General features: G+C 70.9%; 96 protein-coding genes and 2 pseudogenes (2 of these 98 cut by a window edge). 65 read left to right on the top strand and 33 right to left on the bottom strand.

Annotated elements, in window-relative coordinates; all coding sequences use genetic code 11:
* Window positions 1-1724, bottom strand: the 5' portion of a protein-coding gene (locus ACFYY1_RS24280) for a UvrD-helicase domain-containing protein (RefSeq protein ID WP_388589013.1). 472 nt of this gene lie to the left of the window's left edge; the window shows 1724 of its 2196 coding nt (coding positions 1-1724); it begins with the start codon at window positions 1722-1724; its stop codon lies beyond the left edge, outside the window.
* Between the two features lie 94 nt (window positions 1725-1818).
* Here ACFYY1_RS24280 and ACFYY1_RS24275 point away from each other — a divergent pair, with 94 nt between their 5' ends.
* The 5 genes from ACFYY1_RS24275 to ACFYY1_RS24255 all read left to right on the top strand — a co-directional run bounded on the left by ACFYY1_RS24275 (window position 1819) and on the right by ACFYY1_RS24255 (window position 11543).
* Window positions 1819-4443 carry a DUF262 domain-containing protein gene (locus ACFYY1_RS24275; protein WP_388589011.1) on the top strand — a complete coding sequence of 875 codons (2625 nt, stop codon included), beginning with the start codon at window positions 1819-1821 and terminating at the stop codon, window positions 4441-4443.
* Window positions 4444-4595: 152 nt separating this feature from the next.
* On the top strand, window positions 4596-5096 hold the full coding sequence (locus tag ACFYY1_RS24270) for a DUF4365 domain-containing protein (RefSeq protein ID WP_388589009.1): 501 nt from the start codon (window positions 4596-4598) through the stop codon (window positions 5094-5096).
* A complete protein-coding gene (locus ACFYY1_RS24265; RefSeq protein WP_388589007.1) occupies window positions 5093-6280 on the top strand; it encodes a hypothetical protein in 1188 nt (395 codons plus the stop codon). Before ACFYY1_RS24270 ends, ACFYY1_RS24265 begins: the two co-directional genes overlap by 4 nt.
* A gap of 125 nt (window positions 6281-6405) precedes the next feature.
* Window positions 6406-6759, top strand: coding sequence for a hypothetical protein (locus tag ACFYY1_RS24260; RefSeq protein ID WP_388589006.1), 354 nt, complete (start codon window positions 6406-6408; stop codon window positions 6757-6759).
* A 521-nt stretch (window positions 6760-7280) separates the two neighbouring features.
* Window positions 7281-11543 (top strand): tetratricopeptide repeat protein, encoded by a 4263-nt coding sequence (locus tag ACFYY1_RS24255; RefSeq protein WP_388589003.1) that lies wholly within the window; start codon window positions 7281-7283, stop codon window positions 11541-11543.
* A 139-nt stretch (window positions 11544-11682) separates the two neighbouring features.
* Here ACFYY1_RS24255 and ACFYY1_RS24250 read toward each other — a convergent pair whose 3' ends face one another.
* Window positions 11683-12192: a hypothetical protein gene (locus ACFYY1_RS24250; RefSeq protein WP_388589001.1), complete on the bottom strand. Its 510-nt coding sequence runs from the start codon at window positions 12190-12192 to the stop codon at window positions 11683-11685.
* Between the two features lie 705 nt (window positions 12193-12897).
* On the opposite strand from ACFYY1_RS24250, the gene ACFYY1_RS24245 reads away from it, so the two are divergent.
* The 6 genes and pseudogenes from ACFYY1_RS24245 (at window position 12898) to ACFYY1_RS24220 (ending at window position 17878) form a co-directional block, all read left to right on the top strand.
* Entirely contained in the window at window positions 12898-14886 is a 1989-nt protein-coding gene (locus ACFYY1_RS24245) for a serine/threonine-protein kinase (RefSeq protein WP_388588999.1), read from the top strand.
* A gap of 262 nt (window positions 14887-15148) precedes the next feature.
* A pseudogene (locus ACFYY1_RS24240) lies at window positions 15149-15328 on the top strand (transposase family protein); the annotation flags it as partial.
* Between the two features lie 164 nt (window positions 15329-15492).
* Entirely contained in the window at window positions 15493-15615 is a 123-nt protein-coding gene (locus tag ACFYY1_RS24235; RefSeq protein WP_388588997.1) for an RHS repeat domain-containing protein, read from the top strand.
* Window positions 15616-15685: 70 nt separating this feature from the next.
* Window positions 15686-15955: an RHS repeat domain-containing protein gene (locus ACFYY1_RS24230; protein ID WP_388588995.1), complete on the top strand. Its 270-nt coding sequence runs from the start codon at window positions 15686-15688 to the stop codon at window positions 15953-15955.
* A gap of 62 nt (window positions 15956-16017) precedes the next feature.
* Window positions 16018-16431: a hypothetical protein gene (locus ACFYY1_RS24225; protein ID WP_388588993.1), complete on the top strand. Its 414-nt coding sequence runs from the start codon at window positions 16018-16020 to the stop codon at window positions 16429-16431.
* Window positions 16432-17011: 580 nt separating this feature from the next.
* Window positions 17012-17878, top strand: a complete 867-nt coding sequence (locus ACFYY1_RS24220; RefSeq protein WP_388589166.1) for a peptidoglycan-binding protein — start codon at window positions 17012-17014, stop codon at window positions 17876-17878.
* Window positions 17879-17907: 29 nt separating this feature from the next.
* On the opposite strand, the gene ACFYY1_RS24215 is transcribed toward ACFYY1_RS24220, so the two are convergent.
* Window positions 17908-22248: a tetratricopeptide repeat protein gene (locus ACFYY1_RS24215; protein ID WP_388588990.1), complete on the bottom strand. Its 4341-nt coding sequence runs from the start codon at window positions 22246-22248 to the stop codon at window positions 17908-17910.
* Window positions 22249-22286: 38 nt separating this feature from the next.
* Entirely contained in the window at window positions 22287-22616 is a 330-nt protein-coding gene (locus tag ACFYY1_RS24210; RefSeq protein ID WP_388588988.1) for a CU044_2847 family protein, read from the bottom strand.
* 167 nt (window positions 22617-22783) lie between these two features.
* On the opposite strand from ACFYY1_RS24210, the gene ACFYY1_RS24205 reads away from it, so the two are divergent.
* Entirely contained in the window at window positions 22784-23794 is a 1011-nt protein-coding gene (locus ACFYY1_RS24205) for a hypothetical protein (protein ID WP_388588987.1), read from the top strand.
* Between the two features lie 192 nt (window positions 23795-23986).
* Here the strand turns inward: ACFYY1_RS24205 and ACFYY1_RS24200 are convergent, their stop codons facing one another.
* Window positions 23987-24352: a PH domain-containing protein gene (locus ACFYY1_RS24200; protein ID WP_388589165.1), complete on the bottom strand. Its 366-nt coding sequence runs from the start codon at window positions 24350-24352 to the stop codon at window positions 23987-23989.
* A gap of 316 nt (window positions 24353-24668) precedes the next feature.
* Between ACFYY1_RS24200 and ACFYY1_RS24195 the strand changes: the two genes are divergently transcribed.
* From ACFYY1_RS24195 to ACFYY1_RS24170, 6 genes are read left to right on the top strand one after another with little or no spacing between them, the layout of a single operon-like run.
* Window positions 24669-25076, top strand: a complete 408-nt coding sequence (locus tag ACFYY1_RS24195; RefSeq protein WP_388588984.1) for a WXG100 family type VII secretion target — start codon at window positions 24669-24671, stop codon at window positions 25074-25076.
* 13 nt (window positions 25077-25089) lie between these two features.
* Window positions 25090-25392: a WXG100 family type VII secretion target gene (locus ACFYY1_RS24190; protein WP_388588983.1), complete on the top strand. Its 303-nt coding sequence runs from the start codon at window positions 25090-25092 to the stop codon at window positions 25390-25392.
* The gene (locus ACFYY1_RS24185; RefSeq protein ID WP_388588980.1) at window positions 25392-27095 is read left to right on the top strand and encodes an RNase A-like domain-containing protein; all 1704 of its coding nucleotides are present in this window, start codon (window positions 25392-25394) and stop codon (window positions 27093-27095) included. Before ACFYY1_RS24190 ends, ACFYY1_RS24185 begins: the two co-directional genes overlap by 1 nt.
* An 11-nt stretch (window positions 27096-27106) precedes the next feature.
* Window positions 27107-27691 carry a hypothetical protein gene (locus ACFYY1_RS24180; protein WP_388588978.1) on the top strand — a complete coding sequence of 195 codons (585 nt, stop codon included), beginning with the start codon at window positions 27107-27109 and terminating at the stop codon, window positions 27689-27691.
* A gap of 22 nt (window positions 27692-27713) precedes the next feature.
* A complete protein-coding gene (locus ACFYY1_RS24175; RefSeq protein WP_388588975.1) occupies window positions 27714-28013 on the top strand; it encodes an RNase A-like domain-containing protein in 300 nt (99 codons plus the stop codon).
* A 13-nt stretch (window positions 28014-28026) separates the two neighbouring features.
* Entirely contained in the window at window positions 28027-28716 is a 690-nt protein-coding gene (locus ACFYY1_RS24170; RefSeq protein ID WP_388588974.1) for a contact-dependent growth inhibition system immunity protein, read from the top strand.
* Between the two features lie 95 nt (window positions 28717-28811).
* Here ACFYY1_RS24170 and ACFYY1_RS24165 read toward each other — a convergent pair whose 3' ends face one another.
* From ACFYY1_RS24165 to ACFYY1_RS24130, 8 genes are read right to left on the bottom strand one after another with little or no spacing between them, the layout of a single operon-like run.
* Window positions 28812-31397, bottom strand: coding sequence for an AAA family ATPase (locus tag ACFYY1_RS24165; RefSeq protein ID WP_388588971.1), 2586 nt, complete (start codon window positions 31395-31397; stop codon window positions 28812-28814).
* Entirely contained in the window at window positions 31394-32770 is a 1377-nt protein-coding gene (locus ACFYY1_RS24160; protein WP_388588970.1) for a hypothetical protein, read from the bottom strand. The genes ACFYY1_RS24165 and ACFYY1_RS24160 overlap by 4 nt, the downstream gene beginning before the upstream one ends.
* A complete protein-coding gene (locus tag ACFYY1_RS24155) occupies window positions 32760-33437 on the bottom strand; it encodes a 4Fe-4S single cluster domain-containing protein (RefSeq protein WP_388588967.1) in 678 nt (225 codons plus the stop codon). The genes ACFYY1_RS24160 and ACFYY1_RS24155 overlap by 11 nt, the downstream gene beginning before the upstream one ends.
* A complete protein-coding gene (locus ACFYY1_RS24150) occupies window positions 33434-34996 on the bottom strand; it encodes a VWA domain-containing protein (RefSeq protein ID WP_388588964.1) in 1563 nt (520 codons plus the stop codon). The genes ACFYY1_RS24155 and ACFYY1_RS24150 overlap by 4 nt, the downstream gene beginning before the upstream one ends.
* Window positions 34993-36408 carry a hypothetical protein gene (locus ACFYY1_RS24145; RefSeq protein ID WP_388588962.1) on the bottom strand — a complete coding sequence of 472 codons (1416 nt, stop codon included), beginning with the start codon at window positions 36406-36408 and terminating at the stop codon, window positions 34993-34995. Before ACFYY1_RS24145 ends, ACFYY1_RS24150 begins: the two co-directional genes overlap by 4 nt.
* Window positions 36405-39071 (bottom strand): hypothetical protein, encoded by a 2667-nt coding sequence (locus ACFYY1_RS24140; RefSeq protein ID WP_388588961.1) that lies wholly within the window; start codon window positions 39069-39071, stop codon window positions 36405-36407. The genes ACFYY1_RS24145 and ACFYY1_RS24140 overlap by 4 nt, the downstream gene beginning before the upstream one ends.
* Window positions 39065-40273 (bottom strand): hypothetical protein, encoded by a 1209-nt coding sequence (locus ACFYY1_RS24135; RefSeq protein WP_388588959.1) that lies wholly within the window; start codon window positions 40271-40273, stop codon window positions 39065-39067. The genes ACFYY1_RS24140 and ACFYY1_RS24135 overlap by 7 nt, the downstream gene beginning before the upstream one ends.
* 29 nt (window positions 40274-40302) lie before the next feature.
* Complete coding sequence (locus tag ACFYY1_RS24130) at window positions 40303-42144, bottom strand: hypothetical protein (protein ID WP_388588956.1); 1842 nt, start codon at window positions 42142-42144, stop codon at window positions 40303-40305.
* A 720-nt stretch (window positions 42145-42864) separates the two neighbouring features.
* Here ACFYY1_RS24130 and ACFYY1_RS24125 point away from each other — a divergent pair.
* The 10 genes from ACFYY1_RS24125 to ACFYY1_RS24080 all read left to right on the top strand — a co-directional run bounded on the left by ACFYY1_RS24125 (window position 42865) and on the right by ACFYY1_RS24080 (window position 53248).
* Window positions 42865-43749, top strand: a complete 885-nt coding sequence (locus tag ACFYY1_RS24125) for a Gfo/Idh/MocA family protein (RefSeq protein WP_388588954.1) — start codon at window positions 42865-42867, stop codon at window positions 43747-43749.
* A 294-nt stretch (window positions 43750-44043) separates the two neighbouring features.
* Window positions 44044-44976, top strand: a complete 933-nt coding sequence (locus tag ACFYY1_RS24120; RefSeq protein WP_388588952.1) for an ArsR/SmtB family transcription factor — start codon at window positions 44044-44046, stop codon at window positions 44974-44976.
* 309 nt (window positions 44977-45285) lie between these two features.
* A complete protein-coding gene (locus ACFYY1_RS24115; RefSeq protein WP_388588949.1) occupies window positions 45286-46350 on the top strand; it encodes a phytanoyl-CoA dioxygenase family protein in 1065 nt (354 codons plus the stop codon).
* The gene (locus tag ACFYY1_RS24110; protein ID WP_388588946.1) at window positions 46332-47654 is read left to right on the top strand and encodes a DUF6271 family protein; all 1323 of its coding nucleotides are present in this window, start codon (window positions 46332-46334) and stop codon (window positions 47652-47654) included. The genes ACFYY1_RS24115 and ACFYY1_RS24110 overlap by 19 nt, the downstream gene beginning before the upstream one ends.
* The gene (locus ACFYY1_RS24105) at window positions 47645-48826 is read left to right on the top strand and encodes a type III PLP-dependent enzyme (protein WP_388588944.1); all 1182 of its coding nucleotides are present in this window, start codon (window positions 47645-47647) and stop codon (window positions 48824-48826) included. The genes ACFYY1_RS24110 and ACFYY1_RS24105 overlap by 10 nt, the downstream gene beginning before the upstream one ends.
* Window positions 48823-49392, top strand: a complete 570-nt coding sequence (locus ACFYY1_RS24100; RefSeq protein WP_388588942.1) for a GNAT family N-acetyltransferase — start codon at window positions 48823-48825, stop codon at window positions 49390-49392. Before ACFYY1_RS24105 ends, ACFYY1_RS24100 begins: the two co-directional genes overlap by 4 nt.
* A 6-nt stretch (window positions 49393-49398) precedes the next feature.
* Complete coding sequence (locus ACFYY1_RS24095) at window positions 49399-50616, top strand: MFS transporter (RefSeq protein ID WP_388588940.1); 1218 nt, start codon at window positions 49399-49401, stop codon at window positions 50614-50616.
* Between the two features lie 154 nt (window positions 50617-50770).
* Window positions 50771-51451 (top strand): 4'-phosphopantetheinyl transferase, encoded by a 681-nt coding sequence (locus ACFYY1_RS24090; RefSeq protein WP_388588937.1) that lies wholly within the window; start codon window positions 50771-50773, stop codon window positions 51449-51451.
* An 11-nt stretch (window positions 51452-51462) separates the two neighbouring features.
* On the top strand, window positions 51463-52617 hold the full coding sequence (locus ACFYY1_RS24085) for a P1 family peptidase (RefSeq protein ID WP_388588934.1): 1155 nt from the start codon (window positions 51463-51465) through the stop codon (window positions 52615-52617).
* A 79-nt stretch (window positions 52618-52696) separates the two neighbouring features.
* Window positions 52697-53248, top strand: coding sequence for a hypothetical protein (locus tag ACFYY1_RS24080; RefSeq protein WP_388588932.1), 552 nt, complete (start codon window positions 52697-52699; stop codon window positions 53246-53248).
* A gap of 73 nt (window positions 53249-53321) precedes the next feature.
* On the opposite strand, the gene ACFYY1_RS24075 is transcribed toward ACFYY1_RS24080, so the two are convergent.
* The gene (locus ACFYY1_RS24075; protein ID WP_388588930.1) at window positions 53322-54209 is read right to left on the bottom strand and encodes an acyl-CoA thioester hydrolase/BAAT C-terminal domain-containing protein; all 888 of its coding nucleotides are present in this window, start codon (window positions 54207-54209) and stop codon (window positions 53322-53324) included.
* Between the two features lie 103 nt (window positions 54210-54312).
* A complete protein-coding gene (locus ACFYY1_RS24070; protein ID WP_266729173.1) occupies window positions 54313-55197 on the bottom strand; it encodes an SIS domain-containing protein in 885 nt (294 codons plus the stop codon).
* Between the two features lie 184 nt (window positions 55198-55381).
* On the opposite strand from ACFYY1_RS24070, the gene ACFYY1_RS24065 reads away from it, so the two are divergent.
* The 10 genes from ACFYY1_RS24065 (at window position 55382) to ACFYY1_RS24020 (ending at window position 65023) form a co-directional block, all read left to right on the top strand.
* Window positions 55382-56182, top strand: coding sequence for a DeoR/GlpR family DNA-binding transcription regulator (locus ACFYY1_RS24065; protein ID WP_388588927.1), 801 nt, complete (start codon window positions 55382-55384; stop codon window positions 56180-56182).
* 282 nt (window positions 56183-56464) lie between these two features.
* On the top strand, window positions 56465-57637 hold the full coding sequence (locus ACFYY1_RS24060; protein ID WP_388588925.1) for a Gfo/Idh/MocA family protein: 1173 nt from the start codon (window positions 56465-56467) through the stop codon (window positions 57635-57637).
* Between the two features lie 392 nt (window positions 57638-58029).
* On the top strand, window positions 58030-59031 hold the full coding sequence (locus tag ACFYY1_RS24055; protein ID WP_388588922.1) for an MBL fold metallo-hydrolase: 1002 nt from the start codon (window positions 58030-58032) through the stop codon (window positions 59029-59031).
* Between the two features lie 140 nt (window positions 59032-59171).
* Complete coding sequence (locus tag ACFYY1_RS24050) at window positions 59172-60542, top strand: ATP-binding protein (RefSeq protein WP_388588919.1); 1371 nt, start codon at window positions 59172-59174, stop codon at window positions 60540-60542.
* Complete coding sequence (locus ACFYY1_RS24045) at window positions 60539-60964, top strand: roadblock/LC7 domain-containing protein (RefSeq protein WP_388588918.1); 426 nt, start codon at window positions 60539-60541, stop codon at window positions 60962-60964. The genes ACFYY1_RS24050 and ACFYY1_RS24045 overlap by 4 nt, the downstream gene beginning before the upstream one ends.
* A complete protein-coding gene (locus ACFYY1_RS24040; RefSeq protein ID WP_388588916.1) occupies window positions 60961-61314 on the top strand; it encodes a DUF742 domain-containing protein in 354 nt (117 codons plus the stop codon). The genes ACFYY1_RS24045 and ACFYY1_RS24040 overlap by 4 nt, the downstream gene beginning before the upstream one ends.
* Window positions 61292-61906 (top strand): ATP/GTP-binding protein, encoded by a 615-nt coding sequence (locus tag ACFYY1_RS24035; protein WP_388588914.1) that lies wholly within the window; start codon window positions 61292-61294, stop codon window positions 61904-61906. Before ACFYY1_RS24040 ends, ACFYY1_RS24035 begins: the two co-directional genes overlap by 23 nt.
* Window positions 61903-63177 (top strand): cytochrome P450, encoded by a 1275-nt coding sequence (locus ACFYY1_RS24030; protein WP_388588912.1) that lies wholly within the window; start codon window positions 61903-61905, stop codon window positions 63175-63177. Before ACFYY1_RS24035 ends, ACFYY1_RS24030 begins: the two co-directional genes overlap by 4 nt.
* 104 nt (window positions 63178-63281) lie before the next feature.
* On the top strand, window positions 63282-63680 hold the full coding sequence (locus ACFYY1_RS24025; protein ID WP_388588909.1) for a cell division protein SepF: 399 nt from the start codon (window positions 63282-63284) through the stop codon (window positions 63678-63680).
* Window positions 63681-63811: 131 nt separating this feature from the next.
* Complete coding sequence (locus tag ACFYY1_RS24020) at window positions 63812-65023, top strand: ATP-binding protein (protein ID WP_388588907.1); 1212 nt, start codon at window positions 63812-63814, stop codon at window positions 65021-65023.
* A 1094-nt stretch (window positions 65024-66117) separates the two neighbouring features.
* On the opposite strand, the gene ACFYY1_RS24015 is transcribed toward ACFYY1_RS24020, so the two are convergent.
* The 3 genes and pseudogenes from ACFYY1_RS24015 to ACFYY1_RS24005 all read right to left on the bottom strand — a co-directional run bounded on the left by ACFYY1_RS24015 (window position 66118) and on the right by ACFYY1_RS24005 (window position 70033).
* Window positions 66118-68079 carry a multicopper oxidase family protein gene (locus ACFYY1_RS24015; protein WP_388588905.1) on the bottom strand — a complete coding sequence of 654 codons (1962 nt, stop codon included), beginning with the start codon at window positions 68077-68079 and terminating at the stop codon, window positions 66118-66120.
* 156 nt (window positions 68080-68235) lie between these two features.
* Window positions 68236-68370 (bottom strand): annotated as a pseudogene (locus ACFYY1_RS24010) (IS5/IS1182 family transposase); the annotation flags it as partial.
* A 181-nt stretch (window positions 68371-68551) separates the two neighbouring features.
* Window positions 68552-70033, bottom strand: a complete 1482-nt coding sequence (locus ACFYY1_RS24005; RefSeq protein ID WP_388589162.1) for a serine/threonine-protein kinase — start codon at window positions 70031-70033, stop codon at window positions 68552-68554.
* A gap of 325 nt (window positions 70034-70358) precedes the next feature.
* On the opposite strand from ACFYY1_RS24005, the gene ACFYY1_RS24000 reads away from it, so the two are divergent.
* From ACFYY1_RS24000 to ACFYY1_RS23960, 9 genes are all read left to right on the top strand, one after another.
* Entirely contained in the window at window positions 70359-70748 is a 390-nt protein-coding gene (locus ACFYY1_RS24000; RefSeq protein ID WP_388588902.1) for a nucleotide pyrophosphohydrolase, read from the top strand.
* 123 nt (window positions 70749-70871) lie between these two features.
* Complete coding sequence (locus ACFYY1_RS23995) at window positions 70872-71483, top strand: DUF6099 family protein (protein WP_388588900.1); 612 nt, start codon at window positions 70872-70874, stop codon at window positions 71481-71483.
* 58 nt (window positions 71484-71541) lie between these two features.
* Window positions 71542-72465 carry an LLM class F420-dependent oxidoreductase gene (locus tag ACFYY1_RS23990; protein ID WP_388588898.1) on the top strand — a complete coding sequence of 308 codons (924 nt, stop codon included), beginning with the start codon at window positions 71542-71544 and terminating at the stop codon, window positions 72463-72465.
* Between the two features lie 25 nt (window positions 72466-72490).
* A complete protein-coding gene (gene mmuM, locus ACFYY1_RS23985) occupies window positions 72491-73414 on the top strand; it encodes a homocysteine S-methyltransferase (RefSeq protein ID WP_388588896.1) in 924 nt (307 codons plus the stop codon).
* 120 nt (window positions 73415-73534) lie between these two features.
* Window positions 73535-75034 carry a 3' terminal RNA ribose 2'-O-methyltransferase Hen1 gene (locus ACFYY1_RS23980; protein ID WP_388588894.1) on the top strand — a complete coding sequence of 500 codons (1500 nt, stop codon included), beginning with the start codon at window positions 73535-73537 and terminating at the stop codon, window positions 75032-75034.
* Window positions 75031-77595: a polynucleotide kinase-phosphatase gene (locus ACFYY1_RS23975; RefSeq protein ID WP_388588893.1), complete on the top strand. Its 2565-nt coding sequence runs from the start codon at window positions 75031-75033 to the stop codon at window positions 77593-77595. The genes ACFYY1_RS23980 and ACFYY1_RS23975 overlap by 4 nt, the downstream gene beginning before the upstream one ends.
* Before the next feature lie 112 nt (window positions 77596-77707).
* Complete coding sequence (locus tag ACFYY1_RS23970) at window positions 77708-78940, top strand: arginine deiminase (protein WP_388588891.1); 1233 nt, start codon at window positions 77708-77710, stop codon at window positions 78938-78940.
* A 113-nt stretch (window positions 78941-79053) separates the two neighbouring features.
* Window positions 79054-80070 (top strand): ornithine carbamoyltransferase, encoded by a 1017-nt coding sequence (gene argF, locus ACFYY1_RS23965; protein WP_388588888.1) that lies wholly within the window; start codon window positions 79054-79056, stop codon window positions 80068-80070.
* Window positions 80071-80246: 176 nt separating this feature from the next.
* Complete coding sequence (locus tag ACFYY1_RS23960) at window positions 80247-81689, top strand: amino acid permease (RefSeq protein ID WP_388588886.1); 1443 nt, start codon at window positions 80247-80249, stop codon at window positions 81687-81689.
* A 10-nt stretch (window positions 81690-81699) separates the two neighbouring features.
* On the opposite strand, the gene ACFYY1_RS23955 is transcribed toward ACFYY1_RS23960, so the two are convergent.
* Window positions 81700-82131, bottom strand: a complete 432-nt coding sequence (locus tag ACFYY1_RS23955; RefSeq protein ID WP_388588883.1) for an ATP-binding protein — start codon at window positions 82129-82131, stop codon at window positions 81700-81702.
* 244 nt (window positions 82132-82375) lie between these two features.
* Between ACFYY1_RS23955 and ACFYY1_RS23950 the strand changes: the two genes are divergently transcribed.
* Window positions 82376-83203 carry an enoyl-CoA hydratase family protein gene (locus tag ACFYY1_RS23950; protein WP_388588880.1) on the top strand — a complete coding sequence of 276 codons (828 nt, stop codon included), beginning with the start codon at window positions 82376-82378 and terminating at the stop codon, window positions 83201-83203.
* A gap of 4 nt (window positions 83204-83207) precedes the next feature.
* Complete coding sequence (locus tag ACFYY1_RS23945; RefSeq protein WP_388588877.1) at window positions 83208-85520, top strand: bifunctional salicylyl-CoA 5-hydroxylase/oxidoreductase; 2313 nt, start codon at window positions 83208-83210, stop codon at window positions 85518-85520.
* Here the strand turns inward: ACFYY1_RS23945 and ACFYY1_RS23940 are convergent.
* The 3 genes from ACFYY1_RS23940 to ACFYY1_RS23930 form a co-directional block, all read right to left on the bottom strand.
* Window positions 85507-85938 (bottom strand): hypothetical protein, encoded by a 432-nt coding sequence (locus ACFYY1_RS23940; RefSeq protein ID WP_388588875.1) that lies wholly within the window; start codon window positions 85936-85938, stop codon window positions 85507-85509. The genes ACFYY1_RS23945 and ACFYY1_RS23940 overlap by 14 nt on opposite strands.
* A complete protein-coding gene (locus ACFYY1_RS23935) occupies window positions 85935-86756 on the bottom strand; it encodes a GNAT family N-acetyltransferase (RefSeq protein ID WP_388588873.1) in 822 nt (273 codons plus the stop codon). The genes ACFYY1_RS23940 and ACFYY1_RS23935 overlap by 4 nt, the downstream gene beginning before the upstream one ends.
* A gap of 72 nt (window positions 86757-86828) precedes the next feature.
* Entirely contained in the window at window positions 86829-88430 is a 1602-nt protein-coding gene (locus tag ACFYY1_RS23930; protein ID WP_388588870.1) for an AMP-binding protein, read from the bottom strand.
* A 170-nt stretch (window positions 88431-88600) separates the two neighbouring features.
* Here ACFYY1_RS23930 and ACFYY1_RS23925 point away from each other — a divergent pair, with 170 nt between their 5' ends.
* Together ACFYY1_RS23925 and ACFYY1_RS23920 are read left to right on the top strand one after the other, a co-directional pair.
* Window positions 88601-89728 (top strand): acyl-CoA dehydrogenase family protein, encoded by a 1128-nt coding sequence (locus ACFYY1_RS23925; RefSeq protein ID WP_388588867.1) that lies wholly within the window; start codon window positions 88601-88603, stop codon window positions 89726-89728.
* Window positions 89725-90126, top strand: a complete 402-nt coding sequence (locus ACFYY1_RS23920) for a RidA family protein (RefSeq protein ID WP_388588864.1) — start codon at window positions 89725-89727, stop codon at window positions 90124-90126. The genes ACFYY1_RS23925 and ACFYY1_RS23920 overlap by 4 nt, the downstream gene beginning before the upstream one ends.
* Before the next feature lie 64 nt (window positions 90127-90190).
* Here the strand turns inward: ACFYY1_RS23920 and ACFYY1_RS23915 are convergent, their stop codons facing one another.
* From ACFYY1_RS23915 to ACFYY1_RS23895, 5 genes are read right to left on the bottom strand one after another with little or no spacing between them, the layout of a single operon-like run.
* Window positions 90191-91324, bottom strand: a complete 1134-nt coding sequence (locus tag ACFYY1_RS23915; protein ID WP_388588861.1) for an FAD-dependent monooxygenase — start codon at window positions 91322-91324, stop codon at window positions 90191-90193.
* 50 nt (window positions 91325-91374) lie between these two features.
* Window positions 91375-91944, bottom strand: a complete 570-nt coding sequence (locus tag ACFYY1_RS23910; protein ID WP_388588860.1) for an ATP/GTP-binding protein — start codon at window positions 91942-91944, stop codon at window positions 91375-91377.
* A 6-nt stretch (window positions 91945-91950) separates the two neighbouring features.
* The gene (locus ACFYY1_RS23905) at window positions 91951-92355 is read right to left on the bottom strand and encodes a DUF742 domain-containing protein (RefSeq protein ID WP_388588858.1); all 405 of its coding nucleotides are present in this window, start codon (window positions 92353-92355) and stop codon (window positions 91951-91953) included.
* Entirely contained in the window at window positions 92352-92789 is a 438-nt protein-coding gene (locus ACFYY1_RS23900) for a roadblock/LC7 domain-containing protein (protein WP_388588856.1), read from the bottom strand. Before ACFYY1_RS23900 ends, ACFYY1_RS23905 begins: the two co-directional genes overlap by 4 nt.
* The gene (locus ACFYY1_RS23895) at window positions 92786-95626 is read right to left on the bottom strand and encodes a nitrate- and nitrite sensing domain-containing protein (RefSeq protein WP_388588854.1); all 2841 of its coding nucleotides are present in this window, start codon (window positions 95624-95626) and stop codon (window positions 92786-92788) included. Before ACFYY1_RS23895 ends, ACFYY1_RS23900 begins: the two co-directional genes overlap by 4 nt.
* 56 nt (window positions 95627-95682) lie before the next feature.
* On the opposite strand from ACFYY1_RS23895, the gene ACFYY1_RS23890 reads away from it, so the two are divergent.
* The 7 genes from ACFYY1_RS23890 to mnhG all read left to right on the top strand — a co-directional run bounded on the left by ACFYY1_RS23890 (window position 95683) and on the right by mnhG (window position 102630).
* Window positions 95683-95910 (top strand): CDGSH iron-sulfur domain-containing protein, encoded by a 228-nt coding sequence (locus ACFYY1_RS23890; protein ID WP_388588851.1) that lies wholly within the window; start codon window positions 95683-95685, stop codon window positions 95908-95910.
* Between the two features lie 146 nt (window positions 95911-96056).
* On the top strand, window positions 96057-98981 hold the full coding sequence (locus tag ACFYY1_RS23885) for a Na+/H+ antiporter subunit A (protein WP_388588848.1): 2925 nt from the start codon (window positions 96057-96059) through the stop codon (window positions 98979-98981).
* Window positions 98978-99652, top strand: a complete 675-nt coding sequence (locus tag ACFYY1_RS23880; protein ID WP_388588846.1) for a Na(+)/H(+) antiporter subunit C — start codon at window positions 98978-98980, stop codon at window positions 99650-99652. Before ACFYY1_RS23885 ends, ACFYY1_RS23880 begins: the two co-directional genes overlap by 4 nt.
* The gene (locus ACFYY1_RS23875) at window positions 99649-101304 is read left to right on the top strand and encodes a Na+/H+ antiporter subunit D (RefSeq protein ID WP_388588844.1); all 1656 of its coding nucleotides are present in this window, start codon (window positions 99649-99651) and stop codon (window positions 101302-101304) included. Before ACFYY1_RS23880 ends, ACFYY1_RS23875 begins: the two co-directional genes overlap by 4 nt.
* Window positions 101301-101927 (top strand): Na+/H+ antiporter subunit E, encoded by a 627-nt coding sequence (locus ACFYY1_RS23870; RefSeq protein ID WP_388588842.1) that lies wholly within the window; start codon window positions 101301-101303, stop codon window positions 101925-101927. Before ACFYY1_RS23875 ends, ACFYY1_RS23870 begins: the two co-directional genes overlap by 4 nt.
* The gene (locus tag ACFYY1_RS23865) at window positions 101924-102280 is read left to right on the top strand and encodes a monovalent cation/H+ antiporter complex subunit F (RefSeq protein ID WP_388588839.1); all 357 of its coding nucleotides are present in this window, start codon (window positions 101924-101926) and stop codon (window positions 102278-102280) included. The genes ACFYY1_RS23870 and ACFYY1_RS23865 overlap by 4 nt, the downstream gene beginning before the upstream one ends.
* Window positions 102277-102630: a monovalent cation/H(+) antiporter subunit G gene (gene mnhG / locus ACFYY1_RS23860; RefSeq protein WP_388588836.1), complete on the top strand. Its 354-nt coding sequence runs from the start codon at window positions 102277-102279 to the stop codon at window positions 102628-102630. The genes ACFYY1_RS23865 and mnhG overlap by 4 nt, the downstream gene beginning before the upstream one ends.
* Window positions 102631-102684: 54 nt before the next feature.
* On the opposite strand, the gene ACFYY1_RS23855 is transcribed toward mnhG, so the two are convergent.
* A complete protein-coding gene (locus ACFYY1_RS23855) occupies window positions 102685-103536 on the bottom strand; it encodes an SDR family NAD(P)-dependent oxidoreductase (protein WP_388588833.1) in 852 nt (283 codons plus the stop codon).
* Between the two features lie 38 nt (window positions 103537-103574).
* On the bottom strand, window positions 103575-104507 hold the full coding sequence (locus ACFYY1_RS23850) for an aldo/keto reductase (RefSeq protein WP_388588830.1): 933 nt from the start codon (window positions 104505-104507) through the stop codon (window positions 103575-103577).
* A gap of 109 nt (window positions 104508-104616) precedes the next feature.
* On the opposite strand from ACFYY1_RS23850, the gene ACFYY1_RS23845 reads away from it, so the two are divergent.
* From ACFYY1_RS23845 to ACFYY1_RS23830, 4 genes are all read left to right on the top strand, one after another.
* Complete coding sequence (locus tag ACFYY1_RS23845) at window positions 104617-105231, top strand: TetR/AcrR family transcriptional regulator (RefSeq protein WP_388588827.1); 615 nt, start codon at window positions 104617-104619, stop codon at window positions 105229-105231.
* Window positions 105232-105298: 67 nt separating this feature from the next.
* Window positions 105299-106120 carry a hypothetical protein gene (locus ACFYY1_RS23840; protein WP_388588825.1) on the top strand — a complete coding sequence of 274 codons (822 nt, stop codon included), beginning with the start codon at window positions 105299-105301 and terminating at the stop codon, window positions 106118-106120.
* Between the two features lie 512 nt (window positions 106121-106632).
* Entirely contained in the window at window positions 106633-107532 is a 900-nt protein-coding gene (locus ACFYY1_RS23835) for an MBL fold metallo-hydrolase (RefSeq protein WP_388588823.1), read from the top strand.
* A 236-nt stretch (window positions 107533-107768) separates the two neighbouring features.
* Complete coding sequence (locus tag ACFYY1_RS23830) at window positions 107769-108698, top strand: NAD(P)H-binding protein (RefSeq protein ID WP_388588821.1); 930 nt, start codon at window positions 107769-107771, stop codon at window positions 108696-108698.
* A gap of 523 nt (window positions 108699-109221) precedes the next feature.
* Here the strand turns inward: ACFYY1_RS23830 and ACFYY1_RS23825 are convergent.
* On the bottom strand, window positions 109222-109992 hold the full coding sequence (locus tag ACFYY1_RS23825; protein ID WP_388588820.1) for an AraC family transcriptional regulator: 771 nt from the start codon (window positions 109990-109992) through the stop codon (window positions 109222-109224).
* Window positions 109993-110093: 101 nt separating this feature from the next.
* On the opposite strand from ACFYY1_RS23825, the gene ACFYY1_RS23820 reads away from it, so the two are divergent.
* The gene (locus ACFYY1_RS23820; protein WP_388588819.1) at window positions 110094-110906 is read left to right on the top strand and encodes a sulfite exporter TauE/SafE family protein; all 813 of its coding nucleotides are present in this window, start codon (window positions 110094-110096) and stop codon (window positions 110904-110906) included.
* 612 nt (window positions 110907-111518) lie between these two features.
* Here the strand turns inward: ACFYY1_RS23820 and ACFYY1_RS23815 are convergent.
* Complete coding sequence (locus ACFYY1_RS23815; protein WP_388588816.1) at window positions 111519-112382, bottom strand: NAD(P)-dependent oxidoreductase; 864 nt, start codon at window positions 112380-112382, stop codon at window positions 111519-111521.
* A gap of 53 nt (window positions 112383-112435) precedes the next feature.
* Here ACFYY1_RS23815 and ACFYY1_RS23810 point away from each other — a divergent pair, with 53 nt between their 5' ends.
* Complete coding sequence (locus ACFYY1_RS23810) at window positions 112436-113053, top strand: CGNR zinc finger domain-containing protein (RefSeq protein ID WP_388588814.1); 618 nt, start codon at window positions 112436-112438, stop codon at window positions 113051-113053.
* Window positions 113054-113135: 82 nt separating this feature from the next.
* Entirely contained in the window at window positions 113136-113384 is a 249-nt protein-coding gene (locus ACFYY1_RS23805; RefSeq protein WP_388588812.1) for a hypothetical protein, read from the top strand.
* Between the two features lie 132 nt (window positions 113385-113516).
* Here ACFYY1_RS23805 and ACFYY1_RS23800 read toward each other — a convergent pair whose 3' ends face one another.
* Together ACFYY1_RS23800 and ACFYY1_RS23795 are read right to left on the bottom strand one after the other, a co-directional pair.
* Window positions 113517-114866: an MFS transporter gene (locus ACFYY1_RS23800; RefSeq protein ID WP_388588809.1), complete on the bottom strand. Its 1350-nt coding sequence runs from the start codon at window positions 114864-114866 to the stop codon at window positions 113517-113519.
* Window positions 114867-115075: 209 nt separating this feature from the next.
* Window positions 115076-115343, bottom strand: partial view of an IclR family transcriptional regulator gene (locus ACFYY1_RS23795; RefSeq protein ID WP_388588807.1) — the end only. 548 nt of this gene lie beyond the right edge of the window; the window shows 268 of its 816 coding nt (coding positions 549-816); its start codon lies off the right edge, out of view — the gene reads right to left on this strand; its stop codon occupies window positions 115076-115078.

The following is a 115343-nucleotide window of genomic DNA, read 5'->3' as shown; positions in this document are numbered from 1 at the left end:
TACGCGGACCGGTAGCCGACGAGTGAGTCCTGCCCGCCGTCCATGTCGTCCACGCTTGCGTCCGCGAGGAGCCGGATCGACCAGGTCAGGATCTCCTTTGTCGTGCGGTAGTTGATGCGCAGCCGGGTCGACCGGCCGGCCACCGAGATGCCGAGACCGCGCAAGGACACCCGGTTCCCGTAGATCCGTTGGTGGGTGTCGCCCGCGATGAAGAGGTCGTCCGGCCCCGGGGTGACCAGAGCGCGCAGCATGCGCCACTGGGCAGGGTGGAGATCCTGCGCCTCGTCGATCACCACATGGCGGAAGGGGCGGTCCCCGCCTCGGTCCTGAAGGATGCGCGCGGCCTCCGCGCACACCTGGAGGAAGGTCCACTCGTCGGCCCGGCGTAGCTCCTGGGTGAACGCTTCGACGGCGCGCCACACCTGGGCCCGCTTGAGCGGGCTGAGCGCGGCTCCACGCCCGGAGCGGGAAGCCTTCAGGTACGTCTCCGGCGACCGGAGGTCCTGGGCCAGGATGACGTGCCGCCATTCCTGGTCAAGGAAGACGTTGGTGAAATCGATCTCCAGCCTCTGGGCGGCCCGGCTCCAGCGGGCGAGGATCTCCTTCTGTGCGGCCACCAACGCCAGCGGTGCGCCGCGGTCCTCCCGGACGATCTGGTTGGCAAGGGCGTCCACGTTGACGACCCGGATCTTCGCGCGCAGCGCGGGCTCGGGGATCAGCAGTTCGAGGTTGCTGCGCAGGTCGGCCGCGAGGTCGCGGGTGAAGGTGGTCAAGAGGATCGACTCGTCGGGTGCGTCCGCCGGCAGCCGCCGAGCGAGGTGCAGGGCGCGGTGCAGCGCGACCACGGTTTTCCCGGTACCAGGACCGCCGGTGACGCGCGCCGGGCCCGTGTACGAGGAACGGTAGGCGAGCTTGCGCTGGCTGGGATGGAGGAAGATCCGCCAGGCGTCGAAGGGCCGGGACAGGATGTCCGTCAACTCGTCGGGGCCGGAGACGAGCGCGATCCGCCCCTGGGAACGTGCCATGGCCGCGGAGAACTCGTCCTGCTCGACCGGGGGCACGGGCGGCTCGGTCCGTGGCGCCCGGGCTTCGCGCGGGGTCGCGGGGCGCTGCTCCAGCTGTACGGCGACGACCTCGCGCCACACGTCCTCCGGCGTCATGCCCGCCGCAAGCCCGGCCAACACGTCGTACTGCTGCTCGGGAAGGATCTTGTGCAGTGCGTCGAGATGCGTCTCGGTGCCGAGATGTCGGACCAGGGGAAGCAGGTCGGCGTCGATGCCCAGCTTGATCAGGTCCTTGTCGGCGACCTTTCCAAACAGACCTCCGGTGTCATCGGCGGCCCCGGACGGATCGCCCGGAAGGGCTTCGACGCCGGCGGTGGCGCGTTCCAGAGCGACGTCGTCGCGCAACTCGATGCCGTGGGTGGCCGAGTTGACGGTCGCCCGGTGCTTGACCGCCCAGGCGATGGCATCGTCGTGAGGCATGACCTTGAGCAAGAGGAAGCTGTCCCCCACCTCCGGAGCCAGCACCACGCCGCGCATGAACTGGTTGATGCGGAGGGTCCGGATGCGCGGGTCGCGGGACTTCTCCATCTTCTCCAGGTGCAGGCCCGCGTGCCGGTGCTCCCGGAACTTGTCGAAGACCTCGTGCACTCGTTTCTGGACAGGCTTCTCCAGCTTGGCGAATTCCAGGAGGAAGTCCTTGTGGATTCCCAGTGTCGCCATCGTGCGCCCCCGGTCGTACGGTTGTCGATTCCGCTGATCACCGTACCCAAATACGGCACAATGGCGGGCCGACGGGGCAATAGTCGGGGAGGGGATGGGCGTGCACGCGCAGGAGACGACGTTCAGCAAGCTGGTCCACGGCGAGACGCAGTTCCAGGTCCCGCTGTATCAGCGCACCTACACCTGGCAGCGTGACGAGCTGCGGCAGTTGTGGGACGACGTGCTGGAACTCGTCGAGGACAAGCTGGAGGACAGGGAGCCGGCGGCTCACTTCCTCGGGTCGGTTGTGCTCGCGCCGGAGCGGGTCGCGGCGGGCGGGATGCAGCGCTGGCTCGTCGTGGACGGCCAGCAGCGTCTGACCACGCTGATGCTCGCCTTCACCGCCCTGCGGGATCATCACCGTGCTCGCGGGCGGAAGAAGAAGGCCGCCCGCATCCACGACCTCATCCTGGTCAACGGTTACCAGGACGGGAGCGACCACTACCGTCTCCTGCCGACGCAAGCCGACCGTGAGGCGTTCGTCGCCTGCGTGGAGTCACTCCCCACGGCCGGTGGCGCGGGCAACATCGGTGGCGCTTACCGGTTCTTCCTGGCAGCGCTGACCGAGGGTGAGGAGCGCGCCGCCGAGAATTGGACCGCCGCTGTGGAGTCCGTACTCAGGGACTTCCTCTCCATCGTGTCGATCACCGCCGCCGAGGGTGACAACGTGTACCGGATCTTCGAGTCCATCAACAACACGGGTGTCGGCCTCAGTCAGAGCGATCTGCTGCGCAACTACCTGTTCATGTGCCTTCCCAAGCGTGGCGAGACCGTCTACCGCACCTTGTGGCTGCCGATGCAGGAGCTGCTCGGCCCGGCCAGGCTGGAGCTGCTCGTCTGGCTCGACCTGGTCGTCGACGGCGACAACCGGGCCAAGCAGAGCGAGATCTACCGGGACCAGAAGAAGCGCCTCGAACCGATCAGCTCGGACGAGGACGCACTGGAGGCGGAGGTCTCGCGGCTGTACGTGCGGGCCGGTCGCCTCATGCGGATCGTCGAGCCGTCGCGGGAGAGCGACCCCGGTCTGCGCGAGGTCCTGGAGCGGCTTGCCCGCTGGGGCGGCCAGACCCACTATCCGCTCGCGCTCCAGCTGCTCGACCGGCTGGACGAGGGGCACTGTGACCCCAAGGAGGCGACCGCCGCTCTCGCGTACGCCGAGAGCTACATGGTGCGTCGTCTGTTCGCCGGCAACTCCACCACGGGCAACAACCGCACCTTCATGGAACTGCCCAAGGAGGTGGAGAAGGAGCTGGAGAACGGCCGCTTGCTCGCGGACGCGGTACGACGTGCTCTGTCCGCCAAGACGGGGACACGGGTCTGGCCCTCCGACATGGTGACGCGGGAGTCGATCCGCAGCCGCCCCTTCTACAAGTCGGGACGTTCGCACCAGCGCTTCGAGATCCTGCGCCGCTTCGAGGAGAGCTATGCCGCCAGCGAGCCCGTCGACTACGGCAAGGCGAAGCTCACCGTGGAGCACGTGCTGCCGCAGCACCCCGCCCAGCAGTGGTTCGACCTCCTCGCGGAGGAGGCCGGAGAGACCGAGAGCCCGGAGGAGCTGCACACCCAGCTGGTGCACACTCTCGGCAACCTCACGCTCTCCGGCGACAACACCCGCCTCTCCAACCACCCCTTCCACCGCAAGCAGCAGATCCTGGACTCCAGCGCCCTGCGCATGAACCAGCACATCGCGGCCCAGGAGCGCTGGGGGAGGGCGGAGATCCTCGCGCGGGCCGAGGAGATGAGCGACCGGGCCGTGGAGCTGTGGCCCGGACCGATCGACGGGGTGGTCCACGCCAACGCCGAGTGGGTCGGTTGGGGTGAGCTGCGCCAGGCACTGCTGAGCATGCCGGCCGGTACGTGGACGACGTACGGTGACCTCGCCGCTCTCATCGGTACCCATGCCGTTGCGGTAGGCAGTCACATCAGCACGCGTCCCGCGCTGCACGGGGCCTATCGCGTGCTGATGGCCGATGGCAAGATCTCGCCCGGTTTCCGCTGGCCCGAGGGACAGGAGAATGCGCCCGCCCCACGGAGCGTTCTGGAGTCCGAGGGCGTTCCGTTCGACGAGTGGGGTCGCGCGCGCCGGGCCCATCGGCTCACGGCGGCGGACCTGGCTGCTCTGGTGGGCAAGGACGACTTCGAGGACGAGACGCCGGTTCGAACCGCCGAGGGGGCGGGAGACTCCCGGGGCATGGTCGACGGGGAGACCGCGACGGCACGATTCGAGACCCTGCTGCGCGACAACCAGACTCCCGGCACGGTGGAGGGGGTGCTCGCGACCCTGCGGTTCTGGGATGAGCAGGGCGGCTCTTTCGACTACGGGAAGAAGAGCGAGACCAGCTGCTTCCCGATGCTGTCCCTGGACGGCGCTCGCGCCCGATCGCTCTGGCCCCTGGCCCTGTATCCGGTGACGGGCACCGCCGAGGTGGTCTTCCAGCACCTGAAGCGCCGGCCGCCCTTCGACGACGAGGTGCTGCGACGTGAGCTGATGGCGCGGCTGAACGAGGTGGAGGGCGTCGACCTCGCGGAGGCGAAGCTGGACCTGCGCCCCTCGTTCCCGCTGGAGGTCTTCGCCGACAAGGGCGAGGAGCTGCGCGGCGTCCTGGAGTGGTTCGTCCACACGGTCGCGCTCGCGGAGGCCCGCCGGCCTGTCGACGATGCCCCCGAGGGCGCCGAGTGAACCCGCCCTACGCGACCTGACACAGTCGAAGCCTCTGGCCGGATCTGCCCTTAACGCAAGATCACTGCTCGGTTACTCTGCCGGGCAGTGATCGGTGTCACTCCGGGGCGTGGGCGCGTGGCGGGTGGCCTGCGACCGGAGCGCGGGGGCGGATGGAGCACAACAACCACCAGGGGTGGTACGGGGAGACCTTCGTGGCCGCCATCGCCGCTGCGGCGGGCTTCCAGGTGGCTGTGCCCTATCCGGACATCGGCAAGGACATGATCCTCGGGCGGGATCACGAGGATCCCGAGCTCGATGTCCAGATCGCCCTTCAGGTGAAGACACGGAGGATGGGCGACCTCGACCTGACCGACGGCCTCAAGATCACCCTGACGATCGACCAGTTCAAGCGGTTGCGCGGCCGACGGCAGGTGCCGTGCTACCTGGTGGTCGTCCTGGTGCCACAGGATCCAGCCACCTACATCCGCGTGAGCGAGCTTGAGTTGGTCCTCTGGCACTCAGCGTACTGGGTCTCGCTGGAAGACCGCCCGCTTCCGATTCAGCAGGGACAGAAGAGTGTCACCGTCACTGTCCCGAGGGAGAATCTGCTCACGGTCGACGCGCTGCACGAGTTCTTCCACAGGGCGTGCGAGGAGGTGCCCGCACCATGACGGCAGTAGGGGTGCCCGAGCGTGAGTTGAAGCGGCTGCGGCCGCGCGACGTGGAACGTTATCTGTACCAGAGGGGCTGGCGCCCGGGCGGCCGCGTCCGCTACAGCGCCCGCTGGGAGCGTGAGTGGGACGGTAGGCCACGCCGCGTGCTGCTTCCTCTGGACCGCGAGCTCGCCGACTACACGGACCGCATGGCCGATCTGATCGGCATGCTGGCCGAGCTGGAGGGGAGGCCCCCGGCCGCCGTCCACCAGGACCTGACCCTGTCCGGGCTCGACGTGCAGTACATCCGCACCATGCCGCGCACGCCCTCGGGCACCATCCCGGTGCAGGCGGCGGTGCTCGCGGTCACGAGTGCGCGGGACCTGCTGATGGCGGCCGCGTGCGACACCGTTCTGGACGGGCCGAGGCTGGTCCATCCACGGCGTAAGCCCCAGCGGGCCAAGGACTTCGTCGACAGCGCCCGGTTCGGCCCGTCGGCGCCGGGAAGTTACGTCTTCCAGGTCCAGGTGCCGTTGCCGGAGGAAGGGCCGCAGGGACACCTCTTTGAGGACGTGCCCGAGTGGGACATGGCGCCGGAGCCGTTCGCCCGCCAAGTCTCCCGTCGGATGTACGAGGCGGTGAGCGCGGCTCGATCGGCGGCGTACGATGCCGACGATCTCGATGACGCGGACCCGTTCACGTCAGCAGTCGACGAGGGAGTCTCGGCCGACCTCTGCGAGGCGCTCGCCGGCATGGGAGGCCACGATGGGCGTGAGGGGCGGGACCAGGCGCCGCTGCACGGGTTCTCGCTCTCGTTCGGCTGGTCGCCGCGCTGGCCCGTGCCGTACGGGAGCGGCCCGTTGGAGTTCTCGCCGAGAGATGTGCGGATCCTGCGTGAAGGCGCGCAGGACCTGCGGCGTCAGGCGCCCGAGCGCGGCGTGACGATCGTGGGCCGGACCACGAAGCTCAAGCGCGCCGCCGACATCGGTCCCGGTGATGTGACCGTCGTGGCCCGGCTGATGCGGGAGAACGGTGACCTCGTCGGTCAGGAACGGCAGATCCACATCCACCTCACGGAAGCCGAGTACGACCGAGCCACTGACGCCCACCGGGACCGGCGGGACCTTCGGATCGAGGGCGACCTGACACGGCGCGGCAACTATCACGAGCTGTCCCGGATCACCGGTTTCGACGTGCTGTGACAATACCGGTACGCCGGGTGTCTGACCGTGCCGGAGTGGGGCCGGTGGGCCGCCGCCCACGTGTTTGAATGGCTGTGTTTGACGTATTCGCCCAGGCCGGGGCGGTAAGAGGAGTGCGCAGAGCGATGACGACGCCGACCACCGACCTGGCAGGTGTGGCACAGCGGGCGGTCCGCCGCAGCACCGAGGCCGCCGACGAGCGGGCGGTACCCGAGATCGGCGACCTCGTCGAGGTCCGGGGCCTGCGCTGGGCCGTGGCCGAGGTCGACCAGGTCGGGGCGGACATGGGCGGGACCGGCAAACCAGGTGCGGTCTCGCTCGTGACCCTCAACAGTGTCGAGGAGGGCCGCTACAGCGGCACCCTCTCCGTCATCTGGGAGGTCGAGCCTGGGCGGCGGCTGCCCGCCGGCTCCCTCCCCGATGTCTCGGCCGGCAAGTTCGACCCGCCGGAGCGTCCCTGGGCCCTGCCCGTGTCCTGATGGCCGACATGAGGCCTTCGCTGTCGGCACCTACCTGGGTCTGGACGGCATCGCACGTCGATCGCTCCAAGTACACGCAGACCGCTGGAACCAGTGGCAATGGCAGGAACGTCCTTGCTATACCTGCGGAAAGGCTGGCCAGGGGGAAGGCGGGACGGCGTGACACGGCCGTGGAAGATTGCGCTGATCGTGATTGGAGTGGCCTGCATCGCGGCGACGCCGATGGTGTGGTTGCTGAACGGTCCAGGGAGGGGGGAGCTGGTTGGGGCTTCGTTGCAGGCTGGTACCGGGGTTGCAGCGCTGGTGTGGGCGTGGTTGCAGCCCGGCCGTGGGGATTCGGCCACGGATACAGGCCAGGCGAAGGCGTCTGGTGGTGGGTCCGCGCACACCGGGATCCGTAGGCCCGGTGGGGCGGGCACGGGAATGGTGTGGGTGGATCGGACTGGTGACGCCAAGGCTGACGGTGCCGGTAGTAATGCCGGCACCGGGGTCGACTACAGCTAGTCTCCGGGAGCGAATCGATGGAGGACGAGAACGGGTTTGGCGACGCACGGCCAGGCGCCGAGGTGCGGGACAGCGGCGACGCCCGCGCGACGGACGGCGGCACCGCGATCACCGGAGTCAGCGCAGCGACAGTGCCCGGCGCGCCCGGCTCCGTCTCAGTCAAGGCGACGGGGGCGGCATACGCCTCGCACGGTGGGGTCGCAATCACTGGGAACGTGGCGGGCGACGTCCGTGTGACACTGCCCTCCCTGCAGTCTCGCTCGGTGCAGGACTCCGTCCTGCCCGGCGAACGGCGCTCACGCCTGTTCGGGCGCGAGGCGGAGATCTCCACCGGCCTTGACGTGCTGCGGCGCACGGACGGCGGCAGCCGGGCGGCGGTTGTGGTGACTGGGGCTCCTGGCATCGGGAAGAGTGACGTCGCCCTGCGCATGTCCCGGCTTGCCGCAGAGCGGTACCCGGACGGCCAGTTTCACATTAATCTCGCGCTGTTGACCGGCCCCACGGACCTCGTGTCATCGATTCTCCACGTGCTCTTTCCGCCAGAGCATCCCCTGCCGGATCGCCGTGACCAGCAACTAACGCTGCTACGGACGACGCTCGCCGACAAGTGTGTCCTGCTGCTCGTCGACGACATCGTTTCGGAGGAAGCGCTCCTTGAGATCCTCTCCATCGACGGCCCGTTCGCACTGGTAGGAACCAGCCGGGTCAAGCTCAGTGGGCTAAGTGGCCTGGTCCGCCTCATCGACCTCGGTCCACTGCCGGGCGCGCCCAGCGAGGAGCTCGTATGGTCGGTCGCCGGTCCTGGTCGGCTGACCGGCGAGCAGGCGACCGCGTTGTCCGCGGCGTGCGCCGGTCACCCACTCGCCCTGCACATCGCCGCGGCGCATCTGGCCCGGCGGCCCCGGGTGAACGCCGACCGCTACCTGTCCGAGATCACCAATCCGGACCGTAGTGTCAAAGCCCTTGTCGCCGGTCAGACCGCGCTGCAGCCTGTGTTCCAGCAGAGCTTCGACGCACTCGAACATGACCAGGCGCAGGTCTTCTCCGCGCTCGGCGTCCTGCCGCACATGTCGTTCACCGTCGATGTCGTCGCAGCGGTCATCGCACAGCGTTCGCTGGACGAGATCAACGACGACGACCTCACGGACACAGCCGCGCTCCTCGACTCGCTGGTCGAGCTCAGCCTCATCGAGCAGATCGACGACGACCGATTCGTGATGCACGAAATTCAGCACCGCTTCGCCCGGCTGACGTCCGAGCCGTGGTCGGGCACACAACGGGCGGATGTTGTTCGTCATGCCTGTCTCGTCACGGCCGTCCGTGTGCGGTCGTCTACCGATGCGATCGGTTTTCTGGACGAGGAGGCGACCGTCCCTGCCGAGAGCAGTCCCGCAGCGCTGCGGTCGCTGGACGAGGACCGTCCCGGCGCTGTCGCTCTCGTCGAGATGGCCCGGCAGTACGAGGCCTGGGACCACCTACTGCTTGTCGCCTTCACGCTCACCGAGCACTTGCGGGTTGCTAGTCACTGGAAGGAGCTGGACCGCGTCTACCAGTGCGTACAGGAGGCCGGGGAGCTGGCCGGACACCCCAACTGGACGGCCACTGCGCTGCACAACCGGGCCGTCGTTGCCGCACACCTCGGTGAGAGCCAGGATGCGGCTGATCTATTCCACCATTGCGCTGAAACGGCGCGCGCGGCCAACGAAGCCGAGCAACTTTTCATGGCACAGCTCGGTCTGGGGACACTGCTGATCAACTTGGGCCGGCCTCGTGACGCCATCAAGTACCTGCGAAATGGACTGCCCTACTGGAGGACCGCCGGGCATCATCAGGCACTAGCGCTTGCCCTAGGCAACCTGGGCCAGGCGTACCTGGCGGTCGGACAGATCCGCCGGGCCGAGAACTACCTGCGCAACAGTCGGGACCTGAGCCGGAGCAGTGGCTTCGGTGAGATGCTCGCTGCGCGGTCGGTCGCCAGACTGCTCAGCAGCATGGGCCGCGAGGCGGAGGCGGCGGAGGAGTCCGTCCGGGACATCGAGCGGGCACGAGTCATCGGCAGCCGGGAGTGGGAGGCGCAGGCGCTGATGGACCTTGCGGCGGTCCCGGCCAGCGCCCGGCCGGAGTCTGCTCCGGCCGGGCCGCTTGAGGCAGCCCTGTCTATCCATCAGGAGACGGGTGACGTGCAGGGCCAGGTCCGGGCGTTGTTCCGGCTCGGTGAGGGTGCCGCGCATCGCGCTGACCTCGACCGGGCCGCAACCTACCTCGCGCAGTGTGCCGAGCTCGCCATCGGAATCGGAGACCACCAGCATGCGGCGCGCTCCCTGACCTATCTCGCCTCGTACAGCGGCGGTATCGGGCACCACGACACGGCGGAGTCGCAGTTCGCGATTGCGTCGGACATGGCCCAAGAGTCCGGCAACCCGATCCTTCAGGCAGATGTCCTGCGGAAGCGAGCCCAGTTGCTGTGGCACCGCGGGAGGATCGGAGACGCCGTCCGCCTGCTAACTGAAGCGGAGCAGTCTCTCGCCGCCACTGACGAGAGTCGGGCGCTCGCCCAGGTGCGGGCGGCGCTGGGAGAGGCCCTGGTCGTCGCGGGGCAGTGGCAGGACGGCGCACGCATGCTGCGGTCCGTAGTCTCCGACTTCAGCGACGCCGCCTCCCCCTGCACCCGGGCCCGGGCGACGCGCGCTCTGGCTGTCCTCCACTCACGACGCGGCCAGCACACCGAAGCCCTGTCCGCGATCACAACGGCACTCAACGACTGCGAACAGCACGACGACGTCGAAGGCGTCCTGCACTGCCGGATGGCACTGGCCAACATCCACGCACGGGCTGGGCGATGGGACGAAGCAGCCGACCAGTACGAACAGACTGCGCGAGCCGCTGCCGAGCACAAAGATCTCCATGTCCTCCTCTCCGCCCGCGCGCAGGCCGCGACCTGCATGCTGGAGACCGGCAACCGGGATGAAGCCGTTGCCCTGATGACTAAGAACATTCCGCTCGCCGAAAAGCTCGGCATGGACAGCGTGCTGACATCCCTGCACACCAACCTCGGCTCCTGCCACGCCGAGGTCGGCGACCACACCGTCGCGGCAGCATCCTTTCGTACGGCCTTGCAGATCAGCGAACGTCTCGGCGATGGCCCGCTGCGCGCCACCTGCCTGTTCAACCTGGCCCGCGCTGAGAAGGCCCTCCACGCATCGGAGGCCGCGCGTTCCCGCGCCCGTCAGGCCTTCGCGCTCCATCAGGCGCTCGGCAACTGGCCCGAGGCAGGAGAGACTTTGGTCTTCCTGAGTGCACTCCACCACGAGACGGACCCGGACGGCATTGTACCGAGCCCCGTGGAGCTCGTGGGTGCCAGCCCGGTCGACCTGCGCGTCCTCGAATCACTCCGCGCTCGCGTCCTCCGGGACGATCGCGACAATGCAGTGGTGCCGTCCCCCACCCTGCCCCGGCTGCGAAGCGTGCGGATCTCCGATACCGTGCAGCAGGCGCTCGCCGCATTCGACCTGGATTCGCTCACGCTCCGGTTCGCCAACTCCCGGCAGTACTGCACTATATGCAATCTGATCATCGACGAGTCCGGCGAGGCCGAACTCCTCTACCTCCGCCACCCGGCTGTCGACCACCTGATGCTCCGGCTCGCGCACTCCCACTGTCACCTCTCCGAGGTGATCGAACTTACCGGCCCGGCCCCCGATCGCTCACCGGAACGCCTCGACGCCGAGTGCATCCTCTTCGGCGGCGACCGCGCCGGAATCGTCCTCGACTGCCACGGCGGCTGGGGAGCGATCAACGGCAGCCGCCGCATCGAGGACGTCATCCTCCGGCTCTTCCTGGAGTCAGGCTTCACCAACTTGCGCACCTTGTACACCGATAACGGTGGCAAGCCCCTCGACCTCCGCGACCTGCCGCCCGTCCCCGGCCGGGACCTTCAGGCCCGCCTGGTCGACAACAAACTCACTCTCAGCAGCCCTCACGGCGACCTCCTGCCGGGGCTGCCGCTCAACTTCCTTCCTCGCTGGTACGAGCGGGCCCACCATGGCTCGCTGATCGTTATCGTCGGCCGGAACCTTCCGGGCATGGTGGCCGACGACCCCACGTACCTCAATCGGGCCATCCTCCTTGGGCAGGCTGTTGGCGCAGCCGTGCCGCTATCGGTGGTGCGGCCACGGAGGAATGCGCCGTGTCCATGCATGATGCGGAGGGGGCGGAAGTTCAAGCACTGCTGCAGCGGGCAGGAGGGGAAGGCAGTGTCGGCGAGCGACGGAGGAGGGTGATGTGATCCCCCGGCCGTAATAGGCCCTGCTTTCCTTGCCGTTGGAGACCGCTGCGAGTTTGATCCGGAGCGCGATGCCGATTGTCGGCTTCTGGGGTGTGCAACGTATCCACGATGCCTCTGGCCGTTCCTGGGCCGGCCTATTCGTTGGCGATTCCGGTGACGGCTTTGGAGCCGGGGCCGGAGGCTTCCGCGTCTCCGGTATGCGCGACCTTCGACGCGCCGGGACGGTTACCGCCTGCGTTCCGGATTCCTGTGATCGCCCTGCCGCCGTCGCGGGCTGTCGCGTTGCCGGTGTCGATGGCTGTGTCGCCGACTGAGGTAGTGAGGTATTCGAGGAGTGCACGCAACTCTGCTGCTGCGCGGCTCTGTTCGGCCCCGTCGAGGCGGTCCAGTAGGGCTTCGAACCGTCCGGCCCACAGCCCTTCCTGTCGCGCCCGCTCTGCGTCGGCATCGCCTGATGATGGGGGCGTCAGCGCTTGCGCGGTGTGATCGAGCCGCACAAGCTCCGCCTTCACTCGCTCGGCGTCACCACGGCCGACCAACTTTGCGGTGCGACGCTGCGTCACGGGCCAGAACGCGGTACCCACGGCCCGGACCAGTGCCTGTCCGCTTTCTGTCGCCAGCGCCGTCAGCTCTTCAAACAGCATGTTCGCCCCCAAGCGCGGTCAGAGGTCGCAGGGCAACCTCTCACGACTTACCCGTGTACCCGCTCAAAGTTATCTGGGACGGAGAGACGGAGTGCAGCCCGACGCCGGTGAGCGGAGAATCTGGCTTGCACTTGTCGCTCAAGTCACTGTCTTGCACGACTTTGGTGTGGCGACGTCGGCCCTCTGGTCCGAGGCAGTAAGTCAGGCGCCCGTGACGCTCAGTTGACGCTCCAGGCCCGGGGCGACACCCGGACAGCGGCTGACAACCCCATCTGACCTGGGCTTTCTTTGATGGCTTGGAGTTGTACACGTTATCGATGACGCATCATGTGGAGTGTGTGGCCATCCTGGAGTTGGTTAATTAGGGCTCAGACCTGCGGTTTCGCGGGTTGGTGGTATGCGTCGTGTCGGCGTTATGGGCAGTATCCTGACGCTCGTTCTGATGGAGAGTCAGGCGAATCTCGAGGAGAGGCCGGGCCGTGGTGCGCACCGATGAAAAGGCGCACTGCGGCGAAAGCGACGAAGCGCGGCGAGCGAGGCTCGTCGGCTCCGTTCGCTCTTGTGCACTCGATGAGGAAGCACTGCCGAACATTGCCTGAGAAGGCAGTGCCTATCGCCTCGACGCGCGGCTAATATCCAGCTTTCAGGTACCGGCATGCGTCCGGCCTTTGGCCTGCTGCACGTTTGAAGGAGATCGGGAGCCCGGTGAGCAGTGCTCGTTCTGGTGGGCGGGTGCTGGTTGCCCACCCCGGTGACCCCAAGCGCGTTGGCCCCTACCGGATCATCGGACGCCTCGGTTCAGGGGGCATGGGCACGGTGTTCGCCGGCCTCGACGCCGCTGGTCTCCGGGTCGCGGTCAAGGTCGTCCACCCTGCTCAGGCGGACGACGCGGAGTTCCGGGCGCGCTTCCGCCGAGAGGTGAAGCTCTCCGTCCGTGTCCAGGGCCCCTGCCTCATACCCCTGATTGCGGCTGACGTCGAAGCACCGTCGCCGTGGCTGGCCACTGCCTATGCCCCAGGGCTCACCCTCGATCGGTTCATCGCCGCGCACGGGTCGCTGGCCGGTGGCACCCTCTACGCCTTTGCTGCGGGCACAGCCCAGGCTCTCGCGACCATTCACGCCGCGGGTGTCGTCCACAGGGACGTCAAGCCGCAGAACGTCATCCTGACCCCGGCCGGTCCCCGCGTCCTGGACTTCGGCATCGCTCACGCCGCCGACGGCACATCCGTGACGCGCACCGGCATTCTGACCGGCACCCCAGGATGGATCAGCCCTGAGCACTACCGTACCGGAACGACGGGTCCCGAGGGCGACATGTTCGCCTGGGGTGCCCTCATAGCCTTCGCGGCCACCGGTCGCGTGCCCTTCGGCGGGGGAGCCCCCGACTCGGTCGCTTACCGGGTCATGTCCGAGGAGCCTGATCTGCGTGGTCTTCCCGGTGAACTCCACGCCATCGTGAGTAGCGCTCTTGCCAAGGAGCCGGGTGACCGAGCCACCGCGAGGCACGCTGCCGAGGCATGTACCGTCCTCCTAGCAGCACAGGCCACGCAGGTCGCGCCGGCCGGCGTGGAACCGACACTGGTGGGCGATCTCGTCGCAGCCCGGTGGGACCTCCCCATGCTGGACGACCCGAACTGGAGACGTCCTGCCCGTTCACGCAGGCACATCATCGGTATCGCGGTGGCTGTGGGCACTCTCATCGGTGGTCTAGCAGGTGGAGCGCTGGCTCTGCAACCCGACAAAACGGGGACGACCTCGTCAAGTTCCGGCCCTCATGCCAGTGCATCCCCCACCAAGGCCGCTGCCGCGTCGCCCTCCGCTCCATCCGTAGCAAGTTCTCAGGCTCCAGTGAGCGCGGCGTCGACTCCCTCTTCTGCGGACGCAGATGAGGCAACGATCGCCACGTGGCGTGCGGCTCGCCGCGCCAAGGGAGAGGCGGAGATCGAGACCGGGGCCGCACTCGGGCACGATGTCAGCCTCGGTGTGGGGGAGGAGTACAACTACAGCGGCCGGTACGACGTGAGCTACGCCCCATCCCGGAGAGAGCTCTACATAGCCATCAGTGGTCCGATCGTGGATACACGCGTTGTGCAAGGAGTGGCCAAGAACGCCTGCTTCACCCTGCGAATGATGGCAGACATATACAAGGACCTTCCGTACGACGAGTACGTCCTGGTCGACAACACCGCGTCCACGGCACCGGCGATCGTGTGGGAGGACGACTTCCGTGCCAACACCGGCTGCATCACGCAGACCATCGACCGCACTTCCACCGACCTCGGGCAGGCATCGAGCTGGCACCCCACTGAAGAAGGACTGGCCGCGGCCCGGATCCCCAGCGTCGACCAGCGCGAGATCAGAGTGGCAACCGAGGCGGTCCACCAGCTCTTTGCCGACTGGAACGCCAACTCCCGGCTGGTCGAGAACCCCCGCTACATCAGCGACGAGAACACCAGCATCGGCTTCGCTCCGCATGAAGGTGTGATGTACGTGTGGGCCACGAAGCCCGAGTGGGACCGGAACACGCGGGACGAGTGGGGAGAGGTCGCCGCCGGCGCAGCCTGCCGGACGGTTCTCGCGGAATCCCGCGCGGGGCAGGAATGGGGCTACGCCCAGTACGCGGTGGCGGTCCTCGACAGCGCTGGAGGCACGGAGTTCCTCCGCTGGGGCACGGCCGGCAGCTGTACGAGCTGACCTCGGCTCAGGCCATCATCGTTGCGCTGGGTGGTAGTCGCTGAGCGTGAGATGCCTTCGGGACTGCTGTCGGACGCCGAACACGGGCCTTGGGCCTGCCGGACCAGCGAGTATCTCTCCAGGCTCGCGTCGGGATTCGGCGCGGTTCAAACCGCGGCCCCATGCTTATGGGAGTGGCTCTGACCTGTGCGAACGCGGCCGGTAGTTGGGCGTTGCGGAAGGGTTCGGGCGTTTTCGGGACGGCAAGTCGGTGGACGGCGAAATGCGAGGGAAGCGACGGGCCTGTGAGAAGAGGCAGAGGCGTGCTCCACGCCTCCCCATGAACCGTCGTGCCCTGCGACTCGTTCATCTCCGTCACGGTGTCACTCATGATGTGCTGGCCTGCTGGTTCGTCATGGACCGCGCCACCGCCACCCGGACCATCGGTAAAGTGCGGCCCCTGCTTGCCGAGCGGGACTGCAAGTTCGAGAAGGACGCCCCGACTGGTACGAGGAGATGTACGAGCGACAGCGCGAGGAGAACTCCTCACGACGCATTCGGGTACGACCGTGACAACCGCTGGATCACCTTCGAGTACGACGAGACAGGTGCCCCGACGTCGATGCGTTGGGCGCAGCGACCCATTTCGAATACGACCCTTATGGCCGCCTGTTGTCCCACACGGATCCGCTGGGCCACGTCAGTCGCTTCACATATGACGAGAACGGTCGGCTGACTGTGATGGAGTGACCGGACGCCACTAGCGCGAACGAGGCCTGACGGGGCTCGCTTCGAGTTCAGTCACGATGCCAACTTGCGTATGACGGGTGTCATCAATCCCCAGGGCCTGGAGTGGCACTACGAGTACGATCCGGCCGGACGCCTCATATCCGAGTGCGACTTCGATGGTCGCACCGTGACGTACACCTACGACGCGGCCAACCGGATGACCTCAAGGGCGAACAACCTCGGCCGGACTGTCCGGTTCGAGCACAACAGCCTTGGCAAGGCAGCCGTCAGGGACATTGACGGTGAAGTGACCACCCGATGGCTACAGCTACTGCATGCGCCGACTCTAGGAGTAGCGTGATGAATGAAAGGTCGACGGAGGCACCGAATACAGATGAGGCATGGTCCAGGCTGACTCCGTCGGTGATCGCCAGCGTCTCTCAATACGACGCCTGCCGATTGGAAATCGAGCGATCTCGGGTTTCGCCCAGCATTCGTGAGAAATTTGCAGATCCACTGTATTCCGTGAAGAATCTGTTCTCGTTTTGGGAGCATCTTGTGCGCAGGATGGAGTCCGGCTGGCAACTGCCAGGGCAGTACCCGATCAGCGCATACATCAATGATCTGGATTCGCGTGATCAGTTGCAGATTGCCATGGGCACGCTGACCGACGAGGCCCAAACGGAGTTGTCTGCTCTGCTGGCAGCATTGGATGCGCGCTTCGTGCACCAGTCGGTGCCGGACGAGGTGGGGGAGCTCCGGCCGTGGCTGAAGCCGTCCTCGGGTGAAGAGCCGCATGGATTCTGGCTGCGCAAGCCTCGTAATCACCCTTGGTAGACCGAAAGCCCGCCTCCTGGTGGTGGGGGGCAGGGATTGCCTTGTGAAAGGGACTCACCGCGCCCCGTGGTGCGTCTCCGCGGAGCTGTCGACCTCCTGGGGGCGCTACCTTCGTTCTCGTTCTCGTCTTTCAGCTCTTTCGGTGACGTCTAGGGCCGGGTGGCCGTCGCCATCGACCGGATGCGCGACGAGAACGGGACACCGGACGACCTCGACATTCTCGAAGGCGAGGTCGTCCGGCGGCACGGGCCCGGACCCGGCGCGAGAATTCTTGCTGGAGATCACCGAATGGGGCTGATCAATGTCGAACCGTCTGTCATGCCGGTCGACGATTCACCCAGGGCCCTGCGGGCCCACCGTGATCGGAGGTTGTGGTGGGCCCGCAGGGCCCTGGAGGGTCGCCCGCCTCCCTGGAAGGCTCTCGCCAAGCAACACGCGTAGAACGCGTGGAACTCAAGGAGGACGGGACATGTGTGAGCACTGCGGTCCGGCCGACGGAGCCGCTGGGGAACTGATGGGTCTGCGACCGGCGGGTCCGTCGCGCAGAAAGCTGCTGCTCGGCGTCGGCGCCGGGCTCGGGGTGGTGTTGACGGGTGTGCCGGCCCTGACCTCGTCGGCCGCGGCGGCGACGCTCAAGGACGGCCGGTGGTGCAACCCCGCGCGGGGGCACTTTCCCGCAGGCGGCTACTACGGGGCCCCGCGCGGCCCCTACCCGCACGCGGGTCAGGACGTCACCAACTCGACGGGTACCGCCGTCTACGCCGCGGCCGCCGGCACCGTCGTACGTCGCGGCACCGGTGTCCTGTCGGGGCGCACCGGGAACGGCCTGGTCATCGCGCACGGCGGTGGGCGGTACACCTACTACGGGCACCTCAGCGCGTTCCGGGTCCCGCTGAACGCCAAGGTCGCCGCAGGGCAGCGCATCGCCGACATGGGTGCCACGGGCAAGGTGACCGGCCCCCACCTCCACTTCGAGACCCACAGCGGAGGGCTGGGTTCCACGGTCAACCCGGTGTCGTACCTCGCCGCACGGGGTGTGGACCTGGGCGGCGGCTGGCCGGCCATCGACCCCGGCGCCGTGGGCGCGACGGTGAAGGCCGTCCAGTACCTGATCACCCGGCGCGGCACCGCGCTGGTCGCCGATGGCAACTACGGTTCGGTCTCGGTGAAGGCGGTCAAGAAGTTCCAGTCCTCCCGAGGTCTGGTGGCGGACGGTCAGATCGGTCCGAAGACCTGGCCGAGCCTGGTCTACCCGCTCCAGCGGGGCAGCTCCGGAGCGCATGTGCGCGGCCTTCAGGCGGTGCTGAACAAGCACAGCGCGGGACTTGCCGTCGACGGAGACTTCGGTTCGGTGACCAACTCGGCCGTGCGCGCCTACCAGAGCGTCAACCGCCTGGTCGTCGACGGCAAGGCGGGCCCGAAGACCTGGGAGGCCCTCGTCGGGTGACGGCGGCGCCGGCCGACACCCGTTCCGGCTCACTGGTGACGCGGGGACCGCGCCGCGCCGAGTGCGTACCAGAACGCGGCTTCCTCCTCCTCGCCCTCCGCGTGCGCGACGTCGCCCAGGAGTGTGAGCAGGGCCGTGGGGAGCGAGTGCGGGTGCGGTGCGGGGGCAGAAGCGGGGGCAGAAGCGGGAGGGGATGGAGTGGGGGTGTGGGGGTGGTGCGGCTCGGCGGGGGGTGCCGGTGGTGCGTGCAGGTCGCGGGCCCGCGACTGATGGCCCTCGCTCAGCAGTAGTTCCGCGTAGACCTCGCGCGCCTCGGCCGCGGTTTCGGTGTCCGCGCACTCGATGGCCTGCTCCAGCCAGGGGTACGCCTCCTGCGGGCGGCCGTCCGCGGCCAGTACCCGGCCGAGCAGGAGCAGTGCCTGCGGGCGGTGCTCGGTGTCCTGGGAGTGGGCCAGCGGCAGCAGGGTCCGTTCCGCCTCGGGGAGCAGGCCCAGGCGGAAGAGGGTGCTGCCGAGGTAGCGGCGGGCCAGTGGGTCGACGGACGGGTCGCCTGCGGCGAGGGCGTCGGTCAGCAGGCTGCGGGCCGATTCGAGGTCGTTGACGGAGCGCCGGACCACGCCGAGCAGCGCGCCGGCCCAGGGGGTCGTGCGCGGGCCCGCCAACTCCAGGACCGCCTGGAGCAGTTCTCCGGATGCCTGCACCTCCCCGGTGTCCAGCAGATACTCTGCCGCACGCAGATAGGCGAGGGCGAGGCCCTCCTCGTCGTCCGAGTCCTCCTCCCGGACCAGCAGTTGGCCCGCGGCGCCGGGCTCCCGGTGCAGCAGCCGCACCGCCAGATAGGCGCGGGCCACCTCGGTGACCTGGGACGGCTCGCCCCCGACGACGGTGCGCAGCAGCTCCTCGGCGGCCTCGCCCTCGCCGTCCTCGATCAGGCACTTGGCCAGGTGGAACCGTCCGAACTGGGAGGCGGCACCGGCGTCCGCCGCTGCCGCGGCCCGGAACTCGCCCAGCCCTTCCTCCCGTCGGCCCATGGCGACGAGCACCGTGCCCAGCACTGCGCGCGCCCAGACCACGGCCGTGGCGTCGTCCGCGTCGGCCACCCCCCGCAGCAGGCCCTCCGCCCGCTCGTGGTCCCCGGCACCGGCGAGCATGACGGCCAGGTCCATGCCGGCGATCAGCGACCACTGCGGATGGCCGGAGTCGATGGCGACGCGGTACGCGCGCTCGGCCTCCTCGACGCGGCCGTCCAGGGCGAGGAGGTCCCCGAGGAAGTCGGCCGCACGGGGGCCCTGATGCGGGTGCGCGGAGTCGATGACGGCAGTCAGCAGGGCTGCTGCCGCCGCCCCGTCGCCCTTCTTGTTGGCGAGCAGGACCGCGAAGTCGACCTGGGCCGTCCGGGACCAGTGCTGGTGTCCGGAGTCGATGGCGGTGCGGTACGCCCGCTCGGCGTCCTCGACGCGGTCGTGCAGGGCGAGGATCGCGCCGAGGACGGCGGCGGCGTACGGGCCCAGGTTGGGGTGGGCCGAGTCGACGACGGCCGTCAGCAGTTCCGTCGGCCGGGTCAGGTCCTCGTCCAGGGCCGCGAGCACGACGGCGAACTCGATCCGGGCCATCGCCGACCAGTCCGGATGGCCGGTGGCGATCGCGCGCCCGAACCATTCCTCGGCGGCGGGACGATCCCCCTGATTGGCGTACCACTCGCCGAGCCCGCAGGTCGCGCGCGGCCCGTGGCCGGGATGGCCGGAAGCGGCCGCCTCGTGCAGCAGGGCCATCCCCTGCTCGATCCGGCCCTGCGGGTGCAGCACCACGGCCAGCAGGATCTTGGCGTACGAGTCGAGCAGGGGATTGCCGGAGGCGATCAGCTCCCGCAGGATCCGCTCGGCCTCCTCGGCCCGGCCGCGGACCATCAGCAACTCGCCCAGGCCCACCTGGGCCAGCGGCACCGCGTGCGACTGTCCGCCGGCCAGCACCGAGCGCAGCACCTCCTCGGCACGGTCCAGCTTTCCCCGGCCGGCCAGTACCCCGCCGAGGTTCGCCCGTGCCACCGCGGTGACCTGCCCCGCCATCGACTCGCCCATCGCCCGGGACAGCGCCCACGGCTGCTCGACGGGCTCCGCCGCACCGCCGCGCGAAATGCCCGTACCCACCCGGGACTTGACCCGGTCCGCGCCCGCCACGTGCCCGGTCCGCACCCCGGCTGCTTCACCGGCCCCGGTCAGCGCGTTGACCAGCTGTGCCTGCGCCCGGTGCGCCACCTCGTGGTCCCCGGCGGCGACGATCGACTCCAGCAGCCCCTCGGCCCGATCGCTCTCGCCCTCCGCGAAGAGCAGGGCCGCCAGGCTGACCTGGGCCATCTGGGAGAGCTGGGGGTCGAGGGCGCCCACGGCGCTCTCCAGCAACTGCCGCGAACGGTCCCGGTCACCGGCCATCATGAGGATCTCGGCCAGCATGACCTGCGCCAGCGGGACCACACTGTCCACGGTGGTGGCGGCGGCGCGTTCGAACCGGTCCGCCGCCGCCGTGAACTCCGCCCGGTACAGATACATCTCTCCGAGCACCAGCATCGCCCATGCCGCGCCGTCCCGGTCGTCCGAGCCGTCCGCCACCCGCAGCAGCATCCGCTCGGCGGTCTCCGACTCGCCCCGGACCAGCGCCGTGTACGCGCTCGGCAGGAGTTCGGCGGCCGTCCGGCGGCTCGCCAGGTACTCCCAGGCGAAGCGGGGCACCGCGGCCGAGGGATCGTCGTCACGGGTGTCCAGGTACTCCGACATGTACGGAGTGCCGGCGTACTCCGCGGGGCCGTCGGGCGCCCCCGTGCGGTGAAGCAGCGCGATGGTGCCCGTCACCGGTTCGCGGGCCCAGGCCAGACCGATGCGGTACGCGCTCTCGTCGGCGTCCAGATCCGGGCGGTGCTCGGCCAGATAGGCGGCGAACAGCTCCCGCAGCGCGGCCTCGGGGACCGGCTCGGCCACCCCCATGCGCAGCCAGTCCAGGGCCACCCTGGCCAGCGCCCACCCGGCCGGGCAGCTGTCGATCCCGTCCGCGAAGCGCTGCTCCAGGCTGGGCGCGGCGACCATGAGTTCGCCGATGCCCCGGGCCGTGAAGTCCTCCTCGGGGTACGTCTCACGGGCGGTCGCCGCGTCCTCGGGGGCGAGCAGCGACGGCAGTTCGACGGTGCTCGCCTTGTTCAGGACAGTGCGCGCGATACGGCCGATCTCGCTCTCCATCCCGGTCAGCGCGGCCCGTTGCGCAGCCGGGATCGTCGCCACGACGGTGACGGCCGGTTCCTGCCGGGCCAGCCGGTCCAGGATCTGCAGATCGAGGCCGCCGGGCCGGAGATAGCGGTGCAGATCGTCCAGCCAGAGCACCACGGGGTCGGATCCGGTGGGCAGCCGGAGCCGGCTGAGATCGTCCAGGACCCGGCGCCCCGAGTCGTCCGGGCGCGGCACGACCAGCCGGGCGCCCGGCACCGTACGGACCAGCGCCTCGTACAGGGTCCGCGACTTGCCCGCCTTCGAGCGCCCGACCAGGACCACGAACCGCCGGCCCGCGACGAGTTCGCCGAGCCGGTCGTCCTGGGCACGGCGGGGAACGTACGGAGCGCCGGCGCCCGGACCGCCGCTGCCGGAGCCGCCGTACTTGGAGCGGGCCACCCCGATGTCGTACGGGTCCACCTCGTCGACCCGGGGGATCTCGCCGTCCCCGGTCAGCGGGACCCACAGCAGGCTCTCCAGCCGGTCCCGCAACTCGGTGCCGCTCGCACCCTTGACGTGCTGCCCGAGCTCCGGCCAGTAGCGGACGAGCGTCTCGACCCTGATCGCGTACGCGGTGCGCCGGTCCACCGAGGTGACCCTGTCGCGGGCGACCAGCATGCCGACGACGCCCCCGCTGTTGACGTCCCACACGGGGGAGCCGGAGAAGCCCTTCTCCAGCCCCCAGCCGGTGTGCGGGGCGGCCTCCACCTGGAGCCACTCGCTGCCCGCGTGGCCGATGATCTCGCCCCGCACCGGGATGCCCCGGCGCCGGTGCTCCTCGGGGTAGCCGTAGGCCCGGAAGCGGTGGTCCCAGGTGCCGGGGTCGGTGGTCCGCAGCGGGGCCGGCCGGGCCTCCGGGGGTGCGGGCGCGCCGAGTTCGAGCACCGCGACATCGCCCGTCCCGTCCCCGGTGTCGGGATGCCAGCCGCCCGGCACCACGCAGGCGGGCAGCGGCTCGTGCTCCGACGCGTACTGGAACCCGACGAAGACCGGCTGCTCGGGCACGTCCGGAGCCCTGCCGGGACGTACGACATGGGCGCAGGTCAGCACGTGCCGCGGGGTGACCAGCAGTCCGGCGCCCACCGGGTCGCCCTGCCCGGTCCTGCGGATGCTCACCAACCAGGGCGGACGCTCCCAGTCGGGGGACACCGGGCTCAGGCCGTACGGTCCGGGTCGGGCCGGGTCCAGCGGACCTTGACCGCGAAGTGGCCCTCCACCGCCGTCTTGGCGATCACCACCCCGGACTCGGCGTTGAACTTCATCCCGAACTCGATCTCGTACTCGTCCGGCCCCAGCGCCCGGACCGATTCGACCACCGACCGGATCGCGGGCCGGGCCTGGGCGAGGGCGTCCTCCAGCCGGCGACCGGCCCGGACGACCTCGCCCGACTCCCGGGAGATCCGTTCGAGCCCCGGTGCGTCATCGGCCACCTCGACCTGCAGCGAGGCCCCGTCCGGTCCGTCGAAGGACACTACCTCGGTCATCAAGTCCCCTTGGAATGAAGGTGATTGAGCGGAGCAAGGGATTTCGGTGGGTCGATCATAATGGCCGTGACAGCGGACCGGTGCAGGATTCGGGGATGCGATGATGCACCTTCGGTGCGGCCGGGACGGCCTCGCCGAGTCGGCGTACCCGGGGGACGGAGACCGTCGTGAACGATGCCGGAGATGAGATCGCCGGGCGTGGGGCCGCCGCGCTGGAGTACGCCGGGACGGGCGGGGCGAGCGGGACAGGCGGGGCGGGCGGGACGGAAGCCGCAGACGCGCTGCGGGAGCTCGGGCAGGCGTTCCGGCGGGCCGCTTCGGCGCTGGGCGCGGTGGACGGCGGTGCGGGCGGTGCCCATGCGCTCGCCGCCCTGTACGACCTGGACGAGGCGCTGGAGGAGAGCCGTGCGCTCGCCGACGTGCTGCCGGGACTGCTGGCCGCCGCCAGGCCCGGGGACCAGGTCGCGGCCGGCACCGAGGAGCTGATGCGGCAGCTCGCCGAGGTCGCCGACCGGGTCGGGAGCGAACGTGCCGCGCTGGACGAGCTCGCCGCTGCCGAGGAGGAGCTGCGTGACCGGCTTGCCCGGCACGGGGCGCTGCGCCGGCAGGTCGACGAACTGCGCCGCCTGGAACGGCTGGTGCTCGCCCTGGACGCCCTCCAGGAGCAGCAGCAGGTCATCGCGGACCGGCTGGCCGCCCTGCGGGGCCGGGACACCGGGGTCGACGAGGCGCTGCGCACCAGCAGCGACGCCCTGGTGCGGCTCTCCGACGACCAGCTCGCCGCACTCACGCCGCAGACCCGGCAGCTCCTCGAACGGGCCGCCGCCGCGCAGCACGCACTGGCCGCCGAGGAACACGAGAGCCAGGACGCGGCCACCGAACTCGCCCGGTCCGAGGAGCGGTTGACGCAGATCCGGGACGCGTGCGGTGCGCGGATCGCCTCGTTGCGGAAGTACGCGGCCGTCGACCGGGAGCTGGCCCGAGCGCTGGCCTCGCCCCAGGGGGCGGCCGCGGGCACCGGCACCGCTCGGCAGCGGCTCTCCCTGGCGGAGGTGGAAGCCGCCACCGCCGACATCGAGAACCGGCTGCGCGCCGCCGACGAGGCGCTCCGGCAGGTACTGACGGAGCGTGAGGCCCAGGACCGCGAGGGGCGATTCACCGTCCCGTGGGCCGGCTAGCACTGCAATCACGGTTACTGGCAGGGCGGTTGTGAGCTCTACCGGTGACTGTGGTGATGTTCTGCTGTGTGTCTGTGGATCTCAGGTTGGGCAGATCGAAGCCCGGCAGAGCGCGGGGTGGCGGAACTCCGGGAAGGTGGTGCGGTGCGCGTTCCGACTCGCGGAGGCGAAGGCCTGGCGGCCGCTTGGCAGTCAGCGCGCGACGAACTGCGTCAGAATCGCCTGCACCTCATAGATGTTGACCCCCTTGGTGAAGGTCTTCTCCATGGGTGTCGCGCTCCCCGACACCCAGATCTTCAGCTCGGCGTCCAGGTCGAAGTGGCCGGCCGTCTCCACGGAGAAGTGCGTGATGCTGCGGTACGGCAGCGAGTGGTACTCGATCTTCTTGCCGGTCAGTCCCTGCTTGTCGATCAGGATCATGCGCCGGTTCGTGAGCAGGACGGCGTCCCGTATCAGCTGATAGGCGCCGTGGACCTGCTCGTCCTGGCCGAGCAGCCGGGCGTACTCCCGCGCCGCCTTGCCCGGATCGATGGTGTGCGCGTTGCCGAACAGTGCCACTGGGGTCCCCGTCATTCGCCCTGCAGATCTATCCTTCGGTCGTTCAGTGAACGGGCGAGTTCGCGGGCGAGTTCCCCGGCGCTCCGGGACCCGCTCGCGGGCGTGTGAGGTATCCCGGTCCGAATTGTGGCGCGGTCGCCCCCGACGCTGTCGGGCGGCCGTGGGACGGACACGGGGCAGCGATCGATCACGCGGTGATCATCTTCGGGTGCCGAACGTGGCCGACGAGGCCGACGAGGCCGATGACGCAGTTGATAGCGTGACTGAAGTGGCCGACGGGTAACCGGCGTTGGCGGTGGAATGCCACGGGGGAGCAATGAGCGGTGAAGGTGGCGGACAGTCCCGCCTGCGAGCATCCAGCGACCGGCTGACGAAGCTCGCCAATGACCTCGACGACATGCAGACGTACCTGGACAAGCAGGTCAAACGCATGGACGAGATCGTCGACAGCATCGAGGCGGGGTGGCGCGGCCCGGCCGCGAAGACCTACCGGGATCTGCACCGAGGAGTGGCCGAGGACGCCGTACGGATCCGCATGGTGATCCAGCGCCTTGAGCAGGCTGTGCGTCTGAGCCGGGACGGCTTCTCGGAGCAGGATCTGGACATCATGGAGCAGCTGCGGCAGGTCCAGACCGGGACGGATGTGAAGGCGGAGGTGGACGAGCTGTCGACGCCGAACACCGCACCGCCGACGGCTCCGAGCAGCCGGCTCGCCGAGTTCTGAGTACGGGGGAATGATGACGGACAACGAGCACATAACGGTCGACTTCGCGACGCTGCAACGGCTTTCCGGCGATCTTGAGGGCATCCTCAAGAAGCTCAACGAGCAGCTCGACCTGCTGTACGGCCGGGCCGAGAAGGCTGTCCTGACCTGGGAGGGCGAAGCCCGCGAGGTCTTCATCGACGAGCTCGACAAGTGGGACCACTCCGCGGACGACCTGCGCGCGGCGCAGAAGTGGCTGCACGAGGTCGTCACCACGGGGCACATCAACTACGCGGCGGCTCACCAGGCCGTGCTGCGGGGTTGGGGCGCCGCCTGATGAGCACCCCGCCCTCACCGTCGGCGAACGGCGGCTACGACGTCCAGCCGGTGCACGTCCACCATGCGGCCGACCTGCTGAAGGAAGCCCAGTTCGCCCATGCGGAGCGAGCGTTCCTCCTCGTCGACGTACTCAACGAGTACAACCAGAGCGCCGGTACGGGCCGGGGCGCGGACGCGTTCGCCGACGCCTACATGGAAGTCGCCTCGAAGTTCCTTGAAGTGTGGGGCCGCAGCGTGGTCAGCGTCGGCGGGGCGTCCATCGGCCTGAACCACACCGCCAACCACTACGTTCTGGCCGAGTGGCAGGTCGGCGGTGCGAAAGGTGCGCAGCCGAGGAATACGCCGGAGCCGGTGGTGATCAACAAGCCGCCACGGTACGGACCCGTCAATCCCATCAAGTGGTCGGGCACCGGGGAGGACGTCGACTCCTGGTGGATCTCCGGGGTCATCGGCGAGTTCCCGGACTTCCTCGCGGACATCATCAGACCTGCCATCGAGAAGGGTCTCCGCCTCGGCAAGGTGCACGAGATCACCCCGGGCATCAGGGAGGACGAGGTCCGGGACATGGCCAAGGCGTGGCGGAAGATCGCCTCCGACGGAGTGAAGGCCTCCGACGACTGCAACGCTGCCATCGCCGGGATCACCGATCCCAAGGACAAGGGCGAGTGGCAGGCGGCCATGCGGTCCTTCGGCCAGACGATCTGGGGCACCACGGCGTGGGGCCGGCAGCTGGACACCGCGGGAGAACGAAGCCAGACGGGACGCCAATGGCGTACCAGCAAGGACGTCACGCCGGACAAGAGGCGGCCCATCATCGACGTCCTGAAGAAGTCGGCGGATGAGATCGCGAAGGTTCTCGACCATCTGTGCGACGTAGGCGACAAGACCACCGCGTTCACGAGTCAGGCGGGAATCAACGCGGCGAAGGCCACGGCTTCGGAACTCACCGACCTGAGCTTCTCGAACCTGACCAGGCTGGCGGTCGGCGGGATCGTCGGGCGGATCGTGCTCTCATTCCGGTCCCACATGGACAAGGCAGGGTGCGACAGGGTGGTCGCCGAGTACCACAAGGAGTTCACCGAGGCCGCGGGCACGCTCAAGGCTCTTCTCCCGGAACTGGAGATCGCGAGCACGAGCGCGCCGACCTACCACGCCGAGATCGCCCGTGCCAGTGCCTTCGGTGCCCGCTCGCTCAACGAGTTCAAGAAGGAGCACCGGTGGCAGATCGGCGGGGAGAGCCCATTCCCGTACATGTACTCCCTCGATCTGGCGACGAACGAGGGGCTGAACGGCGCCCACACCATCGACAAACATGTGGGCAAGACGGACGATCAGCTTCTGCAGCGGATCAAGGACGAGCAGCGCGCGAACGGCAGGTACAACATTCTCACCGCTTCGTCCTTCCCCGACCTGGAATCGGCGCAGAAATACACTCAGTACAACATTCGCGAGAACACCCAGGAGATCCAGGACTGGCTGAAGAATCCGCCTCCGAACCCCTTGAACAAGTCCTTCACGGTGTCCGAGGTGACCGGTGAGGGCCCGCTCGCGGGGAAGGCCGTGACCGGGACCACCGTCGAGGTGGATGAAGAGAACGACGTGGTTAAGCCCGCCAGGGCCGCTCACGGGGTGACCACGAAGCTCAAGTACGACCCCGACCTCGACCCGCCGTTCGTCGTCTACACCTCGGCGCCTGAATGATGGAGCGAACCATGGAGGAAGACATGCTCGACGCTCAGGCGTGGTCGGATGCTCTCAAACTGTACGAGCGGCTGTGCACGTTCGTCGGTGTCGGTGCACGCGAACACGATGAATGGTGGCTGGACGCAGGGGCGATCATGCGGCTCGATTTCCAGGACCCGCGGGGCTGGGAGTCCATCGACCCGTACGAGGGAGAGGAGGAGCGCCTGGAGGACCCGCTGTTCCCGTGGCTCGGTACACCGGCGACCCCTGAAGATGTGGAACGCTATCGGTCGATGGTGTGGGAACTTCCCCGTTCGTCCGTGCGGTCGCTGATCGTCCTGCTCGGAGCCGGAACCAGCCGTACGGACCTCACGGAGTCGCTGAACTGGGAGAAGCGCAGGCCGGAGCGGGAGCGCCGGGCGGATGTGATCCTGTCACGTTTCGCTGGCGGCACCCGCTTCTACACCAACCTTTCCTGGAAGGGCGACCACCCCGACTTCTACCGCCAGTCCAGCCGGGGGTACAACTCCTTCAGCCAGTACGACTGGGACGCCGGGCTCATCGTCGTGAACGACGACGAAGTCGCCGTTCTCTGGAACTTCCTGTCCACCTGATCGCAACCAGCCGGGAAGCCGAGTGCTCACCAGATCCGCCACCTACCCCGACCGCGAAACCGCCCACTGGGCAACTCAGCAGGTCGTCACCCGCAACGAACAGCACATCCACCGCTGGCTCGCCCAGGGCACCCGCTCCCGCCTCACCATCGAGGCCGCCTGGCCGTCCCGCGACGAGCCGGTGGGCCGGGTCCTGCTCCAGGCGATGATGCTCGCCGGACGCGACCCGGTGGACGTACGGGCCGCGCGCGTGGTCCTCAGGCGTGAGCCGAGCAGCCCGCACGGCTTCGTCGTCCTCACCACCGTCCCGATCTACCTGTAGAGGCTGCGCCACCGTGTCCATGAAGCCCCTTGAATTCGACCGCCGCTACGGTGAGTTGGACCAGGTGATCAGCGCCTACCTGGGCATGTCCGCCGCCGAAGAGCCCGACAGGCCCAGCGAGGCCCTCCACGCCTACCTCCGCCACACCTGGCACACCCGCCCCTGGGCCCTGGCCACAGCCGAAAAGCAGATCCGCGACTACGCCCGCAATCCACCGGGCCGCCTGCGTCTGAGCCTCGGAGAGTTCTACCCGGTCCCGGACGTCGGCCTGCCCGAATCGGATGTCCAGAACTGGCTGTTCACCGTCGCCGACCACATCAAGCAGTCGATCGAGGACGGTGCGGCCCCCAAGCCCTCGGCCCCCCTGACCCATTGGGAGTGGCACGCCCGCTTCCCCGAACTGGGCCAGTTCCTGGGCGGCTGGTTCTCCCAGGACATGCCGGACGAGTTCGCGGACCACGAGGAGGCCGTGCGCGACTACTCCGAGTCGACCGACCCCCGACTGGTCGCCCGACTCGTCGGCGAACTGCATGAACTCCTCGCGCTTCACCTCGACGAATCCGATTACGCCCTCGCCGTGGCGGAGCTGGGGATGGAAGTGGACCCGCCACAGCCCTGCACCCCTGGTGACTGGCTGGCGGCTGTCGCGGATGAGCTGGGCAGGTTCCGGGCGGAGTACGAGGGGCCGGACGGGGCTGCCTGAGGGCTGTCCCGCAATCACCTTTCTGGTGCAGCGGTTGAGAGCTCCGCCGCACTCACCGCGATCCGTGCCCGCGGGCTGCGAGCAGGGGCCGCCGCTCAGGGCGGCGGTTCGGGGACGTCCTCGGGCAGGAACTCCGTGGGGACGGCCTGGCCGGCGCCCCCGGAGTCGTAGCGGGCGGCCATCCGGGCCTCCATGAGCTCCAGCAGGCCGCGGACCGTACGGGCGTTGCCGAACTCGGCCGGGCCGGCCCGGCGGGTCGCCTCCAGCCAGGCGGCGGCGCGGTCCGGCACACCGGGGGCCAGGGTGCAGCGCTCGCTCGCGGCCATCCGGCGCAGGATCTCGACCAGGTCGCCGATGCCGTAGTGCGGGAACTCCACACGGGTGGTGAAGCGGGACGGCAGGCCGGAGTTGGCGGCCAGGAAGGCGTCGATCTCACGGGGGTAGCCGGCCGCGATCACCACGAGGCGGCCCCGCCGGTTCTCCATCTCCTGGACCAGGGTGTCGATCGCCTCCTGGCCGAAACCCCCGTGCCGGGCGTCGCTCACCAGGCTGTACGCCTCGTCGATGAACAGCACCCCGTCCATCGCTTCCTCCACCGCCTGCCGTGTCTGCCGTGCGGTGTGCCCCAGATAGGCACCGACCAGGGTGGCGCGGCCGGCCTCCACCACATGGCCCTTGCGCAGCAGCCCCAGATCGCGGAACATCGCCCCGGCCAGCCGGGCCACGGTGGTCTTGCCGGTCCCCGGCGGACCGGTGAACAGCAGATGCGGCGGGGCGAACGCGTCCTGGCCCCGGGCCTGCCGCAGCCGCAGCCGCCCGGCCAGGTTCGTCAGCACCTCGCGCACCGGTCCGAGCCCCACGTACGCGTCGAGTTCGGCGAGCAGCTCCGCGGGGTCCGGCGCGGGCCGGCGCAGGAATGCGCGGTAGCTCGCGGGTACGTCCTCGGGGGTGACGGGTTCGGCGACCCGGCCGCGCACCCGGCGGGCCCACCGCTTGAAGACGCTGTCGGCGAGGGTGCGCATGTCGCGGGCGTTGCCGAAGGAGTCGCCCCGGACGTGGTGCATGCCCGTGATGATCTCCCGCAGGCTCTCCTCCGTCTCGTCCGAGGGCTGGCCGCCGCGCTCCGTCAGCCGGCGCAGTGCGATGGTGTGCAGGGTGTCCGGCGGGTAGTCGGGGAAGCGCAGGATGTTGTCCTCGGCGAACCGGCTCGCCAGACCCGGGTTGGCGGCCAGGAACTCCGCCATCTTGTCCGGGTACCCGGCGACGATCACGACCAGCCGGGCGCGGTCGTTCTCCATGCGCGTGAGCAGCGTCTGAACGGCCTCGTCGCCGAACCCGTCGCTCTGGTCGCTCAGCCCGTACGCCTCGTCGATGAAGAGCACCCCGTCCAGCGCCTCGTCGATCGTCGCGTCGCTCAGCCCCGCCGTCTGACCGACGTAACCGGCCACCAGGTCCCGCATCCTCGCCTCGACGACGTGCCCCCGCTCCAGCAGCCCCAGATCGCGGTAGAGCTCCCCGGCCAGGCGGGCCACCGTGGTCTTTCCGGTGCCCGGGTTGCCGGTGAACACCAGGTGCAGGGAGGGTGGTTCGGCCTGCTCGACCCGGCCGTCGGCGCGCAGCACCGCCACCGTCTCGACCTCGGCCCGCAGCTGCTCGAAGTGGTCCCGGACCACGTCCAGTCCGGGCATCGCCGCCAGCTGCTCCCACGGGCCGCGGGCGTCGGCCGGGGCGACGGAAGCGCCCGCCTCGCGCACCGCCGCCGCGCTCAACGCGGAGCCGGGCGAAGCGGCCAGCGTCTCCAGCGTCGCCATCCAGTTGCGTGCCTTGCGAGGATGGGTCGCCATGGCCCGGACCATGGTGTCCAGCTCCCGCCAGTCCTCGATCCGCAGCCCCGTGCGCAGCCGCACGGCGTGGATCAGCCGCTCCGTCTCGGCCGCCCGCGGACAGTCGATCCTGGCGGTGCCGGGCCGTCCCGGCTGCCGGGCCTGCTGGCGTACGTACGTCTCCAGCAGCGGGTAGTCGTGACACGTCTCCACGAACCTGGCCACGTCCTCCAGCGTCGGTTTCGAGAAGACCAGCACCCACAGATTGCCGTTGTCGTGCTGTGCGGCCCAGTTGGCCATGGCACCGGCCAGCGGCCGGGACGCCCGGTTGTAGCGCAGGTAGTTCTCGGCGTGCGGGACGACGACGGCCGTACGGATGTCACGCTGCCTCAGACAGTCGGCCAGCGTCATGACGGCGAACGGATCCGACAGCGCGGATGCCGGACGGGGCGGACCGGCGGTGGCCTCGGCACCGGTCCGGGCCGTGGGGCCGGGGCCGCTTGCACCGGTCACCCGGAGGTTGCCCATCGGGCCCCGCATGCCCGGGGTGCGCATGGTGCGCGGCCCGGGAGGCGGGAGCTGTTTCCGGGCGGGGTTGCTGCGGGACAGGTCGCGCGAGGCCGCGTCCCGGAAGTACAGCGGATGGTCCGTCGAGCTGAACACGATCCGCTCGTAACCGGCGGCCCGCAGCCGCCGCCACAGCACCTGCTCCAGGGTGCACACCTGGTAGGCGCTGTCGACGAAGACATCGCTCACCCCCGGCCCGTAGAAGATGGTGAACGGCTCACCGCTGCGCAGGTCGGCCCCGTCGAAACGTTCCACGACCGGCCCGGGGAAGGCGGGCGGTCCTTCGGTCATGCGCCGCCCTCCGCCGGACGCCGCGGCTGTTCGCGGTGGCGTGCGATGTCGGGCAGCCTCGGGTCGGGCGCCCCCGGTTCGGACACCGGCGCCGCCGGCACCGGATGGCCGTCGTCCTGGATCGCCCGGCTGACCATCTCGGCCCGGTCGTGGAGCTCGGCCTCGGCGGTGGTGTCGTGGTCGTACGACAGCACCCGCACCACGTGCTGTCCGGAGTCCCGGTCGGTCTGCGAGATGTCGAGCACGATCTCGTTGCCGTTCGCGTGGCGGAGCTTGGCGTAGTACGAGCCGCGCGGGTCCGAGTCCTCGTACTCGCCGTCGACGAACTCGTAGTAGGCCATCGCGGACAGGGCCTGGGTCACCGCGTCCGCCAGGTTCACCCGGATCTGCGAGGACAGATGCCGCAGACACGCCTGCCCCACGGTGTCGCCGAGCGCCTTCTCCAGCCTGGGCGCCTCCTCCTCCCGCAGCCGGCGGAGCTCCTCCGTGCCGGTCCGGTCGTCACGCGCGCCCGCCAGCCCCTGTTCGGTCTCCTGCCGCAGCCGGTCCACCTCGCCGTCCGACCAGTAGCCGACGTCCACCGTGTACCCGTCCAGTGGCTGCCCGTCAGGACCCACGACCGGCTGGATCCGGCTGCCCTCGATCGCGTTGGCCACCGTGACCAGGGCGTCGATCGCCGCGATCTGCGCCGTGCAGCGCTCCAGCTCCCGCTGCTCGGTCTCCGCCCGCAGCTCGCTGAGCGAGTGGTACGTCTCCTGCGCCATCGCCAGCGCCGCGTCGAACCTGCCCTGCGCCGCGTTCTGCTCCGCCGTCGTCAGCCGGCCCGTCAACCGGTCGAGCCCACCGGGCGCGTACCGCTCGTGGAGCCCCGCAGCGGTGATCGCCCCGGCCATCGCACGGGCGTCGGACAGCCAGGCCGCGACCAGCTGCCCGGCCCGGGTCCGGTCCTCCTTCCACCACTCGATCTCCGCGGACAGCCGGGCCGTCTCGGCCCGCCGCTCGGCGCGTTCGGCCGCGATCGCCCGCCGGGTCCGCTCCTGCTGTTCGGCCAGCCGCTGCCGGGTCTCCTGCCGGAGCTGCCCGGCGGACGCGGCCAGCTCCCCGCGCAGCTGAGCGGCCTGGCGGCTGAGCTGCTGCGCGGTGTCGGCCTCCAGCCGCCGGGTCTGCTCGCTCAGCTCCCGCACCACCGACTCGTGCCGCTGCTGCCGCTGCTCGACCTCGGTGAACACCCGGTCCAGGTCGGCCGCGGTCTGCTCCCGCACCGCGTCGACGAGGCGGGGGACGCTCCGCTTCACCTCCTTCAGCTGCTGCGCCTGGCGCTGGATGCGGTACCACTCCGACTCGTCGACCTGGATGCGCTTCCTACCGCTCATGGTGGGGTTCCCGTCCTTCGGATGCGTGGGGAGGCACCGGGCCGGCCAGCCGGGCGCGAACGGTGTCGACCGCGTGGTCGAAGGCGCCGATCAGGCCGGGCGGCGGCACCCCGACGAGCAGCGCCTCCGGTCCGCTGACGGCTATCTCGGCGGCCCGGGGCCGGCCCACGAAGTCGTAACCGCCGTCCGCGTACCGTGCGGTGAGCAGATGGACGCGCTGGTTGGAGCTGCCGCGCAGCCCCCGCCCGTCGTCCAGCGCCGCCACGTACGGCCCGTCGATCAGTACGTCGGTCTCGTCGAGGAGCCGGCGCACGCCGGGGCCGGGCGGCCGGCTCCGCAGCCGTTCCAGCCGGTGGCCGGTGAAGCAGATCACCGACACGTCCCGGACCGCCTTCGCCGCCCTCGCCACCTCGGCCAGCCCGGCCGCCTGCGCCATCGGCTCGCCGCCGGAGAACGTCAGGCCCTCGACGCGCGGATCGGCCAGCAACTCCTCGGCCAGCTCAAGCGGTTCGGCGCTCCGGGCCGGCCGGAAGGGAATCCAGTCCGGCGCCATGCACCCGGCGCACGACAACGGGCAGCCCTGGACCCACAGCACGGACCGCACCCCCGGCCCCAGCACCTCGGTGCCCACCCGGGTCGCCGCCACGTTCAGCGCGGTGCTGGTCACCGGGCCCACCCGTCGGCCGGAGCGGGGCCCGGGTCGGCGACATAGGTGAACGACACCCCGCCGACGACGACCCTGCCGCCCGGGGCGCAGGTGGCGACGGTCTCCCGGGCGGTGGAACCGTCCGGCGTGTACCAGATGCGCAGATCGGTCCGCGGCCCCTGCTCCGTGGACCGGAGCCTGCCCACGACCCGGCCGTGCCCGCCCACCGCGGGCGGCCCGAGCACCCCACGGCGGCCCGCCAGCACCACACGGTCCGGGAGCTGCTCGCCGAACGCGGGCGCCACCAGCAGCACACCGTGCAGCGGCGGCCGGTTGATCCGCCGCCACCACAGCCACGCCCCGACCGCCACCAGCACCAGGGCGGCCGCCAGCGCGGGCAGCAGGACCACCGAACCGGCGGTCGCCCGCAGCGGCACCGTCTTCCGCTCGACGTGCACCGCACGGGGTATGCCGAGACCGACGTCCGGGGCGAGCGGCCGCTCCCACGCCGATCCGACCCGGCCGGTCAGCCGCAGCGTGGCATCGGCGCGTTCGGTACGCCGGTACGGCAGCGGGCTCCCCGCCAGCCGGCCGGTCAGCCGCACCTCGAAGGTGCGGGACTCGCCCGGTTCCAGGGTCACCCGGCCGGGCAGTCCGGCGATCGCCACGGACGGACCCGTCAGGGAGGCCCGCAAACCGTCGACGGTCAGCGGCAGATGGCGGGTGGTGGACCGCAGGGTGAGCTTCGCGGTGGCCGATCCGCTGCTGAGATCGGTCCCGCCGGTGTCCTGCCAGTCGGCGCGCACGCCCCGCTCCGCGTCCCCGGCGAGCAGCCCGGCGGCCTTGCGGGCCCGCGCACGGTCGCCGGCGCGCGCCAGGTACCCGCCGAGGTCCTGGATGTTCTGCGGCCGGAGCACCGAGGTGTCCTCGACGACCTTGCCCAGCAGATCGGCGCCGGTCGCCCCGCTGCTCAACGGGAGCGCGTATCCCGCGAGTTCGGTGCGGGCGGTGAGGGCCTGCGCCCGCTGGTGCAGCTGGGTCCAGGGCGTGCCCGAGGCGGTGGGGTAGCGGGAGCCGCGCGGCGGGTGGTGCTCGCCGTCGGTGAGCAGCACGACCGAGGCCACCGGGGCGGCGCCGTCCCGCCCGAGCTCGGTCAGCGCGGCGTTCAGCGCGGCGCCGATGTCGGTGTCACCCGCCGGGTTCGGCCCGGACGGCAGCGACGCGACGATCCTCGCGGTGTCCCCGGCCGCGCCGATGTACCGGGGCTCCGGCCGGGAGTCGAACGTGAACAGCGCGACATGGTCCTTGGGCGTGAGGCCGTCCAGGAACCTGCGCAGGGTCGAACGCACGGTGTTGTAGCGGCCGCCCTGCGCCATCGAGCCGGAGGTGTCCACGAGGATCACATGGTCGCCGGGCGCCTGGTCCAGGGCCAGCGCCCGGTAGATCTCGGCGCGGGTCGGGTCCTGGCCGCCCGGTGCCGCGTGCGCGGCCGTCACCGGTGCGGCCAGCAGCGCCGCCGCGAGCACGACGGCGCATCCGCGCCCGAACCGGAACGCCCATGACGGGCTGGTGTGCTTCACAGACGCACTCCCTCGGGATCGGTCCTGAGATCGGTCGGCAGTTCGCCGAGCGGGAATTCCGTGGGCGGCCCCGCGCCCAGCGGACGCAGCACCAGCCGGGCCGTCCCGTCCACGGCGAGGCGGACACCCAGATGGAAACGGTCGTCCTCGGCGCCATCGGGCAGCGCCAGGGTGCGCACGGGCACGCTCACGGCGCCCTCGGGATTGCGCACCCGTACCTCCATGGGCCGCCCGGCCGCTGCTCCCGCCGGCCCGGTCCGCACCCGCAGCCGCTCCCCGCCCGCCTCGGCGAAGACCGCCGCGCCGCCCGGCTCCAGGAGCCCGGCCCCGCAGACCAGCAGCTCCTGGTTCTCCGTCAGCCCCGCCACGGTCCGGTGGGCGCCCACGCACACGGCGTACGGATAGCGGTCCGCCGGGTCGGCCAGGCCGGCCGCGACGAGCGCGGCGCCGTACACCGCGGCGAGCGCGGGATCGGTGCCGGCGGGCAGCGTCACCAGCGGCCACCCGCCGCCCGTCAGATGCCGCAGCAGCGGCGCGAACCGGGCCGTGCCGCCCACGGCGACCAGCCCGCCGACCGCCGCCCGCGCGGGCGGCCGTGCGGCTTCTTCAGCAGGAGAGGCTTCTTCCGCGGGAGCGGGAGCGGGAGCGGGAGCGGCGCCGTCCAGCGCCTCGGCCGTCGCCAGGTCCAGCCCGGCCGCTAGCCGGCGCAGGGCCAGGCGGACCGTGCCCGCGGTGATGTCGCGCCCCGCCACGCGGTGGACGGCGGTGGCGTCGTAGCGCTCCGGGTTGCGTCCGGCGCGGTCGAGGGCCAGGTCCAGACGGAGCGCGGCGCCGTCCTCGGCCCGGACCCCGGCCAGCACCCGGCGGCCCGCCTCGTCGCAGGGCAGGCCCGCCTCCGCCAGGAGAGCCGCCTCGAAACCGGTCCCGTACCCGTCCGCGGGCGCGTGCCGGGCGGACCCGGCGACCGCGACCGCACCGGCCGTCACCACGCACACCGACACCTCGGCCGCCGCCGCACCGAGGTCGCACACCACGTACCGGCCGGCCGTCGCCGTCCCCGCGTGCCGCAGCAGGGCCAGCACGGCGTGCGGGGTGCTCAGGACGCTCAGCGGCGGCGTCCGGCCGGCCCCGTGCAGCCAGGCCGACGCGTCGGCCCCGAGACCCGGCGACGGCCCGGACCGGTCCCGCCGCGGAGCGACGACCACCATCCGGCCAGGGACGCCGTGCTCCCGGACGTACGCGGAGCCGGCCGCGCGCAGGGCGGCGTCACGCCCGCCGCCCTCCCCGGCCGGAACCGGCAGCCCCTCGCCGGGGACCGCCCCCGGCAACTCGACGAGCTCCGGCTTCCCGTGCGCGCCCACCCGGGCGATCCGGGCGTACCGGGAGCCGATGTCGAGGGCGACGCCGCTCATGGACGCCCCCGTTTCTTGAGCCGGCCGAGGAGGCCGCGGGGCTGGTCGTCCGCCTGGTACTGCTGGGCGACGGTCCGGTCGTCGGGGTGCTCGGGGTGCGCGGCGTACCCGGTGGGCGGCTGCGGTTGCGACGGGGGCGGCGCGGCCGGAGCGGCGCCGGGGACGGGGCCGGCGGCCGGGTTCGGCGGCGGACGGTACGCGGGGCGCTGGGGCGGCCGGTCGTGGCCGGGAGCGGCGGCGCGCAGCGCCCCGAGGATCCGGCGGTGGCGGTTCTCCTCGTCGGCGCTGTACCGGACCAGCCGGTCGCGCACCTCCCGGTGGAACGGGCTGCTGCCCAGCGCCTCGTACACCGCGAACCCGAGACCGGGCAGCCGCTGGTCCAGCTCCGTGGTGAGCTCGAAGGCCCACCACGCCCCGAAGTCCCCGATGAGCGAGGCGATCTCGTCCAGCAGGGGGCCGGAGAACCGGCGGTCGGGGCAGGCGTCGGCGATGATGCGGCTGAACTCGCTCACCTCGGCGCGGCCGCGGGCGGCGACCCGCAACCGCTGCACCGGGCGCAGCCACCCCAGGCCGCTGCGGTAGACCAGGCTGTCGACCAGGTCGTCGGGGAGGTCGATACCGACCCAGCGGGAGTAGTCGGCCGAGGCGAGCCGCCGGGCCAGCCCGTTCCGCACGGTCTCCTCGGTGCTGGGCTGCCGGCGGATCCACCAGGACAGCACCGCCCAGGAGTTGCCGGGGTCCGGCTCGTCGCCGAGCAGCGCCTCGACCACCCGGTCCTTCAACGCGGGGTCGCTCTCCGTCCGTCGTGCGACCGCGGCGGCGTAGGCGTCGAGAACGGCGGGGTCGGGGGAGAGCCGCCGCAGCCGGGACATCGACAGGGCGAGCCGGGAATCGGCACCGTTCAGCCCGGCCAGCACCCGCAACAGGTCGGCGTCGGCGGCCGCTTCCGGCAGCAGGTCCGGTGCTCCGGGCGGCAGCAGGGCGTCCAGCAGCGGCAGTACGTCACGCTGCCCGCCACTGCCGACAGCCTGCCGCAGGACGTCCCACATCAGGCCGAACACGCCCGGCCGGCCGTGCTGACGCGCGGTCTCCAGAGCGATCCGCCACGCGTCCTCGTGCGCCGAGACGAACTCGGCGGCGTCGCCCGGAAAGACCTCGGCCGGACCGGTCTGCCCGGTCAGGACCCCGGCGAAGCGCAGCCAGCCCGGTCTGTTCTCGACGCGGACCTGCCCGGCGAGCGCCACCAGGCGCGACAGCGGCCGCAGGTCGCGGACCCGGTTCTGGTCCCGCAACAGCATCTGCAGCCAGGCCAGTCCGGCCTCGCGCGAGTCGACCAGGATGCGGTCGACCGCCTCGGAGATGTGCCCGAACTTGCTCTCCACCATGTACGCGAGCGACCCGACCCAGGCGGGGTCGTACCTCTCGGTGGTCGCCAGAGCGGTGAACAGCCGCTCGAACGAGCCCGGATACGGCCCCTCAAGACCGCGCAGCAGCTCCAGGTACCCCCTGGCCAGCGTGAGCGTCTCCTTCGACGCCGCGCGCGAGACGACATCGGCGGCCAGCAGGTCCGGGACCCGCGGTGTCCAGTGCCGGGTCAGCACGGCCCGCGCGGCCGCGCCGTCCGGTCGCCGGGCGCACTCGGTCAGGAAGGAGACGAGGATCCCGAGCCGCTGCTCGTCCAGCGACCCGGCCGCCTGCAGGTCCAGCAGCCGCTGTACGTCGTCGACCCTGCCGCGGCCCAGCCGGATGTCGTTCAGCACGGAGTCCAGCAGGTCCAGTTCCTGGAGGACGCGTACCGCCGTGCCGGGCTCGCGCAGCGCGACGGCGGTGGTGGCGGCGAGCAGATGGGCCACCACGTCGGTGGTCGACTCCCGTTTCGCCCGCACCCGCAGCAGCTCGCCGAGATAGGTGCGGGCCGCTTCGCCCTGCGGGGCCGGCGGGCGGCCGGTGCGCAGCGCCACCTCCTGCTGCCCGGTCCGCGCGGCGGCGGCGAAGACCAGCCGCAGACCGTGCTCGGCCTTGCCGGCCCAGGTGGCGCCGCTCAGCCAGGCACGGCAGCCGTACGGCAGCAGCGAGCAGACGGCGTCCAGCATCCGGACCCGCTCCGCGACGTCGGGGACGGCGCCGCCGGGCGGCGGAGTGATCACCAGCTGGTGGCCGTCCAGCAGCAGGGCGGCCATCCCGGCGGCCCACTCGAAGCCCAGCCGGTCCACGGTGTCCGCCAGTTCGGCGGCGGGGGTGCGCACCGGGGTCACGGTGGCGGCCCGGGGAACGGAGTCGGACGCGGCCAGGGAGACGGCCCGGTCCAGCGCGGTCCAGGTCACCCCGGCGCGACTGGCCGCACTCCATTCGAGCAGCAGCAGCCGCCAGGTGTAACTGGGCCTGCCGGTACCGTCCTTGGAGCCGTCCCAGCTGGTGTCCACCACGGCGCAGACCGAGCCGGTCTCTTTCTCCGCGCCGCTGAGGAACACCCGCCAGGGCAGTCCGCCGGCCGGCTCGCGCGCGTCCGGGGTCCCGGTGGTGGCGCTCCACAGATAGCGCTGGGCGCGGGTGTTCGGCAGGCTGCCGGCCAGCACCTCGTACCCCATGCTCTGGCCCGGGTGCTTGCCCAGGACCGCCCACTCGGCGGGCAGCCCCGCGGCGCCGGACCGGTCGCTCACCACGGCCGCCGCCTGCGCGCGGCCGTCCGGATCCGGCTCTCCAGCTCGGTCAGCGGTTCCAGGACGTTGATGGGTACGGGGGAGGTGCGGATCCGGGGGACGTGGTCGACGGTCTCCACATTGAGGTAATTGCGGTAGTCGAAGATGTGCTGGGGGTTGAGCCGGAAGCCGATCGCGGAGGAGACGTAGTACGAAATGCGCTGCGGGTGGAAGAAGTTCAGCAGCCCGTCCCGTACGAGCCGGGCGTTGGAGCCCCGGAATTCGTCGCACAGCCACTGGAAGTAGGGGGCGGCCTGCTCGGCGGGCACCCGGGGCAGCCGGGAACCCACGGAGTCCTGCGTCACCCAGCCCGCCTCCACCGCCGGGCGGAACACCTTGGGGTCGTCGAACTTGGTGACGCAGACGGAGACGTGGTGCGGCAGCCGGTTGCGGTGGAGCCGGCCCGCGTTGCGGACCCGGGTGTTGAGCTCATTGAGCATCGAGTAGAGGAAGTCGAAGCTGTTGGTCGACTGCTCGCCGTCGAGCAGCGGGTCGAAGAGGTAGATCAGTCCCTGGGAACGGGTCAGCTGGTCGAGGACCCGGGGGCGCAGGGCGTGCTCGACGTCCCTCCCGTACACCTCGCCCGCCACGTCCTGGACCTCCAGTACGAAGCCCACGTCGCGGCGCCTGCGGAACGAGGCGTTCGCCGTCTCCTCGCCCTGGAAGGACCAGGACAGCGACCGCACGCCCACGGTGGCCTCCGGGAACACCCGGTCGCTCGCCAGCTGGGTCACCCCGGAGGTGAGGAACTCGTTGGACTCCGGATTCATCCCGCTGATCACCCAGTTGGGGCGGCCCTGGCGCTGCTGCTGCATCGCGGCGATGGGCATCGCGGCCAGATAGGACGTCTTGCCCGAGCGCGGAGCGCCCCACAGCGCGATGCGGATCCGGTCGTTGCCGGCGGCCGCCATCCCGCCGGGGGGCCTCGGGACCTCCTCCGGTTCCAGGGAGCCGTCGAATCCGGAGTACGAGGGCTGCGAGGCGGGGTGGTCGGGGTAGTACTCGGTCCCCGTCTCCTCCGGGCGGTCGGCGGACCGCGGGGCGGGGTCGGGCCAGTGCAGGGTGGTGTCCTCCGAGAAGGAGCGGGGCGGCTGTGGGTCCTCCGGTGCGGAGGGGGCGCCGGGGTCCTGCGGGTCCTCGTTGGGGTCGTAGTACGGAACGGACATGGTGTTTCTCCTCGTACCGGAACGGCGGATCACAGCAGGGGAGTGGCCAGGGCCAGGCGGCAGGGCGGGCCGTCCCACCGCCATGCGGGAGCGAGTGCGTCGGCCACGGCGGCCGCGCTGTCCTTGCCCCGGAGGAAGGGACGGCCGTCGGAGAGCGTGTCCCACGCGGCGGCGGTGTAACGCTGCACGGGACCCGCGGGGCCGTCCACGTGCGGCTGGGCGCGGTCCAGCCGGGTCATGACCCGGACCCCCCGGGCCCGCAGGCTGTTCAGCTCGGTCCGCCAGTCGGCGCCGAGCGGACAGGACGGCACCACGTCGTGCTGCGCGGGCAGCCCGGGCGGGCGGCGGCCGACGATCAGTACGGCGCGCTCGGCACGGGGATGCGGGGCGTTGTCCGTACCGGCCAGGGTGAGCCGGACCTTTCGCAGCGCGTCCTCCAGCGAGGAGGCCGTGTCCTGTTCCCGCCGCGCGGGCCGCCAGCCGGCCAGGGCGGACCGGGCCGCCGTGGCGGGTCCGGGCGGGACCGTCAGCAGCAGCACGGAGCGTGGGGTGTAGCTGTTCTCGTGGACGACGTGGTCGTAGTGGCCCACGACGCCCACGCGCAGGCTCCGGCCGGAGCCGGGGCGGCGGGCCAGGGCCGCGATGACTTCCCGGGCGAACGCCAGCCGTTCCGCGGTCTCCGCCGGTTCGGCACCGCTCATCTCCACGGTGAGGACGACTTCCAGGGCGGGGGGACGGATGATGCCGCGAGGAAGACGGCCGACCAGCACGGAGACATCCGCCGGGCGGTCGCCCGCGGCGCCGCCCGTCGCCCCGCCGTTCGGCCGCCCGGACTCCGGCCCGCCCGTCGCCCCCGTGTCCGGCGCCCCGGACTCCGGCCCGGCCAGCGTCACTTCCCCCGGGCCGCGCAGCACGAACGCCAGCCGCGCCGGGGCGAACGCGGTGAGCGCGGTCTGCCGGGCGGACAGCACCACTGTCCCCGAGCCGCCCCGGGCCGCGGCGGCCAGCACCGGCAGCACCACCGGCACCCGGTCGGCGGGCCCGCCGAACACGGTGATCTCCGCGGTCGCCGTCTCCCCGGGCCGGAGCCGGGAACCGGCGGGAAAGAGCACATGGGTGTGGGTGCGAACCGTGCCGGTCCCCTGATCGACCCGGGCGAGCAACAGCGTGTGGTCGGCCCGCAGCGGCGCCGTGCGCAACGCCTCGCGCACCACGTCCCGGGTGTCCCTGCCCGGCGCGCCGTCCGCTCCCGCGGGCGCCGGGCCGATCTCGGCCCGCGGCGGGTACGCGGCGCGGAGCAGGGCCACCGCCCGGTCCAGCAGGGCCCAGCCGGAGCGGCGGTTCAGCAGCACGATCGAGCGGGCGTACGGGGGCGGGACGAATTCCCGGAGCCACCGTGTCACCGCCGTGTCGAAATCCCGGCGGCCGGATACCGGGAGCGTGCCGATTCCACCCGCGAGCTGGAATCGGAGAAATTCCGGACGGTGGTCGAGCGAAGGAACGACCGACGACCACTTCGTGGTCCCGGCATCGATCTGTTGGGGTATTCCGTACGCGTCGGTGACGGCCTTGATCACGTTTATGCAATCGGGAGTGAATTCGACGAAGAACAACGCGTCGACGCCGCCGTCGATCAGATCGGCGAGGGCCTGCCGGCCCTGTGCGGAGTCATGCTCCGGGAGTCCTCCCGGGTGACGGGGCCACCGCTGCCGAGTCCGCTCCCCGGGCTCGGCCGGACCGCCCCGCAGCAGCGCCGCGGGCCGCGCCGCGCCGTCCTCGCCGGCGAACGCCAGCTCCGCCGCCCCTGCGTCCCAGGCGCGTTCCGCCGCCCGCAACGCGGCGGTGGCGGACTCCTGTTCCTCCGCGGTCATTTCCCCCAGGACCGGATCCCCGTACATCCGCCATCCGCAGAGCACACAGAGAGCCGCGCCCTCGTCAGGTGTTCCGCAGACCGGACATCCTCGTTCGATCCTTCCGGTCAATGACCCCTACCCCCTGATCGCACGGTCGGCCGACCCGATGAGGACCTGGTCGCGCGCCGATCGCCGTTCGGAACAGTTGCCGGTCCGGCCCGGTTCGGCCCGGTCCGGTTCGCTCCGGTCCTGTCCGCACGCATCCCCCTGCACAGGGACGCCGACTCGAATAGCGCGGTTCCGGAGGCTTCATGCTGGCATAGGGCGAGCGGAATCCGTGAGGGTTTGGATGCGAAGAGTCAGTAGAACTATTTCCGGGTTCGAAACGGCTTGAAACAGGCGCTCAATATATTCTCATCCCCGCAGAATGTTTCATTGATCAAAAGTGTCGCCTTGGTGCCATTTGGCCCGGTTTGGTGCGGCGCCGGACGAGGCGGAACAAGGCGGATCAGGAGCGGAGCAGCCGGTCGAGGGGCCCGTGGCCTGCTCTTCGACGGGACTTCGGACGCCTGGACGGCTGTGCGAAACTCGACCGTGCGCCATGCCGCACCGGCCGGGCCGCCCGCTCCCCGCCGGCCGGGTTCCGGTCAATCGGGTGCGGCGGGCCGCCGCGGGGCGACCCCGGCCCTGATCCGCCGGACAGGCCCGGGCCTGTCACCTCGAAGGGAAGCTCTCCGGATGCGCATCGGGATCGTCGGCACCGACAACAGCCATGTCGACCAGATCGTCCGCCACCTCAACGTCGAGAAGGCCGGCGGCGACGCGCGCGTCGTGGCGCTCAGCGGCGGGCGCGGCCGGCGCAACGTCACCCTGGCCGGCACCGGAGGGATACCGGCGATCGTCGACGAGCCGGCCGCCCTGCTCGGGCTGGTCGACGCCGTCGTCGTCGCGGACCGGGACGGCGCGAACCACCGGGACCAGGCGGTCCCCTTCCTGGCCGAGGGCCTTCCGGTCTTCGTCGACAAGCCCCTCAGTCGCACCGTCGCGGACGCCCGGGTCATGATCGACACCGCGCGCGCCCACGGCGCGCCGCTCACCTCGTCCTCGGCGCTGCGCTGGATCCCCGACACCGAGGCGCTGGTGGCCCGGTCCGCACCGGGAGGCCGGCCGGAGCTGGTCGTGGTGTCCGGGCCCGCCGACCCGGCCGGCGACCACGGCGGGATCTTCTTCTACGGCATCCACGCGGTGGACATCGCCCTCCGGCTCGCCCCCGGCGAGATCTCCGGCGTACGGACCGACATCACCGGCACCACCGTCGTCGCATCGTTCACCGCCGGTGACACCCGCGTCGTGGTGAACCTCGTCAGGCCCGGCAGCGCGGATCAGATCCCCTTCCACGCGATGACGTTCACCCGGCAGAGCATGGTCCAGCAGACCCTGACCCCGGGCGCCGACTACTGCCTGCCCGGCCTCGAAGTGTTCCTGGAGATGGCGCGCACCGGCACGCCGCCGATCGGCCACGGGGACCTGCTGCGCCCCATCGAGGTCTTGGAGCCGGTCGCCGGCGCCCTGCGCGAGGCATCCGGCACCACACCGCGCGAGGCGTCCGTCGACGCCCGCTGAGCCGCGCGCATCCCACCGCCGGGCCCCGGGGTGCGGTGCTCCGTGATGCCCGCACCGGGTTGCCGGCGGGCGAAGGGAAACGGTCCGACAGGCGTACCCCGCAAGGCGGTTGGCGTCCGGGGGTCACCGTACGCGCGCGTCGGTTGGCCTGGAGTGATACCGCTGTGCCCTGGGTCACAAGATCCTTGACAGTCGCCGGACAGGTGCCGAAAGCTCGTCCATCATTGGTCTGGACCAAAACGGATGGGCGGGGTTCATGTTCGAGCTGTCACGCGCTTGCGCCGTGGAGGGCTGATGGACCGGCAGCTGTCCGACGTGCGGCTGGCGTTGTGCGAGCTGTGGCAGGCGTTCGGCGCCGCCGCGCTGCTGGTCCGGTTCGGCCCCGACGCCCCCTGGCCGCACTCCTCCTGGGCCCGTGAGGCACACGGTGCGCTGACGCCGCGGCTCAGGTCGATGGTCGCCCTGGCCCGGCCGCGCGGGCGCATTCCCTCGTTCCTGACCGGGGGCGTCACCTCCCGGAAGGCGAGTGTCGCGGACGAGCTGGACGGCCTGGCGCGCGCCTCGGCCGGTCTGGTCCGCGACGAGCTCGCCCGCGAGTACCCGCAGGCGTTCAGCGACCCCCTGATCGCCGCCATGATCCGCGAACCCGAAGTCCAACTCCGTTACCTCTCCTTAGAGTTGGCCAACTTCTGGCGATCCGCGATCGAGCCCCGCGGGGTCGGCCTCGCGCGCTCGCTGGAGGAGGAGATCCTCTTCCGCTCGCGCACCCTGGCGATGGGAGGGGGAGCGGCACTGCTCCGCGATCTCGGACTCCCGGTCGAGCGCACGGACGGTGCGGACCGGGTGACCGCCGTGCCGATGCTCTACGCGGACGGCACCCACTGGTGGTCGGTCGCCGGCGGGCGGACCGTGGTCGCCTTCGCCGCGCGGGGAGCGGGGCTCCTGCACACCGATCCGGAACGGGGCGGCGCCGCGCCGACCCCGCGCGAGGACCGGCTGGCGATCCTGCTGGGCCGGGGGCGTGCGTCCGTGGTCCGTGAACTGGCCGTACCGATCACCACCTCCGCGCTCGCGGACCATCTGGGGCTGGCCGCGAGCACGGTCTCGCAGCACCTCTCGGCCCTCGTCTCCGCAGGTGTGGTGCAACGCCACCGGGCCGGCACCCGGGTCCTGTACGAGCTGAACCGCTCGGGTGTGACGCTGACGCAGGTCCTGATGAATCAGTGAGACCGGCGGCACCGTCGAGCACGTGTGACAGACAGTCAATTCACGTGCCGAAGAGGCCGTTCCGAGGTGATTCGGCGTACACCGAAAGGCTTGTCTGCCGTCTTGCGGTCGACAAAAGTCGAGGTGGGGAGCTGCTCGGGCCACGTCCGTCACCTGGTCCCGACGCCCCGCACCGACGCCCGCCGGCGGTGCCGGCCGCGCCGAGGCCGCTCCCCGGCACCCACTGCGGTGATCGGCCCGGACCGGATGCGCCGGGGGGAGCGACCGGTCCGGGCCGATCACCGAGAACTTCGAGCCTGGAGTGAGCGCATGCCGACGCCCGTCCCGTATCTGCACCGAGCCCCCTCGGACCTCCCGTACTTCAGCTCGGACGGCGAGGCGTACCTGGCGCAGACGCCGCTGAGGGACATCCGCAAGTCGCGGGAGCTGAGAGTGCTGTCCCAGGAGGACTTCGACTTCTGGCAGACCTATGGGTACGTCGTCGTCAAGGAGGCGATTCCCGCCGCCGCGGCCAAGCGCCTGCTGGACTTCACCTGGGACTTCCAGGGGCTCGATCCGGCCCGGCCCGAGAGCTGGTACGAGGACCGGCCGTTCCGGACCGATCTGGACCGGGAGCTGCACGTCTACGGCTTCGTCGAGGCGTACCACCACCAGCTCATCTGGGACAGCCGGCAGGCCCGGCGTGTCTATGACGCGTTCGTCGACGTGTGGGACTGCGAAGAACTGTGGGTGACGCTGGACCGGCTCAACCTCAATCCGCCCAACATCAAGAACCGTGACCGCGCGCTCATCGCCCCCACGGACAAGGGCTTCGACATCGAGCTCCACTGGGACGTCGACACCACGCTCGGAGTACTGCCCCAGAGAGTCCAGGGGATCATCGCCCTGAACGACACCCGGCCCGAGCTGGGCGGCTTCCAGTGCTCGCCCGAGCTGTTCCGCCGGTTCGAGCAGTGGAAGACGACCCAGCCCGAGGACCGGGACCCGATCAGGCCGGACGCCGACCGGGCGGAGTTCCCCGTGGTCCGGCCCGAACTGGGCGCCGGTGACCTGCTGATCTGGAACGGGCTGCTCGCGCACGGGGTGGCGCGCAACACCTCGCAGGACGGTGTGCGCGCGGTGCAGTACCTCTCCATGATGCCCGCGCTGGAGTCGCACGAGGAGCTGAGACGGTCCCGGATCGATTCGTGGCGCCGGCTCGGCACACCGGACTGGAACGGGACGCTGGTCGGCGACGCCGTCCGGCACGAATCCCTCAGATACGGCACTGCCGCGCTGAACGGCCTCGGCGAAAGGCTGCTGGGGCTGAGGTCCTGGAACGAGCAGGAATCCGAAAAGGCGACGGGAGAGCCGGTATGCGCAGAATCTGCCTGACCCTTCCGACCAACAGGGCCTGCGCCGAGACGATTTCGGCGATCGGCGAGGAAGCGGACTACGCGGCCGACCGCTTCGGCGTCGAGGTCCACCTGCTGATCCTGGACTCCTCCGGGACGCAGACGTACACCGAGCACGCCGAGGCCGTCGCCGGGGCCCGCCGGGCCCGGAACGTGATCACCCACCATCTCGACGAAGCGGAGCAGCGGGACTTCCTGCGCCGGGTGATCCGGAGTTCCGGTGTCGTCAAGCCGGACCTGATGCTCGACCTCATGCTCCCGTCCGGGGTCTCCTACGGTGCCTGCACCAATCGCGCGTTCCTGATCGCCGCCGCGCTCGGCTGCCGCTCGGTGCACCGCAGGGACTCCGACAGCAGGTACCAGACCCTGAACGGCGAGACGGTCTTCCCCGTCCACCATGAGCTCACCTCGCTCGGGAAGACCGCGGCCGACGCGGCGAACGGGGTGTCCGAGACGGTGCTCGCCCCGGAACACGCCGCCAAGCCCGTGGCGATGGTGGGCAGTTCGTTCGTGGGCGAGCTGTCGGTGGACATCGGTGAGATCTCCCGGCTGGACAGCGGCATCTACCACGACGTCGTCAGCCTGTGGGCTCCGCGTCACTGGCCGGACGAGCGGAAGCGGGAGCTGGTCGAGGAGTCCTTCCGGGGGGCGGGCACCGACCCGTTCGTCCGCGACCACTCGACCCTGACCCATGTCGATCCCATGCGGGTGGACATGTGCAACATCAGCTTCCTGGACGAGGTGTACGAGCGCGTGCCGCTGCCGCCCGCGACCGACACCATCGGCAGCGACTACTTCCTGATGCACCTGGTCCACGACGGCACGCTGCCCGGCGTGCTGCACAACCGCAACATCGTGAACTACTACACGGCCGAGCGCCGGACCGACGCCGGATTCATGGCCTACCAGCTGCGGTTGACCAAGTTCTTCCTGTCGATGCTCCACTTCAACCTCATCTACGACCGGATGGCGGCGGCCGGTGCCACGCTGCTCGACGACGATTTCCACGTCCGGCCGGAAAGGGTGGCCGAGCTGGCGCGGGAGAGTGCCGGGGCGGACCGCGAGGAGAACATGCACCGGCTGGACGTCCTCAACCGTTCCTACCGCGAACTGGGCGGCAGATACGCGGAGTTCGCCGACATCCTGGAATCGCGCGGCGGGCAATGGCTCGAAGAGGCACGGGCGGACATCGAGGACTTCGCGCTGCTGACCGATGCCTGGCACTCCCTGGTGCGGGCGAGCCGGTCCACCCCTCTGCGGACCGGGGCGTCGTCATGCGTCTGAACGCCCGTATGCGCGCCGCGCTGGAAGCCGCCGACGAGGACCGGATCGTCTTCGACCTCGCCGGAATCGAAGCACAGTACGCGTCACTGCTGAGGGAGTTGCCCGGCATCTCGGTCCGGTTCGCCATGAAGTCCTGCCCCGTGGACGAGGTGCTCGTCCGGCTCGCGGAGAAGGGCGCGGGTTTCGACGCGGCGAGTCCCAACGAGATCGCGCAGGCGCTGCGGACAGGTGTGCCGGCGAGCCGGATCCATTACGGCAACACCATCAAGTCCGACGAGAACATCGCCGACGCCCACCGCCTGGGCGTACGGACCTTCGCGACCGACAGCCCGGAGGACGTGGCGGCGATAGCGGCCCACGCCGCCGGAGCCCGGGTCTTCTGCCGACTGGCCACCAGCGGCGACGGGGCGCTCTGGGGGCTGAGCCGGAAGTTCGGCTGTTCCGGAACCGACGCGGTACTCGTCATGGAGGCCGCGCGGGCGGCCGGACTCACACCGTCCGGCCTGTCCGTCCACGTCGGCTCGCAGCAGATGACGTCGGAAGCCTGGCAGGACGCCTTCGAGCGCCTGGCCGAAGTGCTCACGGCCTTGAACCGGCGGGACATCTTTCCCGACCACATCAACCTCGGTGGCGGCCTGCCCGCCCTCGGCTATCTCGACAGCCGGGGAATCCCGTTGGACCCTCCGGTGGACAAGATATTCGCCGTGATCCGGGACGGGCTGCAGCACCTCGCGGCGGTCTCGGAAGCCCCGCTGGACTTCGTCATGGAGCCGGGCCGCCATCTGGTCGCCGACCACGGCGCGATCAGGGCACATGTGGCCCGGCTGTCCTCCCGGAGCCGGCCGGACGGCGAACGCGAGCACTGGCTGTATCTGAGCTGCGGAAAGTTCAACGGGCTCTACGAGATGGACCAGTTGCAGTACCGGCTGCTGTTCCCCTCGGGCTCCGGAACGGAATATGTCCCGGCTGTCGTCGCGGGCCCCACGTGCGACAGCGACGACGCCTTCGACCACACGCACCATCGCGTCTCCGTGCCCGCTTCCGCCGCCTCGGGAGACCCGGTCTGGGTTCTCTCCACCGGTGCCTACGCCACCGGCTACATGACCCAGGGATTCAACGGATTCGATCCGCTTCCGTACACCTGTGTCCAGGGCGAACAGGCGGAAACATGAGCAACGACCTGCGTATACGTCATATCTCGGACGGTGACTGGGACGCCGTCGTGGATCTGGAGGCCGGTGCGTACACCGCTGCCGGACTCTCGGAGGGACGGGTGGCGCTGCGGTCCCGGGCCGATGCCTCGCCGGCCACCTGCTTCGTACTGGACCACGGGAACCGGACGGTGGGCTACCTGCTGGCACTGCCCTATCCGATGTTCGAGTACCCGGACCTGGACCGGTCGGAGGACATCGTCTTCCACTCGCGCAATCTGCATCTGCACGATCTCGTCATCGCCGGGGAGCTCCGCGGCAGGGGCCTGGCGAAGCGCCTGCTGCGGCACTTCACCGCAACGGCGGCGGCCAAGGGGTACGAGGGAATCTCCCTGATCGCCGTGTCCGGCAGCGACACCTTCTGGTCGGCGAACGGATACCGGGCCCACCAGGACGTCACACCCCCGACGGGCTACGGCGCGGACGCGGTGTACATGTCCCGGGCCCTGCCGGGCGCCCGCAGCAGCGGAACGAACCTCGCCCACGCGTCATCGCACCGGGCACCTCTGGAAGACGAAGTGGGCTGATTACCTGTGTTTGGCGTCACCGATCCATTCCGCCGGGCGCAGCTCGCGATCGCGGCCCTGTTCTGTTTTCTCGGCTTCCAGTACGCGACCTGGGCGTCACGGCTTCCCGCCATCAAGACACGGCTGGACCTGTCGGAAGCGGAACTCGGCCTGTTGCTGATGGCCTGTGGCGTGGGTGCGGCCGTTTCGTTCCCGCTCGTCACGGTACTGATGAGGCGCATGGGCTCGCGCCGTCTCGCGGTCCTGTCGGCCGTGTGCCTGAGCCTGCTCCTGCTCGCGCTCGCGGCAGCGCCCAACTACCCGGTCGCTCTTGTCGTCATCTGCTGCGACGGGGTCGCCGTCGGCAGCCTGAACGTGGCGATGAACGCTCAGGGGGCCGCCCTCGAAGTCACCTACCAGCGCACCGCCATGGCAAGACTGCACGCGACGTTCAGCGCCGGTTCGCTGTTCGCCGCGCTCCTCGCGTCCGGTGTGAACCTGGTGACCACGGACGTCGCGGTGCACTTCGGCGTGGCCGCGGCCCTGCTGCTCCTGCTGGTCGGACTGACCCGCGCGGGCCTGCTGACCGAGGACCGGCAGACCCCGGCCGAGACCGGGGCCGGGAGCGGGGCCGGGGCCCCGGCCCCGGAGAAGCGCCGTCGCAGGCTGAGCATGCCGGCCCGGGTGACGGTCTGGATGGGCTGCGCGATGGTGTTCGGCACGGTCACCGAAGGCGCCATGAACGACTGGTCCGCGCTCTACATGAAGGACGTGGTCGACGCGGCGTCGGAACTGGCGCCCATGGGCATCGCGGTGGTCTCGGTCATGATGGTGCTGGCCCGCATCTTCGCCGACGGCTGGCGCAGCCGCTGGGGCGACGGGCGCATCGTCCGCGTCGGCAGCGTGGTGGCCGGCGCCGGGCTGGCACTCGCCCTGCTGACCGGCGGTGTCGTGCCGACCCTGATCGGCTTCGCCTGCGTCGGCCTGGGCGTCGCGGCCGTGACACCGTGCATCTATGTGGCGGCGGCGGCGCAGGGCACGGACGCACTGGCCCTGGTCGCCGCGATGGGAACGACGGGCCTGCTGGCCGGACCCGCGCTCATCGGCTTCATAGCGAGCGCCAGCAGCCTGGTCTGGGGCATGGCAGCCGTCGCCGCCTCGGCGATCCTGGTGTCCCTGTGCGCCACCCGGATCCGCTGGCCGGAGCTCGCCGACTCCCGGGCCGTCCTGGCCCCCGAGTCCTGATCCCCGCGTTCCGGACCACGCGTTCCGGACCACGCGTTCCGGACCACGCGTTCCGGGCCATGAGTTCATGGCCCGGGGCTCCGTGGCCACCGGGCGGTTGGGCGAGCTCCCGGCACCAGGCAGGATGGTGCCGTCCAGCCGGTAAGGGGAGATCATGATCGAGAAAATTCTGCCGTCCCGGGTAGCGGTGGCAGAGGCGTTCTCCGACCTGCCCGGCGCCGTGCTCATGCCCGGAGAGGAGGCGCTGACCCACGGATTCGTGGCGAAGCGCCTCGGGGAGTTCGCCACGACACGGCACTGTGCCCGCCGAGCCCTCGGATCGCTGGGCATCGCCCCCGTCCCCATCCTCAAGGGCGAGCGCGGCGCCCCGCTCTGGCCGGAGAACACGGTCGGGAGCCTGACCCACTGCGCTGGCTACCGGGCCGCCGCCGTGGCCCGCCGGGCGGACGTGCTCACCGTCGGCATCGACGCCGAGGGCGACGCGCCGCTGCCCGGCGACGTGCACGGCAGCATCGCGCTGGTGACGGAGCAGCGACGCGAGCGCGAACTGCGCCTGGAGCACCCGGGGATCAACTGGGACCGTCTGCTGTTCAGCGCGAAGGAGGCCGTGTACAAGGCCTGGTTCCCGCTCACCCACCGCTGGCTGGGTTTCGAGGAGGCCGACATCACTCTCCGCCCCGACGGCAGCTTCACGGCCGAACTGCTGGTCGCGGACCTGGAACCGGCGGCCGGTACGGGACTGACGGCGGTCCCCGCCCGTTTCGGCGGCCGCTGGCTGGCCGAGGACGGTCTGCTGCTGACCGCGATCGTTGTCGGGAACGATCCCGCCCCGTAACCTCTGTCCGCATGAGCGGAGATCACCCGGGCGAAGGGCGCATGCGCGCACGTGAGTTGGGCATTCCCCTGACCGGTGAGCCGGGGAGGTGGAACGCGATCACGGATGTGCCGGGCGTCGAGGTCGGATACGTCACCCTCGTCGACGGCGACGACGTACGCACCGGAGTGACCGCGCTGCTGCCGCGCGGCCGGGGCGGTGTGGGCACCCCCTGCGCGGCCGGCTGGCACTCGTTCAACGGCAACGGTGAGATGACCGGCACCGCGTGGATCGAGGAGACCGGCTCGCTCGCCGTTCCGGTGGTCATCACCAACACGTACGCGGTGGGCCCGGTGCACCGGGGCGTGGTCGAGTGGGTGCGCGCCAACTGCGGGGGCATGGCGCCGGAGTGGCTGCTGCCGGTCGTCACGGAGACCTGGGACGGCCACCTCAACGACATCCACGGCTCGGCCGTGGAGTCCCGTCACGCGGGGGAGGCGATCGGGGCGGCGGCGTCGGGCCCGGTCGAGGAGGGATGCGTCGGCGGCGGCACGGGCATGCGCTGCTACGGCTTCAAGGGCGGCTCGGGGACCGCGTCGCGCGTGGTGGAGTACGGCGAGGACCGGTACACCGTCGGAGCCTTCGTCCAGGCCAACTTCGGTGCCCGGCGCGAACTGCTGGTGGCCGGTGTGCCGGTGGGGCGCGAGCTGACCGACCCGGTCGGGGCGCCGGCTCCCGAAGCGGCGCCCGGAGCGGCGCCGGACGGGGAGCGCCCGGTGCCGCCCGGCGCGGGCTCGGTGATCGTGGTCGTGGCGACCGACGCCCCGCTGCTGCCGGGGCAGTGCAAGGCGCTGGCCCGCCGGGTGACGCTCGGTCTGGCCCGTACCGGCACCACCGGCAGTCACTTCTCCGGGGACCTGTTCCTGGCCTTCTCCACGGCCAACCCGTCCGCGCTGACCAGTACGTTCCCCGAGGACGACGGCAGCGCGCCGTACGAGTCGATGAGGTTCGTGCCCTGGGGCCGGATGGACCCCTTCTACCGTGCGGTGGTCGAGTCGGTGGAGGAGGCGGTGCTCAACGTGCTCACCGGCGCGCACCCGATGACCGGCCGGGCCGGCCACCACGTCCCGGCCCTCCCGCTGGACCGGGTGAGCGAACTCCTGGCGGCGCGGGGAGCGGCTTCGTAGCCCGTCACGGGGACGGTTCACAGGTGTTTCGGGGCGGGCTCGTTGGCCCGGTACAGGTTCGTCGGCCATACTGCCCGCCGTGGAGCAGCGCATAGATCCGAACACTCAGCCCGGATACGCCGCAGGGACAGACCCGGCGTTCATCCCCGGTCTCACGGCCCCCGTCAAGGCCAGGAAACCGGACACGAGCCTGGAGCAGCCAGACCTGGAGCAGACAGAACCGGAACAGGCGGAGCAGGAACAGCCGCAGCCGGAAGCGGCGCAGGAGGGAGCGGCTGACGCCGCCGCCCCCGACGACGGCGACGAGACGGAGGCCGTGTCCGATGTGGCCGACGACAAGGAGGCGGCGGACGGCCCCTCGTTCGAGGTGAGCGACCGTCGCGGCTCGATCACCGCGGACCGTGCGGGAGTCCGGTTCCAGCTGGACGACCAGGAAGCCGATTTCCGGTGGGACGAGATCGGCGCGGTCGAGGTGAAGCTGCCCCGGTTCGGCCGCCGGTTCACCGTCACGGTCCACATGTCGACCCGCCGGTGGTTCAACGCCGAGGTGGAGGCGCCGGCCAGGGGCAGCCTCAAGGAGTGGGCGGCGGAACTCGACGAGGTTCTGGACGCCTACTTCGAGGAATCCTGACAGGAGTCCTGACCCGAGGGCCGGGTGGGCGGGGCCGGCGGCCCGTCCTCGCCCACCGGCCTCCGCACGGTCCTCAGGCCGGGCCGTGCGTGCCGCGCAGCGCGTCGAGGATCCGCGGCCAGGCGGCCGCCCCGAGCGCCGCGTCCGCCGCGGCCGAACCTCCGTACCGGAACTGCGCGGAGGCGGGCGCCGGGCCCTCGCCGGGCAGCCGCGGGCGGTGGCCCGCATCGGGGCTGCCGACGACGCGTACGGGCAGGCCGGCCGCTCTGCGGCGGTCGGCCAGCTCCTCGGCGAAGGGCAGCGAGGGCCACATCGCGTCGTCGCCGCCCGCGACCAGGACGAGCTCGGCGCCGGACCTCTCCACCGGGATCCTCGCCGCGTCGACGCGGTCGGCGAACGTGCGCCGGCTCTGTTCGTACCAGCCGCGAACGGCGACCGGACCGCCCTCGGGCCGTGCGGGCGCGGGTGCCCAGGAGTCGTCGTAGGGGACGAACGGCAGCGGCTCACCGCGCCAGGTCCACGAGGACCGGCACGGCCGGTCCTGCCCATCGGCTCCGGGCCCGACGTTCGCCCAGGTGAGGGACGTGGGCGAGAGCGCCACCACGGCGTCCACGCCGGACAGGAGCACCGACAGGTGCAGAGCGGCCTCCGCGCCCTTGGACGTACCGAGGACGCCGATCCGCCGCGCGCCGCCCGCGCGCAGCACCTCGATCGCGGGCTCGAACGTCTCCAGCGGGACCTCGCAGATGCCCGGCGGCTGTCCGGATCCGCCGAACCAGCGGATCGACAGCGCGGTCATGCCCTCGCGGGCCAGGATCCGGCACCGCTCGTCCTCGATCCGCCCGCTGGACCCGGACAGCACGAGCACCCCGACCTCCGGGTCGCCGGCCGGTCCGTGCTGCGGCCTGGCGAGAAACCCCTCGCGAACGCCCCGGTGAAGGGCTTCGCGAGGGGTCCCCATTCCTTGAGCAGCCCCGGCAGCGGCTCCGCGAGCGTCTTCGGCAAAACCGCCTTCGCCGGGACGGGGGCCGCCGAAGGCGCGCTCGACGATGCGCATCGGCCGGTCAGGCGTCCGTGAGCACGACGGAGCGGGTCAGGTGGCGGGGGCTGTCCGGGTCCAGACCGCGGGCGGTGGCACGGGCGATCGCCAGTCGCTGCACGCGCACCAGGTCGGCCAGCGGGTCCAGGCCGCTCTCCACCCAGCGGGCGCCGGTCGCCAGCACCTGCTCCGCGAGCCCCTCGGGGGCGGTGCCGAACATCCAGGTCGCGGTGCCGGCGGTGGCGATGCTGATCGGACCGTGGCGGTACTCCATCGCGGGGTACGACTCGGTCCAGGACAGCGACGCCTCCTTCATCTTCAGCGCCGCCTCGTTGGCGAGCCCCGCCGTCCAGCCGCGGCCGAGGAAGGTGAACTGGGTGCACTCCACCAGGCCCTCGGGCAGCGGCTCGGCCAGCGCGGTCTCCGCGTCGCGCACCGCTTCCTCGGTGTGCAGGCCGAGGTGGGCGCGGAGCAGGGTGAACGCGGTGGTCGCGAACCGGGTCTGCACGACGGACTGCTCGTCGGCGAATTCGAGCACGACCACATCGTCGGCCGCCGTCATGACCGGGGTGTTCGGGTCGGCGGTGATGGCGACGGTACGGGTGACACCGCGGAGCCGGTCGAGCAGTTCCAGCACCTCGGTCGTGGTCCCCGAGCGGGTGAGGGCGACGACCCGGTCGTAGCCGCGGCCGAACGGGAACTCCGAGGCGGCGAAGGCGTCGGACTCGCCCTGGCCGGACCCCTCGCGGAGCGCGGCGTACGCCTGAGCCATGTAGAACGAGGTGCCGCAGCCGACGACCGCGATGCGCTCGCCGGTGGCGGGCAGCGCGGCCGACTGCGTCTCGGCCAGCTCGGCGGCGCGACGCCAGCATTCCGGCTGACTGGCTGTCTCGATCTCGACAAATGACACTTTTGCACTCCGTACTCGTAGTGGGATGCTCGTTTACGCACGTTATACGCGATGTCCAAGCATTATCAAGCATCCTGCGCGCAGGAAGCTTGACTGGGCGGAGCCTTGTGCGACGCTTGCGCGTGTCCGGTGACCGTACCCAAGGGGATGGGTGCCCGAAGCCCGGCCTGTGAGGAGAGGTGCCTTGTCCAGGGATGCCCGGTGGAACGCGCTGCTGGAACTCGTCGGTAAGAACGGCCGGGTGGACGTCGAGGACGCCGCCATGACGCTGGACGTCTCGGCCGCGACCATCCGGCGCGACCTGGACCAGCTCGCCGAGCAGCAGCTGCTCACCCGTACCCGCGGCGGCGCGGTGGCGCACGGCGTCAGTTACGAACTGGCCCTGCGCTACAAGACCGGGCGCCATGCCCCGGAGAAGCAGGCCATCGGCCGCGCGGTCTCCGAACTGGTGGCGGTCGGAGAGGTGGTGGGGCTGACCGGCGGTACGACGCTGACCGAGGTCGCCCGTTCGCTGGCGGTGCGCTCCGACGTGGTCGGTGAGGGCGCGATGGGGATGGGCGGGCAGCCGACCCTGACCGTGGTCACCAACGCCCTCAACATCGCCAACGAGCTGGTGATCCGGCCGCAGATCAAGATCGTGGTGACCGGCGGGGTGGCCAGGCCCCAGTCGTACGAGCTGACGGGCCCGCTGGCCAGCGGGGTGCTGGGCGAGATCACGCTGGACGTCGCCGTGCTGGGCGTCAACGCGATCGACACCGAACGCGGTGCGTACGTCCACCACGAGGGCGAGGCCAGCATCAACCGCCTGCTCGCCCAGCAGGCCCAGCGCGTGGTCGTGGCCGCGGACTCCTCGAAGATCGGCAAGCGGGCCTTCGCCCGGGTCTGCGATCTGGCCCAGGTCGACTTCCTGGTCACCGACGAGGGGATCACCCCCGAGGCGACCGCCCGCTTCACGGAGGCCGGGGTCACGGTCATCGCGGTGTGAGCGCCGGCCGCCCGACGGCGGGGAGTCGTCCCGGACGCGGGGCGGCGCCCCGCCGTTTCTTCGTGCAGGCTGCGTCTTTGCTCGTACTGGGGCAGATGAATGCCAATTCATGCTCGTTAAGTCCGTGAAACGAACAACTCTTGCCACTTGCGTGCGCTGTCGTGAACTATGTGAGTGCCGCCGTGCAGGAGTATCGGCCGCACCCGTCCCCGTACGAATCCGCCCGCACCCATCCCCGTACGAACCCCGCCCGCACCACCAGCACAACCAGAAGGGACCCCCGTGTCAGACCTGCGACTCGGCGTCATCGGGCTCGGCCTGCGCCGTTCCATCGCGACCTCCGCCCACCACCCCGGACAGGGCTCGGCGATCACCGCCGTCTGCGACCTCGACCCCGAGGTGCGCCGGCGCGAGGCCGAGCAGTTCGGTGCCGAGGTCGCGGTCGAGGACTACAAGCAACTCCTCGACCGGGACGACCTCGACGCGATCATCGTCGCCACCCCCGACGACACCCACGAGACGATCGCCATCGACGCACTGCGGGCCGGCAAGGCCGTCTTCGTCGAGAAGCCGCTCGGGATCACCGTCGAGAGCTGCGACAACATCCTGCGCGCCGCGTACGAGACCGGGACCCGGCTGTACGTCGGACACAACATGCGCCACATGGGCGTCGTGCGGCTGATGCGCGACATCATCGCCCGCGGCGACATCGGCGAGCCCAAGGCCGTCTGGGTGCGGCACTTCGTCGGATACGGCGGTGACTACTACTTCAAGGACTGGCACGCCGACCGGACCCGCACCACCGGTCTGCTGCTCCAGAAGGCCGCGCACGACATCGACGTGCTGCACTGGCTGGCCGGCGGCTACACCCGCCGCGTCAACGCGCTCGGCGACCTCCTCGTCTACGGCGACCTGCCGCGCCGGGAGCCGGACACCCCGCGCCCGGCGAACTGGCTGCGCGAGTTCGACTGGCCGCCGACGGCCCGCAAGGACCTGCACCACATCGTGGACGTCGAGGACGTCTCGGTGATGAACATGCAGCTCGACAACGGCGTCGTGGCCGCCTACCAGCAGTGCCACTTCACCCCCGACTACTGGCGGAACTACACCGTCATCGGCACCGAGGGCCGCCTGGAGAACTTCGGCGACGGCCCCGGCGACGAGGTCAAGGTCTGGAACACCGGCCCCAGCGGATACCGGTCCGAGGCCGACATCACCTACCGGGTGCCGGAGGCCAACGGCTCCCACGGCGGCGGGGACAGCCGGATCATAGAGGAGTTCTGCCGGTTCGTGCGCGACGGGGGCGTCACCGACACCTCGCCGGTCGCCGCCCGGATGAGCGTCGCCGCCGGTGTGCTGGCGACCCGGTCCCTGCGCGAGGGCGGCACGCCGTTCGAGGTGTCGGCCCTCGACCCGGAGCTGATCGCCTACTTCGAGGGCGGCCAGGTCAGGTAGCGCACGACCGGTGCGACCGGTGCGACCGGTTCGTGGCCGCGGAGACCTTCGGGGACGGTGCCTTCCGGCGCCGTCCCCGAAGGTCTCCGCGGAGGTCTTTGCGGAGGTCTCGGTGAAAGTCTCCGTGCGATTGTTTTCGGTCATGCTCGGTGGGTGATCGGCTCATTCGCGTTTGGTGGCCGCCCGATGGGTATGGGGCCGGATGCGTGACGTCGGCAGGTGAATTGGGGGCATTTACCCGGAAGGTGACGAGTGAGGGCGAGGTGCGTCGGTCTCGCAGGGTTACCGCGACTGTGCCGCCTGGAGGTGTGAGCGTCGATTTTGCGCCAATGGAATCATGGAGTGGCCGAGTTCGAACGCATGGCCGGATCTCGGTCGGCATAATCGCGTCCATGGCGATCACGGGTGGAGACGTCGTTGACCTGGGCCGGGGCCTGTACGCATGGCTCCCGCCGAAACGGGGCTGGGGGCTGGCCAACTGCGGTCTGCTCGTCTCGCCCCGGGGCGCGCTCTGGATCGACACCCCCTACGACACCGTGCTGGCCGGTCAGTTCCTCGCCGAGTCCACGAAGCGGCTGCCGGACGGTGTCCAGGTCGACCGGGTGATCGTCACCCACGCCAACGGGGACCACTTCTGGGGCGCGGGCGTCCTCCCGGACGCGGAGATCATCGCGACCCGCGAGGCCCGCGAGCACATCCACTACGAACCGACACCGCAGCAGCAGCACGCCCTCGTCGCGGCCGGCGATCGGGCCACCCCGCTCGGCGCGTATCTCGCGCGTCACTTCGGCCCCTTCGACTGGTCGCGGACCGAGCCGGTGGTGCCGACCACCTACTTCACCGGCGAGCTCGAACTGACGCTGGGGGAGTACCCGGTCCAGATCTCCGCGCTGCCGTCCGCGCACACCACCGGCGACCTGATGGTCCATCTGCCCGCGCAGGGCGCCGTGTTCACCGGGGACATCATCTTCTCCTCCACCCCGGAGCAGCCGGGCGACCACCCGGTGCACTGGGCGGGCCCGCTGAGCAATCTGATCTCGGCCTGCGAACGGGTGCTGGACACCGGCGCCGAGACCTTCGTCCCGGGACACGGCCCGCTCCTCGACCGGGCCGGGGTACGCGACCACATCGTGTACCTGGAGTACGTGCGCGAGCGCGCCCACGCCTTCCACACGGCCGGGATCCCCGCCGTCGAGGCCGCCCGCCGGGTCATCGCCGAGGGGCGCTACCCGGAGCTGGGGCTTCCCGAGCGGCTGGTGGTGACCATCGGCAGCGAGTACCGGCAGCTCGACGGCTCCGAACTGCCCGGTGTGCTCCAGGTGATGACCGAGGTCGCCGTGGTAGCTCAGGAACTGGAGCGGCCGCATGAGCCGGCCGGACCCGCGGAGCGGTAGGGGCGCTCCGGCCGGCGGACCCACCGCTCCGGCCGGAAGGCCCACTGCTCCGGCCGGCGGACCGACCGCTCCGGCCGGGGAACCGGCCCTTTTCCCCCTTCCCCGGACGACCGGTCCGACAACAGAAACGCGGTGACGGCATGGGATGGATAGTGGCGGTGATCGCCGTCGCCGCCGCCGTGGCGGCGATGGTCCACGCGGAGAACATGGCGCGTGCCCAACGCATCGCCGTGGCCCGCGCCGAGTTGGCCGAACGGCAGTTGAAGGCCGCCGAGGCCCGTACCGCGGCGCTCACCGACGAGATCCGCCAGCTGGCCCAGGAACGGATACCCGTCGCCGCGCTCGCCCTCTCCCACCCCACCGCCAAGGTCCCCGGACTGCGGGAGGCGGCCGAGATCGACGGCGATTCCGCGCGGCTGCTCACCGAGGCGGTGCAGGCGGCGCGCACGGCCGTCCTGGAGGAGCGCGGCCGCGTCGACGCGGCCGCCCGCGCGGCGATGCGCGGCACCTCCGCCAAGATCCAGTCCCTGCTCAACCAGTCCCAGCAGCTGCTGCACGAGCTCCAGCACGAGTACGACGACCCGCGCATCCTGCAACTGGACTTCCGCAACGAACTGGCGCTGCGACGCACCCAGGCCACCGCGGTGCTCTGCGACGCCTGGCCCGGCCTCGCCCGCCAGAACTCGCCGCTCGTCGAGATCGTGCTCGGCGCCCAGTCCCGGGTCGCCGGCTACGAACGCGTCAAGGTCGCCAACCACCTGCGCGACGAACGGCTCGGCCTCGTCGCCCGCGCCGCCGAACCCCTCGCCATCGCCCTGGCCGAACTGCTGGCCAACGCCACCGCCTACTCGCACCCCGACACCGATGTCCAGGTAACCCTCCAGCAGAGCGGCGGCCGGGGCGCGTTCCTGGTGGTCGACGACGCGGGCATCGGCATGGACGACGACGCGCTCGACCGGGCACGGGCCCTGGTGGCGGGCCCGCCGGAGATCCTGCTGACCGAGCTGGGCGACCCGCCGCAGACCGGCTTCGCCGTCGTGGGCCGCCTGGTGCTCCAGTACGGCTTCAACTGCCACATCGAGGAATCGCCGTTCGGCGGCATGCGCACGATCCTGCGCGTCCCCGCACATCTGCTGACCGTGCTGGAGGACGACCGCAGCCTCTCCGCCCTCGCTCCGAAGCCGGTGCGGACACCCGCCTCGCCCACCGTTCCCGCGCCGTCCGAGCAGGAGACCGCCCCCGTGCCGCAACCCGCCGGCGGACAGGTCCCCGCGCTGCCCAGCCGACGCCGTCGCACACCACGCCCGGCCCCGGCCCGCCCGGCGCCCGCCGACGTCGCCCCGGAGCGCGAACAGGTGTCCCGTACACCCGAGCAGGCGGGGGCTTCCTGGGCGGCACTCCAGCAGGGCACCCTCAACGGCAGGAGCGTCGCCGGGCCGCCATCCGCCCCGGCACCGGACGACCACGACCACCCGGACGACCGGGACGAGCAAGGAGAAGACCAGACGTGAGCGCCCCCACTTCCACCACCGGCGACCTCGCATGGGTGCTGACCCCACTGCTGGAGCTGCCCGGAGTCCAGCACGCCGTGGTCGCCACCGGAGACGGCCTCGTCGAGGGCGCCTCGCCCGGCCTGGACCGGGCCTCCGGCGAACGGGTCGCCGCCATGACGGCCACGCTGCACGCCGCGGCACGCGCCTTCACCACGGCCTTCACCGACGTCGAGGTACCGCGCCTGGCCCAGACGGTCGTCGAGTCCGACCAGGGCTTCGCCATCGTCGTACCGGCCGGGAACAACACCACACTCGCCCTGTTCGCGGAACCCGGGGCCAAGCTCGGTGACATCGCGTACCAGATGCAGGTGCAGGTCACCGCCCTGACCCGGGCGATGAACGCACCCGCCCGCCTGCCGGACACCGCCGCCCGGCCATGACCTCCGGCCCGGGGCGCCGCCTGATACCCGCCTACCTGGTCACCGGCGGCCGGACCCGGCCCACCGGTCCCGCGCTCGACCGGCTCGACATACTCGTGCGCGGCGACACCGAGCTGCCCCCGGACACCGGCTCGGAACAGCGCAGACTCTGCGAGCTGCTCGAACCGGGGGCGCTCACCGTCGTCGAGTGCGCGGCCCACCTGGACCTGCCGGTCAGCGCCACCGTCTTCCTGGCCGCGGACCTCGCGGCCGCCGGACATCTGCACACCCGACCGCCCGTCCCCAGCGCCGGGGAGATCGACCGGTCGCTCGTCGAGAGGCTGCTCGTTGGACTCCGCTCCCTCCACTGACCGCACCGGCATCGGCTATCTGCCGCCCACCGCCCGGAACCTGATGAAGATCGTCGTCACGGGCCCGTTCGGCGTCGGCAAGACCACCCTGATCCGTACGCTGTCGGAGATCGCCACGCTCCACACCGAAGAGGCGATGACCCAGTCCAGCACCCGGCTCGACGACACCGCGGGGCTGCCGGACAAGACCACGACCACCGTCGCCGTCGACTTCGGCCGGCTCACGGTCCTGGACGACCTGGTGCTCTACATGTTCGGCACCCCCGGCCAGCAGCGGTTCCTGCCGCTCTGGGAGGACATCGCGCGCGGTGCGCTCGGCGCGGTCGTCCTGGTCGACACCCGCAGGCTCGCCGACTCCTTCGCGGTCATGGACATGGTCGAGGAGCAGGGCCTGCCGTACGCGGTCGCGGTCAACCGTTTCCCCGATGCCCCCGCCCACACCGACGAGGTCCTGCGCAAACACCTCGACCTCGCCCCCGAGACCCCGCTGGTGCAGTGCGACGCCCGCGAACGCCGCGGCAGCATCGACGCCCTGATCGCGCTGGCCGAGCACGTACTCTCCAAGATGCCCAGGCCCGAGGACCCGTCATGACAGCGTTCGCCCAGCCGCCGGAGCCCCTCGCCCTGTACGGTCCGGAATTCGCCGCCGACCCGCGGAGCCACTACCGTCGCCTGCGCGAACACGGCCCCCTCGCGCCCGTCCGGCTCGCCCCCGGCATCGACGCCCTGCTCGTCACCGACTACCAGGCCGCCGTCGATCTGCTCCGCGACACCCACACCTTCACCAAGGACCCGCGCGCCTGGCAGGCCACCGTCCCCGAGGACTCGCCGGTCCTGCCCATGCTCGGCTACCGGCGCACCGCACTGTTCAGCGACGGCGAGGTGCACGCCCGTTACCGCGGCGCCATCAACGACAGCCTCGCGCTGATCGAACCGCACGCCCTGCGGGCCGAGGTCACCCGCGTCGCGGGGCGCCTGATCGGCGAGTTCGCCGCCACCGGAAGCGCCGACCTCATCGCCCAGTACGCCCGACGGCTCCCGCTGCACGTCCTCGCCATCTGTTTCGGCGTGGAGCCGGGCGACGGCGAACGCATCGTCAACGGCATCGCCGGCATGTTCAACTCCGCCGAGAACGCCGCCGCCGCGTACGCGGACCTCGTCGAGGTCGTCACCGCACTGGTCGCCGACCGCCGCGCCCACCCGCGCCGTGACCTCACCTCGTACCTGCTGGGTCACCCGGCCGATCTCGACGACGACGAGACCGTGCGTCAGATCACTCTGATCATGAGCGCGGGCCACGATCCGACGACCAATCTGATCGGCAACGCGCTGCTGCACATGCTCACCGACACCCGCTACGCCGGTTCGCTGCACGGCGGTGCGATGACGGCGCACGAGGCGGTCGACGAGGTCCTGTGGCAGGACCCGCCGCTGGCCAACCTCGCCGCCCACTACCCGCGCCACGACACGGAGTTCCACGGTGTGCGGCTGCGCGCGGGACAACTTCTCCTGGTCTCCTACGCCGCGGCCAACACCCGCTCCGAGTCCGGTCCTTCGGACTCCGCGGTCCGTTCCGGGGCCGGTGCCCATCTGGCCTGGTCCGCGGGTCCGCACCGCTGCCCGGCGAAGCAGCCGGCGCTGCTCATCGCCATGACCGCGATCGAGCAGCTCACCAGTCAGCTCTGTGACGCGGAACTGGCCGTCGAGCCCGGTGCGCTGAAGTGGCGTCCGGGCCCCTTCCACCGCGCGCTGTCCCGGCTTCCGGTACGGTTCACCCCCGTCGACATGAGTGCGGAGACCCATCTGCACAGGGCCGACGGGGAAGCGACGGACGGGCCGCCGGCGGTGTCGATCGGCCCATGAACCGTGTCGGTGGTACGCCGAACGGGTGAGTGGCGAGAGAATTGCCCGATGAACAGCGAGCGCAGCCGGCGCAACGCCAACCGAAGCACAGACGGGGTGGTCCGGTGAGCAGGTACGACAGGTACGACGTCACGGACGAGCAGTGGGAGGGGCTTGCCCAGGTCGTGCCTCTGCGCAGCCGCAACGAGTGGCCGTCCAGGGTGGATCACCGCACGGTCCCCGACGAGACCGAAGCGGCCGAACAGCGGCGACTCGTCGTGCTGCGGGTCCAGGTCTTCGCGGACGCACGGGAGGTGGCCGAATACCTGGTCGCCCAGATTCCGGTGCTGCTCGATCTGACGAGCGCCGAGACGGATGTGGCCAAGCGCATCCTGGACTTCACCAGCGGGGTGGTCTTCGGCCTCGGCAGCGGAATGCACCGGGTCGACCGGAATGTCTTTCTGCTGTCGCCGGTCGGCATGGAGGTCGAGGGCGTCACGGCGGCGGGTCTTCCCGGTTCGTAGGAGGGCCGCGGGGCGGGCGGTGGCAGGGGCGCACGAGGTGGGACGCGCGAGGTGCGTGGACGTACCCCGATCGTAGGAAGGTCGTTCAGGCGGAACGGTTCTGCTGATGACGGCCTGCATACCGTCCGCCCATGACCACACTCCGCCCCGAAACCTCCCCCCTGCCGTCCACCGGTTCGACCGCGCCGGACGGCACACCCCCCGGCGCACGCGTGCGGGTCCACCCCGCCGGGCCCGTCGTCACCGAACTGCGGCTGTCCGCCTTCGCCTCGCACCGGGGCGCCGCTTTCCCCATCGGCCCGGTCACGCTCTTCGGCGGTCCGGGCGGCAGCGGCAAGTCGAGCGCGTTACGGGCGTACGAGGCGCTGGCGCGGCTGGCCGGCGGAGACCCGCTGGACGAGGTCTTCCCCGATCCGGCGGCCTGCGTACCGGAGGGGGCCGCGGCCGACGCGCAGGGCCGCCGCGGCTTCCGGATCGGCTGCACGGCGGACGGCCCGGCGGGACCGGTACGGCTCGATGTCGCCGTACAGGCGGAGCCCACCCTCCGCATCGTCGGCGAACGGCTGACCGGCGGCGGCGAGACCCTGCTCACCACCGCGCTGCGCGACCCGGGACGCGCCACGGTCCAGGCGGCCTGGCACACCGCGGGCGCGGTCCCGGTGACGCGGGCGCCACTGCCGGACGACCGTCTCGGCACGGCTCTGCTGCCGCTGCGGGTCGCGGGCCGGACCGAGGGGCAGCTACGGGTCCTGGCCGCCGCCGAGCAGATGGTGGTGGCCCTGCGGTCGGTCTTCGCCTGCGAACCGCAACCGCAGCGGATGCGGGCCTCCGTGCCGGCCGGTGACGGCAGGCTGCGGCGCGGCTGCGAGAACCTGGCGGCGGTGCTGGAGCGTACGCACACGCAGTGCGTGCAGCGCCATGCCCGGCTGGTCGCCGCGGCGCACGCCGGATGCGCGGGGCCGGTGACCGCACTGGGCGTCGAACGGCTCCCGGACGGGTCGCTGCGGGCGGTTCTCGGCAGGGGCGGAGGACCGGCCACCCCGGTCGGGCGGCTCGGCGACGGCGAGCTGAGGTATCTCGCCCTCGCCCTGGTGCTGCTCACCGGTCCCGGGGTGCTGGCGGTGGACGCCGCCGGAGAGGTGCCGCCGGCCATGCAGACCCTCACCGTGCTGGCCGACGGATTCGACCGCGACCTGGATGGACGGCAGTTGCACGAGCTGCTCTCCCTGGCCCTGTCGATCGGGGCGGCCGGGCATCTCAGGCTGGTCGGCACGGTCACGGAGGCGGGTGCGGTACGGGCCCGGGAGATGCCCGGGGTGACGGTGGTGGCCCTGGGGCCGTGACCGCACTCGATGTGTGGCGGTCATTGCGGCACTCCCTCCGATGACCAGAGCGGCCGAGGCTGCTAAGGGCTGTCCCGTGATCCCTGGCGGGCGCGCGACGACGGCCACGGCACCTCGCCGCGTTGTCGGAACGCCCGAATACATCCAGTATTCGGGCGTCCCTCCGCCTTGCGATGCACCGCGTCCGACGCCGCACGCTGATCCACCAGGGATCAAGGGACAGCCCTTGGCGTCACGCATTGTTGCATCCGAGAAGCGCGATATGCGGACACTGTGCTCTCCCTGAGGTCTCGCACCCGGTCCGGCATTCATTTTGAGGCGGGCCGGCGTACAGATGGTCTCTCTCCGTCGACGGCGCAGTTTTCCATAATGGCATGAGGGAGTGGGGATGTGCGACAGGGGGACGTGAACAGGGCTTTTCATGACTTGGTCACGCGGCAGCAAGGATTCCAGTGCTGCGGGCATTCAAGTGCGCAGACAGGCCAATTGGGGTGGTGCCCTGCTCAAGCAGTCCGAGTAAATTGCGCAGTTGCGACTGCATGGGGGCGGTGCCACGATGGTTACGTGCCCCGAACTGATCTCTGTCTGTGGTGAGTTCACCGGCCGGTATGCATCTGAATGCCTCGCACGTGCCTGAAACCCGGAAAGTGTCCAGGAGTCCGCATCTTGTATGCGGAATCCATGGCATGTGTGGCAGCGAGCGAAAGGCAAGGTCTTGCGATGAGACCAGTAACGAACATTCGTCAACGGCCAAGAATGTCGGGGTTTACCTCGATCGCGGCGCTGACAATAGTTGCCGTGCTCGCCTCGCTGCTGCTGGGCTCGGCAGGGACGGTGCAGGCGCGGGAATCAATTCAATCATCGTCTTCCCAATCCCCGAATATCCCCTGGATCGAACCCGGATGCGACACCGGGGAACTTGCGGGGGAGTACGTGGTTTGCTGCTGGGATGAAGACGGTTACTTGGAGTGCACGGGGATTGTTTGAACCCATCGCTGTACACCGTCTTGCGGATCTTTCGCAGCGGTCGCATGCGGAGAACGTTCGGTGCCCCCTCGGTCGAGAACTCGGCCGAGGGGGCACCGTCGCGTTTGTCAGTGGCCGCCGCCACCGCTGTCGTGGCCGTGGTGGCCGTCATGATTGTGGTGGCCGTCATGATTGTGGTGGCCGCCACGGTCGACGACCGTCCACGGGCGCATCAAGTCGTCGCATTCATGTTCGAGGATGTGGCAGTGGTGGATGTACGTCGCCGGCAACTCGGTTCCGCTGTCCGGAATCGACGCGATCGTGCCCGGGACATCGAATTGGTGGATGATTCTGGTCACCATCCCCTGGTACGCCCTGACCGTGTCCTTGCGGGCCATTTCCTCGTCCGGGTCCGGCGGAGTCGGCGGGCCGGTGAAATAGTCGGCCACCTTCGGCTGGTCCGCCGGTTCTCTGCCGTTCTCGACCCACTGCTCGTAGACCTTCTGGAAGGCAGGTCCATCGAACGGCTGTCTCTCCAGCACCTGGAAGTTGACGAGATGGACGTGCACCGGGTGGGCGACGGGCTGGGGATTGATGTACTCCCAGATCTCGGTCGAACCCACCTCGATGAAGTCCGCGCTCGGTGCCATGAAGGGCAGCGCGTTGAACTGAAGGGGATCGTCGGCTGTCCGCTGGTACACGACGAATTGCCGACGGGGCGTTTCCGGCGTTTGCCGGATCCGCGTGACCGGCGGCAGGGCGAGTGTCGCGGGTGGTGTCGTCCGGTCCGTGTCGGACAGTTTTTCGGTCACCCGGAACTGCATGACTTCCGGGATCTCCGCGCCGTTGCCGTTGGGGAAGTAGACGGGCGCGTCGAAGTTTTCCAGCGTGACGTTCGTGCCCAGGGGAACCCGGCTGAAGTCGACGATCAGGTCGATCCGCTCGGCCGACCCGAACAGAATGCTCTCCAACTGCAACGGAGAACGGTAGCCGTCGTCGGTCCCGATCAGCCAGAACGGCAGTGTCTTCGTGCCGGTGTTGAACCGCAGCCGCCACGTACGCGTATTCGATGCGTTGAGAATGCGCAGCCGGTAGCGCCGCGGCTGGACGTCCAGGAACGGGTACGCCTTCCCGTTGACCACGGGCGTGTCCGCGCCGAACTCCTTGTCCAGGGTGTAGGCGAGCGAGCCGTCCGGATGGAAGGTCCGGTCGGCCAGGATGAGGGGAACCTCGAACTCGCCCTGCGGCAGGCCGAGCCGCCTGTCGGCGGGATCATGGATGAGGTAGGCGCCGGCCAGGCCCGCATAGACGTTGAGGCTGGTGATCCCGATGGCGTGGTCGTGGTACCAGAGCATGCAGCTCGTGTGCTCGTGGTTGGTGTAGCCGTAGATCGCTTCGTTGGATGCGGCGCGGCGCGGATCCAGAGTGGCGTAGTCCGGGCCGTGAACGCCCTCCGAGGTGAACCACTGCAGTGGAAGGCCGTCGGACTGGGGCGGGGTGAATCCACCATGATGATGCACGACGTTCCATACGGAGAGATTCTCCGGAAGCATGTCGGGACTGTCGTGGTGCAACTGATCGACCCTGTCCTGGAACAGGTGGGTGGTCGGCAGTTCGGTGCGGTACTTGACGACCGTCGGGTGGTCCTTGGTCGCGACGATGGTCGGGCCGAAATAGCCCATGCCGATCGGCATTTCGGGATCGTACGGATTCCTGGCCCAGTAACCCCACACGGCGCCCGCCCCGAGGTCCCGGTGGAACTGCCACGGGCGCTGCAGCATCGTGAGCTCGTAGTAATCGGCGCCCCGATGGACGGACCGATCCGGGACGGCCGTCGTCAGCCTGGGGAGCGGATCGACGTACTTTGCCAGCGGGGGAGTCTTCGCTGCCTTGAGGCCCGGGTGCCCTTCCCCCGTACCGTGCGACGCGAATGCCGGTGCGCCCTGGAGACCTTGTGGAAGCAGCATGGCCGCACCACCGACGGTACCGGCCATGAGGAACTGCCTTCGCCCGACCATCTTCTCTCGCCTTCTGCATTCTTGATGGAGTTCAAGAAGAACAGGCATGGTTCGGGGCGTGCTGTGGCTCAACGGTCGAGCCGACCGAAATCACCCGGACGACCTGTTGGTTCCCGGTTTCATGAAAACCACTGAAATCACTAACTGCCCGCCCAGTACCCGGCCATGGAATTCCGTGAATTCCTCGACGAGATCGACGGCCAAGGGCCGTCCCGTTGATTGAGCGCTTCAGCGTTGCTGCTCCAGCGTGAGGATGGCTTTGGTGATGACGGCCATGCGGTTGGGGCTGATGCGGGATCTGCGGAACATCTGCCAGGACTTCGGTCGCGCGATGCCTCGTCCGACCGGTGCCCTCGCCGTGGCCGGCAGGGCCGGTTGGGCCACCTGGTGCCCGTCCCGGGTTTCGGCGACCACCTCGATCCCGGGGGCGGTGGCGGAGATCGCCCGGACGCCGGCCCGGATCGCTGTCTCGTCGCCGGCGGGCAGCAGCCCGACCATCCGCCCAGCGTCCGTGCGGGGCAGGGCGGATGACGGGCGTCCGGGGTCAGAGGTAGTCGACGTGGACGTGCGGGGCGCAGCGGGCGACGGCCTCGCGCAGTTGTCCCCGCAGCGTGGTGGTCGTGGTACCGATCGGCCGGGGCACGGTGACGGTGACCCAGTCCGGGTACCGGGGCTCGACGCCCTCGCGGGGGAGCGGCAGCGGGGCGCCCAAGCGCAGCTTGAGGAGCAGTTGCACGTTCGGGCCCTTGGCGACCGGCGGGCGGCCGGCGGCGACGACGTCCGTCCACGGGATGGTGACGAACGGGTCGTCCTTGCGGGTGCTGCGCCGGCTGCGGACGGTGAGGCCGGGCGTCTCGACGGTGACGGTGTGGGGCCGGGCGAGGACGACCGCGACGCGGAGCGTGAACGCGGCCAGCGCCACCGGCGCCCAGAGCCGGAGACTCTCGCCGCTGTCGTACTCCGAGTAGTCGGTCTGCCAGGACCCGAGGGTGACCAGGGCCGCGAACAGCGCGCCGATCAGAGGCCAGACGAGCCTGGTGAGTCTGCGCCCGGGCGTGGCCCTGAAGACCACGGGGGCGGGCGGGGCCACAGCGGTGGGCGGCACCGGCACCGGCCTCGGGGCGGCGGCCGGTGGTGCGGGGGCCTTCGGCGGCGCGGCCGGGGCGGGATCGGAGGACGGGCCGGGGGCCGGGTCCGGTGTCGGCACCGGGGCCGGCGCGTGGGCGCGCAGTTCGGCGAGCAGGCCGGGCGCGGTGGGCCGGTCCGCCGGGTCCTTGGCGAGACAGGAGCCGACCGTCGCGCGCAGCCCCTCCGGCACCGCCGACAGGTCCGGCTCGCCGTGCACGGCCCGGTAGAGCAGGCTCATCGCCGGGCCCTCGCCGAAGGCGCTGCCGCCTGCCGCGTGCACCAGGACCGCGCCGAGGGCGAACACGTCGCAGGCGGGTCCGACGGTGCCCTGCTCGATCTGCTCGGGCGCGAGGAAACCGGCCGTGCCGATGACGCTGCCGGTGTGGGTGAGACGGGTGTCATGGAGGGCGCGGGCGATACCGAAGTCCAGGACCCGGGGCCCGTCGTCGGACATGATGACGTTGCCCGGCTTGAGGTCGCGGTGCACCACCCCACACGTGTGGATCGCGGTCAGCGCCTCGGCCAGCGCCGCGCCCAGGGCGTACAGCGCCCCCTCGTCGAACGGTCCGTCCTCGGCGACCGTGCGGTCGAGGCCGCGGCCGGACACGAAGGCGGTGACCATCCAGGGAGGGGTGGCGTCCGGGTCGGCGTCCACGACCTGTGCGGTGTGGAAGCCGCCGACCTGCCGCGCGGCGGCTATCTCGCTGCGGAAGCGGGCGCGGAAACCCTCGTCGGCAGCGAGTTCGGCGCGGGCCACCTTGACGGCGACCAGCCGGCCGCCGGGCGAGCGGCCCTGGTAGACCCGGCCCATGCCGCCCTCGCCGAGCTTGCCGGTGATCTCGTACTCCCCGACCGTGCGCGGATCCTCGGGCCCCAGACCCTGTCCCGGCTCATGCATGGACACCCCCGAAATGTTGTTGACGCCCTCGGGGCGAATTCGCCTCGGGGACAGCTATTTTGACTTACGGTCAGTCAACTCATGCCGGATTCCTCGGACTTATGGGCGGCTTGCAGAGCTCTTTCGCCCTGGTCACTGATCGGGTGACGGCTGAGTCGGGGTGCCTGGAGGTGCCGCGATCCCGGCTTCGCGCTGCCGGACCTACACTCACCTGATGCCGAGCGGCGAGAAGCGCACGCGGGAGGCCGGCAACCGCGCGTTCGGGGGCGACCCGAAGAGCGACGACGGCCCCACGACGGCTCAGGGGGCATGAGAGAGGGAGAGTATGCAGGGCGAGCCGCGAGCCGTGCCGGAACTCGATGTACGGACCCTTCAGCGACGGCTGGCCGCATTCGCGGCCGCGCGGGACTGGGAGAAGTACCACACCCCGAAGAACCTGGCATCGGCGCTGAGCGTCGAGGCGGCCGAACTGGTCGAGATCTTCCAGTGGCTGACGCCGGAGGAGTCGGCGCGGGTGATGGAGCGGCCCGGGACCGCGCACCGGGTGGCGGACGAGGTCGCCGACGTCCTCGCGTATCTGCTGCAGTTCTGCGAGGTGTTGGGGATCGACGCGCTCGCGGCCCTGTCGGAGAAGATCGACCGGAACGAGTCCCGATTCCCGGTGCCGGGGAGCCAGGAGTCCACAGAATCCGGCGATCGTCACTCTTCGGAGTGATCAACTTGTCCACAATCGATTTTCTGTCCACAGATTTCCGAATTCCTCTGGCTTTTCGGTACCGGTGACCTCACTGTGGGTAATGGATGAGGTGAGCGGCTTTTCGTACGGACGGGGGAACGCATGGAAGCGGAACGGCTTGTGGGAGTCAGCCGGCGTGCTCTGGCTCAGAGCAGGGGGACGCCGGACATCATCGCGGAGGCCTGGCAGGCGCAGGCGCTGGCCCAGGCGATCGGCAGTCGCCTGGCGGCCGACGGGCCCAAGGAGTTACGGGGCGAGGCGCGCGGGCTGAGCGAGATCGGGGGTCGGAGCAGCGGGTCGCTGGACCATCCGGCGGCGCGGGCCGGGGTGGCGCGGGCCGCACAGCTCTCCGGGCTCGCCGAGCCCCGGGCGACGCTGACGGGGCTGGGCGCCTTGCTCGGGGAGGTGGGGATGGCCCTGGTCGGGGTCGCCTGCGAGACCGATGAGCAGGGGCTGTACTGGCAGTGCATGGAAGCGATCGACGCGGCCGACGAGTCCATGGACCGAGTGCACGGAATGCTCCGCCGCCTCGACGAGCACGACAGGGAGCGGCAGCAGGATCTGGAGCGCGGCCGGGGGCGGGACGGCCCGTACGGAGCGAATGGCGCGTACGGCGTGAACGGCTCGTACGGCTCGTACGGCGTGGTCGGCGGCGCCGGTGGGACGGCGGGTACGGGCGCGGCCGGCCGCGGTCGCGCGGGGCTTCGGGAGTGACCGGGCGGTCAGGCCGCGGGAGGCGGGTGAGGGGTGTCCGGAGGTGCAGGATGGATGCATGGATCTTCGAATCTTCACCGAGCCCCAGCAAGGGGCGAGCTACGACACCCTGCTCACCGTCGCCAAGGCGACCGAGGACCTCGGCTTCGACGCCTTCTACCGCTCCGACCACTACCTCCGCATGGGGCCGGGGGACGGGCTGCCCGGCCCGACCGACGCGTGGATCACCCTGGCCGGGCTGGCGCGTGAGACCAAGCGGATCCGGCTCGGCACGCTGATGACCGCGGGGACCTTCCGGCTCCCCGGCGTGCTCGCCATCCAGGTCGCGCAGGTCGACCAGATGTCCGGCGGGCGCGTCGAGCTCGGCCTCGGCGCGGGCTGGTTCGAGGAGGAGCACAAGGCCTACGGCATTCCGTTCCCCAAGGAGAAGTTCGGCAGGCTGGAGGAGCAGCTGGAGATCATCACCGGGCTGTGGGCGACGGAGACCGGCAAGACGTACAGCTTCGACGGCACTTACTACCAGCTCACCGATTCGCCCGCGCTGCCCAAGCCGGCGCAGGCCAGGGTGCCGGTGCTGATCGGCGGTCACGGTGCGACGCGTACACCGCGACTGGCCGCTCGTTACGCGGACGAGTTCAATATCCCCTTCGCGTCGCTGGAGGACAGCGAGAAGCAGTTCGGCCGGGTCAGGGAGGCGGCCAGGACGGCCGGCCGTGAACCGGACGACCTGGTGTACTCCAACGCCCTGGTGGTCTGCGTCGGCAGGAATGACGCCGAGGTGGCGCGCCGCGCCTCCGTCATCGGGCGTGAGGTGGCGGAGCTGAAGGCGAACGGGCTCGCGGGCTCGCCCGCCGAGGTGGTCGACAAGATCGGCCGGTACGGTGCGATCGGCTCGTCGCGGATCTACCTCCAGGTCCTGGACCTGGACGACCTGGATCACCTGGAACTGATCTCCGCCCAGGTCCAGTCCCAGCTCGGCTGAGAACCGACGACGCAAGGAGTCACCTGTGCACCCCGCCCGTACGCTCGGCAGAGCCCTCGCGGCAGGGCCGGTCCTGCTCGACGGAGGGCTGTCCAACCAGCTGGAGGCGCAGGGCTGCGATCTGTCCGACGCCCTGTGGTCGGCCCGGCTGCTGACGGACGGGCCCGGACAGATCGAGGCGGCCCACACCGCCTATGTGCGTGCGGGTGCGCAGGTGCTCATCACGGCCGGATACCAGGCGAGCTTCGAAGGGTTCGCGCGGCGGGGGACCGGACGGGCGGAGGCGGCGGAGCTGTTCGCCCGCAGTGTCCGGCTGGCGCGGCGGGCCGCGGGGGCGGTGGAGCGGGATGTCTGGGTCGCCGGTTCGGTCGGCCCGTACGGGGCGATGCTGGCGGACGGCAGCGAGTACCGGGGCCGGTACGGGCTCACCGTCCGGGAGCTGGAGCGCTTCCACCGGCCCCGGATCGAGGCGCTGGCCGCCGCCGGGCCCGATGCGCTGGCCCTGGAGACGGTGCCGGACGTCGACGAGGCCGAGGCGTTGTTGCGGGCGGTCGAGGGGTGCGGGCTGCCGCTCTGGCTCTCGTACAGCGTGACGGGCGACCGGACCAGGGCGGGCCAGTCGCTGGAGACGGCCTTCGGGCTGGTCCGGGGGCTCGACGAGGTGGTGGCCGTGGGGGTGAACTGCTGCGATCCGGCCGATGCGGACCGGGCGGTGCGGGTGGCCGCCGAGGTGACCGGGAAGCCGGTCGTCGTCTACCCGAACAGCGGTGAGCGGTGGGACGCGGGGGCCCGGGGATGGGCCGGTGCTCCCACGTTCGACCCGGGCCGGGCAAGGGCCTGGCAGGACGACGGGGCCCGGTTGATCGGCGGCTGCTGCCGGGTCGGCCCGGACACCGTCGCGGAACTGGCCGGGCTGCTCGGCACGGCGGGGGCCGACGGGCCGACGTGAGCGGGAGCGGGGGGAGCGGACCGGCCGCGCGCGGGCGGGCCGGAGTGCTCGCCGGGCAGATGTCCGGGACACGCGAAAATACCTGGTGGGGGGCAAGTGGAGCGGACCATACTCGGACGTGTGTTCCTGACAATCAGTACGACCGGCAACCCGGAACGTCCAGCGACCGACCTCGGCTTTCTGCTGCACAAGCATCCCGAGAAGGCGCAGACGTTCTCCACCTCCCACGGCACCGCGCATGTCTTCTACCCCGAGGCATCCGCCGAGCGCTGCACCGCGGCGCTCCTGCTGGAAGTGGATCCCGTGGCGCTGGTGCGCCGCGGCAAGGGCAAGGGCCGGGGCGGCGCTCCCGACGCGGCGCTCGCGCAGTACGTCAACGACCGCCCGTACGCGGCGTCCTCGCTGCTCTCCGTCGCCATGAGCGCGGTCTTCAAGTCCGCGCTGAACGGTGTGTGCCGGGCACTGCCCGAGCGCGCGCAGGCGCCGATGCCGCTGCGGATCGAGGTGCCCGCGCTGCCGGCCCGCGGTGGTGCGGAGCTGGTGCGCAAGCTCTTCGGGCCGCTCGGCTGGACGAGCGTGGACGCCGTGGCCGTACCGCTGGACGAGCAGTTCCCGGAGTGGGGGGACTCCCGGTACGTACGGCTGGTGCTCGAAGGCGAGCTGCGGCTGGCGGACGCCTTGCGTCAGCTGTACGTGCTGCTGCCGGTGCTGGACGACGCCAAGCACTACTGGGTCGCACCGGACGAGGTGGACAAGCTGCTGCGCGCGGGCGAGGGCTGGCTCGCCGCCCATCCCGAGCAGAAGCTGATCACCAGCCGCTATCTGTCCCGGCGCTGGGGGCTGACCCGGCAGGCGATGCAGCAGCTCGAACTGGTGCGGCTCGCGGAGTCGGACGACCTCGAAGTCGAGAGCATCGACAACGCGGTGGACGAGACGACCGACACCGAGGAGAAGCCGGTCCCGCTCGCCGAGCAGCGGCGCGCCGCGGTCCTCGAAGCGCTGCGGGCCGCCGGCGCGAGCCGGGTCCTCGACCTGGGCTGCGGCCAGGGCCAGTTGGTGCAGGCACTCCTCAAGGACGTGGCCTTCACCGAGATCGTCGGCGTCGACGTCTCCATGCGCGCCCTCACCATCGCGTCACGGCGGCTGAAGCTGGACCGGATGGGTGAGCGGCAGGCGGCCAGGGTCACGCTCCGGCAGGGCTCGCTCACCTACACCGACAAGCGGCTCAAGGGGTATGACGCGGCCGTGCTCAGCGAGGTGATCGAGCACCTCGACCTGCCGCGACTGCCCGCGCTGGAGTACGCCGTGTTCGGTTCGGCCCGTCCGCGGACCGTCCTCGTGACGACGCCGAACGTCGAGTACAACGTCCGCTGGGAGACCCTGCCCGCCGGGCAGGTGCGCCACGGCGACCACCGCTTCGAATGGACCAGGGCCGAATTCCGCGACTGGGCCCGGGAAGTGGCGGAGCGGCACGGATACGGAGTCGACTTCGTCCCCGTGGGGACGGACGACCCCGAGGTGGGACCGCCCACACAGATGGCCGTGTTCACGATGACCGCGGCCGACGAGACCGCGCAGCGGCGCGGGACCCGGAACGAGAAGGAGGCGAACGCCGCATGACCAGTACCGCACGCACCCTGCCGGTGACCGACCTCTCCCTCGTGGTCCTCATCGGGGCCAGTGGCTCCGGCAAGTCCACCTTCGCCCGCAGGCACTTCAAGCCCACTGAGATCGTCTCCTCGGACTTCTGCCGCGGCCTGGTCGCCGACGACGAGAACGACCAGAGCGCCAGCCGGGACGCCTTCGACGTACTGCACTACATCGTCGGCAAGCGGCTGGCGGCCGGGCGGCTGACCGTGGTGGACGCCACCAGTGTCCAGTCCGAGAGCCGCAAGCAGCTGGTCCAGCTGGCCAGGAGCCATGACGTGCTGCCCATCGCGATCGTCCTCGACCTGCCCGAAGAGGTCTGCATCGCGCGCAACGCGGCCCGCCCCGACCGCGCCGGCATGCCGCGCCACGTCATCCAGCGCCACCGCCGCGAACTGCGCCGTTCGCTGCGGGGCCTGGAGCGCGAGGGCTTCCGCAAGGTGCACATCCTGCGCACCGAGGAAGAGGCCGAGCACGCCGAAGTGGTGCTGGAGCGCCGCTACAACGACCTGCGGCACCTCACCGGCCCCTTCGACATCATCGGCGACATCCACGGCTGCAGCTCCGAGCTGGAGTCCCTGCTCGGCAAGCTCGGCTACGTCGACGGCGCGCACCCCGAAGGGCGTACGGCGGTCTTCGTCGGCGACCTCGTGGACCGCGGCCCCGACAGCCCCGGAGTGCTGCGCCGCGTCATGGCCATGGTGTCGGCGGGCAACGCCCTGTGCGTACCGGGCAACCACGAGAACAAGCTCGGCCGCTACCTCAAGGGCCGCAACGTCCAGCACACCCATGGACTCGCCGAGACCATCGAGCAGCTGGAGAAGGAGGACGAGAAGGACCCGGCCTTCCGCGAGCAGGTGCGGGAGTTCATCGACGGGCTCGTCAGCCACTACGTGCTCGACGACGGCAAGCTCGTGGTCTGCCACGCCGGACTGCCCGAGAAGTACCACGGCCGCACCTCCGGGCGGGTCCGCTCGCACGCCCTGTACGGGGACACCACCGGCGAGACCGACGAGTTCGGCCTGCCCGTGCGCTACCCCTGGGCGGAGGAGTACCGCGGCAGTGCCGCCGTGGTCTACGGCCACACCCCGGTGCCCAACACCTCCTGGATCAACAACACCATCTGCCTGGACACCGGGGCGGTCTTCGGCGGGAAGATGACCGCGCTGCGCTGGCCGGAGCGCGAACTCGTCGACGTACCGGCCGAACAGGTCTGGTACGAGCCGGCCAAGCCGCTGGCCACGGAGGCACCCGGTGGCCGGGAGGGACGGCCGCTCGACCTGGCCGATGTGCAGGGCCGGCGGATCGTCGAGACCCGGCACATGGGCCGCATCGCGGTCCGTGAGGAGAACGCCGCCGCCGCGCTCGAAGTCATGAGCCGGTTCGCCGTCGACCCCCAGCTGCTCGGTTACCTCCCGCCGACCATGGCGCCCACCGCCACCTCGCGCGAGGACGGCTATCTGGAGCACCCGGCCGAGGCCTTCGCGCAGTACCGGGCGGACGGCGTGACCAAGGTCGTGTGCGAGGAGAAGCACATGGGATCGCGCGCGGTCGCCCTGGTCTGCCGGGACGCTGCCGCCGCCCGTGAGCGCTTCGGCGCCGGGGCCACCTCCGGTGGAGCGGACGGGCCGACCGGGGCGCTGTACACCCGTACCGGACGGCCGTTCCTCGACGACACCGCACTCACCGAGGTGATCCTCGGCAGGCTGCGCACCGCCGTCACCGCCGCCGGGCTCTGGGAGGAGTGGGGCACCGACTGGGTGCTGCTCGACGCGGAGCTGATGCCCTGGTCCCTCAAGGCGTCCGGGCTGCTGCGCTCGCAGTACGCCGCGGTCGGTGCCGCGTCCGGCGCCGTCCTCCCGGAGGCCAACGCGGCCCTCGCGGCGGCGGCCGCCCGAGGAGTGGACGTCGGTCCGCTCGCGGAGCGCCAGCAGGGGCGGGCCGAGGACGCCGCCGCGTTCACCGAGGCGTACCGCCGGTACTGCTGGTCCACCCAGGGCCTGGACGGGGTGCGGCTCGCACCGTTCCAGATCCTCGCCGTGCAGGGCCGCTCGCTGGCCGCCGTACCGCACGACGAGCAGCTGGCCTGGCTCGACCGACTGGTCGAGCACGACCCGACCGGGCTCCTCCAGGTCACCCGCCGGCTCGTCGTCGACACCGGGGACGAGGCATCGGTGCGCGCCGGTGTCGACTGGTGGCTGGAGATGACCGGGCGCGGCGGCGAGGGCATGGTCGTCAAGCCGCTCGCCGCGCTGGTCCGGGACGGCAAGGGCAGACTGGTCCAGCCGGGCATCAAGGTGCGCGGCCGGGAGTACCTGCGGATCATCTACGGCCCCGAGTACACCCGCCCGGAGAATCTGGAGCGGCTGCGCGGACGGTTCCTCGGGCACAAGCGGTCGCTGGCGCTGCGGGAGTACGCGCTGGGGCTCGAAGCGCTGGACCGGCTGGCCGACGGGGAGCCGCTGTGGCGGGTCCACGAGGCGGTGTTCGCGGTGCTGGCGCTGGAGTCGGAGCCGGTCGACCCAAGGCTCTGAAACCGGGCGCGAAGACGGCGGGGCGTCGCCAGTGGGCTGTGCGGAGCGATCCACGCAGAACCCACTGGCGATTCGCAGGGTTCACCGGCCCGCGCACGGTGAGGATGGAGGCATGGGATTCCATGTCGACTCCGAGGCCGGGCGGCTGCGCCGCGTCATCCTGCACCGCCCCGATCTGGAACTGAAGAGGCTCACCCCCAGCAACAAGGACGCGCTCCTCTTCGACGACGTGCTCTGGGTGCGCCGGGCCCGCCAGGAGCACGACGGCTTCGCGGACGTGCTGCGCGACCGCGGCGTGGAGGTGCACCTCTTCGGCGATCTGCTCCGTGAGTCGCTGGACATCCCGGTGGCCAGACGGCTCGTGCTGGACCGGGTCTTCGAGGAGAAGGAGTACGGACCGCTCGCCACCGAGCATCTGCGGGCCGCCTTCGAGGAGTTGCCCAGCGCGGAGCTGGCCGACGCACTCGTCGGCGGCATGACCAAGCGGGAGTTCCTGGAAGGGCACGGCGAGCCGGTCTCCGTCCGCTTCCACGTCATGGACCTGGACGACTTCCTGCTGGACCCGCTGCCCAACCACCTCTTCACCCGGGACACCTCGGCCTGGATATACGACGGGGTGTCCATCAACGCGATGCGCTGGCCGGCCCGGCAGCGCGAGACGGTCCACTTCGAGGCGATCTACCGTCATCACCCCCTGTTCACCGGGCCCGAAGCGGGCGCCTTCCACCACTGGTCCCAGGGGCAGGACGACTACCCGTCCACCATCGAGGGCGGCGACGTCCTGGTCATCGGCCACGGCGCCGTCCTCATCGGGATGAGCGAGCGCACCACCCCGCAGGCGGTGGAGATGCTGGCCCGCGGGCTGTTCGACGCCGGCTCGGCCCACACGATCGTGGCGCTCGACATGCCCAAGCGCCGCGCGTTCATGCACCTCGACACCGTGATGACGATGGTCGACGGCGACACCTTCACCAAGTACGCCGGCCTGGGCATGCTCCGCTCGTACACCATCGAGCCCGGCGCGGGGCCCCGGGACCTGAAGGTCACCGACCACCCGCCCGAGCACATGCACCGGGCGATCGCGCACGCCCTGGGGCTGGAGTCGATCCGGGTCCTCACCGCCACCCAGGACGTGCACGCCGCCGAGCGCGAGCAGTGGGACGACGGCTGCAATGTGCTGGCCGTCGAACCGGGTGTCGTCGTCGCGTACGAGCGCAACGCCACCACCAACACCTTTCTGCGCAAGGAGGGCATCGAGGTCATCGAGATCCGGGGCAGCGAACTCGGCCGGGGCCGGGGCGGCCCCCGCTGCATGAGCTGTCCGGTGGTGCGCGACCCGGTGTAGGCGGGGCGCCGGCGCGGAGGGCACGAGCAGGGCTCCGTATAGCGATGCATGGTGTCGTATAGACTTCCAGAGTCACTGTACGTGCGACCCTCGCCCGACCCAGGAGCTGCCCCATGGCCATAGACCTCACAGGCCGCCACTTCCTCAAGGAGCTGGACTTCACGGCCGAGGAGTTCCGCGGCCTGATCGAGCTCGCGGCCGAGCTCAAGAGCGCGAAGAAGTCGGGGACCGAGGAGCAGCGGCTGCGCGGCAGGAACATCGCGCTGATCTTCGAGAAGACCTCGACCCGCACCCGCTGCGCCTTCGAGGTGGCCGCTGCCGACCAGGGCGCGTCCACGACCTATCTGGACCCCTCCGGCTCCCAGCTGGGGCACAAGGAGTCGGTGAAGGACACGGCCCGCGTCCTCGGCCGGATGTTCGACGGCATCGAGTACCGCGGTGACAGCCAGGCGGCCGTGGAGGAGCTGGCCGCCCACGGCGGCGTGCCGGTCTTCAACGGGCTCACCGACGACTGGCACCCCACCCAGATGCTCGCCGACGTCCTCACCATGACCGAGCACAGCGACAAGCCGCTGGAGCGGATCGCCTTCGCCTACCTCGGCGACGCCCGGTTCAACATGGGCAACTCCTACCTGATCACCGGCGCCCTGCTGGGCATGGACGTCCGGATCGTCGCGCCGAAGGCGTACTGGCCCGCCGAGGCAGTCGTCGCCGAGGCCCACCGGCTGGCCGGCGCGAGCGGTGCGACCGTCACCCTCACCGAGGACATCGCCGAGGGCGTCGAGGGCGCCGACTTCGTCGCCACCGACGTCTGGGTCTCCATGGGCGAGCCCAAGGAGGTGTGGGCCGAGCGCATCGAGGCCCTGGCACCGTACAGCGTGACCATGGACGTGCTCCGCGCCACCGGCAACGCCGACGTGAAGTTCCTGCACTGCCTTCCGGCCTACCACGACCTGGGGACCGGGATCGGGCGGCAGATCGAGGCCGACCACGGGCTGACGGAGCTGGAGGTCACCGACGAGGTCTTCGAGTCCGCGCACTCGATCGTCTTCGACGAGGCGGAGAACCGGATGCACACGATCAAGGCCGTTCTGGTGGCGACCATGGCGCCGCCGGCGGTCAAGGGCTGATCGCCGCATGGGCATGCGCCCGATTGGGTGAACATGCGCGAAGGCGACTAATATGTCGCTCCTTGGTGGGGTTCGAGCTCGCACGCTCGAACCCCATTTTTTTCTGTGCGCCACCGGAGCCCCCACAGCTCCGGGCGCACCCCCCCACATGCTCCACCAGAGAAGAGACCATCCCCGTGAGTCCGCTGCGCCCACCGAGGCCCCCGCACCCGTCCGGGCCGCGCGTCAAGAGCCCCCACCAGCTGATCGCCGAGTCCGGCGCCGACCTGGAGGGGCACGGCCTCAAGCGCACCATGGGGCTCTTCCAGCTGGTGTGCTTCGGTGTCGGCGCCGTCGTCGGGACCGGCATCTTCGTCGGCCTCTCCGACTCCGTCGCCGAGGCGGGCCCCGCGGTCGTGCTCTCCTTCGTGCTGGCCGCGATCACCTGCATCTTCACCGCGTTCTCCTTCGCCGAGCTGGGCAGCGCCATCCCGGTCTCCGGCAGCTCCTACTCCTTCGCCTACGCGACCCTCGGCGAACGCGTAGCGTTCCTCGTCGGCTGGTGCCTGCTGCTGGAGTACGGCGTCTCGCTCTCCGCGGTCGCCGTCGGCTGGAGCCAGTACGTCAACGAGCTGCTGGACAGCCTCTTCGGCGTGCAGCTGCCGGCCGCCCTCTCGGCGGGCCCCGGCGACGGCGGCGTGATCAATCTGCCCGCCGTCCTGGTGGTGATGATGGCCGCGACCCTGCTGGTGCGCGGCGTCCGGGAGAGCGCCGGGGCCACCGCCGCGATGGCGGTCCTCAAGATCACCATCCTGGTCGCGTTCTGCGTCATCGCCTTCACGGCCTTCGAGCACGGCAACCTCACTCCGTTCTTCGCCGAGGGCGCGGGCGGGGTCACGGCCGGTGCGTCGCTGGCGTTCTTCTCGTACATCGGCTTCGACGCCATCACCACGGCGGGCGAAGAGGTCAGGAACCCGCGGCGGAACATCCCGATCGCGATCATGGTCTGCATCGGCCTGGTCACCCTGCTCTACTGCGCGGTCGCGCTCGCCGCCATCGGCGCGCTCGGGCCGGAGGCCGTGGCCGACCGGCCCGCAGCGCTCTCGATCGTCGTCGACCAGGTCACCGACTCGACCGTGGGCGGCGGGATCATCGCCTTCGGCGCGGTCGTCGCGATCGCGTCCGTCGTGCTCGCGGTGATGTACGGGCAGACCCGCATCCTGATGTCGATGTCGCGCGACGGGCTGATCCCGCGGGTCTTCGAGCGGGTCTCGCCGCGTACGGCGACGCCGGTTGCCAACACCTGGATCGTGGCGGCGGTCTTCGCGGTCCCGGCGGCCTTCTCGTCGCTGGACGTGGTGGTGAACCTGACGACCATCGGCACACTGGCCACCATGGTCGCGGTGAACCTCGCGGTGATCGTGCTGCGCCGCCGCAACCCGGAGGTGAAGGGCTCGTTCCGGGTGCCGCTCTATCCGCTGAGCCCGCTGCTGGGCGTCGGCTTCTGCCTCTATCTGATATACGGGACGGGCTGGGCGACCTGGGTCCAGTTCGCGGTCTTCCTGGCGGTCGGCTCAGCGGTGTACGCCTTCTACGGCCGCAGCCGCTCCCGGCTGGCCGGCGCCGGAGCCACCGGCTGAGGGCGGCGCCTCAGCTCTGGGGCGTGAGGGACGGCAGGGTGAACCACACCGCCTTGCCGTGCTCCGTCGTGCGGTGTCCGCAGGACGAGCTGAGCGTATGGATCAGCAGCAGGCCCCGGCCGTGCTCCTGCCAGGGGTCCGGCTCGCCGCCGGGTGCGGGGAAGGACAGGCCGCCCGCCGGGGCGGGGTCGCGGTCGTGGACCTCGACCTGGCAGCCGGTCGGCAGGAGTTCCACCACCAGCTCGATGGGCTCGTCGCTCCGGGTGTGCTCGACCGCGTTGGCGACCAGCTCCGCGGTGAGGAGTTCGGCGGTGTCGCTGTCGGCCGGTGCGTCGATGTCCGCGAGCGCGGTACGGATCAGGGCGCGGGCGATCGGTACGGCCGCCGTCGAGTGCGGCAGGGCGATCCGCCAGGAGGCGGGAACGGGGACGTCGGGGGGCACGGCATGGTTTCCGTTCCGGGGTGGGGGCGGGTTCACGGATGCGGGACTCTCTGGCGGTAAAGACTTCTCGGTTTCAACCTTACGAACCGCAACGACACAGACAAGGGTCTGCCGACCGGTATGAAAGGGACGTTGGCCACTGCGCTCTCACGCTCCACGTATTGCGTGCTCGTGACGGAAGTCACGGACGAGTGATAAGTTCGAGGGCAGGCAGCGGCCCGACGGCTGAAGGGGAGCCCCCTCCATGAGCCCGTTTCCCAGTTCCGCCCCGCACACGGACGACTGGCGCCATCTGCGGCTGACGACGGACGACGGGGTCGCCACCGTCACGCTCGCCCGGCCCGAGAAACTCAACGCGCTCACCTTCGGTGCCTACGCCGACCTGCGCGATCTGCTCGCCGAACTGTCCCGCGAACGCAGCGTGCGTGCCCTGGTGCTCGCGGGGGAGGGCCGGGGATTCTGCTCCGGCGGAGACGTCGACGACATCATCGGCGCGACACTCGCCATGGACACCGCCCAGCTCCTCGATTTCAACCGCATGACGGGGCAGGTGGTGCGGGCCCTCCGTGAGACCCCCTTCCCCGTCATCGCCGCCGTACACGGGGTGGCGGCGGGTGCGGGGGCCGTTCTCGCGCTGGCCGCCGACTTCCGGGTCGCCGATCCGTCGGCCCGCTTCGCCTTCCTGTTCACCAGGGTCGGCCTCTCCGGCGGCGACATGGGCGCCGCCTACCTGCTGCCACGCGTCGTCGGCCTCGGCCATGCCACCCGGCTGCTGATGCTCGGCGAACCGGTCCGGGCACCCGAGGCGGAACGGATCGGGCTGATCAGCGAGCTGACAGACGAGGGCCAGGCGGACATACGCGCGGCCGCGCTCGCCCGCCGCCTCGCCGACGGACCCGCCCTCGCCCTCGCCCAGACCAAGGCCCTGCTCACCGCCGAACTCGACATGCCGCTCGCCGCCGCGGTCGAGATGGACGCAGCCACCCAGGCCCTGCTGATGCACGGCGAGGACTACGCGGAATTCCATGCGGCCTTCACCGAGAAACGGCCCCCGAAGTGGCGGGGCAGGTAGCGCCATGCCGTCCGAGGAGACTCCGGCCGACGCGACCCGTACGCGCGTACGGCGCATCGCGGTCATCGGCGGCGGACCCGGCGGGCTCTACGCCGCCGCCCTGCTCAAGCGACTCGACCCGGACCGCGACATCACCGTCTGGGAGCGCAACGCCCCCGAGGACACCTTCGGCTTCGGCGTCGTCCTCTCCGACGAGACCCTCGGCGGCATCGAACACGCCGACCCCGTCGTGTACCGGGCCCTCAGCGAGGCATTCGTACGGTGGGACGACATCGACATCGTCCACCGCGGCATCACCCAGACGTCCGGCGGCCACGGCTTCGCCGCGCTGGGCAGACGCAGGCTGCTGCGGATCCTGCACGACCGCTGCGATTCCCTCGGCGTACGCCTCCGCTTCCGCACCGAGGCACCGCCGGCCGCCGAGCTGGCCGCCACCCACGACCTGGTGATCGCCGCCGACGGGGTGCACAGCCTCACCCGCGCCGCCCACGCCGACACCTTCGGCCCCCGCCTCACCACCCACCGCTGCCGCTACATCTGGCTCGCCGCCGACTTCGCCCTCGACGCCTTCCGCTTCGAGACCGCCGAGACCGCCTACGGGGTGATGCAGCTCCACGGCTACCCCTTCTCGGCCGACGCCTCCACCGTCATCGTCGAGATGCGGGAGGAGGTCTGGCGGGCCGCCGGATTCGACACCTGCGAGGTCGAGCACTCCACGCTGCGCTGCGCCAAGATCTTCACCGAGGCGCTCGGCGGCCGCCCCCTGCGCTCCAACAACTCCTCCTGGCTCACCTTCCGCACCGTCGTCAACGCCCACTGGTCGCACGGCAACACCGTCCTCATCGGCGACGCCGCCCACACCGCGCACTTCTCCATCGGCTCCGGCACCAAACTCGCCGTCGAGGACGCCCTCGCCCTCGCCGCCTGCATCGAGGAACAGCCCGACCTGCCGCGCGCACTGTCCGCGTACGAGGCCGAGCGCCGCCCGGTCGTCGAATCGACCCAGCGGGCCGCCGCGGCCAGCCTGCGCTGGTTCGAGGAGCTCGGCACCTACGTCGACCAGCCGCCCCGACAGTTCGCCTTCAACCTCCTCACCCGCAGCCGCCGCGTCACCCACGACAACCTGCGGCTGCGCGACGCCTCCTTCACCGCCGCCGTCGAGACGGAGTTCGGCTGCGCCCCGGGCGTACCGCCGATGTTCACCCCGCTGCGGCTGCGCGGCCTCGAACTGCGCAACCGCGTCGTCGTCTCACCCATGGACATGTACTCGGCCACCGACGGCGTCCCCGGCGACTTCCACCTCGTCCACCTGGGCGCCCGCGCGCTCGGCGGCGCCGGGCTCGTCATGACGGAGATGGTGTGCGTCAGCGCCGAGGGCCGCATCACCCCCGGCTGCACCGGCCTCTACACCCCCGAACAGGCCGCCGCCTGGACCCGGATCACCGAGTTCGTCCACACCGGCGCCCCCGGCACGGCCATCGGCGTGCAGCTCGGCCACTCCGGACGCAAGGGCTCCACCAAGCTCATGTGGGAGGGCATCGACCAGCCCCTCGACCGCGGCAACTGGCCGCTCACCGCCGCCTCCCCGATCCCGTACGCACCCGGCGTCAACCAGGTCCCGCACGCCCTGGACCGGGCCGGACTCGACACCGTGCGCGAGCAGTTCGCGGCGGCGGCCCGGCGCGCCGCCCACTGCGGGTTCGACCTGCTCGAACTGCACTGCGCCCACGGCTATCTGCTCTCCGGCTTCCTCTCGCCGCTCACCAACCACCGCACCGACGAGTACGGCGGATCCCTGCACGGCCGGCTCCGCTTCCCCCTGGAAGTCTTCGACGCGATCCGCGCCGACTGGCCCGACGACCGGCCCATGACCGTCCGGATCTCCGCCACCGACTGGGCCGAGGGCGGCACCACCGCCGAGGACGCCGTCGAGATCGCCCGCGCCTTCGTCGCCCACGGGGCCGACGCCATCGACGTCTCCACCGGCCAGGTCGTCCCCGACGAGCACCCCGAGTACGGCCGCTCCTACCAGACCCCGTACGCCGACCGGATCCGCAACACCCTGTGCGTGCCCGTCATCGCGGTCGGCGCGATCTCTTCCTGGGACGACGTCAACTCCCTGCTGCTCGCGGGCCGGGCCGACCTCTGCGCCCTGGCCCGCCCCCACCTCTACGACCCGCAGTGGACCCTGCACGCGGCGGCCGAGCAGGGCTACGAAGGACCGGGCGCGCCCTGGCCGCTCCCGTACCGCGCGGGCAGCCGCACCCCGCCGACGGGCCGCACGGACGCGCCGAAGCCCCGGCTCACCCTGGAGTGACGGACAGGCACTCGTGGCACAGACACCGGTCCGGGTGCGGGGCCCCGTGGTGGGCGTGCCGCTCCTCGCGGGCGATCCGCTCCAGCAGTGCGGCCAGCTCCCCGGCCTCCTCCCGGCCACCGGACCCCCGGCCGTCGCACCGCTTCAGCACGGCCGGGGCATACACCAACTGCGCCCGGAAGGTGTGCAGATGGCGGACCCCGGTATCGATGGTGATCCAGTGACCGGTGTGCCGCCCGTGCCCCACCGTGGTCAGCTGCTGGTGGCCCATCCCCGGACAGGTGTCGATGACATACACCTTCGCCCCGCCCCGGTACGCCTTCGTGCCCGGACGCAGCTCCTGGCCGAGATCCCCGTACCGCCGCCACAGCACCACGTTCGCGGCGACCAGCCAGACCGGCTCGGGCGCCCCGCTCACCGCTCCACCACGCTGATCAGCAGCCGGTCCGACACCTCCCGGTAGCCGATGCGCCGGTACACGCCGTTGCTGGTGGGGTTCGCCAGGTCGGTGAAGAGCAGCACCTCCCGCGCGCCGTCCTCCCTCGCCGCCCGGCTGATCTCCGCCGTCACCGCTGCCGCGTAGCCCCGGCCGCGGCGCTCCGGCGGGGTGTAGACCATCGCGACCCGCACCATGCCCGCGAGTCGTGGGGAGACGCCCGCCATCGACACCAGGACGCCGTCGTCCTCCCAGAGCGTCAGCCCGCCGGACTCGATGCGCTCGTCGACCAGCCGTTCGGCGTGGGCGCCGGACTGGCCGGTCCCCTCGGCGAAGTCACGAACCCAGCGCACCAGCAGTTCACGGTCGGCGGCGACCGCGTTCCTGGGCCGTCCCGGCGGGGCCGGGGAGGGCGGTGTCAGCGTCGCCAGCCGGTAGAGCCGCTGCTCCTCGTCGACCCGGTGACCGGGCCAGGTCGCGGCGAGCGCCTCGGCGGTGGCCCGGTCCGCGTTGATCCGGGTCAGCGGGAGCGCGGCGGCCAGCGGACCGACCGCAGCCGGGTCGACGGACCCCAGCATGGGCGGGTACGGCGGCGTCCGCACCAGTGTCCCCGCGACCTCGCCGTCCGCCCCGCGCCACCAGCCGAGCAGCGGGGCGGCGTCGCCGTAGGCGTGCGGGCCGTGGCGCCGCAGGGTCTCGGTGACGGTCAGGATCAGGGTGTTCTCGGCGGGGCGGGCGGTCAGTGAGGCGCCGGCCGCGTCGAGGAAGACGCCGACGTCATCGGTGAAGGTCCAAGGCATGGTTCATCCTGCCGGGCGCGCGGAGAGCGCGGCACCTGGTTTTCCGGCTCGGCCGTCCCGCGGCGGGAAGGGTCAGTCGGCCCGCAGCCGGAAGCGCTGGAGCTTGCCGGTGGCGGTGCGGGGGAGGGCGGGCAGGAACTCGATGACGCGCGGGCACTTGTGCGGGGCCAGTACGCCCTTCATGTACGCGCGCAGCTCGTCGGCCGCCAGCTCCGCGCCCTCGCGCAGCACCACGTACGCCACCACGATCTGGCCGCGCAGTTCGTCCGCCCGGCCCACCACCGCGGCCTCGGCCACCGAGGGGTGGTGCAGCAGGGCGTCCTCGACCTCGGGGCCCGCGATGTTGTAGCCGGAGGAGATGATCATGTCGTCGGCGCGGGCCACGTAACGGAAGTAGCCGTCCTGGTCCCGCACGTAGGTGTCCCCGGTGATGTTCCAGCCGTGCGCCACATAGTCCCGCTGGCGCTCGTCGGCGAGATAGCGGCAGCCGACCGGGCCGCGCACCGCGAGCAGTCCGGGCTCCCCGTCCGGCACCGGGCGGCCCTCGCGGTCCAGTACCCGGGCCTGCCAGCCGGGGACGGGGAGCCCGGTGGTGCCGGGGCGGATCGCCTCGTCGGCGGCCGAGATGAAGATGTGCAGCAGTTCGGTGGCACCTATGCCGTTGATGATGCGCAGCCCGGTCCGCTCGTGCCACGCGTGCCAGGTGGCGACGGGAAGGTTCTCCCCGGCCGAGACGCAGCGTCGCAGCGCGCTCAGATCGTGGTGGTCCATGTGGTCGAGCATCACGCGGTAGGCGGTCGGCGCGGTGAACAGCACCGAGACGCGGTGGGCGGCCAGCGCGGGCAGCAGCTGGGCCGGGCCGGCCTGTTCGAGCAGCAGGGCACTGGCACCGGCCCGCAGCGGGAAGACCACCAGACCGCCGAGCCCGAAGGTGAAGCCGAGCGGCGGGCTGCCCGCGAACACGTCGTCGGGGGTGGGCCGCAGGACATGGGCCGAGAAGGTGTCGGCGATGGCGAGCACATCCCGGTGGAAGTGCATGCACCCCTTCGGGCGTCCGGTGGTGCCCGAGGTGAACGCGATCAGCGCGACGTCGTCCGCCGCCGTCCGCACGGCCTCGTACGGCCCGCTCCTGGCCTCCGCCAGGCGCAGCAGATCGTCCGGGGCGTCGCCCCCGTACGCCGTGATGCGCAGCCCCGGCACCTCGGCCTTCACCAGGTCGTCGACCGCGCGGGCGTCGCACAGCGCGTGACTCACCCGGGCGATGGAGCACATGGTGGACAGTTCCGCGGAGCGCTGCCGGTCCAGCACCGTGACGGCGATCGCACCGGTCTTCAGCACCGCGAGCCAGCAGGCGGCCAGATGGGGTGTGGTGGCGCCGCGCAGCAGGACGCGGTTGCCGGGTACGACCCCCAGATCGGAGGTGAGGACATGGGCGATCCGGTCCACCCGCTCCCGCAGCTCCCGGTAGCTCCACACCGCGCCGTCCGGGGTGCGGAAGGCGGGGCGGTCGGCGCCGAAGCGGTCGGCCGTACGGTCCAGCAGTTCCGCCGCGCAGTTGAGGCGGTCCGGATAGTGCAGCTCGGGAAGGCCGAAGAGCAGCTGTGGCCACTGGTCCCGCGGTGGCAGGTGCTCCCTGGCGAAGGTGTCGACGTGCGCTGAGGTCTTCGGGTCCATGACGGCTCGCCCCCTTGTCGCCTCTGGAGCGTATCGTTTGGGTGACGGTAGTCAACGGTCCGCGATAGACCGGGTGGTCGGGAAACGGGTGGACGGGGAAACGGGAACAAGAGACCGAAAAGCGGGAACGAGAGACCAGGAAGACGAGACGCGACCAGAAGGGCGCCCGTATGACGGCATTCTCACTCGATCCGGCACAGACCGCCTGGTGTGAAGAGCTAAGAACCCTGGCCGAGCAACAACTGCGTCCCCTCGCCGAGAAGGGCGACCCCGGCCACGTCAACCGCCCCCTGATCGCCGCACTCGGCGAGTCGGGCCTGCTGGATCGGATGCTGGGCTCGGGGGCCCTCGATCTCTGCCTGCTCCGCGAGTCCCTGGCCCGCGGCTGCACCGAGGCCGAGACCGCGCTGGCCCTCCAGGGTCTCGGCACCCACCCCTTGCTCCGCTCGGGCACCCCGGCCCACCGCGAACGCTGGCTCCCCGAGGTGCGGGCGGGCCGCGCCGTCGCCGCCTTCGCGCTCAGCGAACCGGGCGCGGGCTCCGACGCGGCGGCCCTCGCCCTGAGCGCCGGCCCCGAGGCCGGTGGCTGGCGGCTGACCGGCGAGAAGTGCTGGATCTCCAACGCGCCGGAGGCCGACTTCTACACCGTGTTCGCCCGCACGACCCCGGGCGCGGGCGCCCGCGGCATCACCGCGTTCCTGGTCCCCGCCGACCGCCCCGGACTGACCGGCACCGCCCTCGACATGCTCTCGCCGCACCCCATCGGCGCCCTGGCGTTCGACGGGGTCCCGGTCACCACCGACGACGTCCTCGGCGAACCCGACCGGGGCTTTTGGGTCGCCATGGACACCCTCAACCTCTTCCGCCCCAGCGTCGGCGCGTTCGCCGTCGGCATGGCCCGCGCCGCACTCGACGCCACCGTGGAACACACCGCCCACCGCACCGCGTTCGGCGGCCCGCTCAAGGACCTGCAGGCCGTGTCCCACCAGGTCGCCGAGATGGCCACCCGGACCGAGGCCGCCCGGCTCCTGGTGTTCGCGGCGGCCGCCGCGTACGACGCGGGGGAGCCCGGGGTGCCGGGCCGGGCCGCCATGGCGAAGCTGTACGCCACCGAGACCGCGCAGTACGTCGTCGACACCGCCGTCCAGTTGCACGGCGCCCGCGCCCTGCGCCGCGGCCACCTCCTGGAACACCTCTACCGGGAGGTCCGCGCGCCACGGATCTACGAGGGCGCCAGCGAGGTCCAGCGCACGATCATCGCCAAGGAGCTCTACGCCACCCGGGAGGCTTCCGCATGAGTCCGGTCCACCGGATCAACCCCGTCGAGCTGTCCCCGCCCACGGGCTTCTCGCACGCCGTCACGGCCACCGGCGGCCAACTGGTCTTCCTGGCCGGGCAGACCGCCCTCGACCAGAACGGCAAGATCGTCGGCGACGGCCTGCCCGAGCAGTTCGCCACCGCGCTCACCAATCTGCTCACCGCGCTGCGCGCGGCGGGCGGCGCCCCGGCGGACCTCGCCCGGGTCACCGTGTACGCCACCGATGTGGCCGACTACCGGGAGAACGCCGCCGAACTGGGCCGGATCTGGCGGCGGCTGGCGGGCCGCGACTTCCCGGCCATGGCCGTCATCGGGGTGGCCAGGCTCTGGGACGAGCAGGCCCTGGTGGAGATCGACGGGGTGGCGGTACTGCCGTGAACGCACCGTACGGGCCCGGCTAACCGGGCCCGTACGCGTGCGGCGACCGGCGCGTCGGCGAGGGTCAGTACGGCTTCACCAGCACATGGGCGGCGCCCGGAATGCCGACCTTCAGCAGCTCGTCCTCCTCGGGCGTCGTCTCGTTGCCCGTCTCCTGCTTGAGCACCGCACGCGACATGGCCTGCACCCACATGGCCCGGGGGCGGCGACGCGCCTCCCACGCTTCGAGCGCCTCGGCCACGCCGGACCCGGCGTCCAGCGACTCGGCCAGCACCAGCGCGTCCTCGACGGCCATCGCGGCGCCCTGGGCGATGTGCGGGGTGGAGGCGTGCGCGGCGTCACCGGCCAGGACGACCCGGCCGACGTGCCACGGCTCCTCGACCGTCACCTGGGAGATCCGCGAGTACACCACCGAGGCCGGGTCGGTGACGGTGGCGAGCGCCTCGGCGACCGGTCCGGAGAACATCGCGAGGCGCTCCGTGAGCTGCTCGTGGGCCCGCTCCGGGTCCGGCCGGAAGTCCTCGGACTCCGCGAACACCGCACCCAGGTACATCAGTTCCCCGGTGATCGGGGTGAGCAGCGCCTTGGCGTCCTTGCCCGCGGTACCCATCACCACGCCCCGCACCTGCGGCTGCCGGGGGACCGTCACCCGCCAGTTGGCGAAGCCGGTGTACTCGGGGGTGTAGCGGTCCCCGTAGAGCCGGGTGCGCAGCGGCGAACCGATGCCGTCGAAGCCGGCCACCAGGTCCCAGCGGCCCGAGGAGCCGTCGGACAGGGTGACGTCCACACCGGAGCCGTCGTCGGTCAGCTCGGTGATGGTGGTGCCGAAGCGGATCCTGGCGCCCGCGGCGACGGCGGCGGAGTTCAGCACCCGGGCCAGGGCGGGGCGCGGGATGCCGTTGTTGGAGGGGGCGTCGCCCATCCGCGGCTGGGGTATCTCGGCGAGCGTGTTGCCGGCCGGGTCGGCGATGGTCAGGACCTCCCACTCGAAGCCCGCCGCCAGGCAGTCGTCGAGGACCCCGATCTCCCGCATGACGTGCAGGGCGTTGGACGGCTGGATGATGCCGACGCCGAGCGCGTCCAGCTCGTCGCGGAGCTCGGCGACCTCGACGGTGTGGCCGCGCCGGGCCAGTGCGGTGGCGAGCGTGAGCCCGCCGATGCCGCCGCCGTGAATCAGGACGCGCAGGGGTGTTGCCATCTCAGGTGTCTCCAGAGCGAGAAAGGTGCGGGGAGTTACGGGGCGGACCGTCAGCCGGCCGCGACGGGCAGGCTCATCAGGTGGTCCACCAGGGCCAGCAGCACGTCCCGGCCGAACGGGCGCTCGCGCACGTCGCCGATCAGCAGCGGCACGTGCGGGTCGAGGTCGAGAGCGGCCCTGATCTCGTCCGGGGTACGGGTGTTGTGGCCGTGGAAGCAGTTGATCGCGACCACGAATGGGATGTCCCGGCTCTCGTAGAAGTCGATCGAGGCGAAGCTCGTCTCCAGCCTGCGGGTGTCGGCGATCACCACGCCGCCGAGCGCCCCGTTGACCAGGTCGTTCCACATGAACCAGAAGCGTTCCTGGCCGGGGGTGCCGAAGAGGTAGACCACCAGCTCGGAACTGACCGTGATGCGGCCGAAGTCCAGCGCGACGGTGGTGGTGTCCTTCTCGCCGACACCGGCCAGGTCGTCGACTCCGACGCTGGCCTTGGTCAGGTACTCCTCGGTGCGCAGCGGTGCGACCTCGCTGACCGCGCCCACCAGGGTGGTCTTGCCGACGCCGAAGCCTCCGGCGATAAGTATCTTGACGGCGGCGGGGGCCGCCTGACTGCTTGTCATCTTGGTTCAGAGTCTCCGGAGTCCGTCACGTACGGCGGCCAGCAGCCCCATGTCGCGCCCGCCCGCCACCCGCGCCACCGAGACCGGGGCGCGGGCGAGCAGCAGGCCCTGGGCCACGAGGTCGGCCAGCAGGATCTTGGTCACCGACACCGGGAGGCCGAGGCCGGAGGCGACTTCGGCGACCGCGGCCGGGCGACGGCAGCGCTCCAGGATCATCCGGTGTTCCGGCTGGAGCCTCCCGGGCCGCACGGGCGCACCGTGCTCGTCCCGGGGGTCCTGCGCGGTCGTGAGCACGGTGATCAGGCTGAAGTCGTCACGCTCGGGAGCGGTCCGGCCCCGGGTGATGGTGTACGGGCGCACCATCGTGCCCGCCCCGTCCTCCTCGGCCTCGTCCTCCCAGTGCGGGGTCACGCGCGCTGCCCGTCCCCGGTACCGAAGGCGTCGAACCCGCCGCGGGCCGGCGTGGTGAGTTTCTGGCCGACCTGCTGCACGAGGTTGTGCATGGCGAGCGACATGATCTCGGCGTCCACCTCCTGGGAGGCGATCACGGCGAGGTGGGTGCCCTGGGCGGCGGCGATGATGAACAGCCAGAGGTCGTTCAGCTCGACGATGACCTGGTGCACGCCGCCGCCGTTGAAGAGCTGGCCGACGCCGCGGGCCAGGCTCTGCTGGCCGGTGCAGATGGCGGCCAGCCGCTCGGCGTCGGCGCGGTCGATGGTGCGCGAGTGGCTGACCACGAGTCCGTCGTCGGACAGCAGGACGGCGTGCTGGGTCTCGGCCACCGAGTCCACCAGGCCGTCGAGCAGCCAGTCGAGGTCCTGGTGGGTGGCGGTTGTGCGTGTCATGGCCGTTCTTCTCTCGTGGGGAGCGGTATCGCTGGCGGTGCAGGCTGCTTCGGTGCCTCGTCGGTCGCGCGGGCGGCACGGGACCGGCGCTGGAACGCCCCGATCGCGGCTCCGGCCCGGCGGGGCGCCGGTCGCGGCTGCGGGTTCTCGGGTTGGTCCGGCGGCTGCGGTGCGGCGGGCCGGGAGGCCGCCGGGTCGAGCCGCAGCTCGTCGGCCAGGCTGGCCTGCCGTACCCGGCGTGGCAACGGGGGCTCCGCACCGGGCGCGGGGAGGGCGGGCCGGTCGGATCCGGGCCCCGCGTCCCGGGCGTGGAGGGCCGCGACGTCCGGCGGGGCCGGGTGGTCGGGCTCCGACACCGGGAGCCGGGGCGCGGGAACCGGGAGGGACGCCGGGTGGTCCGTCCCGGGGGCGGAGGCGTACGGAGCCGGGTACGGCTGCTGCGGAGCCGCGAACGGCTCCTGGTCACCGGGGAACCGGCTCTCGGGCACCGGGTACGGCGGCTGGTCCACGGGGTACTGTCCGGCGGCCGTCATGTACGGCCGTTCCGCCTGGCCGTACGGGTCCTCCTGGGCCTGGGCGGTGTACGGCGCGGCCGGCGGGGCGTACGGCTGCTCCTGCTGCGGCTCCTGCTCCGGCCGGTACGGGTCCGGTTCCGGGGCCGGGTAGGGCTGTTCGGTGGCCGGGTAGGGCTGCTCGGTGGTGGCGTACGGGGCACCCGACGCGTGCAGCGCGGTGACTCCGGCGAGTGCCTGCCCCTGTACGCGGGTGGGCAGCGCGCCGTCGGGCGCGGCGGCAACAGGCGCCGCGGGGGCGGCGGGAGCCGGGGCCGGCACGCCGACCGGGCCGGTACGCGGCTCGGGGACGGTGAGCTCGTCGGGGACGAGCAGGACCACGCGGGTACCGCCGTACGCGGAGGAGCGGAACTCCACCCGCAGGCCGTGCTGGTCCGCGAGCCGTGCGATCACGTACAGGCCGAGACGGATGTCGTCGGAGTGGGCGAGCACGTCCATCCGGGGCGGCCGGACCATCAGTTCGTTGGCCGCCGCCAGCTGGTCCTCCTCCATCCCCAGTCCGCGGTCCTCGACCTCGATGGCCAGACCACGGCTCACCTTCGCGGCCCTGACCTCGACCGGGCTCGGCGGCCGGGAGAAGCTGAGCGCGTTCTCGATGAGCTCGGCGAGCACGTGGGAGACCGGGCCGACGGCCCGCTCCGACAGCCAGGGGCTGCCGTCGAGGTCCAGCACCACGCGCCGGTAGTCCTGCACCTCGCCCTGGGCGGAACGCATCACGTCCAGCAGCGGAACCGGCTTGCGCCAGCGCCGGTGCGGGGAACCGCCCGCGAGGATCACCAGGTTCTCCTCGTACCGCCGCAGTCGGGCGGTGAGGTGGTCCAGGTCGAAGAGGCCGTCGAGCACCTCGGGATCCTCGTGCTTGCGCTCCAGCTCGTCCAGCTTCTTCAGCTGCTGGCCGATCAACTGCTGGGTACGGCGGGCGATGCGCTGGAGCAGCCGCTCGAAGCCGCGGTGCTGGTCGGCCTGTTTGACGGCCGCGGCCAGCGCGCTGGTGCGCGCCAGGTTGAGCGCGTCGCCGAGCCGGGTCAGCTCGTCGCCGCGGCTGTCCTCGCCGTCGGGCTCGATGGCCCGCGCCTCGGCCTCGACATCGATCCGTTCGCCCTGGGCGAGCCGCTCGACGACGTCCGGCAGGGCCTTCTCCAGCTCCTCGGCCCGCTCCTGGAGGCTGCCGATCCGGCGGCGGAGGTTGCGGGTGAGGCGCCAGGTGGTCCAGATGACCGCGATCACGGCCAGCAGGCCGACGACCGTGGTCAGCACCATCTTGAACAGCAGCGACATGACGCTGCCCTTGCCCTCCTCGACCACACTGGCGGTGCGGTGCTCAAGGAGCTTCTCGATCTGCGGGGTGAGTTCGTCCATCGCCCCGCGCCAGGTCTTCTCCTGGGCGTCGAGGGCGACGAACCCCTTCGCGTCGGCATCGGCCGGGCGCAGCACCTCGTTCTCCACCCGCGTCTTGGTCTTCCAGGCCGGGCTGCGGGTGATCTCCTCCCACATGGCCTTCTCGTCCGGGGGCAGTTGGGGAACGACCTTGGTGGAGTACTGGAGTTCCTGGCCGGAGACGGCCTCCCGGACCAGCTTCAGGTCCTCGGTGCTCAGCTTGCCCCTGGACCAGCCGCGCGCCAGCAGGGCGTCCGAGCGGGAGATCATCTCCTTGGTCCAGAACAGGTCGACCAGCGGCTGCGAGAGCGTGGTGATCCGGCCGTTGTCGACGTGGCTGAGCGCGGCGAAGAGCTGGAGGTCGACCGCGATCAGATCCGTGTAGTAGCCGTACACGGCCTTCTGCTGGTCGCTGCCGCCGTCGTCGACGAGGGCGCGCTGGGCCGGGAGCTGGTTGATGGCCTCCCGGGCCCTGCCGACCGCGTCGCGGACCTCGGCGGGTGCGTCGTCGGTGGCCACGTCGGAGAGCGTCTGGAAACTCTTGACGGCGTCGTCGGTCAGCTTGCGCTGCCGCTGGAGTTCCTCGGTGGCGCCCTGGTGCCGGGCGAGCGCCTCGGCGCTGAGCCGGCGCTCCGCCTGGAGGTTGTAATACACGATGTTGGACGGCTGGCCGGCCTTCTGTGCCAACTGCCCCTGAGCAGCCTGGCGTTGGAAGTCAAGCAGGGTCTGACCACTGGTGACGGCCCAGAGGGCGGCCAGTGCGACGCCGGGAACGATGGCCAGGACGAGCAGGGCTGTCCGCAGCGACATGGTGGTCGATGCGGTCCGCCGTGAGGCGCGCGTGCGCAGGGCGTGCTCCTTGATGATGCCAGCCTCAGGACTGGTCAAATCCGTTGAGAACTTCGACACATCGATATTAGTCATAGTGAAAAAACGAAAAGGAAGTGGGCTCACATGGGCATCACCGATCACACACAGCTTCGCCATCATGCTGCGGAAGCGCCTGGTCCGTCCCGCTGCGCGACGACGGCGTCCTCCACCCGCGCGGGGACCTCGAAGTGGCCGCTCCCGAGGGGCCGCGCCAGGAGACCCGGGTGATGCTCTGCGGTTGCGGACGCACCGCGAACCGGCCGTACTGCGACCACAGCGGGGTCTGCGGCGAGCACGGGTGAACCCACCGCGCGGCGGGGGGCGCGGCGCGCCGTACGGGTGAGGCGCGGTCGGGGATATATCTGTATTCAGTGCTGTTCGCCCGTTACGTATCACCTGAACCCGGGACGCCCGTCCGCGCAGGGCGCGGAACCTCCCCCGGGGCCGTATGACCGCGCTCATCGTCTGCCACTTCGTCCTGGCCGCCTTCGCACGCCCGCTGGTACGGAGGCTGGGCAGGCGCGCCTTCGTCGTCCTCGCCCTGCCACCGGCCGCCGCCACCGTGTGGGCGGCCACGCAGTGGAACACCGCGGCGTCCGGCGGCGCGGTCACCTGGTCGTGGCGGTGGATGCCCGCCTACGACGTCACCGTCGCGCTGCGGTTCGACGCGCTCGCCGAACTGATGGTGCTGCTCGCGGCCGGGATCGGCACGCTCGTCCTGCTCTACTGCGCCTCGTACTTCACCGACGACTCCCCCCAACTGGCCGGATTCGCAGGGAATCTCCTGGCGTTCGCGGGCGCCATGCTCGCCCTCGTCCTCGCCGACGACCTGATCTCGCTCTATGTGTTCTGGGAGCTGACCACGGTCTTCTCCTTCCTGCTGATTGGATACGACAGCGAGCGGAAGCACAGCCGCCGCTCCGCGCTCCAGGCGCTCACCGTGACCACCCTCGGCGGTCTCGCGATGTTCGTCGGTTTCCTGATCATCGGTCAGTCGGCGGGCACGTACCGTATCTCCGCCATCCTCGCCGACCCGCCCCGGGCCACCCTCGCGGTCTCCGTCGCGGTGGTGCTGATCCTGTGCGGGGCCCTGTCGAAGTCGGCGATCTGGCCGTTCAGCCTCTGGCTGCCCAACGCCATGGCCGCGCCCACCCCCGTCAGCGCCTATCTGCACGCCGCCGCGATGGTGAAGGCCGGGGTCTACCTCGTCGCGCGGCTCGCGCCCGGCTTCGCGGACGTGCCCGTCTGGCGGCCCGTCGTGATCGTCCTCGGCGCCGCGACCATGCTGCTCGGCGGCTGGCGGGCGCTGCGCCTGAACGACCTCAAACTCGTCCTCGCCTACGGCACCGTCAGCCAGCTCGGCTTCCTCACCCTGCTCGCCGGGGCCGGCAACCGGGACACCGCGCTGGCCGCCGCCGTCATGATCCTGGCCCACGCACTGTTCAAGGCCCCGCTGTTCCTCGTCACGGGCATCGTCGACCACGCCGCGGGCACCCGTGATCTGCGCAGGCTCTCCGGGGTCGGCCGGACGCTGCCGCACGTCTGCGCGGTCGCGGTCCTCGCCGCCGCGTCCATGGCGGCCCTGCCCCCGCTGCTCGGCTTCGCCGCCAAGGAGGCGGCCTTCGAGGCGCTGCTGGAGGGATCGACCGCCGACCGCTGGGCGCTGGGCGTCACGGTCGCGGGCTCGGCGCTGACCGTCGCGTACACCCTGCGGTTCGTCTGGGGCGCCTTCTGCCGCAAGCCCGGGGCCGAGGACACCCCGGTGCACCGGGTCGGGTGGCCGTTCCTCGCATCGCCCGCCCTGCTCGCGCTGTGCGGGCTGGTGCTGGGGCCGGGCATCGGCTGGACCGACCGGCTGTTCAGCGCGTACGCGGACGCCTTCGAGCCGTCCGCGCATCCGTACCACCTCGCGCTCTGGCACGGCTTCGGGACCGCTCTGCTGCTCTCGGCCGTCGCCGCCGCGGGCGGTGTGCTGCTCTTCCTGGGGCGCTCCGGCGTGACCCGGATCTCCCGGCGGATCGCCTGGAGATCCGCCGACAGCGTCTTCGGACACCTGCTGCTCGGCCTGGAACGGCTCTCCCTCCAGCTCACCGGCTTCGTCCAGCGCGGCTCGCTCTCCGGCTACCTCGCCACCACCCTGCTCGTGATGCTGGCAGGCCAGCTCACCGTCCTCGTCATGGACCGGCCCTGGCACACCGCCGCCGCCCCGAGGATCTGGGACATCCCCCTCCAGGGCGCCGTCGCCGTACTGACCTGCGCGGCCGCACTCATGTGCCTCACCGTCCGCCGCCGGATGAAGGCCGTGGTCCTGGCCGGGCTCACCGGATACGGCGCGGCGCTGCTCTTCGTCGTCCAGGGCGGCCCGGACCTGGCGCTCACCCAGTTCTGCGTCGAGACCGTGTCGATGATCGTGTTCGTGCTGGTGCTGCGGCGGATGCCGGTGCACTTCCAGGAGTCCGTCAGCACCTGGCGGCGCGCGGTGCGCATCCCGGTGGCGCTGGCCGCGGCGGCGACGCTCGGCGTGGTGGTGTGGGTCGCGGCGGCCGCCCGCGAGGCCGATCCGGCGGGCGCGGCCATGGTCGAGGAGGTCTCCCACCACGGGCTCAAGGACGTCGTGGCCACCATTCTCGTCGACCTGCGGTCCTGGGACACGATGGGGGAGTCGGCGGTGCTCGCGGCGGCGGCGGTCGGCGTCACGAGCCTGATCTACCTGCACCGCCGGACCGAGGAGTCGTCACCGCGCGACGAGGTACGGGGACGTACCGCCTGGTCATTGACGGCACCCGGGATGACGGGCCTCCCGCACGGCGACGAAGGGGCACCGGAGCGCGACTGGCTCGCGGCCGGCTCGACGCTGGCGCCCGAGCACCGCTCCGTCGTCTTCGAGGTCGTGGCCCGGCTGCTGTTCCACCCGGTCCTGGTGCTCTCGCTGTACCTGCTGTTCTGCGCCGAGAACATGCCGGGCGGCGGTTTCGTCGCCGGGCTCGTCGCCGGACTCGCCCTGATCACCCGTTACCTGGCGGGCGGCCGGTTCGAACTGGCCGAGGCCGCCCCGCTGCAGCCCGGACTCTTCACCGGCCTCGGACTGTTCGTCTCCACCGGCGTCGCCCTGCTCGGCCTCGCCGACGGAACGGTCCTGCACGCCTGGACCCACTACGGCCGGCTGCCGCTGATCGGCGAATACCACATCGGTACGCCCATCCTCTTCGACTTCGGCGTCTACCTGCTGGTCCTGGGCGTCGTGCTGGACATCGTGCGCGCGCTCGGCGCCAAGATCGACCGCCAGATCGAGCGAGCGGCGGCCGAGCAGGCGGCCGCCGCAGCCGCCGCACCACCGCGACCGGCCCCCGGCACGGGAGGCACCCCAGGATGACCGTCAGCGCCTCCCTCCTGGCCACCGCCGCGGTGCTCTGCGCGGTGGGCGGCATCCTCATGCTCACCCGCCCGCTCACCCGCATCCTGCTCGGCGCGGTCATCGCCGGCAACGGCATCAACCTGCTCGTCCTCGCCGCGGGCGGACGCGCCGGCGCGGAACCGCTCCTCTACGGCGTCCCGCTGGGCCGGGTCACCGACCCGCTGCCCCAGGCCATCGCGCTCACCGCGATCGTCATCACCCTCGCCACCACCGCGTTCCTCCTCGCCATGGCCTACCGCAGCCATCAGTTGACCGGCACCGACGAGGTCCACGACGACCTGGAGGACCGCCGGATCGTGCTGCGCGCCGAGGTGCTGGGGGAGCGGGACGAACTGCGCGAGCGCTTCCGGGCCGCCGACGACGTCACGGACGAGGAACGCGCCCGGTACCGCGAGGAACGCCGCCGCCTGCGCGCCCGGCTGCGCGCCGACCGCGCCCTCCAGGCCCGCGGCCGGGACGCCACCGGGGACCTCTGGCACGACGTACTGGGCGCCGACCCCGAGGACTACGCGGCCCCGCAGAACCGCCCCGACGCCGAGGACCACGGGGCCCAGCAGGACCGCCCCGACCCCGAGGACCACGGGGCCCAGCAGAACCGCCCCGACGCCGACCCGGGAGCCACCGGATGAACGCACTCGTCCCCCTGCCGGTGCTGCTGCCGCTCTGCGCCACCGGCCTCAGCCTCGCCTTCGGCACCCGCCTCAAACAGCTCCAGCGCCTCATCAGCGTCGCCGTGCTCACCGCCGTACTGGGGCTCTCCGTCACCCTGATGACCGTCGCCGACATGCGCGGCCCGCTCACCGTCCACCTCGGCGACTTCGCCCCGCCGCTCGGCATCACCCTGGTCGCCGACCGGCTGTCCGGGCTGATGCTGACCGTCTCCTCGGCCGTCACCCTCTGCGTGCTGGTCTACTCCCTCGGGCAGGGCATGGCCGACCGGGAGGAGGAGACACCCGTAGCGGTCTTCCATCCCGCCTACCTGATCCTGGTCGCCGGGGTCTCCTGCACCTTCCTCGCCGGCGACCTCGTCAACCTCTACGTCGGCTTCGAGATCATGCTCGTCGCCAGCTTCGTCCTGCTCACCCTCGGCGGCACCGGCCCCCGCATCCGCGCGGGCTCCACCTACGTGATCATCTCCCTCTTCTCATCGATGCTCTTCCTCACCGCCATCGCCATGACGTACGCGGCGACCGGCACCGCGAACTTCGCCCAGCTCGCCGGCCGCCTCGCCGGACTCCCGCTCGGCGTCCAGACCCTGATCCAGGCGATGCTGCTCACCGTCTTCGCCATCAAGGCCGCTGTCTTCCCGCTCGCCGCCTGGCTCCCCGACTCCTACCCCACCGCACCCGCCCCGGTCACCGCCGTCTTCGCGGGACTGCTCACCAAGGTCGGCGTCTACTGCATGCTGCGCACCGAGACCCTGCTCTTCCCCGGCAACCGGCTCGGCGACCTGCTGATGGCCGCCGCGCTCGCCTCGATGGTCGTCGGGATCCTCGGAGCCGTCGCCCAGACCGACCTGAAACGGCTGCTCTCCTTCACCCTCATCAGCCACATCGGCTTCATGGTCTTCGGGATCGGCCTCGCCACCCGGGACGCGTACGGCGGCGCGATCGTCTACGTCGCCCACCACATCACCGTGCAGACCACGCTGTTCCTGGTGGCCGGGCTGATCGAACGCCGGGGCGGCACCACCGAACTCACCCGGATCGGCGGCCTCGCCAAGGCCGCCCCGGTGCTCGCCGCCCTCTTCTTCGTACCCGCCATGAACCTGGCCGGCATCCCGCCGCTCTCCGGCTTCATCGGCAAACTCGGGCTGATGCGGGCCGGTGTCGCCGACGGCGGCGTCTGGGCGTGGATCCTGGTCACCGGGTCGGCGGTGACCAGCCTCCTGACCCTGTACGTGATGGCCAAGGTCTGGAACCTGGCGTTCTGGCGGGCCGCACCCCCCGGACAGGCCGCCACCGGCACCGTCCTGGAGTCCGACTCCGACGAGGACGACGACGATGCGGACGAGGGCCCCGACCGGATCCCCGGCACCGGCGACGAACCGGTCCGCCCCCGCCACCAGCCCGCCGGACGGGCCGTCGCGGCCACCCTGCACGGGCACGCCGTCACCACCACGACCAAACTGCCCCTGCCGATGACCTGGGCCACCGCCGCGACCGTCGCGCTCGGCCTCGCCTTCACCGTGTTCGCCGGGCCCCTGACCTCCTACACCGACCGCGCGGCCGCCGAACTCCTCGCGCGGACCCCCTACGTACAGGCGGTGCTCGGCCGGTGAAACGCCTGCTCAGGCTGTCCTTCCGGAACAAGGACCTGCCGCCCTTCAGCTGCGAGTTCGTCGGGCGCCGACGACGCGTGCTCGACCTTCCGCTCATCGCCTGGCTCACCCTGATCTGGGTGCTGCTCTGGTCCAGCCCGAACTGGGTCAACCTGCTCACCGGCGTGGTCGTCGCCGTCGCCGTCTGCCTGGCCTTCCCGCTGCCCCGGGTCGACCTGGGCCTGCGCCTGCACCCCTGGGGCATCCTGATGCTCGCCGGGTACCTGCTCTACGACATGTACACCTCGGGCGTGCGCGTCACCCGGCAGATCTTCGTCGACCACCCGCACCGGGCCGCCGTCATCGCGGTACCGCTGCGCTGCCGCTCCGACCTCATGCTCGCGGCCACCGCCGTCGCCGTGTCCAACGTGCCCGGCGGATCGGTCGTCGAGGTACGCCGCGCCACGGCCACCGTCTTCCTGCACGTCCTCGACGCGGACCGGCCTGCCGTGCTCGACGCGGCGCGCCGCTCCGTCTGGCGCCTGGAACGGCTGACCGTACGGGCCTTCGGCACCGCGGACGAGATCGCCCGCGTCGCCGCACCGCCACCACCGACCGCAACCGACCGGGAGAGCGACGCATGAGCGCACCGGAGACCGTCGACCGGGCACTGCTCACCGCGGCCGTCGTGCTGATCGTCATCGCCGGAGCGGGGCTCCTCGCCCGCATCCGGCGGGGCCCCTCCATGCTGGACCGGGCCATCTCGCTCGATGTGTGCGCGGCCCTCATCATCGCGGGCCTCGGCGCCAAGTCCGCCTTCGCGCGCGACTCGTTCTACTTCCCGATCATGCTGGTGCTGGCGTTCCTCGGGTTCACGGGGTCGGTCGGCATCGCCCGCTTCATCGCCGTACGCGACAGACCGCCGCGACACGGCACGGACCGGACCGGGGGCGGCACCGGGAGCGGCACCGGAGGCCGCGAGGGGGAACCGCGGTGAACGTCTGGCTCCAGGTCCTCGACATGGCGGGCGCGGTCCTGGTCCTCATCGGCGCGGCCATCTGCCTGCTCGGTGTGATCGGGATGCTGCGCCTGCCGGACGTGCTCTCCCGCAGCCATGCCGCGACCAAGCCGCAGACCCTCGGCATGCTCCTGGTCCTCGCCGGGGTCGCCCTGCGACTGCGCAGCGGCATGGACCTGGCGACCCTCGGCCTGATCGGCTTCTTCCAGCTGATGACCGGCCCCGTAGCAGCCCACCTCGTGGCGCGATCCGCCTACCGGACCGGCCAGATCGACCACGGCGAGCTGCTCTTCGACGAACTGGACGAGCAGCTGACCGAGGAGAAGTGAGAAGCGAGAAGCGACGGGGCGGGGCCCGCCACTTCATCACTCGGGCGTATCGCGTCAGACGTTCGGGTTCAGCACCGGGTTGTGCCGCCCCAGGATCATGTCCGTGCGCGCCGGCAGCGCCGCGTCCACCATCTCCGGCTGCGGGAACACCCAGTAACGCCCCTCGGCGATCTGCTCGAAGCACCGTCGCGCGTGCTCCAGCGGTGTGATCCCGGCGGAGTCGGCCCGCGCCTGGAGCTGCGCGTTGAACGCGGCGACCTCCGGCTGAGCCTCCTGGCCGGGAGCGTCGACCTTGAAGATCTCGCTCTGGACGGAGTCCGGGAAGACGACCGACACCTGGATGTCCGACTGCTTCATCTGCAATTCGTAGGCGAGCGACTCGGTCAGCGCCAGCGTGCCGAACTTCGTCACGCTGTACGGCGCCATCAGCGGGCTCGGCAGGAACCCGCCGACGGACGACACGTTCACCACCCACGCCTTTCCGCCCTGGGCGAGCAGCCGCGGCACGAAGGCCCGGATGCCGTTGACGTACCCGCCGATGTTGATCCGCAGCATGGCGTCCCAGCGCTCGGCGGGGATCTCCCAGGAGTAGCCCATCGCCATGATCCCCGCGTTGTTGAGCAGCAGATCGACCGTGCCGAAGCGCTCGTACGCCCGCTCGGCGAGCGCCTCCACGGACGCCGGGTCGGAGACGTCGGTGACGACGCCCTCGACCTCGGCGCCCTGGTCGGCGAGCGCCCGCACCACGGCGGCCAGCCGGTCCTCGGCGATGTCGGCGAGGACCAGCCTCATTCCGAGGGAGGCGGCGTGCTCGGCGAAACCGGCACCGATGCCCGCGGAGGCCCCGGTGATGACGGCGACCTTGCCCTGGAAGGTGTCCTGCGAGGTGTCCTGTGAGGTGGTCATGAAAGGTCCTGTTCCTCGGTCGTGGGTGTGCGGCGGTTTCAGCGCAGGATGTCCTGCACGGCCGCGAGCTCCTCGGTGTCCAGCTCCCAGCCGATCGCCGAGGCGTTGGCGGCGACCTGCTCGGGGGTGGTGGCGCCCGCGATGACGGAGGCGACGCCGTCCTGGGCGAGGAGCCAGCCGAAGGCGAGCTCGATGATGCTCCGCCCGCGGTCGGCCGCGAACCGGGTCAGCTGCTCGACCTTGCGGAAGTTCTCCTCGGTCGCCACCTGGGCGAAGTACGGGATGAGCGCGAAGCGCGACCCTTCGGGGTAGGGCTGCCCGGCGGCGTACTTGCCGGTGAGCAGGCCGGAGGCGAGCGGGAAGTAGGGCACGACACCCATGCCCGCCGCCCTGGCCGCCGGAACGACACCGGCCTCCACATCGCGCGAAAGCAGGTTCCACTCGGCCTGCACCCCGGTGAAGCGGGCGAGCCCGAGCTTCTCGGCGACCTGGCGGGAGCCGCTGATCTGCCCCGCGTCGACGTTCGAGGTGGCCACGTGCAGCACCTTGCCGGCCCGCACCAGCTCGTCGAGCGTCTCCACGACCTCCTCGACCGGCGCCTCGGGGTCCGGGTAGTGCTGGTAGAAGACATCGATCCGGTCGGTACCCAGACGGCGCAGGCTCGACTCGCACGCCTCGCGGATGCGCGTCGCGAGGGCGCCCGGCGTCCAGGGCTCGTCCTGCGGCCGCGGAAGGTACTTGGTGGCGATGACGGCCTCGTCGCGGCGGCCCGCGAGGGCGGCGCCGAGGAACTCCTCGGACTTGCCTTCGCCGTACATCTCAGCGGTGTCGAAGTGGGTGATACCCGCGTCCAGGGCGGTGGCCACCACCGCCCGGCTCGCCTCGGCGTCCAGCTTCATCCCGAAGTTGTTGCACCCCAGGCCCACCACCGACAGTTGCGGACCACCGTCGCCGTACTCACGCGTATCCATTGTTCAAGTCCTCCACTCGTCTTCTTGTGCTTCTCTCCGTCACCGGTCGGGGCGAGCGCCGCCCCGACCCGGATCGCCTCACTTTAGACGAGTGACTAAAATCGAGAACATGGACACCGACAAGCACGACGAGCCCGCGAACCGTCCCGGCCGCCGGCCGCGCCTGGGCCGGGAGCAGACGGTGGCCGCACTGGTCTCCTCCGCACGGGCCCTTTTCGCCGAACGAGGCCCCGACGCGGTGTCGCTCCGCGACGTCGCCCAGCACGCCGGGGTCAATCACGGCCTCATCCACCACTACATCGGCGGCCGCGAGGACCTCATCCGTGCCGTGCTGGACGTGTCGGAGCGCGAGACCCTGGAGGCGGTGCGCACGGCCTCCGACCCGCTCGAAGCCCTCGCCCGGCTCCGCAGCGAGGAACAGCGCAGCATGGACTACGTGCGTCTGGTTTCCTGGCTGGCGCTGAGCAACCGGGCCCCCTCCTCGTTCCAGGAACGCTCGTCGGCGCTGGACGCCGCGGTGTCCCTGGGAGCGCAGGACAACACACAGGTGCGTGAGGCCTTCGCCATCGCCATCGCGCAACTGCTGGGCTGGGAGCTGTTCGGCGCCTTCGCGCTCCGCGCCGCCGGCCTCGACGGCGACCCGGCCGACCACCGCGGCGCGGTCCACCGGATCATCGACGACTACATGCGCTCGGCCACCGAGCTCCCCGACGACCCCTCCTGACCGCTTCGAGCACGGCGCGAGGCGTGGCAACAGGCCCGGCACCCGGCCACGGCCTAGCCTCCGCATCATGCTGCGTATCGCCGACACCCGCACCGGCCACCTCGTGGAAGTACCCGCCGCCCCACGCCACCTGCTGCGCAGCCGCGTCCAACTGCCCGGCATCGGCACCGGGCCGGACACCGGCACCGGCCTGGGCCCCCTGCACCTGCGCGTCCCGCTGATCGGCGACGTACTGGCCCGCACCGCCGAGCTGAACGGCCTCCAGGTCATCACGGTCCTCACCACCCCGGAGCTGACGCCCGACCGGGCCCGTGCCCTGGACCGGGTCATGGCGGTACTCGGCATCCATCCCCCCGCGGTCGTCGGAGCCCACCGCCCGGACGCGGCACTGGGCGGCCCCGCCGACGTCCACGTGGTCCCCGAGGGCACCACCGACCCGGCCGACGCCGAGGGCGGCGCCCTGATCGAGGTGGGCCAGGTCACCACGGCCCCACCGACCCAGCACCTCTCCGCCCCGGGCACACCCGATCCGACGGACACCGCCGACCCGCTGGCCGTGCGCCTCCTGCTGCTCACCAGCCCCTACAGAACACCGATCACGGTCACCGGCGCCGCGCTGGCCGAGGCCAGGCAAACACTGCGCGACTGGCGCCGCTCGGTCGCCGACTGGGCGCAGGAGCCGTCCCGGCCGATCCCCGCCGACCTGCTGCGGCAGTCGTACGCGGCGCTCGCCGAGGATCTCGACGTCACCGCCGTCCTGACCCTGCTGGCCGACCTGGCGGACCGGTCCGATGTGCCGCCGGGCGCCAAGTTCGAAACCTTCGCCCACCTGGACCGGGTCCTCGGCCTGGACCTGGCCCGCGACGTCGGCCACCAGCACTCCTCGTGACGGGCGGCCCCCACGTGCTGTCGGCCGCGGTGGTGGTGACTACCAGCGGGATGCCCAATGTGGTCGCCGCGCGTGCCAGCGCCGCCACGTTGTGCTTCAGCTCGCCGCGAGCGGGATGTCCCGGACGCCGGACAGCAGGCCCACCTGGTGGTCCACCAGCACCACGGCGACGTTCTCACGGGTGATCGGCTCCAGAAACTTGCTGCGCTCGCTCATGTTCCGCTCCTTCAGAGGGTTGAGCCACAGCTTCGGCAGCCAGGTTTAGTGACTTCGAATCCATGCCTCGGCCCCGGAGCGTGAGCACCGGAGACGACATCGCCCGAGGTGAGGTGACGATGTCCGAGCCCATCGGGCGGGAGACTGAAATCGCCGGATCGCCGGACGTACAGCACAGTGGCGGACGAGCGCCGAGAGGGGACACGGGCTGACTGGGCGTCGGACCGCTGAGCCGGACCGCGCATGTAGTCATGCGACCGATAGCGGCTGCGTCATTCGTCACGCAGGCTGGGGGCATGGACACCATCGTGCTGGGAAACGCGGAGATCACCCGTGTGGTGGAGGTGGCCGCCAGAGGACGCGCCCGTGACTACGTCTTCCCCGACGTGCCCGTCGAGCACTGGCAGGCACACGAGAACTGGCTCGCCCCCGCCTTTTTCGACCCGGTCGCCGACGAGGTCCACATGGTGATCCAGACCTGGCTGATCCGCAGCGAGGGCCGGACCATTCTGATCGACACCGGCATCGGTAACGACCGGGAGCGCCCGGCCATGCCGTCCTTCCACCGGCTGAAGACCCACTACCTCGGTGAGCTGGCTGCGGCAGGCGTCCGCCCGCAGGACGTCGACACGGTGATCTGTACCCATGTCCACGGCGACCACGTCGGCTGGAACACCCGCCTGACGGACGACGGAGAGTGGCGCCCGACCTTCCCTCACGCCCAGTACGTCATCTCGCGCGCCGACTTCGACTACTGGAACCCGGCCAACGGACACCGGACCCGCTCCGGCCCTCGGATGGCCAACGTCTTCGAGGACAGCGTCGCCCCCGTGCACCGGGCCGGACAGACTGTGCTGTGGGAGGGCGACCACCATGACATCGACGCCCAGCTCCGTATCGAGCCGGCTCCCGGCCATACGCCCGGCTCCTCCGTCGTATGGCTGCGGTCGGGCACGGACCGGGCGGTGTTCGCCGGGGACCTCTTGCACAGCCCACTGCAGATCGCAGAGCCGGACGACTGCCCCAGCTTCGACGAGGACGAACCTCGCGCGCGGGTAAGCCGGCGCCGTGTGCTGGAGGAGGCCGCGGACCGGGGCGCCCTGCTGTTCCCCGCGCACTTTCCCGGGCCGGGCGCAGCACAAGTGCATCGTGTCGGCGACCGGTTCGCGGTGAAGAAGTGGGCGGCATGGGGGTGAGGGCGTGCCGCGTGAGCCGTCTGCGGTGGCGGATCGCTCCTCACTCAACGCTTTTCCAGCTGCTCGGTGCAGCTCCAACCGGACGGCATGTACCGTGCCGGTCGAGCCCGCCCGGTGTATGCCGATTCCGTCGCATGGGCCGACTGTCTGTCGTGCATGAGCCGGCTGTTGTTGCGGCGCCGACGGTTCGGCGGGCTCCAGTTGCGCCCTGGCAGTGCGCACCACAGGCTGCGCGTATGGACCACACCCCGGAAACCAGTGTGCTGCCCATTCTGGTGACAGGCGCGGCGGGCAGTGTCGGCGCCGTCGGGCGTTCCGTGGTCGAAGGCCTCCGGCGTCGGGGCCTGCCCGTCCGGGCCATGGTGCGCCGCGACGACGAGCGGGCGCAAAAGCTGCGCGCGACGGGCGCCGAGGTCGTCGTCGGAGACCTGACGCGGGCGGGCGACATCGCCGACGCCCTGGCCGGTTGTGGACGTATGTACTTCGGCATGGGCGTGTCGGCGCAGTATCTGGAGGCTGCTGTGACGGTGGCGGCCACCGCGCGTGCGTACGGGGCCCTGGACGTGTTCGTGAACATGTCGCAGCTGACCGTCTCCGAGATGGACCTCACCAGCACTTCCGAGTCCGTGCAGCAGCGGCAGCAGTGGCTGGTGGAGCAGGTCCTCGGCTGGTCGGGCCTGCCCGTTGTCCAGGTCAGGCCGACCGTGTTCATGGAGAACCCGCTGTTCCGTGTGGGCTTTTCCTCGATCGCGAAGTACGGAAGCATCAGGCTGCCTTTCGGCCGGGCGAAAACTTCCCCTGTGGCGGCCGGGGACGTCGCCGCGGTCGTGGAGGAGATCCTGGCCGATCCTGCGCCGCACGTCGGCCGGATTTATGAGCTGACCGGCCCGCGTTCCGAGGACGTCGCCGCCATGGCGGCGGAAGTTTCCGGGGCCCTGGGCCGACCGGTCGGCTACATCGACGTCCCCTTGCAGGAATGGGTCGACGACGATCTCAGACCGTTGGGGCTGCCCGATCATGTCTTCCAGCACATCTCCACCATGGCTCGCCTTCACGCGGAGAATCGTTACGACCGCAAGGCGGACGGGGTCGAGCAGGTCATCGGGAGGCCTCCTTCAGGGGTGGCCGATTTCGTCCGTGAGAACCCCGGCCCGTTCAGCCCCTGAAGCCACCTCCTCGTCGTACGTGTCGAGAGGTGGCCGCCACGTACAGCCTCGGCGAGCTGGCCGACGCCATGGAGCACGCGGTACGACCAGGCAAGGTCGGCCTCGTTCTCGTCCGCCCCTGATGGCCGCCGGAAGGCCTCGGGCACAGCACCGGCCGCACGGTGGAGGCGGCGTTCGAGTCGAACTACCTGTCAGATGCGTTGGCGACGACAACGCGCGATCAGCTGGGGTGGCCGGTCTTCGGATATGGCGTCCGGCCGACTCGACTCACCCGCGGTTCGCAGTGGTCAGTTCAACCCGTACGGTCTTGCCGCTGGGCGGGTAGGGGGTGTTTCCCAGTGATCGCGGAGCGCGGCGACGAGTGCGAGGCCGCGACCGCCGGTGCGGAGCGCGCCGGACGCGGCGTCCTCGCCGGGGCCGGGGGGCCTGTATTCGTAGACGTCTGCCACCAGTGGCCGATGGTGGTCTGAGTGGTACATCCGCGCGGTCCGGCCGGATGGCCCGAGGGCCCGGCGCCCCCGGATCAGCCCTCCCGGCCCCGGTACGCCGTCGGCGGCCGGCCCAGGAGCGCCTTGAACGCGGCCGTGTAGGCAGCCGGGTTCTCGTAGCCGAGCAGGCCCGCGATCCGCGTGACGGGCGTCCCTGCGGTGAGGTGCTGCAGGGAGTGCAGGACGCAGGCGCGCTGCCGCCACTGCGAGAAGGTCAGACCGGTGCCGCGCCGGAACATGCGGGCCAGGGTGCGTTCGCTGACGTTGAGGACCGCGCACCAGCGCGCGGGCGGGTCATGGACGTCCGGCTGCTGCAGGAACGCCTCGCACAGTCCGCGCAGCCGCGGATCGGACGGCAGCGGCACATCGAGGGGCAGCGGGGTGAGGTTCCTGAGCTCGTGGAGGATGAGGGCCGCGACCGCCGCGTCGCGGCTGTGCTCGGGGTAGCGCGGCTCCATCTCGACGGCTTCCAGGATCAGTTCCCGGAGCAGGGCGGAGACGTCGACGGCCTGGCAGCGGGACGGGAACCACGGCACGGCGGCGGGCTCGATGTAGAGGCTGCGGGTGGAGACGCCCGTCATCGCGACCTGATGCGTGGTCCCGGGCGGGATCAGTACGGCTCGGGCGGTGGGCACAGTCCAGCTGCCGTCCGCCGTCTCGACCCGCATGACGCCGGTGGCGGCGTACAGGACCTGGGCGCGGCGGTGCTCGTGCCGGGGGAGCAGGTGGTCAGGGGGATAGTCGGTGCCGATGGCCAGCACGGCACGATCGAGCCCGTCCACCTCCGCGACCGGAATGTTCCGCATGCCGCGAGGCTACGCGCGACCGAGTGCCGTGTCTGCTGCACGTAGGAAGGAGGCAATTCATCGATTGCCCGCCAAGCCCGGCGCTTCCTAATGTCGGGCCAGTGCTGACCTCCTTCCTCACCCTCCTGTCCCTCGGCTGCCTGACCGGCGTCACGACCGTGCTCTTCGGCTTCGGCGGTGGTTTCATCACGGTCCCCGTCGTCTACGGCGTCCTGACCATGTCGGCGCGGCCGGGAACCGACGCGGACGCCATGCACATCGCCGTGGCGACCTCGGCGGCCGTCATGGTCGTCAACGCCGCGGCGGCGGCCCTGGCCCAGTGGCGTCAGGGCCGGCTGCGCCGCGAGTACGTCTGGCCGCTGGCGGCCTTCATCGCGGCGGGCGCCCTCGCCGGATCCTTCACGACCACCTTGATCGGCGGCACGGCGCTGCGCCTGCTGTTCGCCGCCTACCTGTTGGTCACGATCGCCGACAGCCTGCTGAGGAAGGGCTTCCTCTCCGTGACGCCCCGAACCCGTCCGCAGCCCCTGGAGCGGGGAACCGTCACCTTCGGCGGCCTCGGCATCGGCCTCGTGGCGGCCGGCCTGGGAGTGGGCGGCAGCGTCATGACGGTCCCGCTCCTTCGGCGCAGGGGCCTGCCCATGGCCGAGGCGACCGCCATGGCCAACCCGCTCAGCGTCCCCGTCGCCGTGGCCGCGACCCTGGTCTACGCCCTCGCCCCCACCACCCCCGCCGGCCCGGGACAGCTCGGCTACGTCGACCTCACCGCGGGCGCCGCCCTGCTCATCGGCTCGCTCCCCACCATCGCGGCGGCCAGACGCCTCGTCGGCCACGTCCCGGACCGAGTCCACTCCGTCGCCTACGTCGCGCTGCTCGTGGTCGTACTGATCGTGATGCTGGCCCTGGGCCTCTGACACCCGGTACCCGCGATGGGAGTCCCCGTCGGAGTGCTCCCATCGGCGTCGATCAACACCCCCGCAGCCCTCGCGGGAATCCACAGCGGCCGACAATGTGTACGTTCGCCCATCGCAATCAGCACCGCCCCGATCAGCTCACGCTGTCCGGCGCGCCTGGTTGAGCAGCTTTCGAAGCCGCCCTCCTGGAAACGCCGGAGACCGGCTTGGCCGGAGTCAGCGAACGGGAGGGTCCAGTGTTCTCGGCTCAGGCGCTCCTTGAGGAGGGCTTCGACGGCGGCTGAGTGCATTCCTGCCGGGTCCCGGACGCCGACGACCCTACCTGGCTGGGCTCGTGGACGGTCTACGGGAGGGTGAACGTCTTGTGGTGCGCCATGGTGAGGCCGTCCGGCTGAGCCTTGACATGTTCCAGCAGGATTCGGCGAAGAGGTTCCATGTTGGGTTCGAGTTCGAGGGCTGGTCGAATACGGCGCGCCATTCGGTGCCTCCGAAGGCCAGGTCTCCTTACTTCCGGTGGCTTTCGTTGCGCTCGGCGAACCGAGTGAGGAAGGCTGGTTGGAAGGTGACCATCACCTCGGCGCCGCGCGGCAACGACAGTATGAGCAGCGGTGTTCACCGCGGCTGCTGCTCGGCGATCACGGCCCAGTCGTCCGTTGCGCGGCCGTCGGCGATCGCCTGGTCGAACACGCCTTTGAGCAGTTCACCGAACGGCAAGGAGACCGCTTGGTCGGCTGCTGCCTCCAGGGCGAGGTGGAGGTCCTTGCGTCCGAGTGCTGTGGTGAACCCGGCCGGCTGGTATCTCCGCTGCGCGATCATCGATCCATATCCGGAGTAGACGGGTCCGGGAAAGAGCGTCGCGGCCAGCAGTTCGACGAACTGGACCGGGTCGGCGCCGGCCGCGTCGGCGACGCTGACCGCCTCCCCGAGCGACTGGATCGCGCAGGCGATCAGGTAGTTGCCCAGGACTTTGGCGATGTTGGCCTGCTCGGGCAGCTCGCCCAGGCACCAAGTGCGGGATCCGATCGCGTCGAAGAACGGCTGGACCCGGCCGATGAGTTCGGGCTCTCCTGCGGCGAGGATGTTCAGCGCACCGGCCTCCGCGACGCTGACCCGGCCGAACACCGGGGCGGCGACATAGCCGATCCCGTGCGCGGCGTGCGCCTCTGCGGCCCGGCGGGCCAGGCCGGCACTCACCGTGGCCACGTTGACGTGGACCGCCCCGTGCCGGGCCTCGCCGAGGGCCCCGGAGTCGAGAAAGACCTCCGCAACGGATGCGTCGTCGGACAGGACCGAGAACACCACCGGGCACTGGAGGGCCTCCGCGACGGATGCGACGCGGAGAGCACCAGCCTCCGCGAGCTCTTCCGCAGGCCCTGCTGAACGGTTCCACACCACAACCTCATGGCCTGCCCGCACCAGATTGCGCGCGATCGCCCGCCCCATTCCGCCCAGACCGATGACTGCAACCTCGCCCATCGCGCAACCTCCACGCATGAACTGTCCAAGACGGTTCATTGTGGCGTGGGCCCATGCCCGTGTCGAACTGGCTAAGCTGGTTCAAGCAGCAGTCCATGGTGGTGCGGAAGGTGGTGACCATGGAGGCCCGTCAACTGTTCCGGCTGGACAACGAGGTGCTGGCGTTTCGCTTCACTGCGACGATGAGCGACCGGGCCGGCGCGGCGCCCCGGGAGCGGCTCTCCAGCCGCGGCCGGCTGAAGCTCTGGTTGCATGCCGCGGGGCTCGGCGTCCCCGACGTCTCACCCGCCGAGCTCCAGGATGCACTCGACCTGAGGGAAGCGATCTACCGTGCCGGGCTGGCCGTCACTGTCACCCAGCGACCCGATCTGGGTGACGCGGCGATCCTGAACAGGGCCGCGACCGCCGGACAGTCCAGGCCGGCGCTCGACGAGAACGGGCTCGCAGTCTGGAACCTGGGCAAGGTAGCACCGGTACCGGACGCGCTCGGCGTGCTTGCCGCCGACGCCATCCACGTACTCGGAGGCCCTGACCGCGACCGGATCAAAGCATGCGAAGGCCCTGGCTGCGCCGGCCTGTTCCTCGACACCAGTCGCGGTGCGAATCGCCGCTGGTGCTCGATGAACACCTGCGGCAACAGGGTCAAGAAGGCCCGACTCGCCAACAAGTAACCGGCTGCAGGAAACCTCCCCAGAGCTGTCCTCTGCCGCCTCGCGCTCATGTCGAAGGCGGGTCGCAAGCTGCGGATCCGATGTGCCGGCCGGTGCCAAGTTCGAGACCTTCGCCCTGCTCGACCGAGTCCTCGGCCTGGACCTCGTCCGCGACGTCGGCCAACTGCACCGTCCGGAAGGGCCGACGGCCCTGCGAATCAGGTGGGGAGCGCCGCTGGACGAGGCGGCTGCGGCTGGTCCGGCGCTCGGCTTCGATATCGAGGCCGAGAAAGTCGTGCTCTTGGTTGAGCCACTGGCCAGGCGACGGCGGCTGCCGGCCTGGGTTCGTTGAAGGCGTTGACGCGGAGCATCGCGAAAAGGACGCCGGCCCGTCGTCGGGCGAGGTGCAGGTGTCTGCGACGACGCCCACAGACGCGTCAGCATCTGAGGGCGTCGTCCGCGTGTTCTCCGGATTACTGGAAGGCTATGAAGCCGAGGGAGCGGGCTCCGCCACGATTGCGGTGTCCTTTCCGGGCCGCTTCGTGCGCGTGGTGAACAGGAGCAGACCCGCTGCGGCGAATACGACACCAGTGGCTACGTAAAGCCCCCGTGGTGTCCAGCCGGAGTGGAGCAGCCAACCCGCCGCGGAGGGAGCGACGATGGCGCCCACGCGACCGACACTGATGGCCGCACCCACGCCAGTGGCGCGGAGCTGCGTCGAGTAGACGCCCGGCGTGAGCGCGTAGAGGCCGGCGATGCATCCGTTCACAGCCACGCCGATGACCGCACCGAGGGAAAAGGCCAGGACGAGCACGTCGGTGGAGGCTGCGAACACTGTGACCAGTGCTCCTGCCAGAAAGAGGTAGGTCCGTAGCACGCTGATCAGGGCGAAGCGCGCAGCCAGTGCACCCAGGAGCGCCGTTCCGAAGATGCCGCCCAGGTTGAGCAGCGTGCCGCCGGTCAAGCCCTGGTTCGAGGACATGCCGGCTTCCACCAGCAGCGTTGGCGTCCAGCTGGTGACGAAGTAGAAGGCCGCCATCACCAGGAAGAAGGCTGCCCAGAGCGTCAGGGTGGGGCGACGCAGCTCCCCTGCGAGCAGAAGACGGAACCCGGCCGGACGTGAGCGCTCGGCTTGGGGCGAGTCGGGAAGCGCGGTGAGCTCGGGATGTCCCATGCGGCGCGCGAGCGAGTTGACCCTGCTCAGGGCGTTCTTGGGTTTCCTCGTGATGAGGAAGTCAAGGGACTCGGGGAGGAACCAGAAGGTGAGCGGTACGACGACCAGAGTGGCCACTCCGCCGACCAGGAATACCGACCGCCACCCGTAGTGGTCGATGAGTGCCACGGATGAGAGGCCGCCGACTGTTGCGCCGACGGCATAGCCGGTGGAGTTGAGGCTGACGGCGAGGCCGCGCCAGCGCTGCGAGGCGAACTCGCCGGCGATGACATTGCTGCAGGCGAGAACGGCGCCGATCCCGACGCCCGTCACGAGGCGCAGCGTTCCCAGCTGTTGCCAGTTCTGGCTGGCCGAGGAGAGCATCATGCCGACCGCCGCCACGACCAGCCCGGCGAGGATGATGGGCCTTCTGCCGATCCGGTCCGCCCAGGGGGCGACGAGGAGGGCGCCCAGCGCCATGCCGGCCAGACCGCTGCTGAGGAGAAGCCCCAGCGTGCCGGAGTCCAGATGCCACTCACCGGAGATCGTCTTCCCGGTGAAGGACATGACCAGCACGTCGAAACCGTCGAGGGTGTTGAGAAGCACACAGATCACGATTGCGCGCCACTGGAAGCGACTCATGCGACCCGTGTCCAGGGCCTCCTGCAAAGAGGCGCTCATCGGAGGTCTCGCTGAGCGGCGACGCGGCTGAAGAACATGTACATGGCGGCACTCCACTGTCGACTGCGGTATGGATGACGGAGCCCGAAGAGCGGCAAATGGCCTGTGGCGACTTCGGCTGTCGGCGCAGACATGTTCCGAGCACCTGCGCCCGGTGACCAGGGCCTTTTCCGTATGCCGGGAAAGTAGTCGTGACGGACATGCACATCTCAGGAAACAGGTGTGTGAAGTACCCGTGAGATGGCGCGGCTGCTGGTTCGGACGAGATCTGCCAGTGCTCCCACTGGCATGGATCCGTGCCGGACGACGAGGGAGACGGCTGCTGCGACCTCGCCGGCGGCGGTCGTGATGGGTGCCGCGACCGAGAGGGTGTCGGCAGACAGTTGCCGGTCGCTCACCGCGTAGCCGCACGTCCGCACTTGCGCGAGGACCCTCCTGAGCTGACTGCTGTCGGTCAAGGTGAAGGGGGTATGGCGC

Source organism: Streptomyces sp. NPDC001890, from assembly GCF_042891445.1.
Taxonomy (GTDB): Bacteria; Actinomycetota; Actinomycetes; order Streptomycetales; family Streptomycetaceae; genus Streptomyces.
Note: the sequence above shows the minus strand (reverse complement) of the source record. Positions and strands in the feature narration are given on the sequence as shown.

Excerpts from the sequence above, each read along its gene's own strand:
- ACFYY1_RS23800 (WP_388588809.1), bottom strand. The coding sequence starts at position 114,866 with ATGAGCGCCTCTTTGCAGGAGGCCCTGGACACGGGTCGCATGAGTCGC.
- ACFYY1_RS23840 (WP_388588825.1), top strand. The coding sequence starts at position 105,299 with ATGCTGCGTATCGCCGACACCCGCACCGGCCACCTCGTGGAAGTACCC.
- ACFYY1_RS24020 (WP_388588907.1), top strand. The coding sequence starts at position 63,812 with ATGACCACACTCCGCCCCGAAACCTCCCCCCTGCCGTCCACCGGTTCG.
- ACFYY1_RS24105 (WP_388588944.1), top strand. The coding sequence starts at position 47,645 with ATGCGTCTGAACGCCCGTATGCGCGCCGCGCTGGAAGCCGCCGACGAG.
- ACFYY1_RS23875 (WP_388588844.1), top strand. The coding sequence starts at position 99,649 with ATGAACGCACTCGTCCCCCTGCCGGTGCTGCTGCCGCTCTGCGCCACC.
- ACFYY1_RS23970 (WP_388588891.1), top strand. The coding sequence starts at position 77,708 with ATGGGATTCCATGTCGACTCCGAGGCCGGGCGGCTGCGCCGCGTCATC.
- ACFYY1_RS23935 (WP_388588873.1), bottom strand. The coding sequence starts at position 86,756 with ATGCCTTGGACCTTCACCGATGACGTCGGCGTCTTCCTCGACGCGGCC.
- ACFYY1_RS24120 (WP_388588952.1), top strand. The coding sequence starts at position 44,044 with ATGGACCGGCAGCTGTCCGACGTGCGGCTGGCGTTGTGCGAGCTGTGG.
- ACFYY1_RS23815 (WP_388588816.1), bottom strand. The coding sequence starts at position 112,382 with ATGGGCGAGGTTGCAGTCATCGGTCTGGGCGGAATGGGGCGGGCGATC.
- ACFYY1_RS24230 (WP_388588995.1), top strand. The coding sequence starts at position 15,686 with ATGACGGGTGTCATCAATCCCCAGGGCCTGGAGTGGCACTACGAGTAC.
- ACFYY1_RS24210 (WP_388588988.1), bottom strand. The coding sequence starts at position 22,616 with ATGACCGAGGTAGTGTCCTTCGACGGACCGGACGGGGCCTCGCTGCAG.
- ACFYY1_RS23930 (WP_388588870.1), bottom strand. The coding sequence starts at position 88,430 with ATGGACCCGAAGACCTCAGCGCACGTCGACACCTTCGCCAGGGAGCAC.
- ACFYY1_RS24185 (WP_388588980.1), top strand. The coding sequence starts at position 25,392 with ATGAGCACCCCGCCCTCACCGTCGGCGAACGGCGGCTACGACGTCCAG.
- ACFYY1_RS24180 (WP_388588978.1), top strand. The coding sequence starts at position 27,107 with ATGGAGGAAGACATGCTCGACGCTCAGGCGTGGTCGGATGCTCTCAAA.
- ACFYY1_RS23845 (WP_388588827.1), top strand. The coding sequence starts at position 104,617 with ATGGACACCGACAAGCACGACGAGCCCGCGAACCGTCCCGGCCGCCGG.
- ACFYY1_RS24000 (WP_388588902.1), top strand. The coding sequence starts at position 70,359 with ATGCAGGGCGAGCCGCGAGCCGTGCCGGAACTCGATGTACGGACCCTT.
- ACFYY1_RS24115 (WP_388588949.1), top strand. The coding sequence starts at position 45,286 with ATGCCGACGCCCGTCCCGTATCTGCACCGAGCCCCCTCGGACCTCCCG.
- ACFYY1_RS24165 (WP_388588971.1), bottom strand. The coding sequence starts at position 31,397 with ATGACCGAAGGACCGCCCGCCTTCCCCGGGCCGGTCGTGGAACGTTTC.
- ACFYY1_RS24050 (WP_388588919.1), top strand. The coding sequence starts at position 59,172 with ATGGGATGGATAGTGGCGGTGATCGCCGTCGCCGCCGCCGTGGCGGCG.
- ACFYY1_RS24005 (WP_388589162.1), bottom strand. The coding sequence starts at position 70,033 with ATGCATGAGCCGGGACAGGGTCTGGGGCCCGAGGATCCGCGCACGGTC.
- ACFYY1_RS23810 (WP_388588814.1), top strand. The coding sequence starts at position 112,436 with ATGCCCGTGTCGAACTGGCTAAGCTGGTTCAAGCAGCAGTCCATGGTG.
- ACFYY1_RS23900 (WP_388588856.1), bottom strand. The coding sequence starts at position 92,789 with ATGACACGCACAACCGCCACCCACCAGGACCTCGACTGGCTGCTCGAC.
- ACFYY1_RS24130 (WP_388588956.1), bottom strand. The coding sequence starts at position 42,144 with ATGACCGCGGAGGAACAGGAGTCCGCCACCGCCGCGTTGCGGGCGGCG.
- ACFYY1_RS24125 (WP_388588954.1), top strand. The coding sequence starts at position 42,865 with ATGCGCATCGGGATCGTCGGCACCGACAACAGCCATGTCGACCAGATC.
- ACFYY1_RS24190 (WP_388588983.1), top strand. The coding sequence starts at position 25,090 with ATGACGGACAACGAGCACATAACGGTCGACTTCGCGACGCTGCAACGG.
- ACFYY1_RS24160 (WP_388588970.1), bottom strand. The coding sequence starts at position 32,770 with ATGAGCGGTAGGAAGCGCATCCAGGTCGACGAGTCGGAGTGGTACCGC.
- ACFYY1_RS23925 (WP_388588867.1), top strand. The coding sequence starts at position 88,601 with ATGACGGCATTCTCACTCGATCCGGCACAGACCGCCTGGTGTGAAGAG.
- ACFYY1_RS24090 (WP_388588937.1), top strand. The coding sequence starts at position 50,771 with ATGATCGAGAAAATTCTGCCGTCCCGGGTAGCGGTGGCAGAGGCGTTC.
- ACFYY1_RS24030 (WP_388588912.1), top strand. The coding sequence starts at position 61,903 with ATGACAGCGTTCGCCCAGCCGCCGGAGCCCCTCGCCCTGTACGGTCCG.
- ACFYY1_RS23855 (WP_388588833.1), bottom strand. The coding sequence starts at position 103,536 with ATGACCACCTCACAGGACACCTCGCAGGACACCTTCCAGGGCAAGGTC.
- ACFYY1_RS24195 (WP_388588984.1), top strand. The coding sequence starts at position 24,669 with ATGAGCGGTGAAGGTGGCGGACAGTCCCGCCTGCGAGCATCCAGCGAC.
- ACFYY1_RS24055 (WP_388588922.1), top strand. The coding sequence starts at position 58,030 with ATGGCGATCACGGGTGGAGACGTCGTTGACCTGGGCCGGGGCCTGTAC.
- ACFYY1_RS23990 (WP_388588898.1), top strand. The coding sequence starts at position 71,542 with ATGGATCTTCGAATCTTCACCGAGCCCCAGCAAGGGGCGAGCTACGAC.
- ACFYY1_RS24075 (WP_388588930.1), bottom strand. The coding sequence starts at position 54,209 with ATGGGGACCCCTCGCGAAGCCCTTCACCGGGGCGTTCGCGAGGGGTTT.
- ACFYY1_RS23945 (WP_388588877.1), top strand. The coding sequence starts at position 83,208 with ATGCCGTCCGAGGAGACTCCGGCCGACGCGACCCGTACGCGCGTACGG.
- ACFYY1_RS24270 (WP_388589009.1), top strand. The coding sequence starts at position 4,596 with ATGGAGCACAACAACCACCAGGGGTGGTACGGGGAGACCTTCGTGGCC.
- ACFYY1_RS24255 (WP_388589003.1), top strand. The coding sequence starts at position 7,281 with ATGGAGGACGAGAACGGGTTTGGCGACGCACGGCCAGGCGCCGAGGTG.
- ACFYY1_RS23910 (WP_388588860.1), bottom strand. The coding sequence starts at position 91,944 with ATGACAAGCAGTCAGGCGGCCCCCGCCGCCGTCAAGATACTTATCGCC.
- ACFYY1_RS23865 (WP_388588839.1), top strand. The coding sequence starts at position 101,924 with ATGAGCGCACCGGAGACCGTCGACCGGGCACTGCTCACCGCGGCCGTC.
- ACFYY1_RS24260 (WP_388589006.1), top strand. The coding sequence starts at position 6,406 with ATGACGACGCCGACCACCGACCTGGCAGGTGTGGCACAGCGGGCGGTC.
- ACFYY1_RS23975 (WP_388588893.1), top strand. The coding sequence starts at position 75,031 with ATGACCAGTACCGCACGCACCCTGCCGGTGACCGACCTCTCCCTCGTG.
- ACFYY1_RS24110 (WP_388588946.1), top strand. The coding sequence starts at position 46,332 with ATGCGCAGAATCTGCCTGACCCTTCCGACCAACAGGGCCTGCGCCGAG.
- ACFYY1_RS24040 (WP_388588916.1), top strand. The coding sequence starts at position 60,961 with ATGACCTCCGGCCCGGGGCGCCGCCTGATACCCGCCTACCTGGTCACC.
- ACFYY1_RS24085 (WP_388588934.1), top strand. The coding sequence starts at position 51,463 with ATGAGCGGAGATCACCCGGGCGAAGGGCGCATGCGCGCACGTGAGTTG.
- ACFYY1_RS23885 (WP_388588848.1), top strand. The coding sequence starts at position 96,057 with ATGACCGCGCTCATCGTCTGCCACTTCGTCCTGGCCGCCTTCGCACGC.
- ACFYY1_RS24275 (WP_388589011.1), top strand. The coding sequence starts at position 1,819 with ATGGGCGTGCACGCGCAGGAGACGACGTTCAGCAAGCTGGTCCACGGC.
- ACFYY1_RS23915 (WP_388588861.1), bottom strand. The coding sequence starts at position 91,324 with ATGGCAACACCCCTGCGCGTCCTGATTCACGGCGGCGGCATCGGCGGG.
- ACFYY1_RS23825 (WP_388588820.1), bottom strand. The coding sequence starts at position 109,992 with ATGCGGAACATTCCGGTCGCGGAGGTGGACGGGCTCGATCGTGCCGTG.
- ACFYY1_RS24250 (WP_388589001.1), bottom strand. The coding sequence starts at position 12,192 with ATGCTGTTTGAAGAGCTGACGGCGCTGGCGACAGAAAGCGGACAGGCA.
- ACFYY1_RS23880 (WP_388588846.1), top strand. The coding sequence starts at position 98,978 with ATGACCGTCAGCGCCTCCCTCCTGGCCACCGCCGCGGTGCTCTGCGCG.
- argF (WP_388588888.1), top strand. The coding sequence starts at position 79,054 with ATGGCCATAGACCTCACAGGCCGCCACTTCCTCAAGGAGCTGGACTTC.
- ACFYY1_RS24265 (WP_388589007.1), top strand. The coding sequence starts at position 5,093 with ATGACGGCAGTAGGGGTGCCCGAGCGTGAGTTGAAGCGGCTGCGGCCG.
- ACFYY1_RS24100 (WP_388588942.1), top strand. The coding sequence starts at position 48,823 with ATGAGCAACGACCTGCGTATACGTCATATCTCGGACGGTGACTGGGAC.
- ACFYY1_RS23830 (WP_388588821.1), top strand. The coding sequence starts at position 107,769 with ATGGACCACACCCCGGAAACCAGTGTGCTGCCCATTCTGGTGACAGGC.
- ACFYY1_RS23920 (WP_388588864.1), top strand. The coding sequence starts at position 89,725 with ATGAGTCCGGTCCACCGGATCAACCCCGTCGAGCTGTCCCCGCCCACG.
- ACFYY1_RS23850 (WP_388588830.1), bottom strand. The coding sequence starts at position 104,507 with ATGGATACGCGTGAGTACGGCGACGGTGGTCCGCAACTGTCGGTGGTG.
- ACFYY1_RS24135 (WP_388588959.1), bottom strand. The coding sequence starts at position 40,273 with ATGTCCGTTCCGTACTACGACCCCAACGAGGACCCGCAGGACCCCGGC.
- ACFYY1_RS23835 (WP_388588823.1), top strand. The coding sequence starts at position 106,633 with ATGGACACCATCGTGCTGGGAAACGCGGAGATCACCCGTGTGGTGGAG.
- ACFYY1_RS24145 (WP_388588962.1), bottom strand. The coding sequence starts at position 36,408 with ATGAGCGGCGTCGCCCTCGACATCGGCTCCCGGTACGCCCGGATCGCC.
- ACFYY1_RS23995 (WP_388588900.1), top strand. The coding sequence starts at position 70,872 with ATGGAAGCGGAACGGCTTGTGGGAGTCAGCCGGCGTGCTCTGGCTCAG.
- ACFYY1_RS23950 (WP_388588880.1), top strand. The coding sequence starts at position 82,376 with ATGAGCCCGTTTCCCAGTTCCGCCCCGCACACGGACGACTGGCGCCAT.